Origin of the sequence: Achromobacter sp. LC458 (assembly GCF_001005835.2) — a bacterium.
Taxonomy (GTDB): domain Bacteria; phylum Pseudomonadota; class Gammaproteobacteria; order Burkholderiales; family Burkholderiaceae_B; genus Achromobacter; species Achromobacter spanius_B.
This window is the reverse complement of sequence record NZ_LBHW02000001.1, coordinates 115,344-228,712: the sequence shown is the minus strand read 5'-3', so window position 1 is coordinate 228,712 and position 113,369 is coordinate 115,344. Positions and strand designations below refer to the sequence as shown.

General features: G+C 64.3%; 106 protein-coding genes and 1 pseudogene (2 of these 107 cut by a window edge). 41 read left to right on the top strand and 66 right to left on the bottom strand.

What is annotated here, in order from left to right; genetic code table 11:
* The 4 genes from sdhA to YH64_RS01045 form a co-directional block, all read right to left on the bottom strand.
* On the bottom strand, positions 1 to 526 hold the beginning of the coding sequence (gene sdhA, locus YH64_RS01060; RefSeq protein ID WP_046802660.1) for a succinate dehydrogenase flavoprotein subunit. Its footprint begins 1,253 nt before the window's first position; the window shows 526 of its 1,779 coding nt (coding positions 1-526); the start codon lies at positions 524 to 526; the stop codon falls past the left edge of the window.
* A gap of 3 nt (positions 527 to 529) precedes the next feature.
* Positions 530 to 913, bottom strand: a complete 384-nt coding sequence (gene sdhD, locus YH64_RS01055) for a succinate dehydrogenase, hydrophobic membrane anchor protein (RefSeq protein ID WP_046802659.1) — start codon at positions 911 to 913, stop codon at positions 530 to 532.
* The gene (sdhC, locus tag YH64_RS01050; RefSeq protein ID WP_046802658.1) at positions 914 to 1,330 is read right to left on the bottom strand and encodes a succinate dehydrogenase, cytochrome b556 subunit; all 417 of its coding nucleotides are present in this window, start codon (positions 1,328 to 1,330) and stop codon (positions 914 to 916) included.
* 121 nt (positions 1,331 to 1,451) lie between these two features.
* On the bottom strand, positions 1,452 to 2,231 hold the full coding sequence (locus YH64_RS01045) for a GntR family transcriptional regulator (protein WP_046802657.1): 780 nt from the start codon (positions 2,229 to 2,231) through the stop codon (positions 1,452 to 1,454).
* A 334-nt stretch (positions 2,232 to 2,565) separates the two neighbouring features.
* On the opposite strand from YH64_RS01045, the gene YH64_RS01040 reads away from it, so the two are divergent.
* The 13 genes and pseudogenes from YH64_RS01040 (at position 2,566) to YH64_RS00980 (ending at position 16,276) form a co-directional block, all read left to right on the top strand.
* Entirely contained in the window at positions 2,566 to 3,555 is a 990-nt protein-coding gene (locus YH64_RS01040; RefSeq protein WP_006218122.1) for a malate dehydrogenase, read from the top strand.
* A gap of 178 nt (positions 3,556 to 3,733) precedes the next feature.
* Positions 3,734 to 4,624 (top strand): methylisocitrate lyase, encoded by an 891-nt coding sequence (gene prpB, locus YH64_RS01035; RefSeq protein ID WP_046802656.1) that lies wholly within the window; start codon positions 3,734 to 3,736, stop codon positions 4,622 to 4,624.
* 57 nt (positions 4,625 to 4,681) lie between these two features.
* Positions 4,682 to 5,875, top strand: a complete 1,194-nt coding sequence (gene prpC, locus YH64_RS01030; protein ID WP_046802655.1) for a 2-methylcitrate synthase — start codon at positions 4,682 to 4,684, stop codon at positions 5,873 to 5,875.
* 75 nt (positions 5,876 to 5,950) lie between these two features.
* The gene (locus YH64_RS01025; protein ID WP_046802654.1) at positions 5,951 to 7,402 is read left to right on the top strand and encodes a bifunctional 2-methylcitrate dehydratase/aconitate hydratase; all 1,452 of its coding nucleotides are present in this window, start codon (positions 5,951 to 5,953) and stop codon (positions 7,400 to 7,402) included.
* A 61-nt stretch (positions 7,403 to 7,463) separates the two neighbouring features.
* Positions 7,464 to 7,892, top strand: coding sequence for a CopD family protein (locus tag YH64_RS01020; protein ID WP_185975319.1), 429 nt, complete (start codon positions 7,464 to 7,466; stop codon positions 7,890 to 7,892).
* 529 nt (positions 7,893 to 8,421) lie between these two features.
* Entirely contained in the window at positions 8,422 to 9,798 is a 1,377-nt protein-coding gene (locus YH64_RS01015) for a class I SAM-dependent RNA methyltransferase (protein ID WP_370512719.1), read from the top strand.
* A 258-nt stretch (positions 9,799 to 10,056) separates the two neighbouring features.
* On the top strand, positions 10,057 to 10,245 hold the full coding sequence (locus YH64_RS01010) for a hypothetical protein (protein ID WP_046802652.1): 189 nt from the start codon (positions 10,057 to 10,059) through the stop codon (positions 10,243 to 10,245).
* A gap of 115 nt (positions 10,246 to 10,360) precedes the next feature.
* A complete protein-coding gene (locus YH64_RS01005; protein WP_046802651.1) occupies positions 10,361 to 10,879 on the top strand; it encodes an RDD family protein in 519 nt (172 codons plus the stop codon).
* Between the two features lie 87 nt (positions 10,880 to 10,966).
* Positions 10,967 to 11,839: a UDP-2,3-diacylglucosamine diphosphatase gene (locus tag YH64_RS01000; RefSeq protein ID WP_120154333.1), complete on the top strand. Its 873-nt coding sequence runs from the start codon at positions 10,967 to 10,969 to the stop codon at positions 11,837 to 11,839.
* A gap of 129 nt (positions 11,840 to 11,968) precedes the next feature.
* Positions 11,969 to 13,615: pseudogene (locus tag YH64_RS00995) on the top strand (acyl-CoA synthetase); the annotation flags it as partial.
* A gap of 315 nt (positions 13,616 to 13,930) precedes the next feature.
* Positions 13,931 to 14,452, top strand: a complete 522-nt coding sequence (locus tag YH64_RS00990; protein ID WP_006218111.1) for a gamma carbonic anhydrase family protein — start codon at positions 13,931 to 13,933, stop codon at positions 14,450 to 14,452.
* Between the two features lie 73 nt (positions 14,453 to 14,525).
* Complete coding sequence (gene hslO / locus YH64_RS00985; RefSeq protein ID WP_046802650.1) at positions 14,526 to 15,455, top strand: Hsp33 family molecular chaperone HslO; 930 nt, start codon at positions 14,526 to 14,528, stop codon at positions 15,453 to 15,455.
* Between the two features lie 89 nt (positions 15,456 to 15,544).
* Positions 15,545 to 16,276 carry a TadE/TadG family type IV pilus assembly protein gene (locus YH64_RS00980; protein WP_046802649.1) on the top strand — a complete coding sequence of 244 codons (732 nt, stop codon included), beginning with the start codon at positions 15,545 to 15,547 and terminating at the stop codon, positions 16,274 to 16,276.
* 129 nt (positions 16,277 to 16,405) lie between these two features.
* On the opposite strand, the gene ftsB is transcribed toward YH64_RS00980, so the two are convergent.
* From ftsB to YH64_RS00955, 4 genes are all read right to left on the bottom strand, one after another.
* Positions 16,406 to 16,831, bottom strand: a complete 426-nt coding sequence (gene ftsB / locus YH64_RS00975; protein WP_046802648.1) for a cell division protein FtsB — start codon at positions 16,829 to 16,831, stop codon at positions 16,406 to 16,408.
* Between the two features lie 71 nt (positions 16,832 to 16,902).
* Positions 16,903 to 18,189 (bottom strand): phosphopyruvate hydratase, encoded by a 1,287-nt coding sequence (eno, locus tag YH64_RS00970; protein WP_046802647.1) that lies wholly within the window; start codon positions 18,187 to 18,189, stop codon positions 16,903 to 16,905.
* 4 nt (positions 18,190 to 18,193) lie between these two features.
* Positions 18,194 to 18,478 (bottom strand): DUF1330 domain-containing protein, encoded by a 285-nt coding sequence (locus tag YH64_RS00965; RefSeq protein ID WP_046802646.1) that lies wholly within the window; start codon positions 18,476 to 18,478, stop codon positions 18,194 to 18,196.
* Between the two features lie 203 nt (positions 18,479 to 18,681).
* Positions 18,682 to 20,334 carry a CTP synthase gene (locus tag YH64_RS00955; protein WP_046802645.1) on the bottom strand — a complete coding sequence of 551 codons (1,653 nt, stop codon included), beginning with the start codon at positions 20,332 to 20,334 and terminating at the stop codon, positions 18,682 to 18,684.
* A 321-nt stretch (positions 20,335 to 20,655) separates the two neighbouring features.
* Between YH64_RS00955 and YH64_RS00950 the strand changes: the two genes are divergently transcribed.
* Positions 20,656 to 21,609: a hypothetical protein gene (locus tag YH64_RS00950; RefSeq protein ID WP_223264780.1), complete on the top strand. Its 954-nt coding sequence runs from the start codon at positions 20,656 to 20,658 to the stop codon at positions 21,607 to 21,609.
* A gap of 32 nt (positions 21,610 to 21,641) precedes the next feature.
* Here the strand turns inward: YH64_RS00950 and YH64_RS00945 are convergent, their stop codons facing one another.
* The 9 genes from YH64_RS00945 to YH64_RS00905 form a co-directional block, all read right to left on the bottom strand.
* Positions 21,642 to 23,438, bottom strand: coding sequence for an aminopeptidase P family protein (locus YH64_RS00945; protein WP_046802644.1), 1,797 nt, complete (start codon positions 23,436 to 23,438; stop codon positions 21,642 to 21,644).
* Between the two features lie 14 nt (positions 23,439 to 23,452).
* Positions 23,453 to 24,298, bottom strand: coding sequence for a M55 family metallopeptidase (locus YH64_RS00940; protein ID WP_046802643.1), 846 nt, complete (start codon positions 24,296 to 24,298; stop codon positions 23,453 to 23,455).
* A gap of 19 nt (positions 24,299 to 24,317) precedes the next feature.
* The gene (locus YH64_RS00935) at positions 24,318 to 25,412 is read right to left on the bottom strand and encodes a P1 family peptidase (RefSeq protein ID WP_046802642.1); all 1,095 of its coding nucleotides are present in this window, start codon (positions 25,410 to 25,412) and stop codon (positions 24,318 to 24,320) included.
* A gap of 176 nt (positions 25,413 to 25,588) precedes the next feature.
* Positions 25,589 to 26,488 (bottom strand): glutathione ABC transporter permease GsiD, encoded by a 900-nt coding sequence (gene gsiD / locus YH64_RS00930; protein ID WP_046802641.1) that lies wholly within the window; start codon positions 26,486 to 26,488, stop codon positions 25,589 to 25,591.
* Positions 26,489 to 26,495: 7 nt separating this feature from the next.
* Positions 26,496 to 27,416, bottom strand: coding sequence for a glutathione ABC transporter permease GsiC (gsiC, locus tag YH64_RS00925; RefSeq protein WP_046802640.1), 921 nt, complete (start codon positions 27,414 to 27,416; stop codon positions 26,496 to 26,498).
* A gap of 89 nt (positions 27,417 to 27,505) precedes the next feature.
* Entirely contained in the window at positions 27,506 to 29,059 is a 1,554-nt protein-coding gene (gene gsiB, locus YH64_RS00920) for a glutathione ABC transporter substrate-binding protein GsiB (RefSeq protein WP_046802639.1), read from the bottom strand.
* A gap of 66 nt (positions 29,060 to 29,125) precedes the next feature.
* Positions 29,126 to 31,012 (bottom strand): dipeptide ABC transporter ATP-binding protein, encoded by a 1,887-nt coding sequence (locus tag YH64_RS00915; protein ID WP_046802638.1) that lies wholly within the window; start codon positions 31,010 to 31,012, stop codon positions 29,126 to 29,128.
* Between the two features lie 39 nt (positions 31,013 to 31,051).
* Positions 31,052 to 32,032: an isoaspartyl peptidase/L-asparaginase family protein gene (locus YH64_RS00910; RefSeq protein WP_046802637.1), complete on the bottom strand. Its 981-nt coding sequence runs from the start codon at positions 32,030 to 32,032 to the stop codon at positions 31,052 to 31,054.
* Positions 32,029 to 32,904, bottom strand: coding sequence for a MurR/RpiR family transcriptional regulator (locus YH64_RS00905; RefSeq protein WP_046802636.1), 876 nt, complete (start codon positions 32,902 to 32,904; stop codon positions 32,029 to 32,031). Before YH64_RS00905 ends, YH64_RS00910 begins: the two co-directional genes overlap by 4 nt.
* Before the next feature lie 240 nt (positions 32,905 to 33,144).
* Here YH64_RS00905 and YH64_RS00900 point away from each other — a divergent pair, with 240 nt between their 5' ends.
* Positions 33,145 to 33,603: a GNAT family N-acetyltransferase gene (locus YH64_RS00900; protein ID WP_046802635.1), complete on the top strand. Its 459-nt coding sequence runs from the start codon at positions 33,145 to 33,147 to the stop codon at positions 33,601 to 33,603.
* Positions 33,604 to 33,715: 112 nt separating this feature from the next.
* Here YH64_RS00900 and YH64_RS00895 read toward each other — a convergent pair whose 3' ends face one another.
* From YH64_RS00895 to YH64_RS00885, 3 genes are all read right to left on the bottom strand, one after another.
* Positions 33,716 to 34,369 carry a CoA transferase subunit B gene (locus YH64_RS00895; RefSeq protein WP_046802634.1) on the bottom strand — a complete coding sequence of 218 codons (654 nt, stop codon included), beginning with the start codon at positions 34,367 to 34,369 and terminating at the stop codon, positions 33,716 to 33,718.
* Positions 34,370 to 34,381: 12 nt separating this feature from the next.
* Entirely contained in the window at positions 34,382 to 35,080 is a 699-nt protein-coding gene (locus YH64_RS00890; RefSeq protein WP_046802633.1) for a CoA transferase subunit A, read from the bottom strand.
* 247 nt (positions 35,081 to 35,327) lie between these two features.
* On the bottom strand, positions 35,328 to 35,783 hold the full coding sequence (locus tag YH64_RS00885; protein ID WP_046802862.1) for a thioesterase family protein: 456 nt from the start codon (positions 35,781 to 35,783) through the stop codon (positions 35,328 to 35,330).
* A 113-nt stretch (positions 35,784 to 35,896) separates the two neighbouring features.
* Here YH64_RS00885 and YH64_RS00880 point away from each other — a divergent pair, with 113 nt between their 5' ends.
* The 3 genes from YH64_RS00880 (at position 35,897) to YH64_RS00865 (ending at position 39,000) form a co-directional block, all read left to right on the top strand.
* Positions 35,897 to 37,543 carry an electron transfer flavoprotein-ubiquinone oxidoreductase gene (locus YH64_RS00880; RefSeq protein WP_046802632.1) on the top strand — a complete coding sequence of 549 codons (1,647 nt, stop codon included), beginning with the start codon at positions 35,897 to 35,899 and terminating at the stop codon, positions 37,541 to 37,543.
* Between the two features lie 66 nt (positions 37,544 to 37,609).
* Positions 37,610 to 38,470: an NAD-dependent epimerase/dehydratase family protein gene (locus YH64_RS00875; RefSeq protein WP_046802631.1), complete on the top strand. Its 861-nt coding sequence runs from the start codon at positions 37,610 to 37,612 to the stop codon at positions 38,468 to 38,470.
* Positions 38,471 to 38,655: 185 nt separating this feature from the next.
* Complete coding sequence (locus tag YH64_RS00865; protein ID WP_046802630.1) at positions 38,656 to 39,000, top strand: antibiotic biosynthesis monooxygenase; 345 nt, start codon at positions 38,656 to 38,658, stop codon at positions 38,998 to 39,000.
* A 4-nt stretch (positions 39,001 to 39,004) separates the two neighbouring features.
* On the opposite strand, the gene YH64_RS00860 is transcribed toward YH64_RS00865, so the two are convergent.
* Genes YH64_RS00860 through YH64_RS00840 form a run of 5 tightly spaced genes read right to left on the bottom strand, consistent with a single transcriptional unit; the run spans position 39,005 to position 45,307 of the window.
* Positions 39,005 to 40,822 (bottom strand): ABC transporter ATP-binding protein, encoded by a 1,818-nt coding sequence (locus YH64_RS00860; protein WP_046802629.1) that lies wholly within the window; start codon positions 40,820 to 40,822, stop codon positions 39,005 to 39,007.
* Positions 40,819 to 41,643 carry an ABC transporter permease gene (locus YH64_RS00855; protein WP_046802628.1) on the bottom strand — a complete coding sequence of 275 codons (825 nt, stop codon included), beginning with the start codon at positions 41,641 to 41,643 and terminating at the stop codon, positions 40,819 to 40,821. The genes YH64_RS00860 and YH64_RS00855 overlap by 4 nt, the downstream gene beginning before the upstream one ends.
* A 7-nt stretch (positions 41,644 to 41,650) precedes the next feature.
* Positions 41,651 to 42,595, bottom strand: coding sequence for an ABC transporter permease (locus tag YH64_RS00850; RefSeq protein WP_046802627.1), 945 nt, complete (start codon positions 42,593 to 42,595; stop codon positions 41,651 to 41,653).
* Positions 42,596 to 42,601: 6 nt separating this feature from the next.
* On the bottom strand, positions 42,602 to 44,185 hold the full coding sequence (locus YH64_RS00845) for an ABC transporter substrate-binding protein (protein WP_052945918.1): 1,584 nt from the start codon (positions 44,183 to 44,185) through the stop codon (positions 42,602 to 42,604).
* A 21-nt stretch (positions 44,186 to 44,206) separates the two neighbouring features.
* Positions 44,207 to 45,307, bottom strand: coding sequence for a C45 family peptidase (locus YH64_RS00840; RefSeq protein WP_046802626.1), 1,101 nt, complete (start codon positions 45,305 to 45,307; stop codon positions 44,207 to 44,209).
* A gap of 192 nt (positions 45,308 to 45,499) precedes the next feature.
* Here YH64_RS00840 and YH64_RS00835 point away from each other — a divergent pair, with 192 nt between their 5' ends.
* Positions 45,500 to 46,384: a GntR family transcriptional regulator gene (locus tag YH64_RS00835; RefSeq protein ID WP_046802625.1), complete on the top strand. Its 885-nt coding sequence runs from the start codon at positions 45,500 to 45,502 to the stop codon at positions 46,382 to 46,384.
* Positions 46,385 to 46,544: 160 nt separating this feature from the next.
* Entirely contained in the window at positions 46,545 to 47,870 is a 1,326-nt protein-coding gene (locus tag YH64_RS00830) for an aspartate aminotransferase family protein (RefSeq protein ID WP_046802624.1), read from the top strand.
* Positions 47,871 to 47,907: 37 nt separating this feature from the next.
* On the opposite strand, the gene ltaE is transcribed toward YH64_RS00830, so the two are convergent.
* The 6 genes from ltaE to YH64_RS00800 form a co-directional block, all read right to left on the bottom strand.
* On the bottom strand, positions 47,908 to 48,918 hold the full coding sequence (gene ltaE / locus YH64_RS00825) for a low-specificity L-threonine aldolase (RefSeq protein ID WP_046802623.1): 1,011 nt from the start codon (positions 48,916 to 48,918) through the stop codon (positions 47,908 to 47,910).
* 56 nt (positions 48,919 to 48,974) lie between these two features.
* Complete coding sequence (locus YH64_RS00820; protein ID WP_143215205.1) at positions 48,975 to 49,862, bottom strand: DMT family transporter; 888 nt, start codon at positions 49,860 to 49,862, stop codon at positions 48,975 to 48,977.
* A gap of 126 nt (positions 49,863 to 49,988) precedes the next feature.
* Positions 49,989 to 51,968 (bottom strand): acetate--CoA ligase, encoded by a 1,980-nt coding sequence (gene acs, locus YH64_RS00815; protein ID WP_143215204.1) that lies wholly within the window; start codon positions 51,966 to 51,968, stop codon positions 49,989 to 49,991.
* Between the two features lie 334 nt (positions 51,969 to 52,302).
* Complete coding sequence (locus tag YH64_RS00810; RefSeq protein ID WP_143215203.1) at positions 52,303 to 53,646, bottom strand: MFS transporter; 1,344 nt, start codon at positions 53,644 to 53,646, stop codon at positions 52,303 to 52,305.
* The gene (locus YH64_RS00805) at positions 53,643 to 54,050 is read right to left on the bottom strand and encodes a heme-binding protein (protein WP_006218075.1); all 408 of its coding nucleotides are present in this window, start codon (positions 54,048 to 54,050) and stop codon (positions 53,643 to 53,645) included. Before YH64_RS00805 ends, YH64_RS00810 begins: the two co-directional genes overlap by 4 nt.
* On the bottom strand, positions 54,047 to 55,975 hold the full coding sequence (locus tag YH64_RS00800) for a propionate--CoA ligase (protein WP_255444077.1): 1,929 nt from the start codon (positions 55,973 to 55,975) through the stop codon (positions 54,047 to 54,049). The genes YH64_RS00805 and YH64_RS00800 overlap by 4 nt, the downstream gene beginning before the upstream one ends.
* Before the next feature lie 247 nt (positions 55,976 to 56,222).
* Here YH64_RS00800 and YH64_RS00795 point away from each other — a divergent pair, with 247 nt between their 5' ends.
* Complete coding sequence (locus tag YH64_RS00795; protein ID WP_046802620.1) at positions 56,223 to 56,894, top strand: C40 family peptidase; 672 nt, start codon at positions 56,223 to 56,225, stop codon at positions 56,892 to 56,894.
* A 227-nt stretch (positions 56,895 to 57,121) separates the two neighbouring features.
* On the opposite strand, the gene YH64_RS00790 is transcribed toward YH64_RS00795, so the two are convergent.
* The 4 genes from YH64_RS00790 to YH64_RS00775 form a co-directional block, all read right to left on the bottom strand.
* Positions 57,122 to 57,445 carry a DUF2325 domain-containing protein gene (locus tag YH64_RS00790; RefSeq protein ID WP_035212827.1) on the bottom strand — a complete coding sequence of 108 codons (324 nt, stop codon included), beginning with the start codon at positions 57,443 to 57,445 and terminating at the stop codon, positions 57,122 to 57,124.
* A gap of 248 nt (positions 57,446 to 57,693) precedes the next feature.
* Positions 57,694 to 58,638, bottom strand: coding sequence for a CysB family HTH-type transcriptional regulator (locus YH64_RS00785; protein WP_006218069.1), 945 nt, complete (start codon positions 58,636 to 58,638; stop codon positions 57,694 to 57,696).
* Positions 58,639 to 58,733: 95 nt separating this feature from the next.
* Positions 58,734 to 60,227 (bottom strand): CoA-acylating methylmalonate-semialdehyde dehydrogenase, encoded by a 1,494-nt coding sequence (locus YH64_RS00780; protein ID WP_046802619.1) that lies wholly within the window; start codon positions 60,225 to 60,227, stop codon positions 58,734 to 58,736.
* A 96-nt stretch (positions 60,228 to 60,323) separates the two neighbouring features.
* The gene (locus YH64_RS00775; protein ID WP_046802618.1) at positions 60,324 to 61,541 is read right to left on the bottom strand and encodes an ABC transporter substrate-binding protein; all 1,218 of its coding nucleotides are present in this window, start codon (positions 61,539 to 61,541) and stop codon (positions 60,324 to 60,326) included.
* Between the two features lie 213 nt (positions 61,542 to 61,754).
* On the opposite strand from YH64_RS00775, the gene YH64_RS00770 reads away from it, so the two are divergent.
* Positions 61,755 to 62,675, top strand: a complete 921-nt coding sequence (locus YH64_RS00770) for a LysR family transcriptional regulator (RefSeq protein WP_046802858.1) — start codon at positions 61,755 to 61,757, stop codon at positions 62,673 to 62,675.
* A 51-nt stretch (positions 62,676 to 62,726) separates the two neighbouring features.
* Here the strand turns inward: YH64_RS00770 and lptF are convergent, their stop codons facing one another.
* Complete coding sequence (gene lptF / locus YH64_RS00765) at positions 62,727 to 63,836, bottom strand: LPS export ABC transporter permease LptF (protein ID WP_120154287.1); 1,110 nt, start codon at positions 63,834 to 63,836, stop codon at positions 62,727 to 62,729.
* Positions 63,837 to 63,893: 57 nt separating this feature from the next.
* Here lptF and YH64_RS00760 point away from each other — a divergent pair, with 57 nt between their 5' ends.
* The 9 genes from YH64_RS00760 to YH64_RS00720 all read left to right on the top strand — a co-directional run bounded on the left by YH64_RS00760 (position 63,894) and on the right by YH64_RS00720 (position 72,751).
* Positions 63,894 to 65,402, top strand: coding sequence for a leucyl aminopeptidase (locus YH64_RS00760; protein WP_046802617.1), 1,509 nt, complete (start codon positions 63,894 to 63,896; stop codon positions 65,400 to 65,402).
* 22 nt (positions 65,403 to 65,424) lie between these two features.
* Positions 65,425 to 65,895: a DNA polymerase III subunit chi gene (locus YH64_RS00755; RefSeq protein WP_046802616.1), complete on the top strand. Its 471-nt coding sequence runs from the start codon at positions 65,425 to 65,427 to the stop codon at positions 65,893 to 65,895.
* Positions 65,896 to 65,957: 62 nt separating this feature from the next.
* A complete protein-coding gene (locus tag YH64_RS00750; protein WP_046802615.1) occupies positions 65,958 to 66,371 on the top strand; it encodes a hypothetical protein in 414 nt (137 codons plus the stop codon).
* A gap of 118 nt (positions 66,372 to 66,489) precedes the next feature.
* Complete coding sequence (locus YH64_RS00745; RefSeq protein ID WP_006218060.1) at positions 66,490 to 67,200, top strand: Bax inhibitor-1/YccA family protein; 711 nt, start codon at positions 66,490 to 66,492, stop codon at positions 67,198 to 67,200.
* Positions 67,201 to 67,269: 69 nt separating this feature from the next.
* Entirely contained in the window at positions 67,270 to 68,187 is a 918-nt protein-coding gene (locus YH64_RS00740; protein WP_046802614.1) for an aldo/keto reductase, read from the top strand.
* A gap of 4 nt (positions 68,188 to 68,191) precedes the next feature.
* Positions 68,192 to 69,580, top strand: a complete 1,389-nt coding sequence (locus YH64_RS00735) for an NTP/NDP exchange transporter (protein ID WP_255444056.1) — start codon at positions 68,192 to 68,194, stop codon at positions 69,578 to 69,580.
* Positions 69,581 to 69,670: 90 nt separating this feature from the next.
* On the top strand, positions 69,671 to 70,627 hold the full coding sequence (locus tag YH64_RS00730; protein ID WP_046802613.1) for a tripartite tricarboxylate transporter substrate binding protein: 957 nt from the start codon (positions 69,671 to 69,673) through the stop codon (positions 70,625 to 70,627).
* 40 nt (positions 70,628 to 70,667) lie between these two features.
* Entirely contained in the window at positions 70,668 to 71,648 is a 981-nt protein-coding gene (locus YH64_RS00725) for a succinylglutamate desuccinylase/aspartoacylase family protein (RefSeq protein ID WP_046802612.1), read from the top strand.
* Between the two features lie 2 nt (positions 71,649 to 71,650).
* Positions 71,651 to 72,751: a pyridoxal-phosphate dependent enzyme gene (locus YH64_RS00720; RefSeq protein WP_046802611.1), complete on the top strand. Its 1,101-nt coding sequence runs from the start codon at positions 71,651 to 71,653 to the stop codon at positions 72,749 to 72,751.
* Between the two features lie 96 nt (positions 72,752 to 72,847).
* Here the strand turns inward: YH64_RS00720 and YH64_RS00715 are convergent, their stop codons facing one another.
* The 18 genes from YH64_RS00715 to YH64_RS00620 all read right to left on the bottom strand — a co-directional run bounded on the left by YH64_RS00715 (position 72,848) and on the right by YH64_RS00620 (position 89,710).
* Entirely contained in the window at positions 72,848 to 73,756 is a 909-nt protein-coding gene (locus YH64_RS00715; RefSeq protein WP_046802610.1) for a LysR family transcriptional regulator, read from the bottom strand.
* Positions 73,757 to 73,771: 15 nt separating this feature from the next.
* Entirely contained in the window at positions 73,772 to 74,359 is a 588-nt protein-coding gene (gene recO, locus YH64_RS00710; RefSeq protein WP_046802609.1) for a DNA repair protein RecO, read from the bottom strand.
* Positions 74,352 to 75,242, bottom strand: a complete 891-nt coding sequence (gene era / locus YH64_RS00705; RefSeq protein ID WP_046802608.1) for a GTPase Era — start codon at positions 75,240 to 75,242, stop codon at positions 74,352 to 74,354. The genes recO and era overlap by 8 nt, the downstream gene beginning before the upstream one ends.
* Positions 75,239 to 76,000 (bottom strand): ribonuclease III, encoded by a 762-nt coding sequence (gene rnc / locus YH64_RS00700; RefSeq protein ID WP_046802607.1) that lies wholly within the window; start codon positions 75,998 to 76,000, stop codon positions 75,239 to 75,241. The genes era and rnc overlap by 4 nt, the downstream gene beginning before the upstream one ends.
* Positions 76,001 to 76,002: 2 nt before the next feature.
* Entirely contained in the window at positions 76,003 to 76,887 is an 885-nt protein-coding gene (gene lepB, locus YH64_RS00695; RefSeq protein ID WP_046802606.1) for a signal peptidase I, read from the bottom strand.
* A gap of 23 nt (positions 76,888 to 76,910) precedes the next feature.
* A complete protein-coding gene (gene lepA / locus YH64_RS00690; RefSeq protein ID WP_006218049.1) occupies positions 76,911 to 78,704 on the bottom strand; it encodes a translation elongation factor 4 in 1,794 nt (597 codons plus the stop codon).
* A 228-nt stretch (positions 78,705 to 78,932) separates the two neighbouring features.
* Positions 78,933 to 80,342 carry a DegQ family serine endoprotease gene (locus YH64_RS00685; RefSeq protein ID WP_370512718.1) on the bottom strand — a complete coding sequence of 470 codons (1,410 nt, stop codon included), beginning with the start codon at positions 80,340 to 80,342 and terminating at the stop codon, positions 78,933 to 78,935.
* Positions 80,343 to 80,457: 115 nt separating this feature from the next.
* Positions 80,458 to 81,528 carry a MucB/RseB C-terminal domain-containing protein gene (locus YH64_RS00680; RefSeq protein ID WP_046802604.1) on the bottom strand — a complete coding sequence of 357 codons (1,071 nt, stop codon included), beginning with the start codon at positions 81,526 to 81,528 and terminating at the stop codon, positions 80,458 to 80,460.
* Positions 81,528 to 82,043 (bottom strand): sigma-E factor negative regulatory protein, encoded by a 516-nt coding sequence (locus YH64_RS00675; protein ID WP_046802603.1) that lies wholly within the window; start codon positions 82,041 to 82,043, stop codon positions 81,528 to 81,530. The genes YH64_RS00680 and YH64_RS00675 overlap by 1 nt, the downstream gene beginning before the upstream one ends.
* 12 nt (positions 82,044 to 82,055) lie before the next feature.
* On the bottom strand, positions 82,056 to 82,655 hold the full coding sequence (gene rpoE, locus YH64_RS00670) for an RNA polymerase sigma factor RpoE (protein WP_006218045.1): 600 nt from the start codon (positions 82,653 to 82,655) through the stop codon (positions 82,056 to 82,058).
* A 486-nt stretch (positions 82,656 to 83,141) separates the two neighbouring features.
* Positions 83,142 to 84,371 (bottom strand): beta-ketoacyl-ACP synthase II, encoded by a 1,230-nt coding sequence (gene fabF / locus YH64_RS00655; RefSeq protein ID WP_046802601.1) that lies wholly within the window; start codon positions 84,369 to 84,371, stop codon positions 83,142 to 83,144.
* A gap of 184 nt (positions 84,372 to 84,555) precedes the next feature.
* On the bottom strand, positions 84,556 to 84,795 hold the full coding sequence (gene acpP / locus YH64_RS00650; RefSeq protein WP_003813816.1) for an acyl carrier protein: 240 nt from the start codon (positions 84,793 to 84,795) through the stop codon (positions 84,556 to 84,558).
* A 183-nt stretch (positions 84,796 to 84,978) separates the two neighbouring features.
* Complete coding sequence (gene fabG, locus YH64_RS00645) at positions 84,979 to 85,728, bottom strand: 3-oxoacyl-ACP reductase FabG (protein WP_046802600.1); 750 nt, start codon at positions 85,726 to 85,728, stop codon at positions 84,979 to 84,981.
* Between the two features lie 4 nt (positions 85,729 to 85,732).
* Positions 85,733 to 86,668 (bottom strand): ACP S-malonyltransferase, encoded by a 936-nt coding sequence (gene fabD, locus YH64_RS00640; RefSeq protein WP_046802599.1) that lies wholly within the window; start codon positions 86,666 to 86,668, stop codon positions 85,733 to 85,735.
* 94 nt (positions 86,669 to 86,762) lie between these two features.
* Positions 86,763 to 87,749, bottom strand: a complete 987-nt coding sequence (locus YH64_RS00635) for a beta-ketoacyl-ACP synthase III (protein WP_046802598.1) — start codon at positions 87,747 to 87,749, stop codon at positions 86,763 to 86,765.
* Positions 87,749 to 88,816 carry a phosphate acyltransferase PlsX gene (gene plsX / locus YH64_RS00630; protein ID WP_046802597.1) on the bottom strand — a complete coding sequence of 356 codons (1,068 nt, stop codon included), beginning with the start codon at positions 88,814 to 88,816 and terminating at the stop codon, positions 87,749 to 87,751. The genes YH64_RS00635 and plsX overlap by 1 nt, the downstream gene beginning before the upstream one ends.
* Before the next feature lie 59 nt (positions 88,817 to 88,875).
* Positions 88,876 to 89,058, bottom strand: a complete 183-nt coding sequence (rpmF, locus tag YH64_RS00625; RefSeq protein ID WP_006218037.1) for a 50S ribosomal protein L32 — start codon at positions 89,056 to 89,058, stop codon at positions 88,876 to 88,878.
* A 52-nt stretch (positions 89,059 to 89,110) separates the two neighbouring features.
* Entirely contained in the window at positions 89,111 to 89,710 is a 600-nt protein-coding gene (locus tag YH64_RS00620; protein WP_046802596.1) for a DUF177 domain-containing protein, read from the bottom strand.
* 134 nt (positions 89,711 to 89,844) lie between these two features.
* Here YH64_RS00620 and YH64_RS00615 point away from each other — a divergent pair, with 134 nt between their 5' ends.
* Genes YH64_RS00615 through YH64_RS00605 form a run of 3 tightly spaced genes read left to right on the top strand, consistent with a single transcriptional unit; the run spans position 89,845 to position 91,943 of the window.
* The gene (locus YH64_RS00615) at positions 89,845 to 90,447 is read left to right on the top strand and encodes a Maf-like protein (protein ID WP_046802595.1); all 603 of its coding nucleotides are present in this window, start codon (positions 89,845 to 89,847) and stop codon (positions 90,445 to 90,447) included.
* Positions 90,444 to 91,154, top strand: coding sequence for an SAM-dependent methyltransferase (locus YH64_RS00610; protein ID WP_046802594.1), 711 nt, complete (start codon positions 90,444 to 90,446; stop codon positions 91,152 to 91,154). Before YH64_RS00615 ends, YH64_RS00610 begins: the two co-directional genes overlap by 4 nt.
* 3 nt (positions 91,155 to 91,157) lie before the next feature.
* Positions 91,158 to 91,943: an N-acetylmuramoyl-L-alanine amidase gene (locus YH64_RS00605; RefSeq protein ID WP_046802593.1), complete on the top strand. Its 786-nt coding sequence runs from the start codon at positions 91,158 to 91,160 to the stop codon at positions 91,941 to 91,943.
* Between the two features lie 5 nt (positions 91,944 to 91,948).
* On the opposite strand, the gene msrQ is transcribed toward YH64_RS00605, so the two are convergent.
* The 4 genes from msrQ to YH64_RS00585 form a co-directional block, all read right to left on the bottom strand.
* On the bottom strand, positions 91,949 to 92,599 hold the full coding sequence (gene msrQ / locus YH64_RS00600) for a protein-methionine-sulfoxide reductase heme-binding subunit MsrQ (protein ID WP_046802592.1): 651 nt from the start codon (positions 92,597 to 92,599) through the stop codon (positions 91,949 to 91,951).
* 8 nt (positions 92,600 to 92,607) lie between these two features.
* Positions 92,608 to 93,570, bottom strand: coding sequence for a protein-methionine-sulfoxide reductase catalytic subunit MsrP (gene msrP, locus YH64_RS00595; RefSeq protein ID WP_046802591.1), 963 nt, complete (start codon positions 93,568 to 93,570; stop codon positions 92,608 to 92,610).
* 112 nt (positions 93,571 to 93,682) lie between these two features.
* Positions 93,683 to 94,348, bottom strand: a complete 666-nt coding sequence (locus tag YH64_RS00590) for an HAD family hydrolase (protein WP_046802590.1) — start codon at positions 94,346 to 94,348, stop codon at positions 93,683 to 93,685.
* Positions 94,349 to 94,350: 2 nt separating this feature from the next.
* Positions 94,351 to 95,313, bottom strand: a complete 963-nt coding sequence (locus YH64_RS00585) for an RluA family pseudouridine synthase (RefSeq protein WP_185975318.1) — start codon at positions 95,311 to 95,313, stop codon at positions 94,351 to 94,353.
* A gap of 524 nt (positions 95,314 to 95,837) precedes the next feature.
* Here YH64_RS00585 and YH64_RS00580 point away from each other — a divergent pair.
* Positions 95,838 to 99,047, top strand: a complete 3,210-nt coding sequence (locus tag YH64_RS00580) for an Rne/Rng family ribonuclease (protein ID WP_046802588.1) — start codon at positions 95,838 to 95,840, stop codon at positions 99,045 to 99,047.
* 130 nt (positions 99,048 to 99,177) lie between these two features.
* Here the strand turns inward: YH64_RS00580 and YH64_RS00575 are convergent, their stop codons facing one another.
* The 5 genes from YH64_RS00575 to argE all read right to left on the bottom strand — a co-directional run bounded on the left by YH64_RS00575 (position 99,178) and on the right by argE (position 104,216).
* The gene (locus tag YH64_RS00575) at positions 99,178 to 99,726 is read right to left on the bottom strand and encodes an acyloxyacyl hydrolase (protein WP_046802587.1); all 549 of its coding nucleotides are present in this window, start codon (positions 99,724 to 99,726) and stop codon (positions 99,178 to 99,180) included.
* 232 nt (positions 99,727 to 99,958) lie between these two features.
* Positions 99,959 to 100,834: an acetyl-CoA carboxylase, carboxyltransferase subunit beta gene (gene accD / locus YH64_RS00570; RefSeq protein ID WP_046802586.1), complete on the bottom strand. Its 876-nt coding sequence runs from the start codon at positions 100,832 to 100,834 to the stop codon at positions 99,959 to 99,961.
* A gap of 36 nt (positions 100,835 to 100,870) precedes the next feature.
* The gene (gene trpA / locus YH64_RS00565) at positions 100,871 to 101,734 is read right to left on the bottom strand and encodes a tryptophan synthase subunit alpha (RefSeq protein WP_046802585.1); all 864 of its coding nucleotides are present in this window, start codon (positions 101,732 to 101,734) and stop codon (positions 100,871 to 100,873) included.
* Between the two features lie 4 nt (positions 101,735 to 101,738).
* Positions 101,739 to 102,938 carry a tryptophan synthase subunit beta gene (gene trpB / locus YH64_RS00560; protein ID WP_104143339.1) on the bottom strand — a complete coding sequence of 400 codons (1,200 nt, stop codon included), beginning with the start codon at positions 102,936 to 102,938 and terminating at the stop codon, positions 101,739 to 101,741.
* Positions 102,939 to 103,064: 126 nt separating this feature from the next.
* Positions 103,065 to 104,216, bottom strand: coding sequence for an acetylornithine deacetylase (argE, locus tag YH64_RS00555; RefSeq protein ID WP_046802584.1), 1,152 nt, complete (start codon positions 104,214 to 104,216; stop codon positions 103,065 to 103,067).
* Positions 104,217 to 104,350: 134 nt separating this feature from the next.
* Here argE and YH64_RS00550 point away from each other — a divergent pair, with 134 nt between their 5' ends.
* The gene (locus YH64_RS00550; RefSeq protein WP_046802583.1) at positions 104,351 to 105,664 is read left to right on the top strand and encodes an MFS transporter; all 1,314 of its coding nucleotides are present in this window, start codon (positions 104,351 to 104,353) and stop codon (positions 105,662 to 105,664) included.
* A 39-nt stretch (positions 105,665 to 105,703) separates the two neighbouring features.
* Here YH64_RS00550 and YH64_RS00545 read toward each other — a convergent pair whose 3' ends face one another.
* Complete coding sequence (locus YH64_RS00545; protein WP_046802582.1) at positions 105,704 to 108,013, bottom strand: bifunctional (p)ppGpp synthetase/guanosine-3',5'-bis(diphosphate) 3'-pyrophosphohydrolase; 2,310 nt, start codon at positions 108,011 to 108,013, stop codon at positions 105,704 to 105,706.
* 104 nt (positions 108,014 to 108,117) lie between these two features.
* Here YH64_RS00545 and YH64_RS00540 point away from each other — a divergent pair, with 104 nt between their 5' ends.
* Positions 108,118 to 108,951 carry a zinc-dependent peptidase gene (locus YH64_RS00540; protein ID WP_046802581.1) on the top strand — a complete coding sequence of 278 codons (834 nt, stop codon included), beginning with the start codon at positions 108,118 to 108,120 and terminating at the stop codon, positions 108,949 to 108,951.
* The gene (locus YH64_RS00535) at positions 108,948 to 109,457 is read left to right on the top strand and encodes a flavodoxin (protein WP_046802580.1); all 510 of its coding nucleotides are present in this window, start codon (positions 108,948 to 108,950) and stop codon (positions 109,455 to 109,457) included. The genes YH64_RS00540 and YH64_RS00535 overlap by 4 nt, the downstream gene beginning before the upstream one ends.
* 76 nt (positions 109,458 to 109,533) lie before the next feature.
* On the opposite strand, the gene YH64_RS00530 is transcribed toward YH64_RS00535, so the two are convergent.
* Both YH64_RS00530 and pncB read right to left on the bottom strand, forming a co-directional pair.
* Entirely contained in the window at positions 109,534 to 109,884 is a 351-nt protein-coding gene (locus YH64_RS00530) for a RidA family protein (RefSeq protein ID WP_006218017.1), read from the bottom strand.
* Between the two features lie 71 nt (positions 109,885 to 109,955).
* Positions 109,956 to 111,164, bottom strand: coding sequence for a nicotinate phosphoribosyltransferase (pncB, locus tag YH64_RS00525; RefSeq protein WP_143215201.1), 1,209 nt, complete (start codon positions 111,162 to 111,164; stop codon positions 109,956 to 109,958).
* Between the two features lie 123 nt (positions 111,165 to 111,287).
* Here pncB and fdxA point away from each other — a divergent pair, with 123 nt between their 5' ends.
* The 3 genes from fdxA to YH64_RS00510 all read left to right on the top strand — a co-directional run.
* Complete coding sequence (fdxA, locus tag YH64_RS00520) at positions 111,288 to 111,611, top strand: ferredoxin FdxA (RefSeq protein WP_006218015.1); 324 nt, start codon at positions 111,288 to 111,290, stop codon at positions 111,609 to 111,611.
* A gap of 49 nt (positions 111,612 to 111,660) precedes the next feature.
* Entirely contained in the window at positions 111,661 to 112,461 is an 801-nt protein-coding gene (locus tag YH64_RS00515) for a ferredoxin--NADP reductase (RefSeq protein WP_046802578.1), read from the top strand.
* A gap of 212 nt (positions 112,462 to 112,673) precedes the next feature.
* On the top strand, positions 112,674 to 113,369 hold the 5' portion of the coding sequence (locus YH64_RS00510) for a polyhydroxyalkanoate depolymerase (protein ID WP_046802577.1). Its footprint extends 531 nt past the window's final position; 696 of the gene's 1,227 nt are visible here — the first part of the coding sequence; the start codon lies at positions 112,674 to 112,676; the stop codon falls past the right edge of the window.

The window sequence follows — 113,369 nt, the reverse complement described above, 5'->3', positions numbered from 1 at the left end:
GCAGCAGGTCCAGCGCCATCCATTCGACGAAGAACTGGGTGCGCGCGGCAACGTTGCGCTGGTAGAGGGTGTGCAACAGCGCGTGGCCGGTGCGGTCAGCGGCGGCACAGGCGCGCTGCACCGGCTTTTCACCGAAGTTGGCGGTGTGGCCGCCGAACGGACGCTGGTAGATCGTGCCGTCGGGGTTGCGGTCGAACGGCATGCCGAAGTGCTCGAGCTCGTACACGGCGTTCGGCGCTTCACGGCACATGAATTCGATGGCGTCCTGGTCGCCCAGCCAATCCGACCCCTTGACGGTGTCGTACATGTGCCAGTACCAGTTGTCTTCGCTCATGTTGCCCAGCGAGGCGCTCACGCCGCCTTGCGCGGCAACGGTGTGCGAACGCGTGGGGAACACTTTGGACAGCACTGCAACGGACAGCCCCGCTTGGGACAGTTGCAGCGAACAACGCATGCCGGCTCCACCGGCGCCAACGACCACCACATCAAACTGGCGGCGCGGCAAGGATTTCATGACAGAGACCACGGCTTAAATGCTCCAGAGGATTTGCGCGAAGTAAACGACCGTACCGACCAGCCAGAGGATCGTCAGCACTTGCAGCAGCAGGCGCAAGCCCACCGGCTTGACGTAGTCCATCCAGATGTCGCGCACGCCAATCCAGGCATGCCAGGCCAACGCAATGAATGCAAGGGAGGCCAGGATCTGGCCAACCGGAATGAAGCCCACGTAGAAATTGAACAGCTTGACCCAGTGTTCATACGTGAAGGCAGGCATCATCAAGATGCCGACGAGCAGCACCAGCGTATACACGGCCATGATGACGGCGGTGATGCGCTGGATGATGAAATCCATGACGCCATAGTGCGCGCCGACGACCAGGCGCTTGGGTCCGTAGTTTTTAGCGGCGGCCATTTACAGCACTCCGAACAGTTTGAGACCGAACACCAGCGTCAGCGCCAGGCTGACACCGAAGACCACGCCGGCGCTTTTCTTGGCCGACAGCTTGTCGATACCGATGTGCAGGTCCAGCAGCAGGTAGCGGATGCCGGCACAGAAGTGGTGCAGGTAGCCCCAGACGAGAACCAGGAAGACAAGCTTGACGATCGGGTTGGTCGCAATGGAGGCGATCCAGGCAAACGATTGCGGTGCGGCCACGCTAGCTGCGAACAGCGGCACGATGACCAAGGGCAAACAGAGGAACAGCAAAATGCCGCTGATGCGGTGCAGGATGGACAGCTTGCCGGCCAGGGGCAGGCGATAGGAGAACGCAACTTGGGCAAGCCCAATATTGCGAAACTGCGGACGTGGCTTGGCAGCGGTGTCGGACATGACGGCCTCGGTGTTTCGGAACTAGGGAATCGTGACGGCGAAATTGCCGTGGCCCTTTCGGGCAAACACGCTATTTTCGCCCAGAGATAGGGTCGGTATCAAATCGTAGTGTAAAAGCTCATCAATTCAGACTATTGCGGTAGTGGTATCGATCGGTCAAGTACAAACCCCGGCGAATTTCCATGGGGCGGTCACCATAGGTGTAAGACACCCGGTCTACCTGCAACAACGGCGTGCCGGCCGGAACATTAAGCAGGGGACAGACTTCAGCCGGCGCAATGACCGCGCGCAGCTTTTCGTCCGCGCGCACCATGCTGACGCCGAATTCGGATTCAAACAGGCCATAGAGCGGCGCCTTGTTGGCGGTCAGAAGCTCCAGGGTGAGGCCACGGAAAATGGAGCCGGGCAGCCAGATATCGTCCACGACGGTGGGCGTCTGCCCCATGGACAGCAGGCGGCGGATCATCACGACGGTTTCGCCGGCGCGCAAGTCCAGCGCACGGGCGACCTCGGCGGGCGCGCGCACGCGGCGGCATTCCAGGATGCGGCTCTCGGCGCGGCCGGCTTCGCCTTCTTCATCGGCGGCCAGGCGCAGGAAGCGATAGCGCACGCGGGCTTCGTGGTGGGTGGCGACAAAGGTGCCCTTGCCTTGGCGACGCAGCAGCATGTGCTCGGCGGCCAACTCATCAACCGCCTTGCGCACCGTGCCCTGGCTGACCTGAAAACGGGCAGCCAGATCGATTTCGCTGGGGATGAGTTCGCCGGGCTTCCATTCGCCGCGTTCAAGGCTTTGGACAAGCAGATCCTTGATCTGGCGATAGAGCGGACTGAAAGCGGCCCCCTCGCCCGTTGAACGGGCGGCGCGATTGCGTAAGGAGGTTTCGGGCCGGGGCTCTGCCATGGATCTTCTTGAAAGTGTCATGTTCATCCGGATGATGGGAGGGCAGCGCAAGATGGGTGCGGACCCACATCCAAAAATGCGCTGCCAGGGGTATGAAGAAACGGCCTGTAGCGCATTCGAATAAACGCTCTATTGTGGCATATCGGCCCGGACGCTGTCCAACGTCTTATGTCTTATATAAGATAGAAGAGCGTTTGACGGACCCCTGAAATCGTTCTAGGATTCACGGCTGTCAGGGCCCCGCGCCGGCAGGTTCGTGCGCGCCGTTTTTGATGCCCCAACGATTACACTGATTGGTGAGATTTTTCTCGCCAAACCATTACGGAGAACGTCCATGTCCAAGCCTGCCTTGCGTGTCGCCGTCACCGGCGCCGCCGGCCAAATCGGTTACGCACTGCTATTCCGCATCGCCTCCGGCGAAATGCTGGGTAAAGATCAACCCGTCATCCTGCAACTGCTGGAAATCCCCGACGAGAAAGCGCAAAAGGCCCTGAAGGGCGTCATCATGGAATTGGATGACTGCGCCTTCCCGCTGCTGCAGGAAGTGACCGCCCACAGCGATCCGCGCACCGCCTTCAAGGATGCCGACGTGGCCCTGCTGGTTGGCGCCCGTCCGCGCGGCCCCGGCATGGAACGCAAGGACCTGCTGTCGGTCAACGCCCAGATCTTCACGGCGCAAGGCAAGGCCCTGAACGATGTGGCCAGCCGCAACGTCAAGGTCCTGGTGGTCGGCAACCCGGCCAACACCAACGCCTACATCGCCATGAAGTCGGCGCCGGACCTGCCGGCAAAGAACTTCACCGCCATGCTGCGCCTGGACCACAACCGCGCCCTGTCGCAGCTGTCGGCCAAGTCGGGCAAGCCGGTTGCCGACATCGAAAACCTGATCGTCTGGGGCAACCACTCGCCCACGATGTACCCCGACTTCCGTTTCGCCACCGTCGGCGGCGAATCGCTGACCAAGCTCATCAATGATGACGCCTGGAACCGCGACACGTTCATCCCCACCGTGGGCAAGCGTGGCGCCGCCATCATCGAAGCCCGTGGCCTGTCCTCGGCCGCTTCGGCCGCCAACGCCGCCATCGACCACGTCCGTGACTGGGTCCTGGGCAGCAACGGCAAGTGGGTCACGATGGGCGTTCCGTCGGATGGCTCGTATGGCATTCCGGAAGGCATCATCTACGGCGTGCCGGTCACGACCGAAAACGGCGAATACAAGCGTGTCGAAGGCCTGGAAATCGACGCCTTCTCGCGCGAGCGCCTGGACTTCACGCTGAAAGAGCTCCTGGAAGAGCGCGACGGCGTCAAGGACCTGCTGAAGTAAGCAGCGCTTGAATCAGAATTGGGCCCGTTCATGCGGGCCCAATTCTTCTGTACCCGCCTCATGCCGAAACATACACCTGTCTCTTGGCCCGGCCGCGCCGGGATTGTCGCGTAGGGGACAGATTTATATTCCGGACCCGCGATAAGGTCGTGGGCTAGCCATAAGAACGGAGACCACCATGTCCAGACCCGAATCGCCCGGCGCCCTCTTGCGCCGCGCCCTTGCCGAAGAAAGTCCGCTGCAGATCATCGGCGCCATCAACGCCAACCACGCCTTGCTGGCCAAACGCGCCGGCTACCGCGCCATCTACCTGTCGGGTGGCGGCGTGGCGGCCGGGTCGCTGGGCCTGCCCGACCTGGGCATCAACACCATGGACGACGTGCTGACAGACGTGCGCCGCATCACCGATGTGTGCGACGTGCCGCTGGTGGTGGACATCGACACCGGCTTTGGCCCGTCGGCGTTCAACATCGCCCGCACCGTCAAGAGCCTGATCAAGTTCGGCGCGGCAGCCTGCCACATCGAAGACCAGGTTGGCGCCAAGCGCTGCGGCCATCGCCCGGGCAAGGAAATCGTCACCACCGAAGAAATGGCCGATCGCGTCAAGGCGGCTGCCGACGCGCGCACCGACAGCGACTTCTACCTGATCGCCCGCACCGACGCCATCGCCTCGCATGGCGTGGACGCCGCGATTGAGCGCGCGCTGGCCTGCGTGGAAGCCGGCGCCGACGCGATCTTCGCCGAAGCCGCCTATGACCTGCCCACCTACGACCGCTTCGTCAAGGCCGTCAAGGTGCCGGTGCTGGCCAACATCACCGAATTCGGCAAGACGCCGTTGTTCACCGTTGAAGAATTGAAGAGCGTGGGCGTGGGCATGGTGCTGTATCCGCTGTCCGCCTTCCGCGCCATGAACAAGGCCGCCGAAGCCGTCTACACCGCCATCCGCCGCGACGGCCACCAGAAAAACGTGGTGGACCTGATGCAGACGCGCGAAGAACTGTACGACCGCATCGGCTATCACGAGTTTGAATCCCGACTGGACGCTCTGTTTCAAAAGGGCAAAGCGTAATCCCGCCACGCCAGTCCCCCATTGCATCGACCACAGCGAAAGTGAAGGAGTAGAGACATGAGCACGGCTCCCAAAAAGCAAGAAGCCAAGCCGGACGCCAAGCCGGAAGAGAAAGCCGGTTTTAAACCCAAGAAGTCCGTTGCCCTGTCGGGCGTGGTTGCGGGCAACACCGCGCTGTGCACCGTCGGCCGCAGCGGCAACGACCTGCACTACCGCGGCTACGACATCCTGGACATCGCCCACACCAGCGAGTTCGAGGAAATTGCCCACCTGCTGGTCCACGGCAAGCTGCCGAACAAGGCGGAACTGGCCGCCTACAAGCAAAAGCTGAAGAGCCTGCGCGGCCTGCCCGCCCAGTTGCAAGTGGCGCTGGAAGCGCTGCCGGCATCGAGCCACCCCATGGACGTGATGCGCACCGCCGTGTCCGTGCTGGGTTGCGTGCTGCCCGAAAAAGACGACCACAGCACCCCGGGCGCGCGCGACATCGCCGACCGCCTGATGGCCAACCTGGGTTCGGCCCTGCTGTACTGGTATCACTACAGCCACAACGGCCACATGATTGACGTACAGACGGACGACGACAGCATCGGCGGCCACTTCCTGCACTTGCTGCACGGCGAAAAGCCCAGCGACGAATGGGTCAAGGCGATGCACATCTCCTTGAACCTGTACGCCGAACACGAGTTCAACGCATCGACCTTTACCGCGCGCGTCATCGCCGGCACGGGCTCGGACATGTTCTCGTCGATTGCCGGCGCCATCGGCGCGCTGCGCGGCCCCAAGCACGGCGGCGCCAACGAAGTGGCGTTCGACGTGCAAAAGCGCTATGACTCGCCCGACGAAGCTGAAGCCGACATCCGCCGCCGCGTCGAGGCCAAGGAAGTCATCATCGGTTTTGGCCACCCGGTCTACACCGTGTCCGACCCGCGCAACAAGGTCATCAAGGACGTGGCCAAGAAGCTGTCCAAGAAGGCCGGCAGCACCAAGATGTTCGACATCGCCGAACGCCTGGAAACGGTCATGTGGGACATCAAGAAGATGTTCCCCAACCTGGACTGGTTCTCGGCCGTCAGCTACCACATGATGGGCGTGCCCACGTCGATGTTCACCCCGCTGTTCGTCATTGCGCGCACGGCAGGCTGGTCGGCCCACATCATTGAACAGCGCATCGACAACAAGATCATCCGCCCCACCGCCAACTACGTGGGCCCGGAAGACCAGAAGTTCGTGCCGCTGGACAAGCGCAAGTAAGGCGGCCGCAACCATAACGAGAACAAGGCGCGGCATGGCCACCTGTATTCACTTCTTCGCTAAGGAGGGTTCGCAATGTCCGCCCCAATCTCAAACGTACGTCCCGATCCCGATCAGGTTTTGGTCGATATCGCGGACTACGTTCTTAACTACGAGATCAAGAGCAGCCTGGCGTATGAGACCGCCCGCAACTGCCTGATCGACACGCTGGGCTGCGGCCTGGAAGCGCTGGAATACCCGGCATGCAAGAAGCTGCTGGGGCCGATTGTGCCGGGCACGGTGGTGCCCCATGGCGCCAAGGTGCCCGGCACGTCGTTTCAACTTGACCCGGTGCAGGCCGCGTTCAACATCGGCACGATCATCCGCTGGCTGGATTTCAACGACACGTGGCTGGCTGCCGAATGGGGCCATCCGTCGGACAATCTGGGCGGCATCCTGGCCACGGCGGATTGGTTGTCCCGCACCGCAGTCGCCGCCGGCAAAGCCCCCTTGACGATGCGCGACGTGCTGACCGGCATGATCAAGGCGCATGAGATCCAGGGCTGCATCGCGCTGGAAAATTCGTTCAACAAGGTCGGGCTGGACCACGTGGTGCTGGTCAAGGTCGCGTCCACCGCCGTGGTGGCGCAGATGCTGGGGCTGGACCGCGACGAGGTCATCAACGCCGTGTCGCTGGCCTGGGTCGATGGCCAAAGCCTGCGCACGTATCGCCACGCCCCCAACACCGGCAGCCGGAAAAGCTGGGCGGCGGGTGACGCCACCAGCCGCGCCGTGCGCCTGGCGCTGATCGCGAAAACCGGCGAGATGGGCTACCCGTCGGTGCTTACCGCCAAGACGTGGGGCTTTTACGACGTGCTTTTCAAGGGCCAGCCGTTCAAGTTCCAGCGGCCGTATGGCAGCTACGTGATGGAAAACGTGCTGTTCAAGATTTCGTACCCGGCCGAATTCCATTCGCAGACCGCCGTGGAATGCGCCATGGAGCTGCACGTAAAGCTCGGTGCGCTGGGCAAACGGCCGGAAGACATCAAGGCCATCACCATCCGCACGCATGAGGCGTGCATCCGCATCATCGACAAGAAGGGTCCGCTGAACAACCCGGCCGACCGCGACCATTGCATCCAGTACATGGTGGCGGTGCCCGTGCTGTTCGGCCGCTTGACGGCCGCCGACTACGAGGACGACGTGGCGCGCGACCCGCGCATCGACGTCTTGCGCGACAAGATCGTATGCGTGGAAGATCCCGCCTTCACCCGCGATTACCACGATCCGGACAAGCGCTCGATCGCGAACGCACTGACGGTGGAATTCGTGGACGGATCCAAGCTGGACGAAATCGTCTGCGAATACCCGATCGGCCACAAGCGCCGCCGCGCCGACGGCATTCCGTTGCTGGAGGCCAAGTTCCGCACCAATCTGGCGCGCATGTTCCCGGCCAGGCAGCAGCGGCGCATTCTTGACGTGTCGCTGGACCAGCAGGCGCTGGAGGCCATGCCGGTGCATGAATACGTGGATCTGTATGTGATCTAGCGGCGGCGCGGGGGACCATCCGGCGGCCTTACAATGCGGCTTTCCTAGATTGGATGCCGCCATGGCCATGCTTTGGGTCAAGACATTTCACATCGTCTTCATCGCTTCCTGGTTTGCCGGGTTGTTCTACCTGCCCCGCATTTTCGTGAATCTGGCGCAGCAGTCGGACGCGTCCGTCCAGGTGACGCTGCTGGGCATGGCGCGCCGGCTGTATCGTTTCACCACCATTTTGGCCGTGGTGGCCATTGTGTTCGGCATGTGGCTGTATCTGGGTTACCGCATCGGCGTGGGCCCGGGCAACGGCTGGATGCACGCCAAACTCTTTTTCGTCCTGCTCGTCATCGGCTACCATCACGCCTGTGGCTTGATGCTGCGTAAATTCGAACAGGGCAAAAACACCCGTTCGCATAAGTTCTATCGCTGGTTCAACGAAGTTCCCGTCTTGCTGCTCTTGGTGGTGGTGGCGCTGGTCGTCGTCAAACCCTTCTGATTCCCCCTACCTTTGCACATTCGCCAGGATTCGTATGTCCTCTGATGAACAGGACCGCCCGCGCAAGACGCTGACGATCAAAAAAACGGCGCGTGACGCCCACGCCGTCGAGGCGCCCAAGCGCACCCGCACGGGCGCCCGCGCCAAGCTGGTCGCGCAGATCTCGCGCACCAAGGAAAACGTCGAACGCCAGAAAGACCCGGAAGGCTATCAACGCCGCCAGGAAGAAGAAGCGCGCCGCAAGCCGGGCGCCGGCGCGCGTGGCCAGGCGCCCCGTGGCGGCGCGGAACGCGGTCAATACGATCGCGGCCAGCCCAGCCGGGGTGAAGGGCGCGGCCCGGCAGGCCGTGGTTCCTCTGAGCGTGGCACGTCCGATCGCGGCGCGTCCGGGCGCGGCTCCTCCGAGCGCGGCACGTCCGAGCGCGGCAGATACGATCGCAACCAGCCTTCCCGTGACCGCTCCGACGATACGCGTCGCGACGCCGCACCCAGTGCCCGTTCCGGCCGCCCGCCGCAACGCGCGCCGCGCCTGCGTGATGACCAGTACATTGCACCGGCCACCCCGGCAGGCCGTTTCTACGATCCCTTCGAAGATGACGGCCCCGCGCCCGACTTCCAGGCCGAACCGTCCGTAGAGGCATCGCAACCGGATTACCCCGACGTGCACGACGATTACCAGGACGACGCGCACGACGACCACCAGGATCGCGCGCCCCGCGTCGAGACCCGCAGCCGCCGCCCGCGCGAGCCCCGCCAGGCGGAAGTGTTCACCGTATTCGCGCCCTGCCCTCAAGGCCTGGAAGAGGCCCTGACGGCCGAGATGCAGGCGCTGGGCTATGAAGACGCCCAGGCAGGTCGCGCGGGCTGCTCGTTCACCGCCGATTGGTCGGGCGTGCAGCGCGCCAACCTGTATTCGCGCCTGGCGACCCGCATCCTGGTGCAGGTTGCGCACGCCGAGATTTCGCACGAAGACGACATCCTGGACCTGGCCCGCGACACCCCCTGGGAACGCTGGTTCGGCGCCGAACAAACGCTGCGCGTGGACACTTCGGCCATCAAGAGCCCGGTGCAAAGCTTGCAGTACTGCAATCTGCGCGCCAAGGATGGCATCTGCGACCGCCTGCGCGAGCTGGAAGGCGAGCGCCCCAGCATCGACACCGTGCGCCCGGACGCCCGCGTCCACCTGTTCCTGACGGGCCACACCGCCACGCTGTACCTGGATACGTCCGGCGAATCGCTCTTCAAGCGTGGCTGGCGCCTGGACAAGGGCGAAGCCCCCCTGCGCGAAAACCTGGCCGCCGGCATGCTGGCCCTGGCCGGGTGGGACCCCGCCGCCCCGCTGCTGGACCCCTTTTGCGGCTCGGGCACCATCCTGATCGAAGCGGCCTGGATCGCCCTGGGCGTGCCCCCGGGCATTTCGCGTCCCTTTGGCTTCGAACGGTTGCGCGACCATGACGCCTTCCGCTGGCGCGACCTGAAGGACGATGCCCGCTCACGCATCCTGCCTCAGCTGGACGCACCCCTGGTCGGTTACGACCTGGATCCGCAAGCCATTGAATTCGCTCAGAACAATGCCGAACGCGCCTGGCTCACCGCCGACTCGATCCGCTTTGAAATCGGCGACGCCCGCGAAATAACGGCGCCCGCCGACCACGGCTGGATTGTCACCAATCCACCCTACGGCGAGCGCATGCAGACCGAACAGGACGCCGATTTGTGGCGTGACTGGGCCACCTGCCTGAAGCGCAATTTTGCCGGTTGGCAGCTGCACGTCATCACCAGCGACATGACGCTGCCCAACCAGATGCGCCTGAAGCCCAAGCGCCGCGTGCCCTTGCACAACGGCGCGCTGGACTGCCGCCTGTTCGGTTTCGAACTGGTTGCCGCCGGCTACCGCGACGCCTGATCGCCGCCTTGCCCGGGCGGTTCTCGCCCGGGCAGCCCCCTTCCCCGACGCTCACCGCCACGTTGTAAAAGCGCCGCAACATGCCGGCCGTATCTTTGCTTATGGTGCCCCGCCGCCCGGTTTTGGGGCATCATCAGCACCAAGGTGTTGCCGTGTTGCACCAGCTTGCATCTGCCTCTTGCACAGTTTGAGGGTAAACCCCTATAATTCGGGTTATCCCTAGTAGCTAAACAACTGAGCAAGCCCGTGGAGGCTATTGTGATCAACCCGAACAACACCATCCGCCTGACCGACGAACTCGAGCGCCAACTGATGCTCCAGGCAATTGAAGAACAATTCCGTCCGCACCCGATGCGGGCGTTGGCCGCAGGCCTGCGTAAGCTGGCTCACGGCGTAAAGGCCCTGGTTGGCAAGACGAGCGCCAAGAACGCGCACTCCGCCGCCTGAAGCCTGACCGGGCCTGACGTCGCGGCCCGAACGATTTTCCCCTTGGGGGCTGCATAGCCCCTTTTATAGACCCGCCCTTACCGGCGGGTTTTTTTTTGTCGGATAATGGCGACCCATGACGACCGACGCCTTCCTAGATCAGACCCCCAACCGGCTGCGCCGCTTTGCCTGCATGATGTACGAGGCCGTGTTGCTGTTCGGCGTCGTCTTCCTGGCCGGCTATCTGCTGGACACGCTGACGCAAAGCAAGAACGCGCTGGAATTGCGCGCGGCGCGGCAAGCGTGGTTGTTTGTGGCGATTGGCGCGTATTTCGTGCTGTGCTGGCGTCGGCGCGGGCAGACCCTGCCCATGAAAACCTGGAATATCCGGCTGGTGGACCGTGACGGCAACACGCCGCCAACCGGCCGCCTGATCTTGCGCTACGTGCTTGTCTGGCCGCTGGTGCTGGCCGGCGCGGCCGTGGTGTGGGGCGCCGCCAGCCTCACGGGCTGGGCGTCGATGGACATGTTCATCGTGGCCGCGCCGTTCACGATTTTTATCTGGTCCTGGTTCGACCCGGACGGCCAGTTCCTGCACGACCGTCTGCTTGGCACGCGGCTGCGCAACGCGCCGCAACGCCAGAAATCCCGCTAGCCGTCCCGCGGCGGGGGCCGCGCCCGTCACAACAGCGTCACGATAGCTTCACACGCCCGTCATCGCCGGATGGTTTGATTCCAAGGCATGACGACAGCCCACATGGAAGCGACCGTGAACGAAATCCGCCCCGCGCACTGGCGTGCCCTTTGGATTTCCGATATTCACCTGGGCACTGCCGGGTGCAAGGCGGAATTCCTGCTTGATTTCCTGGACCACAACGACTCGGACACCCTGTATCTGGTGGGCGACATCGTCGACGGCTGGCAACTGCGCAAGCACTGGCACTGGCCGCGCGCGCACAACGACGTCATTCAACGCATCCTGCGCAAGGCGCGCAACGGCACGCGGGTCGTGTTCATCCCCGGCAACCACGACGAATTCGCGCGGGAATTTGCGGGCTACGCGTTCGGCGACATTGAAATCCTGGATGAAGACGTGCACGTCACCGCCAAAGGCTTGCGGCTGCTGGTGCTGCACGGCGACCAATTCGACGGCGTCATCCAGCACAGCCGCTGGTTGGCCCACCTGGGCGACGGGCTTTATCAGCTGGCCCTGTGGATCAACCACCACTTCAACCGGCTGCGGCATCGCCTGGGGCTGCACTACTGGTCGCTGTCGCAATATTTGAAGCACAAGGTCAAGAACGCGGTGTCGTTCATTACCGACTTCGAAGAAGCGCTGGCCGGTGAGGCGCGTCGGCGGGGCCTGGACGGCGTGGTCTGCGGCCACATCCACAAGGCGGAATTGCGAGACGTCGGCGGCATCCTCTACTGCAATGACGGCGACTGGGTCGAAAGCCTGTCGGCGCTGGCGGAGACCCACGATGGCCAGTTGCAGCTGCTGGACTGGGCCGCCATCCAGGCCGAACGCCAGGCCGAGCCCACTGCCCGCCCCCCGCGATCGCTGTCACTACCCGCCCTGCCCTCAGCGCTTCGCCGCCAAAGCAAACACCCGTGATAACCCGTATGCGTCCCCATTACGCAACGGGGATATTGCAGTTCACGGCCCTCTAGGTCATGCTTGCATCTGAGGCAACGGGCGAGCCGGCCCGTTCACGCAGCTGCAACATGCTTACAACATAGGGCCATGAACGACCAATATCAGGCGCTCTACCAAACATTCCGCTGGCTGGTTCCCACCCAGTTCAACATCGCGGAAGCGTGCTGCCACCGCTGGGCATCCAGTAGTCCGGATGCGCGGCGCATCGCCATCTACTACGAAGACGAATCGGGCAACCGCGAAGTCTGGACCTATGCCCGCCTGGCCGAAGCCGTCAATCAGCTGGCCAACGGCCTGGTGAAGATGGGCGTGGGCCGGGGCGATCGCGTCGGTGTGGTGCTGGGGCAACGGCCGGAAACGGTGGTGGCCCACATGGCCATCTACACCGTAGGCGGCGTCGTCTTACCCCTGTCGGCACTGTTCGGCCCCGAGGCACTGGAAGCCCGTTTGCGCGACTCCGAAACCCGGGTCGCCATCGTGGACCACGCTTCCAGCGCCAATCTGCTGGCCGTCAGCGACAACTGCCCCAACCTGCAACAGATCATCGGCATCGGCTTCGCTGACGAGCGGGTGCTGCCGTGGCGCAGCCTGCTTGCCCGCCAACCCAACGAATTCAAGGCCGTGCCGACGCGTTCGTCGGACCCGGCCATTCTGCTCTATACGTCAGGCACCACCGGCGCGCCCAAGGGCGCGCTACTGCCCCACAGCGTGTTGATCGGCAACCTGCCGGGCTTCGTCGCCTCGCAAGACTGGTTCCCCAAGCCTGGCGACGTGTTCTGGTCGCCAGCCGATTGGGCCTGGACGGGCGGCATGATGGATGCGCTGTTGCCGACCCTGTATTTCGGCCATCCCATTGTGGGCACGCGCGGCCGCTTTTCGCCCGAGCGCGCGTTTGAGCTCATGGAGCGCTACCAGGTCACCAATACTTTCCTGTTTCCCACGGCGCTGAAAATGATGATGAAGGCGGTGCCCCAGCCCCGCGACCATTACCAGCTGGCGCTGCGTTCGATCATGAGTGCGGGCGAAAGCGTGGGGGAAACGGTATTTGAATGGTGCCAGTCGGCGCTGGGCGTGACGCCCAACGAGATGTTTGGACAAACCGAAATGAACTACGTGGTGGGCAATAGCCAGAAGCGCTGGCCCGCCCGCGCGGGCAGCATGGGCCGCCCCTATCCCGGCCATCAGGTGGCGGTGCTGAACGACGATGGGCAGCCGGTGGCGCCTGGTGAAACCGGGGAAATTGCCGTCAACCGGCTGGACATCCACGGCTTTCCCGACCCCGTGATGTTCCTGGGCTATTGGCGCAACGAAGCCGCCACCCAAGCCAAATTCAAGGGCGACTGGTGCCTGACGGGCGACCTGGCCACCGTCGACGCGGACGGCTACCTTTGGTACGCCGGGCGTGCCGATGACGTGTTCAAGTCGGCCGGTTACCGCATCGGCCCCGGCGAAATCGAAAGCTGCCTGGTCGGCCACCCCGCCGTGGCCAACGCCGCCGTGGTGCCCAAGCCGGACGCCGAACGGGGCGCGCTGGTCAAGGCCTATGTCGTGCTGACGCCCGAATTCGCCCAGCGTGACCGCGGCGAGATCATCGAAAACCTGCAAGAGCATGTTCGTGAGCGCCTGGCGCCGTACGAATACCCGAAAGAGATCGAGTTCGTCGACGAATTGCCGATGACCACGACCGGGAAGATCCAACGCCGCATCCTGCGCCAACGCGAGCAAGAGCGCGCGCACATCGCGGCGACGGCACCGGCAGCGGCGCCTGTGGCGACCGGGGCACCTGCGACGGTCGCGACGCACGCGGCAACCGTGGCACCGAAGGCGTCCACGCCCCCAGCGCCCACCGCCGCGCCGCCAGCGCCCAAGCCGTCCGCACCCGCCGATACGTCCAAGGTGTCCGCGCCCGCCACGCCCGCCGCCGTGCCGAAATCGCCCACGCCACCATCCTCGCCCGCCGCCACGCCCGGCCTCGCCGACGCCGCCGCACCGGCCGAGAACGTCGCGCCTGCCCCTGCGGGCCCAGAAAAATTATCGGAAACCTAGGCAATGCCCATCTACCAGCTTGACGACCTGATCCCCCGCATCGACCCCGCCGCCTATGTCGCCGACAGCGCCGACATCATCGGCAATGTCACGCTGGAAGCCGGCGTCAGCATCTGGTCGCACGTGTCGATCCGGGGCGACAACGACGCCATCCTGATCCGCCATGGCACCAATATCCAGGAATCCAGCGTCCTGCACGTCGATAGCGGCTGTCCCATGACCATCGGCCCGAATGTCACCGTGGGCCATCAGGCCATGTTGCACGGCTGCACCATCCACGAAGGCGCGCTGGTGGGCATGCAGGCCATCGTGCTGAACAACGCGGTGATCGGGCGCAACTGCCTGATCGGCGCCGGCGCCATCATCCCGGAAGACCGCGTCATTCCTGACAACTCATTGGTGATCGGCATCGGCAAGATCGTGCGCGAACTGTCCGAAGAAGAAATCGCCAATCTGCACAAGAACACCGCCCATTACGTGGCGCGCGGCCAACACTACAAGACGGCCCTCAAGCGCCTGGCCTGAGCGCCCGGGGCAGTTGCCGTAGCCCTGCTGGCAGCAGGGGGAATTGGGTGGCCTGATCGGCTAACATTCCCCCATGACCGATCAGCTCAAAAAATACCTTACCGAAGACCGCAGCGTCCGCATCCAGGCCGTCCGCCTGGACGCGACCTGGAAGGCCGTCCAGGCCAACCACGACTACCCGCCCGCCATCACCCATCTGCTGGGCGAATTGGTGGCGGCTTCTACCCTGCTTGCCGCCAACATCAAATTCGATGGCTCGCTGGTGCTTCAGATCCAGGGCGACGGCCCCATCGCCCTGCTGGTGGTGGAATGCCGTTCTGACCTGAGCCTGCGCGCCACCGTCAAAGTGCGCGAAGGCCACGAAGTGCCGTCCGATGGCACCATGCAAAGTCTGCTGAACCCGGGCGGCAACGGCCGCTTCATCGTCGTGCTGGACCCGCAGCGCAAGCTGCCGGGCCAGCAAACCTACCAGGGCATTGTGCCGCTGGAAGGCGACACGGTGGCAGAAGCGCTGCAACACTACATGAAGGCCTCCGAACAGCTGGACACGCGCTTGTGGCTGGCCGCCGATGCCGACAACGCCGCCGGCATGCTGGTGCAACGCCTGCCGTTCCATGGTGGCACCGACGCCCCACTGTTGACCGAGCAAGCCGCCGCCGAAACCTGGGACCGTGTGGTCGCCCTGGCCAGCACGCTCAAGCGCGACGAAGTGCTGGAAGCCGACATCGACACCTTGATCCATCGCCTGTTCTGGGAAGACACCTTGCTGGCGTTCGACCCGGCGCCCGTGCGCTGGCATTGCCCTTGCACGCGCGAGCGCGTCGCCAGCATGCTGCGTTCGCTGGGCGAAGAAGAGGTCAACAGCGTCCTGGCCGAGCGCGGCCAGGTGGATGTGTCATGCGACTTCTGTGGCAAGCCCTATAAGTTCGACGCCGTGGATTGCGCCACGTTGTTCTCGCCCAACCAGCCTGCCGCCGACGACGCGCCGCCCACGGTGCACTGATAGCGCCGCGTCCCGCCCTGCGGGACATGTTCATCACCTCGGATTGTCCGTATCGACAGGCGGTCATGCCCGCGCCACACTGCGCAGCCATGACCGCCTTTTTCTTTGCCGCCTCGCGCCAGCGGGGCGCCGCCGCCATTGAATTCGCCGTGGCGGGCGCCATGGTGTTGCTGATGGGCCTGCTGGGCATTGAAGCAGCACGCTGGCAAGCCGTGCGCCAAATGGCGCACGTCGCGCTGATGGAAGCCGCGCGCGCCGGCGCCACGGCCCATGCGCAACCGGCCCCTATGCGCGATGCCTTCATTCAAGGCTTGCTGGCCCTGCATGCCGGCGCCGACGGCGAAGCCGGTGCGAGGCGCAGGCTGGCGCGCGCACATGCCGACGCCTCGGCGGGCACGGGCCTTGGCGCGTGGCGAATTGAAGTCTTGCAGCCCAATGTCAGGATGTTCCGCGACCATGGCCGCAAGGACCTGGCCGTCCCGGCCGCGCCCGGTCGACGCGCCATCGACAACGACTACCAGGACTTGCAGCACGCCAGGCGACCGCCGCGCCCCGGCGCGGCCACCATCTTCGACGCCAACACCCTGAAGCTGCGGCTGACTTATCTGCACAAGCCTTGGCTGTTCCCCGTACGAGCGGTGCTCGCCGCGCTGGGGCGCAACGACGCCAGCTATGCGGGCGTGGCTCGCAGGCATGGGTTGTTGCCGATTCACGTTGAACTGGAAATGGAGATGCACACGCACCCGGTCGATTGGACGGGCGCGCGGCCAAGGTCGGCGGAAATCGTGATGGGAGCATGCCGCGATGCCCGCTGCGATTGACGCGGGGCATCGGCTATGAGCTATCGGCTATGAGTTAGCGGCTATGAGTTAGCGGCTATGAGTTACCGGCTATGAGTTACCGGCGATCAGCTGTCAACGACCAGCAAGCCGTTGCCGGCCGCCGCAAGCTTACTGACGCGTGCTGTTGGCAGGCTTCGGTGCGGCGGCGGGTGTGGCGCGAGCAGCCGGCGGCTTAGCTGCCGGGGCGCTGGTGCGGGCCGGCGTGGCGGGCTTGGTGGCAGCGTCGGTCGCCAGCGTAGCGCCACCGGCGGGCGGCTGCGCATTCTGCGGCAGGATGTGAACAAACACTTCACCGTCGCGCATCATGCCCAACTCGCCGCGGGCGCGCTCTTCAATGGCGCCAGAGCCGCCTTCAAGGTCTCGCACTTCGGCTTCCAGCGCGGCGTTACGCGCGCGCAGGCCTTCGTTGGTCTCGCGCTGCTCGGCCACTTGGCGTTGCAAATCCCAGACCTTGAACCAGCCGCCCTTACCCAGCCAAAGCGGGTATTGGATCAAGCCTACCAGCACGAACAGCACCAGGAACAACAGGCGCATACGCGAGAACCCTCAGAGCAGTCGTGGCGCGGATGCGATGGCGGCGCCGGGCGTCGCCATCGCGCTTCCCATCAACGCAGGTTGTAGAAAGCTTCCAGGCCAGGATACGACGCCACTTCAGCCAGCTCTTCTTCGATACGCAGCAGCTGGTTGTACTTGGACATGCGATCCGAACGGGACAGCGAACCCGTCTTGATCTGCATGGCGTTGGTCGCCACGGCGATGTCGGCGATGGTGGAATCTTCGGTTTCGCCCGAACGGTGCGACACGACGGCGGTGTAGCCGGCGCGCTTGGCCATTTCGATGGCGGCGAAGGTTTCGGTCAGCGTGCCGATCTGGTTGATCTTGATGAGGATCGAGTTGGCCACGCCCTTCTGGATGCCCTCACGCAGGATCTTGGTGTTGGTGACGAACAGGTCGTCGCCCACCAATTGCACCTTCTTGCCCAACTGGTCGGTCAACAACTTCCAGCCGTCCCAATCATTTTCGGCCATGCCGTCTTCGATCGAGATGATGGGGTACTTGTCGCACCAGGTGGCCAGCAGGTTGGTGAATTCCTGCGAGGACAGCGAGATGCCGCCTTCGCCGGCCAGCGTGTACTTGCCGTCGCGGTAGAACTCCGAGCTGGCGCAATCCAGGCCCAGGGCGATCTGCGTGCCCGGCTCGTAGCCGGCTTCGGTGATGGCCTTCAGGATCAGCTGGATGGCGGCTTCATGGCTGGGGACGTTGGGGGCAAAGCCGCCTTCGTCGCCAACGGCCGTGGACATGCCCTGGCCGTGGATCAGCTTTTTCAGCATGTGGAAGACTTCAGCGCCCCAACGCAGGGCTTCGCGGAAGCTGCCCGCGCCCACCGGCAGAATCATCAGTTCTTGCAGGTCCAGCGTGTTGTTCGCGTGCGCGCCGCCGTTGATGACGTTCATCATCGGCACGGGCATGCTCATGGGGCCGCTGCCGCCGAAATAGCGGTACAGCGACAGGCCAGATTCGTCGGCGGCGGCGCGGGCCACGGCCATGCTGGCCGCCAGGATCGCGTTGGCGCCCAGGCGTTCCTTGGACTCGGTGCCGTCCAGCTCGATCAAGGTGCGATCGACGAAGGTCTGTTCCTGGGCGTCCAGGCCCATCAAGGCTTCGGAGATTTCCGTATTCAGGTTCTCAACGGCGCGCAGCACGCCCTTGCCCAGATAACGGCTCTTGTCCCCGTCGCGCAGCTCGATGGCTTCGCGGGCGCCGGTGGATGCGCCGGACGGCACGGCCGCACGGCCCATGGCGCCGGATTCCAGCAGCACATCGCATTCCACGGTGGGGTTGCCGCGCGAATCCAGAATCTCGCGGCCGATGATGTCGACGATTGCACTCATGACTTTACATTCCCTGAACGATAAACATATTCATGACGGCCGCGCCCTCGCGGGCGTTGCGGGCACGGCGGTACTGCCAGGAGTCGTAGAAGGCCTGGGCGGCGGTCATCGACGGAAATTCCATGACGACGGTGCGGCCAGGCTTACGGCCCTCAAGGTGCTTGGTCTCACCGCCCCGCACCAGGACCTTGGCATCGTACGCGCGCATGGCGAGCGTGGACAGACGCTTGTAGTCCTCGTATTGCGCGGGCTTGGTCACCGTGACTTCGGCGATGATGTAAGCACTCATGGGGTTCCTTCAGAGCAGTGGCGTTGAAAGGGGGTGGGCGCCGGATACGGCAAAGCCGCCAGTGTCGCGCAAAGCGGCCTGGCGACACCTGTCCGATGCTAATTGGTTGTATCCGAAAGAAGCGCCGCCGCCTAGTGCGGCGCTGGAGAAATGGGCCGCGGCCCCGAGGATCCGCTTACGGAACTCGAGACCGCGAACCGGCATTACGCCTCCTGACCGCGACGAGACTTCTGCTCGATGGCGGCGCGGATATAGCTGGAGAACAACGGGTGGCCATCACGCGGGGTCGACGTGAACTCCGGGTGGAACTGCACGCCCACGAACCACGGGTGGTCGGGCAATTCCATCATTTCCGGCAGGTTTTCGGTCGGCGTGCGGGCGCTGATCACCATGCCGGACTCTTCCAGTCGCGGCACGTAGACGTTGTTGACCTCGTAGCGGTGACGGTGACGCTCGTTCACTTCGTCGCCGTAGATGGTCTGCGCGCGGGTGCCCGGCTTGATCGGCACGCGCTGCGCGCCCTTGCGCATGGTGCCGCCCAGGTCGGACGAATTGTCGCGCTTTTCGACCTTGCCTTCGCGGTCCATCCATTCGGTGATCAGTGCCACCACCGGATGGGGCGCCGACGGGTCGAATTCCGTGCTGTTGGCGCCGCCCAGGCCGGCGACGTGGCGCGCGAACTCGATGACGGCCAGTTGCATGCCCAGGCAGATGCCCAGATACGGCACGCCGTTTTCACGGGCGTAGCGGATCGCGGCGATCTTGCCTTCGGTGCCGCGCTTGCCGAAGCCGCCCGGGACCAGAATGGCGTCCAGATGCTTCAGTTGGTCGGTGCCGCGGGTTTCGATGTCTTCGGAATCGATGTATTCGATGTTGATCTTCGAGCGCGTGTGGATGCCGGCGTGAACCAGCGCTTCCGTCAGCGACTTGTACGATTCGGTCAGGTCGACGTACTTGCCGACCATGCCGATCGTCAACTGGTGCTGCGGGTGCTCCAGCGCTTCGACCAGGTTGTCCCACATGGACAGATCAGCCGGCGGCGGGGTCAGGCCCAGCGCTTCGCAGACGATGTTGTCCACGCCTTGCTTGTGCAGCATGGCGGGAATCTTGTAGATGGAATCGGCATCCCAGACCGAGATGACGGCGTCCAGCGGCACGTTCGAGAACATCGAGATCTTGGCGCGCTCGTCGTCCGGGATGGGACGGTCGGCGCGGCACAGCAGCGCGTTCGGGTAGATACCGATTTCGCGCAGCTTCTGGACCGAATGCTGCGTAGGCTTGGTCTTGAGTTCGCCGGCGGAAGCGATGAACGGCACCAGGGTCAGGTGCACGAAGGCCGCGTTGTTGCGGCCCATGCGCAGGCTCATCTGGCGCGCGGCTTCCAGGAAAGGCAGGGACTCGATGTCGCCCACGGTGCCGCCGATTTCGACGATGGCGACGTCCGTGTTGCCGTTCCAGCCCGCTTCGGCGCCACGGGCGATGAAGTCCTGGATTTCGTTGGTGATGTGCGGAATCACCTGGACAGTTTTGCCCAGGTAGTCGCCACGCCGTTCCTTGCGCAGCACCGATTCGTAGATCTGCCCGGTGGTGAAGTTGTTCACCTTGTGCATGCGAGCGGAAATGAAACGCTCGTAGTGGCCCAAGTCCAGATCGGTTTCGGCGCCGTCTTCCGTGACGAACACTTCACCGTGCTGGAAGGGGCTCATCGTGCCCGGATCGACGTTGATGTACGGATCGAGCTTCAGCATGGTGACCTGCAAACCACGCGACTCGAGAATGGCGGCGAGCGACGCAGCGGCGATGCCCTTGCCCAGGGAAGACACCACTCCGCCGGTGACAAATACGTATTTGGTCATCGTAATGAGCACCCGGGACGAGCGGGCGCGTGCGGGAAATTTGGATTATAGCCGGGAGGCGGAAGTTATTTGGGTTTTCCCCTAGCGATGACGCGTAACATTTGGCAGCACTCAAATGCCCGCCCTGGCGCGCCGCATTCACGTGGCCCGAAGGCGCCGTGATATGTTCGATCCCTAATTTTCGACCCCGCTTTTCTCAACCTTCCGCCACCGTCGATGACCCCTTCCACGTTTCCTGCCTCCGCGCCGCCTTCCCCGACATCCCCTCCCGCGGCCCCTGCTTCGACCCATGGCCCCGCTTCGCTTGCCTGGCGCCTGGCGTTGACCGCCGTCATCGTGCGCCTGGCTTATGGTGCGCTGGTGCAGGGCTACACCATGCTGGCCTTGCCGCAATTCGACCAAATGCGCGAGATGTACAGCCAGCCGCAATACCTGATGCCGCTGCTGACCAACATCCTGGCGTCCGCCGTCATGGTCGGGTTGACCGTGTGGGGCACGATGCACGGCTGGCTGCGCCGCCACAACACCACGGCGGTGGACGAGCCGCGCAAGCTGTTCGGCACCTTCATCGCCTTGCAGCTGATCTACACCTTGATGGTGTCGGCCGCCACCGCCTACCTGCACAACGTGGGCATGCACTTCGTCATGGAGAACCGCGGCGCGCTGACCCAGCAGTTCGGCCTCGAGCTGACCGGCCAGTTCCTGACCATGGCCCTGCTGTTTCGCGTCGTGAATATCGTGCTGGAAATCGTCGGCATGTGCCTGGTCGTGCGCATCGCTGCCTGGACCGTGCAACGCAAGGGCGCGCCGGGCGCACCCGCCTACGGTCGGCGGCATGCGGCCTGGATCGCCGGGTTGTCCATGCTGGCCTGGCAGTTGACCGTATCGATCGCCGCGGGCGGTTACCTGCAAATGATGTTTCTGGATGCCGGTTGGACGGCCTTCGTGTTGGGCTATCTGGTGCTGCCCGCGCTGCTGCTTGCGCTGTGCGTCGTCACGTGCCTGAAGGCTTTGCCGCGCCACATCGGCCGCGCCCGGATGGGGCGCGCGGTGGCCCATGGCAGCCTGGCCTTCTGGTTGGCGCAGGCGGCCGGCATCGGCCTGGCCTATCTGGCCGTCAACGCCATGACATGGAGCCAGATGATGCGCGCCGCGCAGTCTTATTCGGCAAGCGCTGCCGTGCTGGCAATCTACGCCGCGCTGCTGGTGATGGGGTGCATGGCCGGCGCCCTGGCGCTGTACTGGGGCGCCAGGCAGGCGGCGAAGTCGGCCTGAGCGTTGTCGCCTGCCCCCGCCTGGCGACCGTCCTATGCGCTGATCGGCGCGGTGCTGCGTTCAAGCCAGGCCAGGGCCTCGCCTTGCACCAGCGGCGACAGTCGCTCGAACACCGTCTTGTGATAGTCGTTCAGCCACGCGATTTCGTCGGCGCGCATCAGCGACACCTCGATGCAGCGCGTGTCGATCGGGCATAGCGTCAGCGTTTCAAAGCACAGGAATTCGCCCAGTTCCGACGTCAGCCAGCTGCGGTTCGCAACCAGGTTTTCAATGCGCACGCCCCAACGGCCCGGGCGATAGATACCGGGTTCGTTCGACGTGATCATGCCCGGCTCCATCGCGGTGTGCGGGCCCGGCATGGCGCGGTACGAGATCACTTGCGGGCCTTCGTGCACGTTCAGGAAATAGCCCACGCCGTGACCGGTGCCATGGCCGTATTCCGCCCCGCCTTCCCAGATGGGCGCGCGAGCAATGGCGTCCAGCATGGGCGACGGCGTGCCGCGCGGGAACGACGCGCGCGACAACGCGATCATGCCCTTGAGCACCAGCGTGAAGTCCACTTTCTGATCGGCGCTGGGCGTGCCCACCGCGACCACGCGCGTGATGTCGGTGGTGCCGCCCAGGTACTGGCCGCCCGAATCGATCAGCAACAGGCCATCGCCTTCGATGGTGGCATGCGATTGCGGCGTGGCGCGGTAATGCGGCATGGCGCCGTTGGCGTTGAAGCCGGCGATGGTGGCAAAGCTGGGGCAGACGTAAGCCGGGCGGCGGGCGCGGGCGGCGGTGATCTGCTCGTCGATCGTCAGTTCGGTAATGGTTTCCTTGCCCAGCGCGCCTTCAAACCAGGAAAAGAATTCACACAATGCGGCGCCGTCTTGCGCCATCGCCTGGCGCACATGGGCCAGTTCGGCATCCGTCTTGCGCGACTTGAGCAAGGTGGACGGGTTGATTGCTTCAATGCGCGGCACAGCGGGGTCCATGGCGTGGAACACGCCGCAGGTCACACGCGCCGGATCGATCAGCAAGGTCTGGTCCAGTTCCAGCGAGGCCAAGGCGTCGGCGGCCTGCGCATAGCCCGCCACTTCGACGCCATCGGCGGCCAGCGTGGCGCGCAGGGCGTCGTCGATCTTGCCGTCCGCCACGAACAGCGTGGCGTGGTCCAGGCCGATCAGCGCATGGCCAACGAACACCGGGTTGTAGTCCACGTCCGCGCCACGCAGGTTCAGCAGCCAGGCAATGTCGTCCACCGTGCAGATGAAATGCACATCGGCGCCGTGCGCGCGCATGGCGTCGCGCACCTGGGCCAGCTTGTCGGCGCGGGCCACGCAGGCTTCGGGCGCGACGTGCTCATAGATCCTTGCGTCGGGCAGGCCGGCGCGGTCGGTCCAGATGTCGTCCAGCAGGTCTATGCGGATTTCCAGCGTGGCGCCGGACTTGGCGGCAGCGGCCGACAAGGCGCGAAACGCGCCCAGGCCCAGCACCTGGCCGTCCACGCCGATGACATCGCCCGCGCGGGTGTTGGCGGCCAGCCAGTCGACATGGCCGGGCGTGGACGCCAGCGCAATCTTCATCAACTGCACGCCGGTGCCGGCCAGTTGCGTCTCGGCCTGCACCCAGTAGCGGCTGTCCACCCACAGTCCGGCAAAGTCCGCCGTGACGACCAGCGTGCCAACCGACCCCGTGAAGCCCGACAGCCAGCGCCGCCCTTGCCAGCGTGCCGGCAGATACTCGGACAGGTGCGGGTCCGAGGACGGGACGATATAGGCGGACAGGCCGCGGCGGCTCATGGCCTGCCGCAGTTGGGCGATACGGGCGTCGGTGCTAGACATGGGGGATGGGATCCTTAGCGCAACATGAAAGACATGGCGGCCAGGCTGTTCAACGTGCGGACGGCCGACTGCATGCTATCCACGTTGAATCGCACGGTGACGCCGTCCACGCGTTCCAGCGTGGGCCACATGCAGAACAGGTCGGCCAGCGCCGCGCTCTGTGTCTGCAACCGGCATTCTATAGGGGCGGGAATGCGGAAAGGAACGGGTTTCGGATCGGCGGCGGAAGTGGCCTCGCTCTTGAGCTTGCGCACCGCGGTTTCGGCCGCGGCGGCGATGGCGCGGCGCGAGGCGGCGGGCGACAAGGTCACGCCGCTGCCCTGGCCGTGCGCCACTTTGGTCTGCACCCATTCAGCGCCGGGGAACGTGTCGCGCGTTTCCGCGATGAACACGTCGTCGCCCGTGCCCAGGATCACGGGCACGCCCATTTCGCCGGCCAGCGCGCCGTACAGGCCCGCTTCGCCCAGCTCCATGCCGTTGATCAGCACGCGCGCGAAGGCAAAGCTGTTGATCGTGTGCGCCAGGATGCCTCGCCCTTGCGAACGCGAGTGGTAGCCGATCATGAAGACGGCATCGCAGCCCTCTTCCAAGCCGCCCATCATGCCCAGGTAGCGCGGCTTGCCCAGCACCAGGCGCGCGCGTTCGTCCAGGCCATCGGGCAGCAGGTTGCGAAACCCGCCGTGCGAATCGTTGACCAGGATTTCTTCGGCGCCACCAGCAATGGCGCCTTGCACGGCCGCGTTGGCCTCGGCGGTCATCCAGGCGCGGGCGCGCTCGTATTCGCCATTGCCGGCGCGGACTTGCTCGGCGTGAAAGACGCCGGCGACGCCTTCGATATCGGTGGAAATCAGGATCTTCATGGGGTCAGCCTTCAAGGATTCAGAATGCGGAGTCGGACAGCCATTGGCGCCACTGCGGCGCTGCGTCGCGGATGGCCGCGCGGTGATGGCCGCTGCGCCCGGTCACGGCGTCGGCGTGCCACAGCGCGGCGATGATGGCTTGTTCGCAGGCCTCGGCGGCGGCTTCGAACAAGGGGTCGATACGGGTTTCGTGCAGCATCGCCACGGCGGGCATCGGCTGTTCGGCCAATTGCGGCACGGTGTACGCGGTGGAAAAAGCCAGCGCGATGTCGCCGCTGCCGTGGCCGAACACGGACCCGGTGCGCGCCAGGCCCGCGCCCGCGCGCAGCGACAAGCGGCGCAATTGGCGCGAGTCCAGCGGCGCGTCGGTAGCCAGCAGCAAGATGATGGAGCCCTTCTCCGGCACAATCGCGGCGTTCTCGCCTTGCTGTGCCAAGCCCTGGTCCAGCTGGTCGGCCAGACGACGCCCAAACGGGCGGCCCGCCACGGTCAGGTTGGGCAAGCGGCCGAAGTTGGCCAGCACCAGCGCGCCAACGGTGTGACGCAGGCCGGGCTGGATGGACGCCACGCGGGATGCCGACCCGATACCCCCCTTGAACGAGAAGCACGACATGCCGCGCCCGGCGCCTACCGCCCCCTGCGCAAACGATTTCGCGGCGCTGGCATAAGCGTCGGCGTAATGCGATTCCTGCACGGCCAGCGCCTGGATGTCGTTCAAATAGCCGTCATTGCATTCGAACACCAGCGGGTTCACGGTGGCCATGCCGCGGCCGATCTCGGGGTTGGCCGCGATGGCCTGGCGGATCTGCGCGTTGGCGACGGTGCCCACGCCAAAAGTGTTGGTCAGCGCGATGGGGGTTTCCAGCACGCCCAGCTCTTGTACCTGGACTAGGCCCGTGCTTTTGCCAAAGCCGTTCAGCACGGTTGCCGAGGCAGGAACCTTGTCCAGAAATGGGTCGCGAGCATGTGGGCGCACGACGGTGACGCCCGTCTGCTGCGCGCCGTCGGCCAGCGTGTGATGGCCGACGGTGACGTCGCCGACGTCGCAAATTGAATCCAGCGGCCCTGACGGCAGTACGCCGATGCGGGGCATATCCAGCGCTTGTTTGTTCATGATTGCCGCGTGTTGCCACGCTCCTTAATGCAAAACGCCGCCGCCCTTCGGGAAGGGGCGACGGCGCGGATAGTGCCCCCCCGCCGCGCCGCTTTGGGCGGTCCGGCGCTCCGGCGGTCCGGCGCTCCGGCGGCCCGCCGGCCCGGCGGCAGGGCTTTCCTATTTACCCGCGGGTATCACTTGCGGTCGATCTTCGGATCGAGCGCGTCGCGCAGGCCGTCGCCCAGCAGGTTGAACGCCAACACCGTCAGGAAGATCGCCAGGGCCGGGAAGATGGCCACGTGCGGAGCGATGACCATGTCGGCGCGCGCCTCGTTCAGCATGGCGCCCCACTCGGGCGTCGGAGGCGATGCGCCCATGCCCAGGAACGACAGGCTGGCGGCGGTGATGATCGACGTGCCGATACGCATCGTGCCGTACACCACGATCGGCGAGATCGTGCCGGGCAGGATGTGGCGCATGATGATCGTCCAGTCGGACGCGCCCACGCTCTTGACGGCTTCGACATACGTCATCTGCTTGATCGACAGCGTGTTGCCGCGCACCAGGCGGGCAAACGCCGGCACGCTGAACACGGCCACGGCCACGATCACGTTGACCATGCTGGAACCCAGGATGGCCACCACGCCAATCGCCAGCAGCATGCCCGGAAACGCCAGCAGCACGTCCGAGATACGCATCGTGATGCGTTCCCACCAGCCTTCGTAGTAACCGGCCATCAAGCCCATGAAGGTGCCGACGATGGCGCCCATGGCCACCGACAGGAAGCCCGCGGCCAGCGAGATCCGCGCGCCCATGACAATGCGGCTGAAGATGTCGCGGCCCAGCGAATCCACGCCCAGCCAGTGGGTCAGCGACGGGCCGGCGTTAAGCGCGTCGTAGTCGAAGAAATTCTCGGGGTCGAAGGGCACGATCCACGGCGCAAACGCCGCGACCACAACCAGCAACAGCACGAACATGCCGGCGCCCACGGCCAGCTTCTGCTTCTTGAATTTGCGCCAGAACTCGGTGGCGGGCGTGCGCACGTCGTTCTTCGGAACGGCGGCGACCATCGTGGCGGGTGTCGGATTGCTCATGGCCGCCTCACTTGTAACGGATGCTGGGATTGATGACGCCATAGAGCACGTCGACAATCAGGTTGATCAAAATGAATTCCAGCGAGAACAGCAGCACCAGGCCCTGGATCACGGGATAGTCCCGCTGGGTCACGGCATCAACCAGCAGGCGGCCAAGGCCGGGCCAGTTGAAGACGGTTTCCACCACGATCGAGCCGCCCAGCAAGAAGCCGAACTGCAAGCCCATCATGGTGACTACGGGAATCAGCGCGTTGCGCAGCGCGTGCTTGATGACGACGCGGCGCTCGGTCAGGCCCTTGGCCCGGGCCGTGCGCACGAAGTCTTCCTGGATGACTTCCACGAACGAAGCGCGGGTAAAGCGCGCCATCACGGCGGCCACCGCGGCGCCCAGCGTGATGGACGGCAGGATGTAGTGTTGCCAGGTCGAGGCGCCCACGGTCGGCAGCCAGCCCAGGTTCACGGAGAACACCTGCATCAGCATCATGCCCAGCGCGAACGCGGGGAACGAAATGCCCGACACCGCCAGCGTCATGCCAAGTCGGTCAGGCCAGCGATTGCGCCAGACCGCCGACACGATCCCGATGATCATGCCGAAGGTCACGGACCACACCATGCTGGCAAGCGTCAGCCACAGCGTGGGCATGAAACGGTCGGAAATCTCGGTCGAGACGGGGCGCTTGGTACGCAGCGAGGTACCCAGGTCGCCTTGCAGCATGTGGCTGAAGTAGCGCACGAACTGCTGCGGCAGGGGCAGATCCAGCCCAAGTTCCTTGCGCACGAGCTCAACGGTTTGCTGGTCGGCCTCCTGGCCCGCGGCCAGTCGCGCCGGGTCGCCCGGAAGCATGTGCACAAACAGGAACACGACCACGGCTACCAGCAGCAGCGTGGGGATCATGCCCAGAAGACGTTTGACGATGTAGGTCAGCATTGAAATTCCTGCAACATCGGCGGGGACACCGCGCCCCCGCCGTATGTGGCCTTACAAGGGCCCGAAGGCCCCAAGAGTGACTGCTAGGTTTACTGCTTCAGGTCGATGTCGCCGAACCAGAACGAGGTGTCCGGTTCCACGTACACGCCCGACAGGTTCTTGGACTTCACGTACAGGTTGTTCTGGGTCACCAGGAAGGCCCACGGGGCGTCCTTCCAGATGGTTTCCTGAACGCCCTTGTAGATTTCAGTCTTCTTGGCGCGGTCGGTCGTGGCCAAGGCTTCCTGAACGCCGTCGTCCACCGCCTTGTTCGAGTAGTACGACACGTTGTTCAGCACCGGCGGGAAAGCGGCGGTGGTCAACAGCGGACGCAGGCCCCAATCGGCTTCACCGGTCGAGGACGACCAGCCGGCGTAGTACATGCGAACCTTGGCATCTTCCGGCTTCTGCACTTGCTGCACACGCTGCACGCGCTGACCCGATTCCAGCACTTCAACCTGCACCTTGATGCCGACTTGCGCCAGCTGCTGTTGCAGGAACTGAACCACCTTCACCGAGGTGCCGTCGTTATAGGCGGACCACAGGGTGCTTTCGAAGCCATTGGGGTAGCCGGCTTCAGCCAGCAGCGCCTTGGCCTTCTTGATGTCGTACGGCCACGGGCCGGTCTTGTGGGCAAAGTCCACGCCCTTGGGCACCACGCCGTCCACAATGGTGGCGTAACCCGAGAAGGCGACCTTGGCCAGCGCTTCCTTGTTGATGGCGTAGTTGATGGCTTCGCGCACCTTGACGTTGTCGAACGGCTTTTGCTGCGTGTTCATCGACAGGTAGCGGGCCATGATCGAGTTCTGGTGATCGACCACGTCCAGCTTGTCGTTCTTCTTGAGCACGGCGGCTTGTTCGAACGGCACCGGGAAGGCGAACTGCGCTTCGCCCGTCTGCACCACGGCGGCGCGGGTGTTGTTGTCGGTCACGGTACGGAAGGTCAGCGTGTCGACCTTGGGGTAGCCCTTCTTCCAGTAGCCGTCGAACTTCTTGACCTTCAGGTATTCGGCCGGCTTCCATTCGACGAATTCGAACGGGCCGGTGCCCACCGGGTGGAAACCGATTTCCTTGCCGTACTTGGCCAGCGCGGCCGGCGAGATCATCATGGCGGCCGGGTGGGCCAGCGCGTTGATGAAGGCCGAGAACGGCTTCTTCAACGTGATCTTGATGGTCATCGGGTCAACCACTTCGGTCTTGTCGATGACGCTGAACTGGATGTAGCGCGACAGGCGGTTTTCCGGGTTGGCCGGACGATCGAAGTTGATCTTGACCGCTTCGGCATTGAAGTCGGTGCCGTCGTGGAACTTCACGCCGGGACGCAGCTTGAACGTGTAGACCAGGCCGTCTTCGCTGACGGTGTAGTCGGTGGCCAGCACCTTCTGGACCTTCAGGTCTTTGTCGAATTCGAACAGGCCTTCGTAGTAGGCCTTGCCGGCAGCCTGGTTCAGCGTGCTGTTGGTGTTGTACGGATCAAGCGTTTCCAGTGCGATGGAGACGGCAAACGTCACGTCCTTGGCAGCGTGCGCCAACGGCGAAGTGAGCACACCGAAGGCCACCGCGGCGGCGGCCATCAGCTTGGTGGGGCGCAGAACTTTCATCATTGCAACTCCTGGTTCCAAAACGGAATTAGGGGGTTTGGTGGAAGAAAAATAGGTACGACAACGGAATCAATACGCGCCGCCGACCGGATGGCGGGCAACGAAGTGATCGGTTCCAACCTGCACCAGCGGCTGCACCACCGGCTCGTCGCCGAGCTTGCGGATCGGGCTGGGGATTTCATCGGACAACAAGGTGCGCTTCAGGTGGCGACGCGCCGGATCGGCGATCGGCACGGCCGACATCAGCTTCTTGGTGTACGGGTGCTGCGGATTTTCAAAGATGGCGCGGCGCGGGCCGATCTCAACGATCTGGCCCAGGTACATCACCGCCACGCGGTGGCTGACGCGTTCCACCACGGCCATATCGTGCGAGATGAACAGGAACGAAATGCCCATGTCGCGTTGCAGGTCGATCAGCAGGTTCACGATCTGGGCTTGAATCGACACGTCCAGCGCCGACACCGACTCGTCCGCGATCACGACCTTGGGGTTCAGCGCCAGCGCGCGCGCGATGCAGATGCGCTGGCGTTGGCCGCCCGAGAATTCATGCGGATAGCGCTGCGCCATTTCAGGCGGCAGGCCCACGCGTTCCAGCAATTCCGACACGCGGCGTTCGGCTTCCTTGCCCTTGGCCACGCCGTGCACCAGCAGCGGCTCCATGATCGAGAAGCCGACGGTGACGCGCGGATCCAGCGAGGCGAACGGGTCCTGGAACACGAACTGGATGTCGCGGCGCAGGGACTGCAATTCGTTGTTCTTCAGGCTGACGATGTCGCGCCCGCCGAACTTGATCTCGCCCGCCTGGCTATCGACCAGGCGCAGCAGCGACCGGCCGGTGGTGGACTTGCCACAACCGGACTCGCCCACCAACGACAGCGTTTCGCCGGGGTACAGGTCGAAGCTGACCTGTTCGACCGCGTGCACGCGGCGCTGCACGCGGCTGAGAATGCCGCCGCGCAGGTCAAAGCGGGTCACCAGGTTGCGCACCGACAGAATCGGTTCGCGCTTGGCGGCCGGCACTTCCTGCGTGCTGGTGATGCCAGGCTCGGCCACGGGCTGGGCCTGGCCCTCCACTTGCAGCAGCGGGAAGCGCGCGGGCAGATCGGTGCCTTCCATGGCGCCCAGCTTGGGCACGGCCGACAGCAGCGCCTTGGTGTAGGTGTGCTGCGGCGCCGAGAACACTTGTTCAGACGGGCCTTCTTCAACCTTGTCGCCGCGGTACATGACCAACACGCGGTCGGCCACTTCAGCCACCACGCCCATGTCGTGGGTGATGAACACCACGCCCATGTGCATTTCTTCCTGAAGCTGACGGATCAGTTGCAGGATCTGCGCCTGGATGGTGACATCCAGCGCCGTGGTCGGTTCGTCGGCGATCAGCAGCGCGGGCTTGCAGGCCAGCGCCATGGCGATCATCACGCGTTGGCGCATGCCGCCCGACAGTTGATGCGGGTAGCGGTCCAGCACGGACTTGGCTTCCGGGATGCGCACCTGTTCCAGCATGCGCAGCGCTTCGGCGCGCGCGGCGGCGGCGTCCTTGCCCTGGTGCTGGCGGATCGATTCGGCGATCTGGTCACCGGCGGTGAACACCGGGTTCAGCGACGTCATCGGCTCCTGGAAAATCATGGCCATGTCGGCGCCGCGCACATTACGCATGACGCGCTGGCTGGAATTGGCCAGGTCGATCACGGAACCGTTGCGGCGGCGCAGCGCCATGTGGCCCTGGGCGATGCGCCCACCGCCATGTTCCACCAGACGCATGAGCGCCAGGGACGTCACCGATTTGCCCGAACCCGATTCGCCCACGATGGCCAGGGTTTCACCCCGGTCCACATGGAACGACAGGTTGCGCACGGCTTCGACCGTGCGCTCGGAACCCACGAAGCGCACCGTCAGGTCGTCGACCTGGACCACGCGGTTTTCCGGCAGCGCCAGGCTGTTTGCGCGATCAACCATCTTTATTAATCCCCAAAATCAAAACAGAACCCGTCACGCTTATCGGTAGATAGCGGTGACCGGCTTTTCGCCAACGCGGGCGTAACCGCGATACATGCCTTCCGTGTTGAACGGCAAGGCCACATTGCCCTGGGCGTCAACGGCCACCAGGCCGCCCTTGCCGCCGATGGTGGGCAGTTTTTCCATCACGACGCGGTCGGCCGCCTCTTGCAGCGACGCGCCGCTGTATTCCATCTGTGCCGCCACGTCGTAAGCGGCGACCATGCGGATGAACATCTCGCCGGTGCCCGTGGTGGATACCGCGCAGGTCTTGTTGCTGGCGTAGGTGCCGGCGCCGATCAAGGGCGCATCGCCCACGCGGCCGACCTGCTTGTTGGTGATGCCGCCGGTCGAGGTGGCCGCGGCCACGTTGCCTTGCGCGTCGACTGCCACCGCGCCCACCGTGCCGAACTTCTTGTCGGCGTCCAGCGGGTCGGCGGGTGCGGGCTGGCCGCGCGCGACCATGGCCTGGCCGTCGTGGTCGAGCACGGCGGCGTCAGGCGTTTCGCGCTGCACGCGCAGCAGTTGTTCGCGGCGGGCGTCGGTAGAGAAATAGGACGGGTCCACGATCTCCAGGCCTTCGGCCTTGGCGAAGGCTTCAGCGCCCTCGCCCACGAACAGCACGTGCTTGCTGTTTTCCATGACTTTGCGCGCGGCAAAAATGGGGTTGCGCACGCAATTGACGTTGGCAATCGCGCCCGAACGCAGCGTGGCGCCGTCCATGATGGCGGCATCCAGTTCGTGCGTGGCGGCGCTGGTGAACACGGCGCCGTGGCCCGCGTTGAACAGCGGGCAATCTTCCAGCAGGCGCACGGCTTCGGTAACGGCGTCCAGGGCGCTGCCGCCACGGGCCAGCACGGCCTGGCCGGCCGTCAGGATGGACTCCAGGGCGGCCAGGTATTCCTGTTCTTTCTCGGGCGACATGGCCGCGCGGGACATCGCGCCGGCGCCACCGTGAATGGCAATCACGGGTTGAATCATCGTTTACCTACTCCATGGATAAGCCACGGCATCACGGACTGGGTCACCCCAGCGGCTGCCGCAACGGAATTCTTGGCCCGATAGGCCACGGCCGCGGACAGGGCTTCGATGAGGCCCAGCGCGGCGGTTTCGGAATTGGGAATCAGCTGGCGCGCGGAAAACGCGTACAGCACAACGGAGGCCGTCGGCGCCAACGGCGATGTGGGCTTGTCGGTCAGCACCAGCACCGGCACGCCGGCCTGCTTGGCGGCGGCGGCCAGCGTGACCGTGTCGGCCAGATAGCGAGGGAAACCGATCGCGATCACCAGGTCGTTGGACGTCATGCGCGACATCTGCCGAGCCGCGTGCGACACGCCGCCGGGGCCTGCCAGCGATTCAACGGAATGCAGGTGCATGCACAGGCCGCGTTGCAGCAGGCCGGCCAGGAAACCGCTGGCGCCGAAACCGATGATGAACACGCGTTCGGCCGCCAGGATCGCCTGCACCGCCTGCTCACAGGCCGCGGAATCCAGCGACTGCAAGTTGCGTTGGGCGTTGCGGATGTCTTCTTCCAGCGTGGCGGCAAAGATCTGCACGGCACTGGCGGAATGGGCCAATTCGGTGCGCAGCTTTTCCACGGGTTCCAGCGCGGCTTCGAAGCCACGCGCCAGTTCGGCACGGAACTGGGGGTAGCCGGGCAGATCCAGCGCGCGCGCAAAGCGATTCGCCGTGGCCACGGAAACGCCCACTGCCGCCGCGAATTCGTCGATGGTCATGGTGGCGACGCGAAACTGGTGCGCCAACACGTATTCGGCCATCTTGTGCTGCGTCCGGCTCAGCGCGGGCTGGGCCCGGGCGATCCGATCAGCGATCGTAAGTACGGCCTTGTTCATCGTTTGCGGGGGTTCGGCTTATCTGGCGATTGTGTAAATCTGTTTACACGCAAATTTTAAATAAGAAAATTCCTTTTCATACTCAGGGTATACCCGTGAATTTATGTAACAACGGTGGATAGGTCGGGATGGGCGGCGAAGCGGAAGCCGGATAGACACCGAAAAAAAACGGGGCCGCTTTGAGGTACGCTATCGGCGCTCTGCTTTTCCCTTATCGACCCGCTGACTTGGACTGCCGCAATGCCCGACTGGATCTGCAAACCCCACCAGGAACTCACCGTGCCGGAGATCTACGCGATTCTTCGGCTGCGCACGGAAGTGTTCGTCGTTGAGCAAAATTGCGTTTTCCAGGACATCGACGGCAAGGACCTGATGGGCCAGACGTCGCACCTGATGGCATGGCAGGACGGGCAGCTGGCCGCGTATTGCCGCATCCTGGACCCGTCGCTGAAAGACGGCCAGATTGAAGTCGGCCGGGTGATCACCGCACCCTGGACGCGCGGCCAGGGCCTGGGCCACGAGCTGATCCGCCATGCCATGGCCGAAGTGCGCCAACGCTGGCCGGGCCGCGCCATGTATCTGGGCGCGCAGGCGCGGCTGCGCAACTACTACGGCGGGCACGGCTTTGTGCAGGTCACCGAGGAATACATTGAAGACGGCATCCCGCATGTGGGGATGCGCCTGGACGCGGCGGCGTAGCGCCTCGCGCCCCCTACCGCAGAAATGAAAACGCCCCTTTGCGGGGCGTTTTCATTGGTGCATCCAGGGTCGCCTACAAGGGTCGCCTACAACGGTCGCCTACAAGGGCCGTTTACTTGACCGAAGACACGTCCAGCTTGGCCAGCGTCTTGGACTGGATTTCGTCCACCGTGACGCCCGGCGCCGTTTCCAGCAGCTTCAGGCCGTTTTCGGTGACTTCCATCACGCCCAGGTCGGTAATGATCAGGTCGACCACGCCCACGCCCGTCAGCGGCAGATTGCATTCGGGCAGCAGCTTGATGTCTTCCGTGCCGTCCTTCTTCTTGGCCACGTGCTCCATCAGGACCACGACGCGGCCGACGCCGGCCACCAGGTCCATCGCGCCGCCCATGCCCTTGACCATCTTGCCGGGAATCATCCAGTTGGCCAGATCGCCCTTTTCGGACACCTGCATCGCGCCCAGGATGGCCAGGTTGATCTTGCCGCCGCGGATCATCGCGAACGAATCGGCCGACGAAAAGATCGACGAGCCCGGCAACGTCGTTACCGTCTGCTTGCCGGCGTTGATCAGGTCGGCATCGACTTCATCATCGGTAGGGAACGGGCCAATGCCCAACAGGCCGTTTTCGGATTGCAGCCACACCTCCACGCCCTTGGGCACGTGGTTGGCAACCAGGGTCGGCAAGCCGATACCCAGGTTCACATAAAAACCGTCTTGCAGCTCGCGCGCGGCGCGCGCCGCCATTTCATCGCGGGACCATGCCATGTCGTCTTCTCCTTAGGCCGGGCGAGTGGTGCGTTGTTCGATGCGCTTTTCCGGCGTCGTGTTCAGCACGATCCGTTGCACATAGATGCCGGGCAGGTGGATCTGATCGGGATCCAGGCTGCCGGTGTCAACGATCTGTTCAACCTCGACCACCGTGAACTTGCCGGCCATCGCGACGTTCGGGTTGAAGTTGCGGGCCGTCTTGCGGAACACCAGGTTGCCGCTGCGGTCGGCGATGTGCGCCTTGACCAGCGACACGTCCGGCACCAGCGAACGCTCCATCACGTATTGCTGGCCGTCGAATTCGCGGATTTCCTTGCCGTCGGCCACGATGGTGCCCACGCCCGTGCGGGTGAAGAAGGCGGGAATGCCCGCGCCGCCTGCGCGCAGCTTTTCAGCCAACGTGCCCTGCGGGGTGAATTCAAGTTCGAGCTCGCCGGACAGGTACTGGCGTTCGAATTCCTTGTTCTCGCCCACGTAGGACGCGATCATCTTGCGCACCTGACGCGTGTTCAGCAGCTGGCCCAGGCCAAAGCCGTCGACGCCCGCATTGTTGCTGATGCAAGTCAGGTCCTTCACGCCCGAATCGCGCAGCGCGGCGATCAGGGCTTCGGGAATACCGCAAAGGCCGAAACCGCCCACGGCGATCATCTGACCGTCCTTGACGATGCCTGCCAGCGCCTCCTGGGCGCTTGCAAAAACCTTGTCCATCGCTCCAACTCCTAGTTAAGGTCTAACCGAAGAGAGCCCGCCCCGCCGCTTGCGCGGTGTGTCCCATGGGATCAAAGAAAGCCGGGGTGAGCCCTGTTTTTCCTGGAGCGCGGCTGCCGGCGTCGGCCCCAGATGGCATCAAGACACTGTCCGATGTCTCTGGGTTGCGGCGCCGAGGGTGGCGCGCCCCTTTATTTTTCGTGATTTTGCGCTTGATTTTAACGGCATGACGGGCGTTTTAGCGCCGTTATTCTGACGCCGCCGCCTGGAATTGCGTCGCCATTTGGGCCAGCACTTCGGGCGGCCACGGTGCGGACGTATTGGCCACGTAATCCATCCAGACTAGCACGTTGCGACCGCGCGCATAGGGCCCGGCGTCGTCGCCGACCTTCTCAAGCAGCAGCTCGAATTCGGCGCTTGAGCGGCCAATGCGCGTGACTTTGTGCGTGACTCGGACCGTAGCCGGGTAGGTCAGCGGACGCAGGAAATCGCACGAGGCGTGGGCCAGGATCGCGCCGTTATCGGCGGGCAACGCAAAGCCCGCGTCGTACAGGATCTGCATGCGGGCCTCTTCCATGAGGCGGAAATACAGCGTGTTGTTCAGATGATTCAAGGCGTCAGAGTCGCCCCAACGCAAAGGCAATTCGGTCTGATGGGTATCGCCCACCGCCAGAATCCGCGCAGACAGATTGTCCGGGTTCACCAATTACTCCTGAAGACTAAAAGAAATACGAAGGCATACACGGCCTCCGCCTGCAATACAATCGCCGATATTACTTCCAGCCAAATATGGAATACATACGGGGAGCTTTGCAAATGTCTGAACGCGAGTCGATGGAATATGACGTGGTCGTGGTTGGCGGTGGACCCGCCGGCCTGGCCACCGCAATCCGTCTAAAGCAGCTGGCCGCTGAAAAGAATCAGGAAATCGGCGTATGCGTGCTTGAGAAGGGCGCGGAGCTGGGTGCGCACATCCTGTCCGGCGCCGTCATGGACCCGTTGGCGCTGACCGAGCTGATTCCCGACTGGAAAGAAAAAGGCGCGCCGCTGAACGTGCCGGTCACGCAGGACAAGTTCATGTTCCTGTCCCAGACCGGCGCGCGCACCACGCCGAACTGGCTGCTGCCGCCCTGTTTCCACAACGAAGGCAACTACATCGTCCGTCTGGGCGACGTCGTCAAGTGGATGGGCGAGCAAGCCGAAGCGCTGGGCGTGGACATCTTCCCGGGCTTTGCCGCGGTTGAAGTGCTGTACGACGAAAACGGCGCCGTCCGTGGCGTGGCCACCGGCGACATGGGCGTGGCCCGCGACGGCTCGCACACCGACCACTACCAGCCCGGCATGGAACTGCATGCCCGCTACACCGTGTTCGGCGAAGGCTCGCGCGGCCAGCTGGGCCGCCAGCTGATCGAACGCTTCAAGCTGGACGACGGGCGCAACCCGCAGTCCTACGGCATCGGCATCAAGGAAATGTGGGAAGTGGACCCGGCGCAATCCAAGCCCGGCCTGGTTATCCACACAGCCGGCTGGCCGCTGGATTCCGACACCTACGGCGGTTCGTTCCTGTACCACCTGGACAACAACCTGGTGGCCGTCGGCATGATTGTCGGCCTGGACTACGCCAACCCCTGGCTGTCGCCGTTCGAAGAATTCCAACGCTACAAGACGCACCCCGCCATACGCGGCACGTTCGAAGGCGGCAAGCGCATCGCATACGGCGCGCGCGCCATCACGGCGGGCGGCTTGATGTCGCTGCCCAAGCTGACCTTCCCGGGTGGCGTGCTGGTGGGTTGCGAAGCCGGTTTCCTGAACGCCTCGCGCATCAAGGGCAGCCACGCCGCCATCAAGTCGGGCAAGATGGCCGCCGAAGCCGCGTTCGACGCCTTGCTGGCCGACCGCCGCCAAGACGAACTGGCCGCGTATCCGCAGGCCTTCGAAGCGTCCTGGCTGCACACCGAATTGAACAAGGCCCGCAACTTCAAGCAGTGGTTCAAGAAGGGCCGCACGGTGGCCACCGTGATGACCGGAGTCGAGCAGTTGCTGCTCAAGGGCAAGATGCCCTGGACCTTGCGCCACAACAAGCCCGACCATGCCTGTCTGCAACCGGCGTCGGAATGCGCGCGCATCGACTACCCCAAGCCCGACGGCAAGCTGACGTTCGACAAGCTCAGTTCGGTGTTCATTTCGAACACCAACCATGAAGAAAACGAGCCCGTCCACCTGACCCTGAAAGACCCGTCAGTGCCGGTGCAGGTGAACCTGGCCAAGTACGGCGGCCCGGAATCGCGCTACTGCCCGGCCGGCGTGTACGAGTTCATCAAGGACGATCACGGCGAGGACCGCTTGCAGATCAACGCGCAGAACTGCGTGCACTGCAAGACTTGCGACATCAAGGACCCCACGCAGAACATCGTCTGGGTGGCCCCGCAAGGCGGCGAAGGGCCGGTGTATAGCGGTATGTAATCCTGGCCGGGCGTATCCCCAGCAACAAGGCACCTCTTGGGTGCCTTTTTTTTCAGGCGGCACATCATGACTGAACGCGTATTGCTCATTGGCTGCGGTGACCTTGGCCAGCGCGTGGCCCGGCGTTTCCTGGCGCGCGGGGACCACGTGCACGCGCTGCGCCGCCAACCTCCCGACGACAGCGGCATCCAATGGCTGCAAGGCGACATTACCCGCGCGGATTCCCTGCCCGCGTTGCCATCAGGCGTGACACGGCTGATTCACCTGCCCGCCCCCGGTGGGCGCGACCCGGCCTTGTATCGCGGCGTCTTCATCGACGGCTTGCAGAACGTGCTGAACCTGTTGGACACGTCGCGGCTCAAGCGCGTGGTGTTCGTGTCATCCAGCGCCGTGTATGGCGAACACCATGGCGACTGGGTCACCGAAGACACGCCGCCCGCGCCGCAAGGCTTCAACGGCAAGATTCTGCTTGAAGCAGAAGCCGCGCTGGCCGCGCGCGGCCTGTCGTCTACCGCGCTGCGGCTGGCGGGGCTGTACGGGCCTGGCCGGCTGCAATTGATCGAACGCCTGCGCAGCGGCGCGGCGGGCGCGCCGACGCAGCCTGAACATTGGGCCAACCGTATCCATATCGACGACGCGGCCGCCGCCGTGCTGCATCTGGCGCTGTTGCCCAAGGTTGAACCGGTTTATATCGGGTGCGACGACACCCCGCTGCCGCTGCACACGCTTTACGCCGATCTCGCTGCCATGATAGGCGCGCCCGCGCCACGTATCGCCCCTGCCCCCGCCAATGTGGGCAGCAAGAAGCTCAGCAACGCGCGGCTGCGCGCCAGCGGCTTCACGCTGCAATGGCCGGACTCACGCCAGGGCTACGCGGCGGTGCTGCGCGTAGCGGGCGCCCGCGTGCCGGACACGCCGCAGGCATAGTTCGGCCGGCATCGAATCGTTGCATGCCCGGGCGGCGGATACTGGCAGCCGGATTTCCTATCGGGCGCGCTGCTCCATCTGCTGCACGCAGGCGCCGACGCGGCCGCCCTGGCATCCCGCGTCCAGTATCGGCCGCTGCCCAACGCACGCGTGCCGCAGTTTGCATTTTCAAAGGAACCCGCACCATGATCGCCGTGATATTCGAAGTTGAACCCGCCAATGGCAACCCCGATCCCTATCTGCACATTGCCGCCGGTTTGATCGACGAGCTCAAGGCCATCGACGGCTTCATCTCGGTGGAACGCTTTCAAAGCCTCAGCACGCCGGGCAAGCTGCTGTCCCTGTCGTTCTGGCGCGATGAAGACGCCGTCAAGCGCTGGCGCTCGCTGGAGTCGCATCGCCGCGCCCAGGAAGCGGGACGCAGCGGCGTGTTCCAGAACTATCGGCTGCGCGTCGCGCAGGTGCTGCGCGACTACGGCATGAACGCGCGCGACGAAGCGCCCGCCGACAGCCGCAGCCGGCACGGCTGACGCGTCAGGCGGCTACCGTTTCGGCCAACGCCACGCCGGCTGCCAGCGCAACGCGATGCGTGGCGCCGGATGCGGCCACCGGCGTCATGGCAGGCGCGGCCTCGTCCGCGCTGCGGGACGGATCAAAGTAGTCCGCATCGGCGCGGCGCGTGCCGGCGGGCAACTCGCGCACTTGCACACGGAATCCGTCTGCCGCATTGCCGCGCAATTCGGGCACGGCCTGCAACAGCCGGCGCGTGTACGGATGCGTCGGATGGTCGAACACCTCGTCGCGCGATCCCTCTTCGACGATATGCCCGCGCAGCATGACGACCACGCGGTCGGCGATCTGCTCGACCACGCCCAGGTCATGGGAGATCAACAGACACGCAAAGCCATAGGAACGCTGCAATGACATCAGCGTTTCCAGAACCTGCTTCTGCACGGTCACGTCCAGCGCCGACACGGGTTCGTCCGCGATGATCACTTCCGGCCGCATCACCAGCGCCCGCGCAATGGCGACGCGCTGGCGTTGCCCGCCCGACAGCTCATGCGCATAGCGCTCGGCATAGCCGTCGCCCAAACCCACATCGCGCAACGCCTGATCCACGCGCTGTTGCCGGGCATCCGGCGTGATGCCCGCTTCCAGCCGCAGCCCCTCGCCCACCAGCGCGCCGATGGTCATGCGCGGATCGAGCGACGAGTACGGGTCCTGGAAGACCATCTGAATGCGGCGGCGCGCCGTGCGCCAGATGCCACCCTCGCCGCCCGGCGGCAACGCTTGCCCATCCAGCGCAATGCGCCCCTGCGCCTGCGGCACCAGGCCCAGAATCGACATCATGACGGTCGTCTTGCCGCTGCCGGATTCGCCCACGATGGCCAGCGTTTCACCGGGCGCCACGTGAAAGCTCGCCTGATGCACCGCGCGCACGAATCGCTTGCGGCGCCAGCCACCGCGTACGGCGTAGTCGATGGCCAGTTGATCCACCTGCAAGATCGGCGCACCCGTCACAGGCGCGCGCGCCGGACCGCGCTTGGGCAGCGCGTCCAGCAAGCTCAGGGTGTACGGGTCCGCCGGGCGCGACAGCACTTGCGACACCTCGCCCGTTTCCACCGCGCGCCCCCGGCACATCACCAGCACGCGCTGCGTGTACGCGGCCACCAGCGCCAGATTGTGGCTGATGAAGATCAGCGCCGTGCCTTGCTCGCGCGTCAGTTCGACCATCAGGTCCAGGACTTCTTTTTGCACGACACAGTCCAGCGCGGTGGTGGGTTCATCGGCGATCAACAGGCGCGGCTTGAGCAGCATGACGCCGGCCAGCAGGATGCGCTGCCGCATGCCGCCCGAGAACTCGTGGGGATACCGCTTCATGCAATCGCGCGCATCGCGCACCCGCACGCGTTCCAGCATCTGAACGGCCGCATCCCAGGCCGCGCTGCGCGTCATGCCCCGGCGCAGGACCAGGGCTTCTGTCAGCTGTTCGCCCACGCGGAACGCGGGGTTCAGGGACACCATGGGTTCCTGGAACACCATGCCGATACCGGTGCCGCGCGTGGCCTGCCAGTCGCGCGCACTTTGCGGCAGCACGTCGCGGCCGTCGAACAATGCCTGCCCGTTAGTCATGCGCGCGGCATCCGGCAACAGGCCCAACAGCGCCTTGCCGATCAGCGTCTTGCCGCTGCCGGATTCGCCCACGATGGACAGCGATTCACCCGCCTTCAGGTCAAAGGACACGCGGTTTACCACCGGTGCGGCATCGCGCTTGCCGGGAAAGCGGATTTCCAGATCGCGCACCGACAACAAGGGCGCAGCGCCGGCCAGGGAAAGGTCAGGTGCGTTCATGCCGTCACCCCCCGCATGCGCGGATCCAGGCGGTCGCGCACGGCGTCGCCCAGCAGGTTGATGCCCAGCAGGCTTAGCGAAATCATCGCGCCCGGAAACAGCGCCAGCCAGATCGCCTGGTCCATGGCGTTGCGGCTTTCGGACAGCATGCCGCCCCACGTCGCCAAGGGTGGCGGCACGCCCAGCCCCAGAAAGGACAAGGCGCTTTCCGCCAGCAGCGCCGACCCGAAGATGGACGTTGCGAAGATCAGCAGCGGCGCCACGCAGTTGGGCAGCACGTGGCGGAACACCGTCCACAGGCCGCTATGCCCGGTGGCGCGCGAGGCGATGACGAAGTCACGCTGCCGCAGCGACAGCGCCGCGCCGCGCGCAATGCGCGAGACGGATGGCGAATACGCCAGGCCCAGCGCCAGCACCACGCCCCACTTGGACGGCCCCAGCACCGTCATGATGCCCAGCGCCAGCAGCAAGCCGGGAAACGCCATCATGGAATCGACCAACACGCTGATGCCACGATCCACCCAACCGCCCGCATAGCCCGCCGCCACGCCGATGGTCGTGCCCAGCACCAAGGCCAGCAGCACCGAGAACACGCTGACCGCCACGCTGACGCCCGCGCCCGCCATCAGGCGCGACAAGACGTCGCGACCAAACTCGTCGGTGCCCAACCAATATTCGGACGACGGCGGCGAAAAGCGCGCCAGCAGATCGCCTTCCAGCGGATCGTGCGGCGTGTACACCAGCCCCACCAGCGCCAGCAGCACCACGCCCGCCACCAGCGCGCCGCCCACCACGGCATTGGTATGTTTGAAACCCGTCATGACGTTCCTATTGAAGCTTCACGCGCGGATCGAACAGCGGATACAGCAGATCCACCACCAGATTGACCGCCACGTACAACAACGCAATAAACAGCAGGCAGCCCTGCACCACCGGGTAGTCCCGTGCATAGATGCTTTCCACCAGCAGCCGGCCGATGCCGGGCAAGGTGAAGACGGTTTCGATCACCGCCGCGCCCGACAACAGATGGCCCAGCATCAAGCCGATGACGGTGAGCGTGGGGCCGAAGGAATTGGGCAACACGTGCCGCAGCATCACGCGCTTTTCGGGCAGCCCCTTGGCGCGCGCGTGCGCCACGTATTCCAGCCGCAACGTTTCGATGGTGCTGGCGCGCATCATCCGCGTGATCGCGGCAATCTCGGTCAACACGATGGCGCATACCGGCAGCACCAAGTACTTCAACGCGCCCAGACCGCTTTGCGCCATCGACTCAAAGCCATACACGGGCAGCCAGTTCAGCTTCACGCCAAACAGCCAGATCAGCAGAATGCCGACCCAGAAGCTGGGCATGGACACGAACAATATCGAGGTGGAAACGATGGCCGTATCCGCGCGCCGGTTTTGCCGCCACGCCGCAATCATGCCGGCGGGAATGGCCACCAGGCAGGCCAGCAACGTTGCCGTCAACACCACCTGCGCCGTCACCGCGAAATGCGTCAGGACCAGGTGCATGACGGGCTCGCGGCGGGCAATGGACATGCCCAGATCGCCATGCAGCGCATTGCCGACCCAGATCAGGAACTGTTCGCCCACGGGGCGGTCCAGGCCCAGGGCGTGGCGCATTTCGGCCAGCAGCGCGGGGTTGTCGATGTCGCCCAGCATCAGCGACGCGGGGTCGCCGGGTATGGCGCGGATCATGCCGAAGACCAGCACTGTCACCACGATGATCGTGGGCACCGCCGCCGCGATGCGCTTGGTTAGATAGCCCAGCACGGCGCCTCAGTTCTTGGTGACGTTGAAGAAACGCGGCTTGCGCAGCGGCCAGCCGGTAAAGCCGTGAAGCTGGCTGGATACGACGACGTAGCCGGGCTTGTTGTAGTACATCAGCAGCGGCGTATCGCGCAGCATCAGCGCGTGCAGCTTGTCGAACGCCTGCTTGCGCGTGGCCGTGTCGGACTCGGCCTCGATGCCTTCAAGTAGGGCCGCGGCCTCGGGGCTTTCCCATTGCGCCATGGGCGTCCTGGACTTGTCGCCGATCACGTCGCGATACATCAGCGCGGGCTCGGTGCGCGCCGAATACGCAAAGGCCATCAGCTGGAACTTGCCTTCGCGAAAGTTCGTGACCTGCGTGCCCCATTCCAGCATGTCCAGCTCGGTCTTGATGCCGGCCTTGTTCAGCAACTGCTGGGTGACCACTGCCACGCGGTACAGGTAGGGATAGCGCTTGTTGGCCTGCAACTTCAGCGTTTCGCCTCGGTAATTGGCGGCCTGCAACAGGCGCTTGACCTCGTTCAGGTTCTTTTCGTAGCCCGCCTTGTCGGCCTCGGAGTAGTACACGCTTGCGGTGGGCACCAGCGACGGGTTGTACGCCGCCTGACCGTTGTTCAGCGCGCGGGCGATGGCGGGAAAATCCAGCGCCAGCGCGATGGCGCGGCGCATGTTGACGTCGGACAGTAGCGGCGCGCGCGTCTGCATCAACAGGTTAACGGTGTCCAGCCCTTGCTCGGTGACGATGGACCAGCGCGGGTCTTTCGCCGGCAGGTTGTCTTCGTCGGCGTTGTAGGCGTCAACCTGGCCGGCCATCAGCGCGGCCTTTTGCGCGGCGGCGTCCGGAATCACCACAAAGCGCACATTGGCCGATGCCACTTTCTTGCCGGCCATGCCGCTGGCCGCCTCGCTACGCGGCACATAGCCGGCATACGGCGTCAGCAGCACATATTGTTCTTTCTTCCATTCGGCCAGTACGTACGGGCCGGTGCCGACGGGCTTGATCCACTTGCCGTCGGCGTCGACGCTTTTCGGGCTGAGCACCGGCATCGGGCATTGCACGCTGGCCATCTGGTCCAGGAACAGCGCATAGGGCGCATCCAGCGTGAAGACCACGGTGGCGGGGTCGGGCGTTTGCACGTCCACCACCTTGGCGCCCTTGCTGCCGTCGTAAAGATTCTTGCAGGCGTATTCGGACTGCGCGCCGGTCAGGTAGCCGTACGTCCATTTGACGTCGCTTGACGTCATCGGCGAGCCATCGTGGAAGGTCACGCCCTGGCGCAGCTTGAAGGTATAGCTGCGCTTGTCGTCGGACAGCGTCCAGCTGTCGGCCAGCATGGGGCCCACGCTCATGTCCGCGCGCAGCGCGACCAGCGATTCGACCACGTGAGCCAGCACGTTGTCGGTGGACGTGTTGCGCGAGCGGCCGCCGGGCACGGACGTGGGCGTGCCCGAGCCTTCGGCGTAGCGGATCTCGGGCAGCGGGGACGACGCGGGGGTTTGGGTTTGGCTCAGCCCCGGCAGGCCCGTCAAGGCGCCGGCCAGGGCAGCGGATAACATTAGCGCGCGCTTGCCGCGCAAGACTTTCGACGTCATGAAATGGTCTCCTGGCGCGGCTTAGAACAGCCGGTATTCAGCAAAATTGCGGCCTTCATAGGGCTTGCGCGCAATCCACATCACGCCGCTTTCCGGCTCCATCAGCGTGGTGGCCACGGTGGCCGAAATGCTGTCGAAGCTGGCCGGCTTGGGCGAACGCAGCACGCCGTCGGGCGCGGCGAAATCATCGGCCAGGATGCGCTTGACGGCATCCCAACCGACCTTGCCGCCCTGGCGCGCAAGCATGTCCTCGACGCGTCGCTGGCGATAGATGGAATCAGGGTTGGCGGCCAGGCCCTTGTCGAACAACTTGGCGCGCGCGGGCGGGCTGATCCAGTGGTTGGCATGCACCAGCAGGCCGTCCTGCGGCGTGATCCAGAAGATTTCGTCCGGCGCGCATTCCAGGTCCACGGCCTCGCCTTGTGCCTGGGCCAGCATCAGGTTGTTGGAGCAGAAGCGGCGCGACGCCCACAGCACTTTCATGGCGTTGCAGATGTTGGTGGCTTCCAGCATCTTGCGGCGCACCAGCACCAACGGCACCTGCGCGGGCCGTTGATAGTCTTGTTCGCATGACAGGAAGTTGCCGGACAGCGATACGCCCGCGCTGTTGAAACCGTGGCGCGCCAGGCTGCCCGCCTCGGTGAACATCAACAGGTCGGGCCCGTCTTCACGGCGCATGCGCACGACGATGCCGGTGTCGACGCATTCTTCGCGCCAGTCCCAGTTGTGGGCGTGCATCAACTTGCCTTCGGCGCTGGCTTCGGGCAATACGACCAGCCCGGTGCAGCCGTCGTCCAGCCCCTTGCGGGCCCGGCCCAGTTCGGCATGGCCGAACATCATTTCGGTGCGGCAGTTGATGACCACCACGTCTTCCAGCGACTGTCCGGCGCCATCGGCAATGCCGCGCAATTCTTCCAGGTAGGCAGCGTCGTAGTCGCCCACCACCGGCACCATGGCAGCGGCCAGTTCCTTCAGGCGGGCGGCGTCCACGCCACGGCGTTCCAGCTGGCCCCGATACAAGGCCACGCTGCGCGCCACGTGTTCCGGCACCGCCGAGCCATGCTGGCGGCCGCGTTCATAAGGACTGCCCTGGACGTCGACCAGGGGAAACGGGGTAGGCATCGTCACGCTAGCAAAACTCCGGATAGGGCCGAACGGCGGCCTGGGTGATACGGTCAGAATCGACGGCCAAATTTTGTACTAATATAGTAAAAAGTTCAATATTAGGGTTTGCCCGGGTCTGATTCAAAAGCGATGGCGCTCCGGTACCATTGCCCTACGATCCTTGCCTGCCCTTTTCCCCTCTGACGCGCCATGCCCCCCGCCGCTCCTGCCCGCCCTACTCCGCTGCAAGTCGACCTGGCGCGACACATCGCCGAAGACATCGTGGCGCGGCGGCACGAGCCCGGCGCACACCTGTCGGAAGAAACACTGGCGGCCGCTTACGAGGTGTCGCGCACGCCAGTACGCGGCGCGCTGCGCCTGCTGGCCGCTCAAGGCTTGATCACGCATCGGCCCAACAGCGGCTATACCGTGTCCGACCATGCTGCGGCGTCAGCGCCCCCGGCCATTGAAGGGGCCGGCCCCACGCAGGAAGAGCTGACGCGCCAGTTGATCGATGACCGCGCGTCGCGCCAACTGCCCGAGACCTTTACCGAACGTGATCTGTTGCAGCGCTATGACGCGCCGCGCAGTGTGCTGGCCAAGACCTTGCTGCAACTGTCGGCCGATGGCCTGATCGAGAAGCGCAAGGGGCATGGCTGGCAATTTGCCCCGTCGCTGGAAAGCGCCGAAGCGCTGAACGAAAGCTATCGTTTCCGCATGACGGTGGAATGCGCCGGGCTCCTGGAGCCCACATTCCGCGTGGACAAACCGGCGCTGGCGCGCATGCGGGCCGCGCATGAGGCCTTGATCCAGCGCGACGACGCCGACATTTCGGCTACTGAATTTTTTGGGCTGAATGCGTCGTTCCACGAGCTCCTGGCGCGCTTCTCCGGCAACCGCTACATCCTGCAAGCGGTGCAGCAGCAAAACCATCTGCGCCGGCTGGAAGAGCACGCTGCGTTCTATCGCGACGCGCGTTTCGTCAATTCCAGCAACGAACACCTGCAAATCATCGACGCGCTGGAATCCGGCGACCAGGAATGGGCGTCGCAATTGATGCGCCGCCACCTGAAAGCGTCGCTCCAAGCCTCCTGACCCGCTTATCCCTCCGCCTGCGCCCGCTTCGGCCAGGGTGGGCTCGCGCGCGACTGCATGATGCGCCGCCGATGGGCCTGCGCGACGACCCGTATTGTATTTATAGATGTATTAATACAAAATAGACGAACCTGAACTCTCCTGAAGCAGGATCGTCCCCATGTCCTCGTCCCCCTCCGCCCTTTCTCAAACCGACGCCTATTGGATGCCGTTTACCGCCAACCGGCGGGTCAAGCGCAACCCGGTACTGTTTGCCGCCGCCGAAGGCATGCACTACATCCGGCCGGATGGCCGCCGCGTCCTGGACGGCATCGCCGGCTTGTGGTGCGTGAACGCGGGCCATCGCCGCCCGGAAATCGTGGAGGCCATCGCGCGAACCGCGCATGAACTGGATTACGCGCCGTCGTTCCAGATGAGCCATCCCCTGGCCTTTGAACTGGCGGACGCGTTGTGCGCCGAGGCGCCCGACGGCTTTTCCAATGTGTTCTTTTCCAATTCGGGATCGGAAGCGGTGGACACCGCGCTGAAGATTGCACTGGGCTATCACCGGGCGCGCGGCCAAGGCCAGCGCGTGCGGCTGATCGGGCGCGAACGCTCGTATCACGGCGTGGGGTTCGGCGGCCTGTCCGTGTCGGGTATCGGCGGGCATCGCAAACCCTTTGGCAATCTGCTGCCCTATGTGGACCACCTGCCCCACACCTATGACCGCCAGCAGATGGCTTACACGCGCGGTCAGCCGGATTGGGGCGCGCACCTGGCCGACACGCTGGAGCGCATTGTGGCGCTGCACGACGCCTCGACCATCGCGGCCGTCATCGTCGAACCGGTGGCCGGTTCCACCGGCGTGATCGTGCCGCCGCGCGGCTATCTGCAACGGCTGCGCGAGATCTGCGATGCGCACGGCATCCTGTTGATTTTCGATGAGGTGATCTGCGCATTCGGACGCATCGACGGCGCGTTCGCGTCGCCCTATTTCGGCGTCAAGCCCGACATCATCACCAGCGCCAAGGGCCTGACCAACGGGGCGATTCCGATGGGCGCAACGCTGGTGCGGCAACACGTGTACGACGCCTTCATGCAAGGGCCGGAAAGCGCCATCGAGCTCTCGCATGGATACACGTATTCGGGCCACCCCGTGGCCTGCGCGGCGGGCTTGGCGACGCTGGACATCTGCCGTCGCGAGGGCTTGTTCCAACGCAGCCAGGAACTGGCGCGTTACTGGGAAGACGCCGCGCACAGCCTGAAGGGGCTGCCGCATGTGGTGGACATCCGCAACATCGGCCTGCTGGCCGCCATTGAACTGGCGCCGCTGGAGGGTCAGCCGGGGCAGCGCGCCTATGCCGTGCACAACGCCTGCCTGGAACGCGGCTGCCTGATCCGGTCGGCGGGCGACACGATGCTGCTGTCGCCCCCGCTCATCATCGAACGCGCCCAGATCGACGAGCTGTTCTCGGTGCTGGCGGACGTACTGCGCGCCGGCGCCTGACGCTGCCCGCCGCCCCCTGGGCCGCCATCAGCCGCTATCAGGCCAGGTGGCGCGCCACGGCCTGCACCACGCGCTGGACGTCGTCGGCCGACACGTCCAGGTGCGTGACCAGGCGCGTCGGCCCGCCGTACACCGCGCGCATCAGGATGCCTTCCTTGCCCAGCGCTTCGGTCAGCGCATCGCAACGGGAAGGCTGGAATTCCACGAACAGCATGTTGGTGTCCTGGCTCAACACCTTAACGCCGGCAATGCCGCGCAGCCCTTCCGCCATGGCGCGGGCATTCTCGTGGTCTTCTGCCAGGCGCGTCACATGATGGTCCAGCGCATACAGGCAGGCCGCGGCCAGCACGCCGGACTGGCGCAAACCGCCGCCCAGCATCTTGCGCCAGCGGTGCGCGCGACCGATCAGTTCCGCGCTGCCGACCAGCACCGAGCCCACGGGCGCGCCCAGGCCTTTTGAAAAACAAATGGAAACCGAGTCGAAGGGCTGGCACATGTCGGCCAGCGGCTTGCCACTGGCCACCGCTGCGTTGAACACACGCGCCCCGTCCAGGTGCGTGGCCAAGCCTTCTTTGCGCGCCCAGTCGGTGGCGGCCTGGATGTAGCCGGCGGGAATCAGCTTGCCGTGAAACGTGTTTTCCAGCGCCAGCAAACGCGTGCGCGCAAAGTGCGGATCGCCCTGGGGCTTGACGGCGGCCGCCAGCTTTTCCAGCGGCAAGGAACCATCTTCGGCATGCTCGATGGGCTGCGGCTGGATGCTGCCCAGCACGGCCGCGCCGCCGCCTTCGTACTTGTAGGTGTGCGCCAGCTGGCCCACCAGGTATTCGTCGCCACGATCGCAATGCGCCATCAGCGCGGCCAGGTTGCTTTGCGTACCCGACGGAAAGAACAGGCCGGCGGCCTTGCCGGCGCGCTCGGCCACGGCAGCCTGCAACTGGATCACGGTGGGGTCGTCGCCCATCACGTCATCGCCCAACGGGGCGGAAACCATGGCCTGCAACATGGCGGGCGTCGGTCGTGTGACAGTGTCGCTACGCAGATCGATCATGGGGAATCCTTGATAGGAAAAAGAAGATCGGGAAGGGAAATCGAAAAGCCCGCGGATCAAGCGGCGCGGGCGGCGGGCGCCGCGCGGCTGACCACGAAGATGCCGGCCAGGATAAGAACCATGCCGCCCAGCTCGCCCAGCGACGGCCGTTCGGACAGGATGGCCCACGCCAGCAACATGGCCACAACAGGCACGCCCAGGCTGGACAGGCCGGCGATGGATGCGGGCACGCGGCGCACCACCTGCAACCACAGCAGCCAGCCGGCGGCCGTGGCAATCAATACGATGTAGGTCATGCCCGCCCACAACTGCCAGCCCCACTGCGCGCTGATCTGCGGCACGAGATACGCCACGGGCACCATGACCAGCCCGCCAAACAACATCTGCCAGGCCGTGAATGTCATGACGTCGGGCGCGTGCCGTTCGAACATGCGCTTGGACAGCACCGTGCCTACCCCCCAGCACAGGCCGCTGCCCAGGCCCAACAGCACGGGCCGGATATCGCCCAGGCCATTCCAGGGCTCCACGAAACAGATCAGGCCGATCGCCGCCAGGCCGATGCCCACGCCATGCTTGGCCGATGGGCGTTCGCCCAGCAGCCACCACGCAAACAGCACCACCCAGAACGGCATGGTGTAGGCCATCAGCGATACCTTGCCCACGCCGCCCGACACCAGCGCCGTCTGCACGAAGCCCTGGAATCCGGCCGTCTGCGTCAAGCCGATCAGCAAGGTCAGCTTCCAGGGCGGCATGCCCAGCGGCCGGCGCGTGGCGATGGCCAGCGCGAACAGCACCAAGGCGCCCACGACGTATCGCAACGCCACGAAGTCGAACGGGCCGATGTAGGGCACGATCAGTTTCATCGCTATCCAGCTGCCTGCCCAGACCACGATGGTGCTGAACATCAGGGCTAGCCCTGCGCGATCGAAACTGCTGCGGCTCACGTCCATGGCTCCGTCTTGTGAGGGGAATAAAAGAAAAGACGCCCGGACCGGCGCTTACCGGTGCGGGCGTCTGACATTATGCTCCTGTCGCCAGGACGTCGATCGGCCGCTGATGGCCGATCGTGCTTACAGCGGTTTGGCCAACTGTTCCAGAATGGCGGGGTTTTCAAGCGTGGAGACGTCCTGCGTGACTTCCTCGCCCTTGGCCACTACGCGCAGCAGGCGGCGCATGATCTTGCCCGAGCGGGTCTTGGGCAGGTTGTCGCCAAAGCGGATGTCCTTGGGCTTGGCGATCGGGCCGATTTCCTTGGCGACCCAGTCGCGCAGCTGCTTGGCGATGGCTTGCGCCTGTTCGCCTTCGGGGCGCGCCTGCTTGAGCACCACGAAGGCCACCACGGCTTCGCCCGTGGTGTCATCCGGGCGGCCCACCACGGCGGCTTCGGCCACCAGCTCGTGCGCCACCAGCGCCGATTCGACTTCCATCGTGCCCAGGCGGTGGCCCGACACGTTCAGCACGTCGTCGATGCGGCCCATGATCCAGAAATAGCCGTCCGCGTCGCGCTGCGCGCCGTCGCCGGCCAGGTAGTACCCGCGCAGTTCGGACGGGAAGTAGCTTTTCTTGAAGCGCTCGGGGTCGCCCCAGATGTTGCGGATCATGGCGGGCCACGGGCGCTTGATGACCAGGAAACCGCCATTGCCCTTTTCGACATCGCCACCGGTTTCATCCACGATGGCGGCAGCGATACCTGGCAGCGGCAGCGTGCACGAACCGGGCTTGGTGGGCGTGGCGCCCGGCAGCGGCGTGATCATGTGGCCGCCGGTTTCCGTCTGCCACCACGTGTCCACGATGGGGCAGCGTTCGCGGCCGATGTGCTTGTGATACCACATCCACGCTTCGGGGTTGATGGGTTCACCGACCGTGCCGATGATGCGCAGGCTGTCCAGGTCGTAGTTTTTGGGATGCGCCTCCGGCGTGGCTTCGGCGGCCTTGATCAGCGAACGGATCGCGGTGGGCGCCGTGTAGAACGTGGTGACCTTGTGGCGCGCGATCATGTCCCAGAAGCGGCCGGCGTTGGGATAGGTGGGCACGCCTTCGAACACCACCTGCGTCAGCCCGGCGGCCAGCGGGCCGTAGGTAATGTAGGTGTGGCCGGTAACCCAGCCCACGTCGGCGGTGCACCAGTAGACGTCGTCTTTACGGGCGTCAAAGGTCCACTTCACCGTCAGCAGCGCCCACAGCAGGTAACCGGCCGACGAGTGCTGCACGCCCTTGGGCTTGCCGGTGGAACCGGACGTGTACAGGATGAACAGCGGGTGTTCGGCGTTGACCGGCACGGGCTCGCAGGTGTCGGGCTGGTTGGCCTCGACATCGTGCATCCAGAGGTCGCGCGCCTCGTTCCATTGGACTTTGCCGCCGGTGCGGCGATACACGATCACCTTGGACACGGCTTCGCAGCCGCCCATGGCAATGGCGTCTTCCACGGCCGGTTTCAGCGGAATGGTCTTGCCGCCGCGCACCTGTTCGTCGGCGGTGATGACCAGCGATGCGCCCACGTCCACGATGCGCTCTTGCAGGCTCTTGGCGGAAAAGCCGCCGAACACCACCGAGTGCGTCACGCCCAGGCGCGCGCAGGCTTGCATCGCCACCACCGCTTCGATCGACATGGGCATGTAGATGATGGCGCGGTCGCCTTTCTTGTAGCCCAGGCCGGTCAGGCCATTGGCAAAGCGGCACACGCGCGCCAGCAGTTCGCGGTAGGTGACCTTGTTGACCGTGCCGTCATCGCCTTCGAAGATGATGGCGGTCTTGTCGGCGTTGCCGTTGGTCAGGTGCACGTCCAGGCAGTTGGCCGATACGTTCAGTTCACCGTCGCCGAACCAGCGGTAGAACGGCGCGTCGGATTCGTCCAGCACTTGCGTGAACGGCTTGGTCCATTTCAGATTGTCCCGGGCCTGACCGGCCCAGAAACCGTCGAAGTCGTTTTCAACCTGGGCGCACAGCGCGTTGTAGGCGTCCATGCTGGGAATCGCCGCTCCGTTGGCCGCGCGCTCGGGCGGCGGGAAAACGCGGGTTTCTACCAGGACGGACTCAATTGCTTTCGACATGATCTTGTCTCCAAACGGTGATTTTGTTGTTGATGCCGCTGTTTTCGCCTTGGCCGCCGCACCGCGGGCTTCACAAAGGAAGTGCGGCGCAGGGACAGTTTCTTTATCTACCCACCACCGTATCGCCACGCTCTTACGGGCACCTTACGCAAAATGCGGGCCAGAGCCCGCAATGCCGTATCCCGCAGTACCGCTGCAACCCGGCGGCATCGGCCATCAGGCCAACATGCCGGCAATCAACGCAAGGCATCGCACATCACGCGCGATGCCTTGAAGGCAGTGCATAAGGATAGCAGCCCAGCGGCGCCCCTGGCAGGCCGGCGGCCCGGCACATTCAGGCGGCGGGGCTGCGCGCCAAGCCGCGTTTCATGTCCACGCGCGACAACAGGGCGAGGCCGCCCACGAAGAACAGGCCAGTCACCAGGATGGCCAGACGATGATTGCCATCGGTGGCCCAGGTGACCACGCCGTAGGTCAGCGGCCCGATCACGGCGGCCAGCTGCACGGCAAAGGTCCATAGCGAATAGAACTCGGCCAGGCGACCAGCGGGGGCAAGCGCGCCTGTCATGGCACGGCCCGCGCTTTGGGTGGTGCCCATGCACAGCCCGGCCAGCGTGGCGGCCACCCAGAATACGGGCGCGGTCACGGCCGAATAAGCCACCAGCACCATCACGATCCAGCCGCCCAGGGTAATGGCCAGCGCCGGCTTGTGGCCGATGCGGTCTTGCACATAGCCGAACGAAAACGCGCCTACCGCCGCGCCGATGTTCACGGTGAACACCAGCAGCATGATTTGCGGCGTCGTGAAGCCCATGACTTCGGATGCATACACGGCGGCCAGCGTGATGACTACCGAAATGCCCGCCTGATAGCAGGCGATGCACATCAGCAGGCGACGGAATTCGGGAAAGTGCTGGCCGGTGTCGCGCCACGCGTAGGCCAGGCGGCGCAGCATGTGCAGCGCTTGCGGCTTGACGGTCTTGGGCCGTGCGCGCTCTTTCAGCAACAGGAAGGACGGCAGCGCCGCCAGCGCGAATACCGCGCAGGTCACAACGATGACCCAGGGCACGAAATGTTCGGCGGTCATGCCGTCGGCTTCGGCCGAGGTCACGACCAGCAGCGACAGGCCCAGGGTAAGCATCCCGCCGCAATAGCCGAAGCTCCAGCCCCATCCCGACACGCGACCCAGCGCGGCGGGCCGGGCCAGTTCGGGCAGGAATGCCGCCACCACGGATTCACCCACGCAGTAGCAATAGTTGGACACCACGATGGCGGCCAGCGCCAGCCATACATCGCCGGGGCCGGCTTGCGTCAAGACCAGCGTGGCGGCCACGCAGCCGATGGTGCTGGTATACAGCAGCCGACGCTTGCTGCCGCCGGCGTCGGCGCGCGCGCCCAGCGTGGGCATCGTCAACATGATGAGCAAATAGGACAGCGACAGCGCCGCGGTCCAGGCCAGCGTGGCCCACGGCGCCTTGCCGCCGACCACGCCAACAAAATAGGTGCTGAACACCGCCGTGAGAATGACGGTGGTATAGCCGGAATTGGCGAAGTCGTACATGGCCCAGGCCCAGACCTCGCGCTTGGCCACGCCGGGATTCAAGGCGCTGTCGCGCCCTGCTCCGGCGTCCGGCGTGGAACCGCCCGTGGGCGGTTCCGGCAATTGCGTCTGGCTCACAGGCCCAGCGCGGCAATGCCTGCTTGGGCGATCAGCACGTCTTCGGTCGACTTCACGCCCGACACGCCGACAGCGCCGACCACATGACCATTGACGGTGACCGGCACGCCGCCTTCCAGCATGCCTTCGATCAACGGGGCCGACAGGAACGACACGCGGCCGTTGTTGATCATTTCTTCGTAGATGCGCGACTCGCGGCGGCCCAGCGCAGCGGTCTTGGCCTTGGCCGGCGCGATGTGCGCCGAGATCGGGGCCGCGTCGTCCAGGCGCAGCATGCCAAGCAGGTGGCCACCGTCATCGACCACCGAGATGGTCACGGCCCACTTGTTCTGCACGGCGTGTGCTTCGGCCGCGGCGAGGATCTTCTTGACGTCTTCGGCGCTCAGCACGGGTTTGGTATTCATTGCAGCGACTCCTTGATCTGTTCCAGGGCGGATGGGTCTTCAATGGTCGTCAGGTCTCCGGGCTCGCGTCCTTCGCACACGGCGACGATCGCGCGGCGCAACACCTTGCCGGACCGGGTCTTGGGCAATGCGCCCACGAATCGGATCCGGGCGGGCCTTGCGACGGCGCCCAGCTGATCTTCCACCAGGCGCATGATATCGCCTTCCAGCTGCTTTGCCCCGGCGGGCGTGCCGGCCATGTCGGGATTCTTCAAGACCGCGAACGCCATGGCCACCTGCCCCTTCAACGGATCGGCCACGCCCACCACCGCGCATTCGGCGATGGCGCTGTGGCTGTTGACGGATTCTTCGATCTCGCGCGTGCCTAAACGGTGCCCTGCCACGTTGATCACGTCGTCCGTGCGGCCCAGGATGAACCAATAGCCATCGGCGTCCACGCGCCCCCAATCAAAGGTGGAATACACCTGCCGCCCCGGAATCGACGTGAAATACGTCTGCACGAAACGCGCATCGTCGCCCCAGATGGTGGACATGGCGCCGGGCGGCAGTGGCGGCACGATGGCCACCACGCCCTTTTCGTCCGGGCCCAGGTCTTCGCCCGTGGCCTCGCTGACGATGCGCGCGTCAAAACCGTAGACGGGAAAGGACGGGCTGCCGAACCGGGTCGGCACGTTCTCCACGCCCGGCTGCGCGGAAAGAATCGGCCAGCCGGACTCGGTCTGCCAGTAGTTGTCGATGATGGGCTTGCCCAGGCCTTGCGATATCCAGGTGGCAGTGGGCTCGTCCAGCGGCTCGCCGGCCAGGTACACCGCGCGCAGGGTGGACAGGTCATGGCGCTGGAGCAGCGCGGGGTCCTGGCGCTTGAGCACCCGCACGGCGGTAGGCGCCGAGAACAGCGTGTTGACCCCAAAGCGTTCCACCAACTGCCACAGAATGGCGCCGTCGGGGCGCACCGGCGTGCCTTCGTACAGCAGCGTGGTCTGCCCGCCGATAAGGGGGCCGTACACAATATAGGAATGCCCGACCACCCAGCCGATGTCGCTGGTGCAGAAAAAGGTGTCGCCCGCGCGACCGTTGAACAGATATTCCATGGACGAGGCCAGCGCCACGGCATAGCCGCCGGTGTCGCGCTGCACGCCCTTGGGCTTGCCGGTGGTGCCCGACGTATAGAGGATGTAGCTGGGTTCGGACGACTCCAGCCATTGCACCGGCACCCGGGCGCCGCGGTGGCGTTCGCGCAGCGTGGCGTAGTCATGGTCGCGTCCGGCCACGGGCTCGAAGGGCGACAGGCCCCGGTCAAACACCACGACCGAGGCAGGCGGGGATTTCGCCAGGCTCAGCGCCTTGTCCAGCAAGGGCTTGTAGGGCACCACCTTGCCGCCGCGCGAGCCGCCATCCGTGCAGACCACCACCTTGGGCGCCGCGTCGTCGATGCGCTGCGCCAGGTTGACCGACGCAAAGCCGCCGAACACCACCGAATGCACCGCGCCGATCCGCGCGCAGGCCAGCATGGTGAACACGGCTTCAGGCACCATGGGCATGTACAGCAACACGCGGTCGCCGCGCGTAACGCCCAGCTCCACGAGCATGGCGGCGGCCGCGTTGACCTCTTCGTAGACCTCCTGCCGGGTATAGATGCGTTCTTGGTCGACCTCGGTGGACACCCAGATCAGCGCGGGCTTGTCGCCCTGCGTGGGCAGCCACCGGTCGACGGCGTTGTAGCAAAGATTGGTCGTGCCGCCCACGAACCACTTGGCGAATGGCGGGCGCGAAAAATCCAGTACAGACTCAAAGGGCGTATCCCAATGCACACGCCCGGCCTCCTCGCGCCAGAACGCATCGCGGTCATGCAATGATCTGTAATGGAAATCCCGGGTTTTTTGCATTTGTGTCTCCTGGTATTGTTCGTACGCCTTAAGGCTGATTGATTTCTTAGCGAATCATTCGGTCATTCTGGTAGGCAAACCTTGCACGAGGCTTGCCACAAGTCAAAAAGTTCTGCCAAATGTCCACGCGGCATGGAACCATTACCGATCAGGCAATGATTGGTAATGAAAGTTTGGTAGAATCCCCGCGAAGTTGTAGATAATTGTTGATTCTGCTGACATTTCGGCCCGATCCACGGCTAATCCCGTGGCTTTTGCTGTCAAAAAGCAGGTCATCCCCAGGCGAATGCATCGACACTCCATAATCGCGCGATTAAATTCATCCACTGGCCAGGCAAAGCGCGGTCTGCGTACGCTCGCGTTGATGGCTTGTGTAGCGACCCTGGCAGGTTGTGCAGGTACCGGGCAAAAGTCAACCGCCCATACGTCCGAGATTGATCCGTACGAAATGGAATGGGTTGCCACCGCCGATGACCCCATCGGCCTCTTGGTAACGCAAAAGTTCAAGCGCGACCGCCAGCAAGCCGGCAAAGGCATCCATTCAGGTGTCAACGGCGACAACGCCATGGTCAGCGAAGCCCTTAACTACCTGGGCATCCGCTACCGCTTCGGCGGCAGTTCCCCCGACACCGGTTTTGATTGCAGCGGCCTGGTTGCCTATTCGGCAGAACGTTCGCTGGGCCTGAAGCTGCCCCGCAACGCCGCCGAAATCGCCCAGCAAGGCGTCTCGGTCGACAAAAACGAACTGAAAGCCGGCGATCTGGTCTTCTTCAACACGATGGGCCGCCGTTACTCGCACGTGGGCATCTACCTGGGCGATGACCGCTTCGTGCACTCGCCCAGCGCCGGTGGCGTGGTGCGTGTGGAAAGCATGACCATGGCCTACTGGACCAAGCGCTACAACGGCGCCCGCCGCCTGGACAACAGCCTGATGGCCTCTGCCCGCGCCGCGAACTGAGCGCAAGATCAATTCCTGATTTTCCGCCTCGGGCATCGTCACACAAAACGCCGTCCGGGCGCCATCCCCAAAAAAAAGAAAACGCCGCCAGACTTCTGTCTGGCGGCGTTTTTCATTATGCGTGCTTCAGTGCTTGGTGTTCATTGCTCTTTCCCGGCATGAAGGCCACAGGCCGTGTCGGCCTCCCCAGTATTTTTTGGTCCGGCGATGGCTGGCATTGCGGTGGTTCAGTGCACCGTACCCGCTCGCGGGCACAGGCCGCATTGTTGCAGGGCCTGCTGCATGCTGCATACCGAACGGCGACAAGCCACGACCCGGATGCCACCGCGCTGCGCGGCGTTGCGGAACGTCTTCATGACGTTGTGACCCAGGAAGTCGGTCAGCAAAATAACCAGTTGCGTGCCCGACGGCAGTTGTAGCGTCTTCTTCTGGTGCGAGGGGTCTCGGCCGCTGATGTGATGCGTGATCGAGATGTTGTGTCCTTTAAGCAGATCCGGGATATTTCCCAGGCGATCCGCGCCAACCACTACTGCACTGAGTCCTGCCGTCATGATGAACCTCACTGGTCGTTGAGCCTGGATGTAATGATAATGATTCCTATTTTTTAGTCAATTCAAATGAGATCGGTTCTTATTTAATTATTTATATGAACTAGCTGGAAGGGATAGCGAGATTTGTTCAAGCCCAGGGAACTCGCGGCTCTCCGGCCGGTCAGGGCTCGCGCTTGGCGGATGTTGCGCGCAAAAAAAAGCGCGCCGTCCAGAAGACGCCGCGCTTTTTTGTTGGTGCGAACTAAGGTCTATTTAGGCGCGCCCTGCACTGCTTCGGTCACGACCGCGCGCGTCAGCGACGGCGCCAGCATTTCCAGGAACGTGTAGACGTAGTCGCGCAGGAACACGCCGGACTTCACCCCCACCCGCGTCGTGTGCGTGCCGAACAGATGGCCCACCGGCAGCCCGACCAAGTTGGAATCGCGCCGGGGGTCGTACGCCACGCCGGCAATGATGCCGATGCCCAGGCCCACGTCCACATAGGTCTTGATCACGTCGGCATCGATGGCTTCCAGCACGATGTCGGGGTGGATGCCCTGGTTGGCGAACACCTCGTCGATGGTGCTACGGCCGGTAAACGCGCGGTCATACGTGACGATGGGGTGCTCGGCCAGTTGCGCCAGCGACAGGCGTTTGGCGGCGCTGGATGTCAGCTCGGCCAAGGGGTGATCCGGCCGCACGACAACGGTGTGCTCCCAGGCATAAACGGGCAGCGTGGCCAAGCCCGGCGTCAACGCCAGGGACTCGGTGGCCAGCGCCAGATCGGCTTGTTCGTGCAAGACCATTTCGGCCAACTGCGCGGGGCTGCCCTCGGCCAGGGACAAGTGCACTTTGGGAAACTGCTTGCGGAACGCGGGAATTACGCGCGGCAGCAGATAACGCGCCTGCGTGTGGGTGCAGGCAATGACCAGCCCGCCTTCGTCACGGCGCGCGAACTCGTCGCTGACTTTTTTCAGATTGTCGACTTCGCGCATGATGCGGTCGATAACCTGCGACACCGCCAGGCCCGGCTTGGTCAGGCCCTTGATGCGCTTGCCATGCCGTTCGAAGATCTTGATGCCCAGCTCGTCTTCGAATTCGATGATGGCCTTGGAGACTCCAGGTTGCGAGGTATAGAGCATCCGGGCGGCCTCGGTCAGGTTGAAGTCGCGCCGGATGGTTTCACGCACAAAACGAAATTGCTGGAGGTTCATACATTGGCCCTTAATAGATCGGCCAATTATAAGTAATAAGGACGCCTCATCATATAACTTATTCGTATAAGCTTAGGAGCAAGGCGTCCCCCCTTTCAGCGCATCGAAATGGTGGTGTTCACCGTCTTGGCATGCGCGGACCAGCGCGCCGTGACCGTCTTGGTCTGCGTCCAGAACTGCACCGCCTGCTTGCCGTTGGGGCCCAGGTCGCCCAGCTTGGAACCGCGCGATCCGGTGAAGCTGAACCACGCCACCGGCACGGGGATCGGCACGTTGATGCCCACCTGGCCGACGTCGATATTGTTCTGGAAGTAGCGCGCCGCGCCCCCATCCTGCGTGAACAGCGCCACACCGTTGCCGTTGGGGTTGCGGTTGATGAAGGCGACCGCGTCTTCCAGCGTTTCCACGCCAACGCAGCACAGGACCGGCCCGAAAATTTCTTCGGTGTAGATGGTCATGTTCTCCGAAACGCCGTCAAAAATCGTGGGGCCCACGAAGTTGCCTTCTTCAAAGCCCTTCACCTTCAGGTTGCGGCCGTCCAGCAGCAGCTTGGCGCCTTCGTCCACGCCCTTTTGAATCAGGCTTTCCACGCGCTTCTTGGCATTGGGCGACACCAGCGGGCCCAGATCGGCTTCGCGGTCGGTGCCCGAATTGACCTTGAGCTTTTTCGAGCGCTCGACAAAGTCCGGCAGCCAATTGCGCGCGTCGCCCACCAGCACGGCCACCGACGAGGCCATGCAACGCTGGCCCGCCGCGCCAAAGGCCGCGCCCACCAGCTGGTTCAGCGCCACTTCGGGGTCGGCATCCGGCAGGATCACGCAATGGTTCTTGGCGCCCATCATCGACTGGCAGCGCTTGCCGGCGGCCGATGCGCGGTTGTAGATCTCGGTGCCCACGCGGGTCGACCCGATGAACGACACCGCCTTGATGTCCGGGTGTTCGCACAGGCCGTTGGCCGTATCCGGGCCGCCGTGCACCACGTTCAGCACGCCCGGGGGCAGGCCGGCTTCCAGGGCCAGCTGCGCCAGGAACAACGAGGACGTCGGGTCCTGTTCAGAAGGTTTCAGCACGAAGCTGTTGCCGCACGCCACCGCGATGGGGAACATGAAGCACGGCAGCATCACGGGGAAGTTGAACGCGGTGATACCCGCGCACACGCCCAGCGGCTGGATCAGCGTGTAGACGTCGATACCCGACGCGGCATTTTCAGCGTACTCGCCCAATTGCAGGTTGGCGATCGAGCAGGCGTGCTCGACCACTTCCAGGCCACGGCCGATCTCGCCTTCTGCGTCGGGCAGCGTCTTGCCGTGTTCACGCGTGATCATCTCGGCCAGCTTGCCGGTGTTGGCGCGCAGCAGTTCCTGGAATTTCAGCATGACGCGCATGCGCGCGCCCTGGCCGCTGTTGCGCCAGGTCTTGAAGGCTTCCTTGGCATTGGAGACGGCCAGGTCCAGCTCTTCGCGCGTGGCGAAGGGCACCTTGGCAACGACTTCCTGGGTGGCGGGGTTGATCACGTCACGCCATTCGGTGGATTTGGACTGCACGAGCTTGCCGCCGATCAATAGCGGAACGCGGGGGACTTCACTCATTTGATGCTCCTCACACTGCGTAGTCGATGCGGATGAATCCGCGTTCATGGATCTTGCAACGCGCCTGCCAGGCAAGGGCCGGGCAGGCGCGCCCGGTTATTTCTTCACCAGCGGGCAGGTCGAGTCGGCCAGTGGCTGAAAGGCTTCGGCCGCCGGAATGGTGGCCACCAGCTTGGAATAGTCCCAGCCGCCCTTGGAATCCGCGGGCTTCTTCACTTCGTACAGGTACATGTCGTGGATCACGCGGCCGTCGGGCCGGATCGATGCGTTGCGCATGATCGGATCCTTGATGGGCAGTTCGCGCATCTTGTCGGCCACGACCTTGCCATCGGTGCTGCCGGCCGCCGCCGTGGCGCGCAGGTAATGCAGCACGCTGGAATACACGCCCGCTTGCGTCATCGTCGGCTTCAAGCCCCGGAAGGCTTTTTCGAAACGCGTGGACCACTGCCGCGACGCGTCGTCATAGTCCCAATAAAAGCCGTCCACATAGGACAAACCTTGCGCGCTTTCCAGGCCCAGCGCCCGCAGATCCGACAAGAAAATCAGCAGCGACACCAGGCGCTGCCCGCCCGACACGATGCCGAATTCGCGCGCCTGCTTGACGGCGTTGACGGTGTCCTGCCCGCCGTTGGCCAATGCCACCACCTGCGCCTTCGAGCTTTGCGCCTGCAACAGGTACGAGGCAAAATCCGGCGCGTTCAAGGGATGCCGCACACTGCCGGCCACCGTGCCGCCCAGCGCCTTCACAGCCTTGACCGTGTCGGCTTCCAGCGAATGGCCAAACGCGTAGTCCACCGTGATGAAGTACCAGGACTTGCCGCCCGCCCGCACCGTGGCCTTGGCGCCACCGGCCGATTGCGAATACGTGTCGAACATCCAGTGAAAGCCGACGGGCGAGCATTCCTTGTTGGTCAGCGCCGTCGTGGCCGGACCCGAGAACATCACCACCTTGTTCTTTTCGCGCGCGATGCCTTGCACGGCCAGCGCCACCGCCGAATTGGTCAGGTCGGCAATGGCCGTGACGCCATCGCGGTCGAACCATTCGCGCGCTTTCGCGGCGCCCACGTCCGCCTTGTTCTGGTTGTCGGCCGACACCAGTTCGATCTTCATGCCCTTGCATTCCGCGGCCAGGCAGTCATCGATGGCCAACTGCGCCGCCGCCACCGAACCGGGCCCGCCCATCCCGGCATACGTGCCGGACATGTCCGTCAGGATGCCGATTTTCACTGGCGGCTTGTCGGCCGCTTGCGCCTGGCTTACCAATATTGCGCCCAGACACAAGCCTGCGGCCAGCCCGCGTGCGTGCAATTTCATGGATTTGTCTCCTGAGTGTTATGCGCTGATTGATAGCGTGATGCCGTCTTTGCGGCCTGCGACTCCCAGGGCAATGCCCCGAGGCCTGCCGGCCCAGTGTAGATGTGTGAAAATCAACAAGCAACACCAGAAATGCACATTCCTTGTGCATTAATGCACAGCGCAAAAAGGCCGCCCCAAGCCCGTGGGCGCGCGGATCCGGAGATCGAAATCGTGTTGGATTGGGACAGCCTGCGGTACTTCCTGGAGGTGGCCCGCACCCAGCGGGTCAGCGCGGCCGCGCGCAAACTCGGGGTCGAGCACACCACCGTGTCGCGCCGCATCCGCGCGCTAGAAACCGAACTGGATACCCTGCTGTTCGAAAAGTCGCGCAGTGCGGGGTTTGTGCTGACGGACGATGGCCAGCGCCTTTTCGTTCACGCCGAGCAGATGGAAAGCACGGTGCACACCGCGCGCGAGAACTTGTCGGGCATCGGCCAGGCCCTGTCCGGCCATTTGCGTATCGGCGCCACCGAGGGCTTTGGCAGTTATGTGCTGACGCCGCTGGCGGCGGACTTCCAGCGGCGCTATCCCCACATCACCTTGGACATTTTGCCCGTGCCGCGCTTTGTCAGCCTGTCCAAGCGCGAAGCGGATCTGGCCATCACCATTGAACGGCCGCAGCGCGGCCCCTACGTGTGCAGCAAGCTGTGCGACTACACGCTGCGCCTATACGGCACGCCGGGTTATCTGGCCCGCCACGCCCCCATCGAGACGCGCGCCGACCTGGCGCATCACACCTTCATCGGCTATGTGGACGAACTGCTGTTCAGTGAACGCCTGCGTTACCTGGAAGATGTGCTGCCCGCCAGCAATGTGGTGCTGCGCAGCACCAGCGTGGTCGCGCAGTACCACGCCGCGCTACAGGGCCAGTCGCTGGCGGTGCTGCCCTGCTTTATCGCCGCCCAGGACCCGCGCCTGAAGCCGGTGCTTCAGACCGAAATCGAAATCACGCGATCGTTCTGGATGTATTGCCACGAAGACCTGCGCAAGCTCAAGCGCGTGACGGTGCTGTGGGAATTCATCCGCAAATCGGTGCTGAAAAACGCCGACCTGCTGGCGGGCAAGCGCGGCACGATGAAGTACCTGCCCTGACGCGAAGCGGGGGCCAGATAGGCCCCCGCTTCGTTGCAGCGTTATCGGCACTCAGGCCGGCTTGGCGTCCTTGGGTGCCTTGACCCGCAGGCGGCGCATCAGCAGGAACACGGTCAGCATCGCCACCGCGCCGTGAATCGCCCACACCCCCACGCCGAAACTGAGCTTGCCGTTGGAAATCCAGGCGCGCGACAGGTTGATCAGGTTCATATAGAGCAAGCCAACCAGGCCTGCGATCAACAGATCGCCCGAACGGCCCAGGCGCGGGTTCACCGCCCCGAGCGGGATCGCCAGTAGCGCCAGGTTCAGCGCGGCCAAAGGCAATGAAATGCGCCACATCACCTGCGACCAGCTGCTGTTCGTGTTGTCCGCCACCAGTTGCATCGTGGCACGGGCTTTCGACGAGCGCTCGGCCGCGGCACGCGCTTCGCCGATCGGGTCGTCACCGGCCTTGCTTTCCAGGCGCAGACCATATTTGTTGAAATGCACCAGGCGGATTTCGGGCGTGCCCGGCTTCAGGTCGTAGCGATGGCCTTCGCCCAGCACCAGGAAGCGGTCGCCATTGGGCAGCGTTTCGCTGTGCGCGCTGCTGGCCGTCAAGACGCTCAGCCACTCAGGGCCGGTTTCACGCGCGAACACGTTGCCCAATTCATCCGTCGGCGTAACCGGGTCTTCAGAGAAAAATACGCGATTGCCGCCCGACGATTCGGCGAACTGCCCCGCCGTGACCTTGGACAGATCCGAGCGCTGCTCGAAGCGTTCATGGTATTCGCCGATTTGCCGATACGCCCAGGGCGCGGCCACCAGCGTCAAGCCCGCCACGGCCAGCGCCACAGGCACGGCAACGCGCAGAACGGGCTTTAACCAGTCGGCCAATGACAAGCCGCTGGCAAACCACACCACCATTTCGGATTCGCGGTAATTGCGCGTGACGGTCGTCAGCACGGCAATGAAGATCGACACGGCCAGGATGGTCGGCAAGGCGGTGATCGTGGACAGCGCGGCCAGCACCAGGACGACGTCGGCTCCGATGTTGCCGCCCGCTGCTTCACCCAGCAGGCGCACAAGAAGCACGCTGAGCCACACGATGAGCAACGTGGAAAAGACAACGCCAGCGTGACTGGTGATCTCGCTGACGACAGAGCGTTTAAATAGAGACATGGGAGAATATGCGGGATAATCGACCGCATCATACACAGACGCACACGGGAAACCCTCATGGAATTTAGCACACAGACCACTGCTTCCCTGCACCAGGTTAAAACCGCCGCCCTGGCTGTCGGGGTGTACGCGGACGGCGTGTTGAGCCCCGCCGCGGACATCATCGACCGCGCTTCCAACGGCGCCGTGCGCGCCGTGGTCAAGACCGAGTTCCGCGGCCGCGCCGGTTCCACGCTGACGCTGCGCACCCTGCCCGGCGTGACCGCGCAGCGCGTGGTGCTGGTGGGCCTGGGCAAGCAGGAAGAGTATTCGGCCCGCGCCCACGCGTCGGCTGAACAGGCATTCGCCTCGGTCTGCGTGGCTGCGCAACTGACGGAAGGCGTGTCCACGCTGGCCGCCAACCCCATTGCCGACGTCGCCATCATTGCCCGCGCCCGCAGCGCCGCCATCGCGGCCGGCGGCGCCACCTATCATTACGACGCCAGCTTCGGCAAGCCTGATCGCGACGCCCGCCCAAAACTCAAGAAGATCGTGCAGATCGTCGAGCGCGCCGACGCCGCCCAGGCCCAGAAGGGCCTGCGCGAAGGCGCGGCCATCGCCAACGGCATGGAGCTGACCCGCACCCTGGGCAACCTGCCCGGCAACATCTGCACGCCCACCTACCTGGGCGACACGGCCAAGCGCCTGGCGCGCGAATTCAAGTCGCTGAAAGTCGAAGTGCTGGACCGCAAGCAGGTCGAAGCGCTGGGCATGGGTTCGTTCCTGTCGGTGGCTCGCGGCTCGGCCGAAGCGTTGCGCTTCATCGTGCTGCGCCACGCCGGCGCCAAGGCCGCCAAGAAAGGCGCCAAGAATGCGCAAGGCCCGATCGTGCTGGTCGGCAAGGGCATCACGTTCGACGCCGGCGGCATCTCGCTCAAGCCCGCCGCCACCATGGACGAAATGAAGTACGACATGTGCGGCGCAGCCAGCGTGTTGGGCTCGTTCCGCGCCCTGGCAGAGCTGGAACTGCCGCTTGACGTCGTCGGCCTGATCCCCGCCTGCGAAAACCTGCCGAGCGGCACCGCCAACAAGCCGGGCGACGTCGTCACCAGCATGGCCGGCCTGACCATCGAAATCCTGAACACCGACGCCGAAGGCCGCCTGGTCCTGTGCGACGCCCTGACCTACGCCGAACGCTTCAAGCCGGCGGCCGTCATCGACATCGCCACGCTGACCGGTGCCTGCGTCGTTGCCCTGGGCAACGTCAACAGCGGCCTGTTCTCCAAGGACGACGCCCTGGCCGACGCCCTGGCGGCTGCCGGCCGCAAGTCGCTGGACACGGCATGGCGCATGCCGATGGACGACGCCTACCAAGATCAGCTGAAGTCCAACTTTGCCGACCTGGCCAACATCGGCGGCCCCCCGGCCGGCGCGGTCACCGCCGCCTGCTTCCTGTCGCGCTTTGCCAAGGCTTACCCGTGGGCGCACTTGGACATCGCCGGCACCGCCTGGCGCGGCGGCAAGGACAAGGGCGCTACGGGCCGCCCCGTGCCGCTGCTGATGCAATACCTGCTGGATCAGGTTTGAAACCTTCGCAACGGAAACGGGCATGACGCGGATCGATTTCGCCTTCGGCGCGCCCGACCGCTTGCGCATGGCCTGCCAGGTCGTGCGCAAGCAATTTTTGGCGGGCCAGCGGCTGGTGGTGTACTGTAAAGACGGCTCGCGGCTGGCCGCTTTCGACCGCATGCTGTGGGCGTTCGACGACACCGCCTTCATCCCGCACGTGCTGGCCAACGACCCCCTGGCGCCTGAAACGCCGGTTGTGCTGACCGCAGGCGATCCGCAGCAGGCCGCCCAGGCGGCCCAACCCAACGCGGGTGCCGACGCGCCCGCGCTGTGGCTGCTGAATCTGGACAACGACAGCCCGCCGGGTTTCGACACCTTCGAACGCGTGCTTGAAATCGTGTCGGACGACCCTGACGACAAGCAGGCCGCTCGCCAGCGCTGGCGCACGTACCAGAACGCAGGCCATACGCCGCAAAGCCACGATCTCAGCCGCCAACAGGCCGGCGGTTGACCCGCCCAATCCGTCCGGTGGGCCCTGCGCCCACTGCGGCAATCTGATATTCGGGAGCCCCCATGCCCTCTCGCCCCAACGACCCTGGCATTCCCACCCTGACTCAACGGGCCGAACCGACGTTGTACGCGCCGCCGGCCCCTGCCGATGAGCCCGACGCCCCGGTGCTGACCGAGCTGGCCGACGACGCCGGCGCTGCCGACCCCGACGACGCCTTCCCCTTGCTGACGGACATCGCCGACGACAACGGGCAGGACTGGAACGTGGATGAAGCGCCCGCCGTTCATTCGGCCGCCACGCAAGCTTCCGCTGCCGCGCTGCCTGACCCGTCGGTCGTGACGGCCCGCCTGCAAGCCGAAGTCGAACAGCTGATGCGCCGCGCGCTGGCCGACGCCATCGAGCAGATCCAGACGCGCATGGACGCTGAATTACCGGGTATCGTTTCCCGGGTATTGAATGAAGTCCGACCCGGCTGAAACCGGCACTTTGCCGCAGGTGTAAATCTTCCAAAAACTGGATTCTTCAGGGAACTGTAAGGTATCCTTCCCATCTAAGCTTTCAAGCTATCTTTTTTGGCGCATACAGGAGTTCTCCATGAACGAATATCGTCCGTCCCCTTTTAATCGTTCCGGCGCAGTCGCTGGCGCGCCGGGCGAGGTCGCTCGCAACCAGGTCCTGCGCAACACTTATTGGCTCTTGGCCCTATCGCTGATTCCCACGGTGCTGGGTGCGGCGGTCGGCATGTACACCGGCATCAACCGCGTCATGGGCGCCAGCCCGGGCCTGTCCGCCATCGTCTTCCTGGTGGGCGCGTTCGGCATGATGTTCGCCATCGAGAAAAACAAGAACAACTCGATGGGCGTGGTGCTGCTGCTGGCCTTCACGTTCTTCATGGGCATCATGCTGTCGCGCCTGTTGGGCTTCGTCATGGGGTTCAGCAACGGCTCGCAGCTGGTCATGACGGCGTTCGGCGGCACGGCAATCGTGTTCGGCACGATGGCCACGCTGGCCACCACCATCAAGCGCGATTTGTCCGGCATGCAGAAGTTCCTGTTCATCGGCGCGGTCGTGATCCTGATCGCGGCGCTGGCGAACATCTTCCTGCAACTGCCCGCGCTGATGCTGACCATCTCGGTCATGGCCATCCTGGTGTTCTCGGCCTTCATGCTGGTTGACCTGCAACGCGTGGTCAATGGTGGTGAAACCAACTACGTGTCGGCCACCCTGGCCATCTACCTGGACGTCTACAACGTCTTCTCGAACCTGCTGATGCTGCTGGGCATCTTCGGCGGCAACCGCGAGTAATCGCGCACCGCCAGTCCGGTCCAAAGGCCTACATTCACGTGTAGGCCTTTTTCTTTTGGAGCGCTACCGATGCAAGACCGCCGCCGCTTCCTCCAGACCGCCGCTTGCGCCGCCCTGCTGGGGCCAGCGGGCGCCGTGCAAGCACTCAGCATGAAGCAAGCCATGTTGACCCGCGCCATTCCGTCCTCCAAAGAGCAGATTCCGGTGATCGGCCTGGGCACGGCGGACACCTTCAACGCGTCGCCCGATGACCCCGCCGCCATGGCACCGCTGGCGCAGGTGCTGGAGGTGTTCACCAAAGAAGGCGGCACGCTGATCGACACCGCCCCCAGCTACGGCCAGGCCGAGGCCGTGGTGGGCGCACTGCTGGCCCGCCAGGCCGCCACGGCGCCCCCGTACTTTCTGGCCACGAAGATCGGCGCGCAAGGGCGGGAGGCCGCGATGGGCCAGATCCGCGAGTCCCAACGGCGCTTGAGGCGTGACAAGCTGGACCTGATCCAGGTGCACAACCTGATCGACACCCGCAACCAACTGGCCCTGCTGCGCGAACTGAAGCAGCAAGGCGTCACGCGCTACATCGGCATCACGCACTACACGGACTATGCCCATGACGAGCTGACCGAACTGGTCGAACGCGAAAAGCCCGACTTTCTTCAGGTGAACCTGTCCGTGGGCGCCCGCAGCGCCGAAAAGCGCCTGTTGCCGGCCTGCCAGGCCAACGGCGTGGCGGTGCTGATCAACCGCCCGTTCCAGGACGGCGCGCTCTTTCGGCAGGTCAAGGGGCGCCCCCTGCCCGCTTTGGCCGCAGAAATCGGCTGCACCTCCTGGGCACAGATCTTTCTGAAATTCATCATCGGGCATCCGGCCGTCACCGCCGTCATCCCCGCCACGTCCAAGCCCGCCAACATGGCGGACAACGCGCTGGCCGGGTTCGGGCGGCAGCCCGACGCCGCGCTGCGCGACCGCATCGCGGCCCTGCTGGCTTAAGGCCATGGCCTGGGCCGGGCTTGAGCCCGCGCGCGCGCGCATTGCACGAACGCTGGGCATCCAGGACGCCGACATCGCCCCGGCCGCCTGCGGCTTCGCGTTCTTTTTCTTTTTGTTCTGCGGCTATTTCATGCTGCGCCCCATCCGCGAAACCATGGGGATCCAGGCGGGCGTCAACCAGCTGCAATGGCTGTTCACCGCCACCTTTGTCGCCACGCTGGCGGTCGTGCCGATGTTTGGCGCCCTGTCCGCCCGCGTCCCGCGCGCCACCTTGCTGACCTGGGTGTACAGCATTTTTGCGCTGACCATGGCGGGCTTCGCGGCCCTGTTGTACCTGCAACCGGGCAGCGTCTGGGCGGCGCGTGCATTCTATGTGTGGCTGTCGGTCTTCAACCTGTTCGTGGTGTCGATCGCCTGGAGCTTGATGGCGGACGTGTTCCGGATGGACTCCGCCAAACGCCTCTTTGCGCTGATTGCCGCGGGGGCCAGCGCGGGCGGGTTGTGCGGCCCGTTGCTGGGCGCCCTGCTGGCCGGCGCGCTGGGCCCGGCCGGCTTGCTGCTGTTATCGGCGCTGCTGCTGACCGCCACGCTGCCGCTCAAACAATGGTTGTTGCGCTGGCGGGCCGCCACACGCCCCGAGACCGGGCGGCAAGACATGCAGCGTCCCATCGAAGGCGCGCTGCTAGCCGGCATCCTGCGCATTTTCCAGTCGCGCTATCTGCTTGGCATTTCGCTGCTGGTGGTGTTGCTGGCCACGCTGAACACCTTTCTGTACATGGAGCAGGCGCGCCTGGTGGCCGATACCTTTCCCGACACGGCCCAGCGCATCCGCGTGTTCAGCGCGCTGGACGTTACCGTGCAGACGCTGGCGCTGCTGTCGCAGCTGTTCATCACGGGTCGCGTGGCCACCCGGCTGGGGGTGCGCTTTCTGTTGACGGCGGTGCCGCTGGCGGTGGGGCTGTCGTTCCTGTTCCTTGCCGCGTTTCCGGTCTTTGGCGTCCTGGCCGCCGCGATGATCCTGCGCCGTGCCGGCGAATATGCGCTGATCCGGCCGGGCCGCGAAATGCTGTTCACGGCGGTGCCTGCCGAAGACAAATACAAAACCAAGAACGTCATCGATACGGTCGTCTACCGGGGCGGCGACGCGGCCAGCGGATGGGTCAAGGCCGGCGTCGACATGCTGGGCCATGGCGCGGCGCTGATCGCGCTGCTGGGCGCCGCGGTGGCGCTGGGCGCGGCCGCCGTCGGCTATGGGCTGGGCAAGCGGGCGGATGCCAGGCCTTGGCAGGACCAAGACAAGGACAACAACAAGGACAACGGCAACGACAAGGACAACGACAAGGACAACGGCAACGACAAGGACAACGACAAGGACAAGGGTCAAATCCCTTAGGTTTTCTTGAACACCCATGTTATTGAAGCAAACGGATTCTTTGGGCCTGCCGCGCACAATGGCGCAGCTCTCAACGCCTGGGGAATCGTCATGAAACGCAACGCCTGCCTTGCCGCCCTGCTGCTTTGCCTTGCCGCGACCACCGCGCAAGCCGACTATCCGGAACGCGCGATCACCCTGATCGTGCCAGCCGCCGCCGGTGGCAACGCCGACATCACCGCACGCTTGATCGGACAAGAAATGAGCCGACAGCTGGGCCAGCCCGTCGTGGTGGAAAACCGCGTTGGCGCGGGTGGCCGCATCGGCACGCAGGCCGTGGTTCGCGCCCCTGCCGACGGCTACACCATCGGCTACGCGCACGTCGGCACGCTGGTGTTGCATCGCTTCCTGTTCAAGCAACAGCTCTACAACCTGGACCGCGACGTAACGCCGATCGGCTTGGTGGCCGAAACGCCCAACGTGATCGTGGTGAATGCCGCATCGCCCTATCGCGACTTAAAGAGCTTTATCGAGGCCAGCCGCGCCCAGCCGGACCGCTTGACCATGACATCGGCCGACCCCGGCACCACCAGTGAAGTCGGCGTCAAGCTGTTCATCGCCCAGACAGGCGCCGCCGTGCGCCAGATCCCTTACAAGGCCACGGCCGCGCAGTTGTCGGATCTGTTGGGCGGCCACGTGGACGCCATGATGGAAAACCTGCCGCCCTTGATCGGCAACCTGAAGGACGGCCGACTGCGCGCATTGGCCGTCACCACCAAGTCCCGCGCGGCGTCCAACCCCGACGTGCCGACGGTGGCCGAACAAGGGTATCCGGCCTACGAGCAGTCTGCCTGGAGCGCGCTGATCGCACCCGCCGGCACGCCCCCCGCCGTGATCAGTCGATTGAATGACGCGATGAACAAGGCACTGCAATCGGACAACGTCGCCAAGGAACTGCGTAGCCGGTCGCAAGAGCCGCTGGGCGGCACGCCGCAGGACGTCCAAACCCAAATTCGCAAGGAGCTGCCCAAATGGGAAAGCATCATCAAGGCCGCCACGCTGGATTGACCGGCGCGCGCCCCGCCACCAGAGCCGCCGGAGCCGAAGCATGGTCCGCGTAAGCCGGGAAGACTTCTCTGTTGCCGCCGCGACCAATGACTCGGCTTATCGCCGCGTCACCGTGCCGGTACTGCGCATCGAGGCCGGACCAGGCCCGGCCGTGGCCTTGATTGCCGGCGTGCATGGCGATGAATGGGAAGGCCAGGCCGCCATCCTCGACCTGTGGCAGCAACTTCCCGGCATGCTGCAACATGGCACGGTATACCTGCTGCCGGCCGTCAATGCCGAGGCCTCTCTGGCCGGCACGCGTCTGTCGCCCAGCGACGGCGGCAACCTGAATCGCGCGTTCCTGGGCGCGCCGGCGCGCGGCTATACGGAAAGCGTGGCGGCGGCCCTGGAAGCACGGCTGCTGCCCCGCATCCAGGCCATGGTCGACGTGCATAGCGGCGGCGCCTCGCTCTGCTACCTGCCTTCATCGGTGATCACGCGTTACGGCAACGACGCCTATGACGAACGCCTGCCAGCCCTGGCCCGCGCGTTCGGCTTTCCCGACTGTGTGTTCTTTCGCGGCAACGAGGCAGGTTCGATGCCCGCCGCCGCCAGCCGCCACGGCGTGCTGCGTCTAAGCGCCGAAATCGGCGGGGGCAGGCAGACGCGCGGCGCGCTGGTCGACGGCTGCCGCGATGGCTTGCTGGGCTGCCTTGCCGAACTGGGGCTATTGCCCGCCCCCCCTGTTCCGGCGAATCGGGACGTCCGCCTCTATGACCTGGACGCGCCGGCCGCCACGCTGCGCGCCGGCGAACCCGGCGTGTTCGTGCCCGGCGTCGAGCTTGGGCAGGTGGTGACGGCGGATCAGCCGATCGGCCGCCTGATTGAACCCGCGCGCCCGGATATCCCCGCGCGGCCGCTCTACGCGCCGCAAGCCGGCACGGTGGTTTGCCTGCGCGCCATCGCGCGCAGCGACGACGGCGACTGCCTGCTGCAAGTGGCCCCCGCCCTACCCCTGGACTCCCTAGCGTCAAAATACTGACTATGCAGATGAACCCCAGATTGACCGACCTGCGCTGCATCCGCTGCGCTGCCCTGTGGGCGCCCGGCGACTACGCCGAAGGCTGCCCCAGCTGCCTTGCCGCCGGCCACCCCGCCACGCTGGAATGCCGCTACGACGCCACGGAGAGCGGCAACGTCATGCCACTGCCCGTTCTTCAAGCGGTGACCTTGGGCGAAGGCGATACGCCTTGCCTGGAGGCGCCCGATCTTGCCGACGCCGAAGGCATCGGCAAGCTATGGCTCAAGTGCGAAAGCGCCAACCCCACAGGCAGCCACAAGGACCGCATGGCGGCCCAGTTGATATCACGGGCCCTCTTGGCCGGGGCGACGCGCGTGGCAGCGGCTTCCAGCGGCAACGCCGGGGTGTCGATTGCGGCCTACTGCGCCGCCGCCGGCTTGCAGGCGGATATCGCCATTACCCAAAACTGCCCGCCCTTGCAGCGGGAAGCCATGGAACGCTTCGGCGCCCGTCTTCGCGCGTTCGAAGACAGCCTGGCGCGCTGGCCCTACGTTGAGGATCTGTGCCGCAACCATGGCGCGTTCGCGGGCACCAATTATCTGAATCCCCCCGTCGGCACGCATCCCTATGGCGTCGAAGGCTACAAGCCCATCGCCCCCGAAATCCTGAACGTTTGCGCCACGCCCACCGACATCATCGTGCCCACCGCGCGAGGCGATCTGCTGTGGGGCATCTTGCTGGGCTGGCAGCATTTGCTGCAAAGCGGACGCATCGCGCGCCTGCCTCGCCTGCACGCCGTCGAGCCCTATGCACGCCTGTCGCGCGCGCGCGCAACGGGCGATGCGCGCGGCCTGTGGGAAAGCGCCACCCAGCAATATTCCATCGCGGGCGGAACCTGCACGTTGCAATCACTGGAAGCCTTGGCCCGCTCGGGCGGCACCCCGGTGGACGTTTCCGATGCCGCTGCCGCTGCCGCGCAACAACGGCTTGAGCGCCGGGGCATCAGCACCGAACTGTCATCGGCCGCGGCGTTGGCGGCGGTGTCGCAGCTACGCCGCTCGGGCGTGCTGGACGCTGAATCGTCAGTGGTGTTGATGTTGACATCCGACGGGCGCCGGGGCTGACGGCCCCCACTGGCCGGACTGACGTCGGGCCGCTACGGGGCAGAAGACTTCGGCCACGCGCCGAGGCTGAAATTCCCGGCCTGCAACGACGTCAAATCAAACGCCGAACCGATCCACCAGCGGGGCCAGCGCGCCGCGCAGGCAAGTGGCCCAGAATTTCCCGGCTTCGGACAAGGGCCGGCTGCCATGCAGAATCATGTGGCATTCAAAATGCACGGATGCCGTCAGCGGGCGATAACACAGCCCCGCGGCTTCCATGCCCACCGCCGTCGCGGGGTTGGCGATGCCGACCCCGTGCCCGGCCAAGGCCAACTGGCAGACGGTGCTGGAATACGGAGTTTCAATCGCCACCTTCAGGCTGTGACCCGCTTGCCGCAACAGCGCATCCAGGCGCTTGCGCGACCCGTCCTCGGCGTTCAAGGCAATCACATCGACGTCGGCCAGTTGCGCAAAGTCCACCTGTTCCAGGCGCGCCAGCGGGTGTCCGGCGGGAAACACCGCCACCGCGCGCAAGCTTGCCAGCCGATGGCCGCGCAAGCCTTCCAGTTCGGATTCGTCCGCCACCACCGCCAGGTCCAGCTCGCCCGACACCACCATGTCGCGCAAGGTATTGGAGTCGCGGATTTGCAGGTACAGCGGCGTGTCGGGATAACGGGTGCGAAAGCGCGAGATCGACTCGCTGACGATAGCCCCGCCGTAGGCATGGATGCAGCCGATGCGAAGCCGCGGTTGCGCGGCCCCGCGTATGGCCCGGATCTTGCGGCCCAGGCTTTCCAGGCCGACGTTCAGGCGGCGGATTTCTTCGTAGAGCAAAGTGGCTTCGGGCGTGCGCTGCATGCGTTGGCGCACGCGTTCGAACAGGCGCAGTTCAATGCTGGCTTCCAGCGCGGCCAAGGTGGCGCTGACCGTGGCGGGCGACACATCCAGTCGCCGTGCCGCAGCCGTCACGCTTTCCGTTTCGTAGACGGTGCGAAAGGTCTCGACCTGTTTTAGCGTGAAGGTCATGTGCCGCGCCGCGCGCTAGATGCGTTGCAGGTCCATCAGGACGCGGCGGGTCGACAAGGGGCGACCGGCCAGGATCTCGGCCAGGCGCTCGCGCAGGTCACGCCGCAGCGCGGGCTCGATCGTGGTGTCGTCGAAATCCGGCGCTTGTTCATCCACGCCATAACCCGTTTCGCGCAACAGCGTCCATTCAAAGCGGCGCAGCGCGCCGGCGGCACGCGTACCGTTGGACAGCTGCTGCAACGCCATGTCGTAGGCGTCGAACAGCAAGGGGTGCGCGTCTTCGCGAGGCAGCAAGCGCAGCAGTAGCTCGTTCATGTACCAGGCGGACATCAGCGCTGTGCCCGTCAGCGGACGGATGCCAGCGATCTCGGCGCGCGTCAGTGTCTTGACTTCGCCATTGCCGGTCCAGGACAGCAGCAAGGGCTGAAAGGCCGACAACACAGGACGCAGCACCGAATAAGGGCGCTTGGCGCCCTTGGCGACCATGGCCACACAGCCATGATCGCGGGAAAAAGTCTGAACAATAAGGGAAGTTTCACGCCACGCGGTGGCGTGCAACATAAAGCCCGGGCGATCCTGGACGCGAGGCGCCCGTCTACTCATAACCCAGATCGCGGAGCGCACCCTCGCGGTCGGACCAGCCCTTGCGCACCTTGATGTAGACCTCCAGGTGCACGGGCTTGTCCAGCAGCTTGGCGATGTCTTGCCGCGCCTCCGTGGCGATACGCTTCATGTGCATGCCGCCCGCGCCCAGCAGAATCGGCTTGTGGCTGTCGCGCTCGACCACCACGCAGGCGTTGATGCTGGCGCCCTTGGCGGTTTCTTCCCATTGCTCGATGACAACGGTACAGCCGTAGGGCAGTTCGTCGCCGACCAGGCGGAAGATCTTCTCGCGCACCAGTTCGGCGGCGATGAAGCGCATGGGGCGGTCGGTCAGGGTGTCTTCTTCGAACATCGCCTCGCCTTCCGGCAGGCGCGTGGCGATTTCTTCCAGCAACTGGTCCAGCTGCTGCTTCTTGGTGGCGCTGACGGGCACCACGGCGCCAAAGGGGTGCAGCGCCATGATCTTGGAGACGAACGCGAACAGGTCGTCGCGATTCTTCATTTGGTCGATCTTGGAGACGACCAGAATGGTGCGCTCGGGGTTCGGCAACAGCGGCAACAGCTTCGCATCGCCTTCGGACCATTTACCGGCTTCCACCACGTGCACCACCACGTCGACGTCGGCCAAAGCCTGCGTCACCACGCGGTTCATCATGCGGTTCATGGCGCCGCCATGACGCGTCTGGAATCCCGGGGTATCAACGAAAACGAATTGCTCGTGCTCGCGAGTCAGCACGCCGTGGATACGGTGGCGCGTGGTCTGCGCCTTGCGCGACACGATGGAGATCTTGGAACCGATCAGGGCATTGGTCAGCGTGGACTTGCCCACATTGGGACGGCCAACGATGGCAACAAAGCCGGTACGAAAAGGGGTATCGCTCATTTAGTCTCTTGAGCCACTGCCACGGGCAGCGACAATTGCGCGGTTTTGCGCGCCTTGCCCGACTTGCGGGCAGCCTTGGTGGCGGGGCTGATAGCCAGCGCAGCCTCCAAAGCCAGCTTGGCCGCCGACTGCTCGGCGGCGCGGCGGCTGGCGCCGGGCGCCGTAACCTTGATCTCGAGCGCCGGGATGGCGCACTCGACTTCGAACTGCTGGCTGTGGGCCGCGCCATGCGTGGCCACCACCGTGTACAACGGCAGCGCCAACTTGCGGCCTTGCAGGAATTCCTGCAGCAAGGTCTTGGCGTCCTTGCCCAGCGTTTTTGGGTCAACCGAGGCCAACACCGGTTGGTACTGGCGCACGATCACGCGGCGCGCGGCCTCAAAGCCCGCATCCAGGAAGACGGCGCCAAACAGCGCCTCGACCGTGTCCGCAAGAATCGACGGCCGACGGAAGCCACCGCTTTTCAATTCACCTTCGCCCAGGCGCAGATACTGCGACAGTTCGAGGCGTTGGGCGATGTCCGCCAGCGAGGCCTGCTTGACCAGGTTGGCCCGCAGCCGCGACAGATCGCCTTCGTCGATTTTGGAATAGCGTTCAAACAGCATCGCCGCCACGACGAAGTTCAGCACGGAATCCCCAAGGAATTCCAAGCGCTCGTTGTGACGCGCACCGTGACTGCGATGCGTCAGTGCCTGTTCAAGCAAGGCTGGATCACCGAAGTGGTGATCCAGGCGGTTTTCTAGCGTGGCTAGCGACATAATCAGTTGAACCGGCCGATGCGGCTGAGATCGCTGAAATTCATCCAGATGAAGAACGCGCGTCCGACGATATTGGCCTCGGGTACGAAGCCCCAATAACGGCTGTCCGCGCTGTTGTCCCGATTATCGCCCATGGCGAAATAACTGCCTTCGGGTACTTTGCAGCGTACCCCATTGCGGCTGTATTGGCAGTTTTCGCGGTGAGGAAATTGCCACATGGGCGAATAATCCTGCGACTTGTTCTCATCTAGCAGGATCTTGTGCTCAACGTCGCCCAACTTCTCTTTATATTGTGCGATATACGACACACGATCCGGCTCGAAGTAGTCGCCGTCGCGAACGTGAGGCACCAGGGTGCCGTTCACATACAGTTTTTTGTCCAGATAAGCGATCTCGTCGCCCGGCAGGCCGACCACGCGCTTGATGTAGTCCACGTCCGGATCCACGGGATAACGGAACACGAAGACGTCGCCGCGCTGTGGCTTGCCGATATCCACGACCTTCTTGTCGATCACGGGCAGGCGCAAGCCATAGCTGAACTTGTTCACCAGGATCAGGTCGCCCGATTGCAGCGTCGGCAGCATCGAGCCCGAAGGAATCCGAAACGGCTCGACCACGAACGAACGCAGCATGAACACGAATAGGATGACAGGGAAAAAGCTGACGGCGTATTCCACCCACCAGGGCACGCGGCGCGCCACGTCACCGGCTTCGCGGCGCAGGCGTTCGGCTTCTTGCGCGTCCCCGATCAGGGCCGCATCGTACTGCGCCATTGCCGCTTGGGCCCGCGCTTCACGGCCACGCCGCAGCACCGCCAGATCAAGCACCCAGATAATGCCGGTCAAGACCAGCAGAACAAACAGGATCAGGGCAAAGTTCCAACTCATCAGCTAACCGCCTTCTTTTGGTTCTACTTGTCTTCCACTTGCAGGATGGCCAGGAACGCCTCCTGCGGAATCTCAACGCTACCCACCTGCTTCATGCGCTTCTTGCCAGCCTTCTGCTTTTCAAGCAGCTTCTTCTTGCGCGAGATGTCGCCGCCGTAGCACTTGGCCAGCACGTTCTTGCGCAACGCCTTGACGTTTTCGCGGGCGATAATTTCGGCGCCGATTGCGGCCTGGATCACCACGTCGAACATCTGGCGCGGAATCAGGCCGCGCATGCGGGTCACAACGTCGCGAGCGCGATGGCGCGCGTTGCTGCGGTGGACGATCACGGCCAGCGCGTCGACGCGGTCGTTATTGATCAGCAGGTCCACACGCACGACGTCGGCCGAGCGGTATTCCAGGAATTCATAGTCCATCGAGGCGTAGCCACGCGACACCGACTTCAGCTTGTCGAAGAAATCCAGCACGATTTCGGCCAGCGGAATCTCGTATACCAGGTGGACCTGGCGGCCGTGGTAGCTCATGTTGACCTGCGAGCCGCGCTTGTTATTGCACAGCGTCATCACCGGGCCGACATAATCCTGCGGCATGAACAGCGTGACCTTCACGATCGGTTCGCGAATGTCCTGGATCTTGCCCACTTCAGGCATGCGCGACGGGCTCTCCACGGTAATCACGGAGCCATCGCGCTGCTCGACTTCATACACCACCGACGGCGCGGTAGTGATGATGTCCATGTCGAATTCGCGTTCCAGGCGCTCTTGCACGATTTCCATGTGCAGCAGGCCCAGGAAGCCGCAGCGGAAACCAAAGCCCAACGCTTGCGAGACTTCGGGTTCGAACATCAGCGCGGCATCGTTCAGCTTGAGCTTGTCGAGCGAATCACGCAGCTGGTCGTATTCGGAGCTTTCGACCGGATACAGGCCGGCGAACACCTGGGGCTTCACTTCCTTGAAACCGGGCAGCGCGGACGGCGCGGGCTTGTTGGCCAGCGTGACCGTGTCGCCTACCTTGGCGTCTTCCAGCTGCTTGATGCCGGCGATGATGAAGCCGACCTCGCCCGCCGACAAGTGCGGGCGCTGCTGCGACTTGGGCGTGAACACACCGGTCTGCTCGCACAGGTGGGTGGCGCCGGACGCCATCAGCAGGATCTTGTCCTTGGGCTTGAGCACGCCGTTGATGATGCGCACCAGCATGACCACGCCCACGTAGTTGTCAAACCACGAGTCGATGATCAGCGCTTGCAGCGGCGCTTCCGGGTCACCCTTGGGCGCCGGTACGCGGGCCACGATGGTTTCCAGGATTTCGTCAATGCCCATGCCGGTCTTGGCGCTGGCCAGCACGGCTTCCGACGCATCGATGCCGATGACGTCTTCCACTTCCTGGCGCGCGCCTTCGGGGTCGGCCTGGGGCAGGTCCATCTTGTTCAGCACGGGCACCACTTCCACGCCCAGCTCGATGGCGGTGTAGCAGTTGGCGACCGTTTGCGCTTCCACGCCCTGGGACGCATCCACCACCAGCAGCGCGCCTTCGCATGCCGACAACGAGCGGCTGACTTCATACGAGAAGTCCACGTGCCCCGGGGTGTCGATCAGGTTCAGGTTGTAGACCTTGCCGTCGTTCGCCTTGTATTGCAGGGCGGCGGTCTGGGCCTTGATGGTGATGCCGCGCTCGCGCTCGATTTCCATGGAATCGAGCACCTGCGCCGACATTTCGCGATCCGCCAATCCGCCGCAGCGCTGGATCAAGCGATCGGCCAAGGTCGATTTGCCATGATCGATGTGGGCAATGATGGAGAAGTTGCGAATATGCTGCATGCTTGAAATTATAAGGGACGGAACACTCGGCAATAAGCCGGAAGACGCCGCCGCCTGCGAGGACACGGCTGACGAGAGGGGCGCTGACGGGACGAAACCCGGGCAAAACGAGGGGGCGCCCAAGCGCCCCCTCTTGCGGCAACCAGCCATTTTAGCCGGTCTTGGGCAAATTTTTCTGCCGGTGGGCCGCCCCCGGGTAAAAAGGCGGTCCAACCGGCCGAAGCCGCCCTACTTCGATGCGGGCACCGCGACCCACTGGGTCTGCTCGCCACGGCGGACCAGCAAACCGGCGGAACGGCTCTTGTCCAGCTTGGCCACCAGTTCACCGAACTGCTTGGCGCCGGTGACATCGGTGTCGTTCAGAGCCAACACAATGTCACCTTCCTGCAAGCCCGCCTTGGCCGCCGCGCCCTCGGCAACCTTCACCTGGACGCCGCCCTTGATGCGCAGCTTCTTTTGGACATCGGCCGGTACATCGACCACGCCCAGGCCCAGCGCGTTGGTTACTTCAGGCGCCGGCGCAGCCTTCTTCGCGGCAGCGGCCGCCTTCTCGGTCGGGATCTCGCCCACCTTGACCGACAGCGTCAGGCTCTTGCCCTTGCGCCACACTTGCATGTCAGCGCGCGTGCCGGGCTTGGTTTCGCCGACAATACGGGGCAGATCGGACCAGCGCTTGATCGGCTCGTTGTTGAACTTGAGGATCACGTCGCCCGGTTGCACGCCCGCTTGTTCAGCGGGGCCGTCAGCTTCGACGCTGCTGACCAGTGCGCCTTCGGCCTTGGGCAGGCCGATGGCTTCGGCCACATCCTTGCCCACTTCGCCGATCTGCACGCCGACGCGTCCGCGCGTGACCTTGCCGGTGGCGCGCAGTTGGTCAACCACGCGCATCGCTTCGTCGATCGGGATGGCCAGCGAGATGCCCATGAAACCACCGCTACGCGAGATGATCTGGGAATTGATGCCCACCACTTCGCCGTCCAGATTGATCAGCGGCCCACCTGAGTTGCCGGGGTTGACGGCAACGTCGGTCTGGATGAAGGGCAGATATTCGCCGGTATCGCGGCCGATTGCGCTGACAATGCCGGAGGTCACGGTGGAATCCAGGCCGAACGGCGAGCCGATCGCCAGTACCCATTGGCCCTTCTTCAATTTCTTGGGGTCGCCAATGACCAGCGGAATCATGTCCTTGGCTTCGATCTTGATGAGCGCCACGTCGGTGCGTTCGTCGGTACCGATCACCTTGGCCTTGAATTCGCGGCCGTCGGTCAGCGTGACGTAGATGTCGGTTGCGTCAACCACCACGTGGTTGTTGGTCAGGATATAGCCGTCGGTCGAAATGAAAAAGCCGGAACCCACGCCACGCGGCACGGTGCGCTCTTCAGGCTGGGGCGGCTGCGGACGCTGGCGCGGCATGGGCGATTGCCCACCGCCCGGCGGCTGCAGGTCTGGCCCGAAGAACCAGCGGAACAATTCGTACGGATCACTGCCGCCGCCCGGGCCGGGGCCGCGCACGGGCACCGTGGCGGTCGTGCGGATGTTCACGACCGCGGGGTCCGCTTTTTCAACAATGCCCGTGAAGTCGGGCAGCGCGACCGTCGGGGTCTGCGCTGTCGCAACGGGCACGTAGGCCGTGGACATGAATACGCCCGCCGCCACGGCCACCACAAAGCGCCGGAAAAAAGCGTTCGACACCGTCATTGCTTTCATAAATTACTCCGAAGTTGCTGCTTGCTGCTTGTGGCTGTGGCGTGCGTCACTTGGGGGTGCCGGCCGGCGGTGCGGCCGTTGCCGCGGTCGGCACGTATTCGGTCGCTTGCGCCAGCTGTTCAAGCGTGGCCACGGGCACCTCGCCCACGGCCGTCAGCCAGAAATCAGCAATGCGCGTGCCATACACCGTGATAGAGCCACGCTGCGCGGGGCCCGGCGGGGGATGATGCCCGCGCTCACTGTCATAAGGTTCGATAAACACCGAGATGGCGGCCAGGCCATCGGACAGCACCATCTGGCTGACCGTTGCGCCGCGGCCCATTGATCGCGCCACCTGCATGATGACCTTGAAGCCCTTGGGCGCCGGAATGCGCCACCCCTGGGCCATCAGGTCCACTGGGGTCATCGAGGGTTCCAGCACCTTCCAGTCGCGCGTGCTCCAGCGGGAACTGAGCTGTTGCGGATCCACTTCGGAACCCAGGCGCAGCGACGTGAACGAGACCTGCTCAACCACACCCCGGGCGGCGTTGAGCGTTTGCGCCTTCAGCAGCAAATTCGTTTCAACGTCAGCGCACAGGCGGTAGCCATAACGCAGCTTGTCCAGCGGTTCGATCGTGATCAGGCGGCATTCACGGCCTGCCACCCGATGCAGCTTGGACTCGGTACGGATTTTGTAGTGTTCGGAAAGATTGGCCGGATCGCCCAGCAGCAGGCCGGGAAACCGGTCGCCACGACGGCGCTCGATCAGCACGGTCTTGCGTTCCGGGATCAGGCATTGCACGTCGTCGTTGTGACGCAGGTATTCGCGCGGCTGGCCATCCAGGATCTCAAGGCGCTCGCGCTCGCCGGTGCCGTCCAGCACATGCACCAGGCGCGATGACTGAATCATCTCGCCTTGCTGATACATGAAGACGCCCGCGTAGTCCTGCTTGCGCGCGGCCTGCTGAATGCGGGTCAGCAGTTGGACCACATCGTCCGTGACCGGGGCCGCATCGGCGGCGCGCGCCGGCTCATGGGCGGACAGGAAAGCGGTCAGAAGCGTAGCGGCGAACCATCCCGCGCGATGGGCATGCCAGGAACCTGCGCGCGGCCAACGTGTCGGTAACGCTATCGCCATCAACGTCCTGCTCCGACGTCGAACGACACTTGACGCACCGCGCTGGGGCCCGCCATCTGGCGATGGGCCTCAAGGTAGTCGCGCAGGCCGGCGTCATCGGCGGCGGTGGCGGAAGCGGGCGTGCCGCTGGCATCGGCCAGCACACGCACTTCCGTTGCCGGCGTGCCGGTCAGGTAAGGCTGTGCCACCCAGGCAACGGTGGCAACCGCGGCCGCCACGGCCAGGCCCGACAGGCCGACCCGCAACGGCGAGCGGCGCCGGGGCGCCGCCACAATCGGCAGCTCCGCGTCCAGCGCGCGCGCCAATCGCGATTGGAACGCGGCGCTAGGGGTCAATGCCAGATCGGCATTGCGCAGGGAATCACCGATCAAATGATAGGTGTCCCAGGTCTGACGTCCTTCCTTGGACAACAGACTGGGAAGAATATCGTCGGAATCTTCTCCGTCCATCCAGGCGGAAACCGATTCCTCCCAGGAGGCCTCGGCGATTTCAACGGACTTGGCTGCTGTTTGCATGACTGCCACTCCTTACCAGCGACGCTCGGCATCGGTGCCAAGCAATGGACGCAATTTGGTTGCAATGGCCTCGCGCGCACGAAAAATGCGGGAGCGCACCGTACCAATAGGGCAGTCCATGCTCTGGGCGATGTCTTCGTAACTCATACCTTCGATTTCACGCAGGACAATTGCGGTGCGCAATTCTTCGGGCAATTCCTCGATTGCCGCGTTCACCGTCTCGGCGATTTCGCGGCTGGCGACCATGGATTCCGGCGTGCTTATATCGGTTAGGTTGTCGGTTTCGTTAAAAGTTTCACCGTCTTCCGTTTCTATCGCATTGGGTGCGCTGGGGCGCCGGCCTTGCGAAGCCAGCCAGTTGCGCGCCGTGTTGATGGCGATACGATACAACCAGGTGTAGAAGGCGCTGTCGCCCCGAAACTGGGGCAAGGCTCGGTACGCTTTGATGAAAGCTTCCTGGGCCACGTCTTCGATTTCCGATGGGTCGCGGATCATCCGGGCCAGCAGGCGCAGGATCTTGCGCTGGTACTTCAGCACCAGTAGATCAAACGCCTTTTTATCGCCTCGTTGAACGCGCGCGACCAACTCCGCGTCGACTTCGCGTTCGCTCATGACGCCTCCTGCGGGCGTGCCGCCTGCCGCGCTCGCTGCGCCGTGCCCGTCAGCAGGCATAACCGCCGCCAGGACTCGGGTTGCAACGTCCGCTGCCAGACGGTGAGGGTGATTGTGCTATTTGTAAAGACCGTACTCCCGGTGGGCAAAAGCTGCAAAGTGAGCGTAAGCCAGCGGGGGCCGCGCTGCTGATCCAGCAACCGCGCGTCTTGCCAGCCTTGCGGCTGACGCACCTGCCAACGCCCTGCCCCGGTTGCCGTACGTAATGCCGATACCGGGGACAGGCCGCTCCGTGCCGAGTGTAACAGCCCGGCCGGCACAAGCAGCAGCGCAACGAATGCCCAGCCGCCCATGCCTTGCCAAAGCGCTGCTACCGACGCGCAAGCCGCAGCGGCGGCGCCGGCCACCGCGCACAGGACGTGGCCATTGGCCGGCCGCCCGACGGGCACCCGAAATGACCAGCGCCCTGCCTCGGAGCCTTCCAAATCAGACCCGGCGAACGGCCATCGAGCCGTTGGTGCCGCCGAAGCCGAACGAGTTGGACAGGCCGATGTCGATCTTCATCTGCCGCGCTTCGTTCGCGCAGTAATCCAGATCGCATTCCGGATCTTGATTGAAGATGTTGATCGTGGGAGGGGAAACCTGGTTGTACACGGCCAAGGTCGTGAACACGGCTTCGATGCCGCCAGCCGCGCCCAACAGGTGGCCCGTCATGGACTTGGTCGAATTCACCACCAGTTTCTTGGCGTGATCGCCGAACGCCAGCTTCAGCGCGTCGGTTTCGTTCTTGTCGCCCAGGGGAGTCGACGTGCCGTGCGCGTTGACATACTGGATGTCGTCAGCGTTCAAGCCGCCGTTGCGCAGCGCGTTGATAACGCCGCGACGCGGGCCGTCTTTGTCCGGAGCCGTGATGTGGTGCGCGTCCGAGCTCATGCCGTATCCGGCGAATTCGCCATAGATGCGCGCGCCGCGCTTCTTGGCATGCTCGTACTCTTCAAGGACCAGAACGCCGGCGCCCTCGCCCAGCACGAATCCGTCGCGGTCGCGGTCCCAGGGACGCGATGCCGTTTCCGGGTCATCGTTACGGGTCGACAAGGCGCGCATGGCGGCAAAACCGCCGATACCCAGCGGCGACACGGTCGATTCCGCACCGCCAGCAACCATGACGTCCGCGTCGCCGTATTCGATCAGGCGCGCTGCGTCGCCGATGCAATGCAGACCGGTCGTGCAGGCCGAAACGACGGCGTAGCTGGGACCCTTCATGCCATAGGCAATGGACAAATGACCGGAGATCAGGTTGATCAGCGAACCCGGCACGAAGAACGGCGAGATGCGCCGCGGACCCTTGGCCATGTATTCGACCTGGGTTTCTTCAATGCGCGGCAAACCGCCGATGCCGGAACCCACGATGACACCAATGCGCTCGGCATTGGCTTCGGTGACTTCCAAACCGCAATCACGCCATGCCTGCATCCCCGCGGCCAGGCCGTAATGGATGAACGTATCCATCTGGCGGGCTTCTTTGCTTGAGATATAGGTGCTGATGTCGAAGTCTTTGACTTCGCCAGCAATGTGCGTGGTGATGGCCGAGGGATCGAAACGGGTGATGCGGCTGATGCCAGAACGTCCGTTGACGATATTGTCCCAAGCGGTGGTCAGGTCGTTTCCAACGGGAGAAACAATACCCAGGCCGGTGATGACGACACGTCGCTTCACGGATGACTCCTCAAACAGACAAAAGAAAGGCGGCTTTCGGGATGCGCTGCACGTGTGGCCCGCGCGAAAGCGGGTCGGGCATTACAACGCCCTTCCCGCACGCGGACCACACGGCAAATTCCTGAAACCGCCCCGTTTCCCGGCTGGCCCGAATGTCGGGCAACCGGAACGATATAGGTTGAGCTTACTGCTTACCGTGCGAATTGATGTAGTCAATCGCTTGTTGCACGGTCGTGATCTTTTCGGCCTCTTCGTCGGGGATCTCGGTCTCGAATTCGTCTTCGAGCGCCATGACCAGTTCGACCATGTCGAGCGAATCGGCACCGAGGTCGTCAAGGAAGGAGGATTCGTTCTTGATCTCGGCTTCGTTAACGCCAAGTTGTTCAGCGACGATCTTCTTGACGCGCTGTTCGATGCTTTCCATGCAGATCTCCAATTGGGAAAAATCCCGCGAATTATAGCCAAGCGTAGAGGAAAGCAACGCCTGGCCGTGACAAAAATAACACCGCGCACTGGTTCTGTCGCCCGCAGGCACAGGAATATCGGTATGCGGCGTTTCCGGTTGAACTGCGCGACGGCCTGAGCCGCCTGGTGCGCAATTCGTGATTTATTGCATGTACATCCCGCCGTTGACGTGCAGGGTGGTGCCGGTAATGTAACCCGCTTGCGGCCCGGACAAAAAGGCCACCGCATGGGCGATGTCTTCGGGCGAGCCCAAACGGCCCAGCGGAATCTGTTGCAGCAGCGCCGTGGTCTGGCTCTCAGCCAGCGCGCGCGTCATGTCGGTGTCGATGAAACCCGGCGCAACGCAGTTCACGGTGATGTTGCGGCTACCCAACTCACGAGCCAGGGCACGTGACATGCCCGACACGCCGGCCTTCGCGGCGGCGTAGTTGGCCTGCCCCGCATTTCCGCTGGAACCGACGACCGACGTGACGTTGATGATGCGTCCCCAGCGGGCTTTCATCATGCTGCGCATCACGGCGCGCGACAGGCGAAAAACGGAGGTCAGGTTGGTGTCCAGCACAGCCGACCAGTCGTCGTCTTTCATGCGCATCGCCAACGTATCGCGGGTAATGCCGGCGTTGTTGACGAGGATGTGCGGGCCACCGCCGTCCTTGCCCAGCGCGTCAATCAGCGCGTCGCAGGCTTCGGCGTCGGTCACGTTCAGCACCACGCCACGGCCGCCCAGGGGCGCCAAGGCTTCTGTGATGGCGGCCGCGCCGGATTCCGTGGTGGCGGTTCCAACGACGGTTGCGCCGCGCGAGGCCAATTCCTGGGCAATGGCGCGGCCGATCCCGCGCGTGGCGCCGGTCACCAGCGCGATCTTGCCTTGCAGTTCGATCGAGTTGTCCATGTCTTTAATTTCCGTTAACGACGGCCAACGCGGCTTCAAGTGAAGCAGGATCGGTAATGGCCAGGCCGGTAAGTTCGGGGTCGATACGCTTGGTCAGTCCGGCCAGCACCTTGCCGGGACCGCATTCGATAACGTGCGTGACGCCTTGCGCCTTCATGGCGCGCAGGGTTTCCACCCAGCGCACAGGGTGCCATGCCTGACGCACCAGCGCATCGCGGATCGCGCCAGGTTCCGTGGGCGAGGCCACGTCAACGTTGTTGATGACCTGAATCTGCGGCACGGACACGGTGGCGTTCGCCAATGCGCCGGCCAACACGTCGGCGGCGGGCTTGAGCAGGCTGGAATGGAAAGGCGCGGACACCGGCAGCAGCAGCGCGCGTTTGGCGCCGGCGGCCTTGGCCAGTTCGCAGGCGCGTTCGACAGCGGCCTTGTGGCCGGCGATCACGACTTGCGCGGGCGCGTTGAAATTGACGGCTTCAACCACTTCGCCCTGGGCCGCGGCAGCGCAGGCATTGCGCACCGCGTCATCGTCCAGCCCCAGGATGGCGGCCATGGCGCCGGTACCGACCGGCACGGCGGCCTGCATGGCGTCGGCGCGCACGCGCACCAGGCGCACGGCGTCTTCAAGCGCCAGCGAACCGGCGGCGGTCAGCGCGGCATATTCGCCCAGGCTGTGGCCGGCGACAACGTCCGGCTTGCGACCGCCAGCAGCGGTCCAGGCAGCGTAGAACGCCACGCCGGCCGTCAACATGGCGGGCTGCGTGTTCGTCGTCAGGTTCAGCTGTTCCACCGGGCCCTGCGCGATCAACGCGCCCAGGTCCTGGCCCAGCGCTTCAGAAGCACGCGCCACGGTATCCGTGACGGCAGCGACGCCCGTCCAGGCATCCAGCATGCCGACAGCTTGCGACCCTTGGCCGGGAAAGACAAAAGCAATTTTCATGATTGACCGGTTGGATTGATTCAGTATCTGTGTGGGATGTCAGGCGTGCCCTCGCGGCGGCGGCGCGCGATGCGCCATCCGCCGGGACGCGCACTTACATGCGAGCGAGTACCGAGCCCCAGGTGAATCCGCCGCCCACGCCTTGCATCAGGATGAGCTGGCCGGGCTTGACGCGGCCATCGCGGCGCGCGGCATCCAGTGCCAGCGGCACGCTGGCCGCGGAGGTGTTGGCGTGGCTATCAACGGTAATGACGACTTTCTCGACCGGCACGGCAAGCTTGCGCGCCAGGAAGTTCAAGATGCGCACGTTGGCCTGGTGAGGAATCAGCCAGTCGACGTCGGCGACCTCGATGCCGGCTTCGGCGCAGGTGTCGCGCGCCGAGCGGTCCAGCACGGTGACGGCCTGCTTGAACACCGCTTGCCCGTCCATGCGCAGGAACGGGTCGCCGGTGACGTCGCCATAGGCTACGTTGCCCGCAGCGCTGAGGATCTTCATCTGGCTGCCGTCCGCATGCAACTGCGCGGCCATGATGCCGGGTTCGTCGGACGCCTTGAGCACCACGGCGCCCGCGCCGTCGCCGAACAACACGCACGTACTGCGGTCATTCCAGTCAAGAATGCGCGAAAACACTTCGGCGCCGATCACCAGCGCGCAACGGGCGCGGCCGGCGCGCACGAAGCTGTCAGCGGTGGTCAGCGCATAGACGAAGCCGCTGCACACGGCCTGGACGTCGAATGCCGCCGACCCCTTGGCGCCCAGGTTGGCTTGCACGAGGCAGGCCGTGCTGGGAAACACGAAATCGGGGGTGGAGGTCGCGACGATGATGAGGTCGACCTCGGAGGCGTCCACGCCCGCATCGGCCAGCGCGCGGCGCGATGCTTCCGTGGCGAGCTGGCTGGTCGTGACGCCACGCTCGGCAAGATGGCGCTGGCGGATGCCGGTGCGCTCGACGATCCATTCGTCGGACGTGGCGATGTCGCGCGTCGCCAGTTCCGCTGCCAGTTCGTCATTCGAAACCACGCGTTCCGGCAAGAAGCTGCCGGTGCCCGCGATCGCGGAATATTTCATTGCGGTATCCATCAAGCGGTGTCCCCAGCCACGTTCGCGGGAGGCGTTGCGGCGCCCTCTTCCGACTGAACGCGCTTGGTAATCTGAGCGACCGTCTGAGCGGTGCGCTCCAGCAGTTTACTCACTACGGCTTCGCGGGCTCGTTGCAACGCAAATCCGTAGGCGTAGACATCCGCCGAACCGTGGCTCTTGATGACCACGCCGCGCAAACCCAACAACGCGGCGCCGTTATAGCGGCGGTTGTCGACGCGGTTGCGCAAACGGTTCAGCACCGGCTTGGCGATGGCGCCGGCCAGCAACGTGAAGATATTGCGTTTGAATTCTTCGTGGATGATGCTGGACAGCATCTTCGCAAGCCCTTCGACGGACTTGAGCACGACGTTGCCGACAAAGCCGTCGCAGACGACGACGTCGACCGTGCCCTTGAAGATATCGTTGCCTTCCACGTTGCCGTAGAAATTCAGCGGGCTGCCGCGCAGAAGCTCGGCGGCTTCCTTGACGACTTCGTTGCCCTTGATGACTTCTTCGCCGATGTTGAGCAAGCCCACGGTCGGGCTTTCACGGTGGTCGACGGCTTGTGACAGCGCGGCGCCCATGATGGCGAATTGCAGTAGGTGCTCGGCCGTGCAGTCCACATTCGCCCCCAGGTCCAGCACCGTGGTGGCGCGGCCCGTCTGGTTGGGAATGGACGTGGCGATAGCGGGCCGGTCAATGCCGTCCAGCGTCTTGAGCACGTAGCGTGAAATGGCCATCCATGCGCCGGTGTTGCCCGCGGAAACGCAGGCGTCGGCACGCCCGTCCTTGACGGACTGGGCGGCCAGGCGCATGGAGGAGTCTTTTTTGCGGCGCAGGGCGACCTCGACCGGGTCGTCCATGGTGACGACTTCAGAAGCCGCCACGATTTCCATACGATCGCGCGCAACGTCGCGGTGCTCGGAGAGCGCCGCTTCGATCGCGTCGGGAAGCCCGACCAGCAATAGCCGGGTATCCGGAAATTGCCGGGCGAACTCGATCGCAGCCGGAATCGTGACGGGCAGACCGAAGTCTCCGCCCATACAGTCTATGGCGATGCGTATCACGGGTGCCAGGTATCAGCGTTCAGCCGAATTGGTCCGAGTACGAGTTCGGCCCGGGGGCCTTATTCGTCGGCCTTGGTCTTCAGGACCTTGCGGCCACGATAGAAGCCATTGGGGCTGATGTGGTGGCGCAGGTGCGTTTCACCGGTGTTCGGCTCGATGGCGGTCGACGGAGCAACCAGAAAATCGTGCGAACGGTGCATACCGCGCTTGGAGGGGGACTTCTTGTTTTGTTGAACGGCCATGATGACTCCTAGAAACGGGGCGCATTGTACGCGATGCGGCCCGATGTTGATCTCAATCTTTGTGCTTCAGTTGTTCCAGCACCGCAAACGGCGACGGACGCTTGACAGCGGGTTCTTCAGGAACTTCGCTGACTTTGGCCTGCGCGCCCGGGCATACATCATGCTTGGGCACATACGGAACGCTCAGAATGAGCTCATCTTCGACCTGGGCCAGCAGATCAAAATGATGTGAACCCACCACCTTTTCGGGTTGGTTGGACACAAAACCATTTCCTTCTTCGTCTTCGTCGTCGCTGCCGGCGGAATGACCGTCGGTAACATCACCGTTGGTAAAACCATCGTCAAGGTCGGCTTCAGACTTAACCAGCTGCAAGAGGACTTCGCTATCGACCGGATACACGAACGGCGCATTGCACCGTTGGCATACCAGCACCGGATTCGCCTGCACGTGAACATGCAGAAGCGGCCGGCCAAGCAACAGCCCTGACTTGCCAATCTCACCGCGCACGGACCACGTCACAAGCCCGGCATCGCCCGGCGGTTGTTCGGGTAACCCTTCAACCGCGCGCGTAAACCGCACAAGAGGTATGGTGCCTTGCGCTTGCTTGCCGCTATGGGCAAATGCGAATGCATCGATGCGCTTGATGATCAAATCCTTTGCATTTGCGAGATTCCACCGCACTAAGGCCACTGCACTCAGAGGCTTAAAGCTTTCGCCTTCGCGCTGCAAAAATCCCGCAAAACGTTAGATAATACTGCGACTTACGCTTTAACGTCAAATACCGCATGCCTTCAAAGCCTAGCCTGATCCTCGCTTCCAGCTCGCCGTACCGCAAAGAATTGCTATCGCGCCTGCGCCTGCCCTTTACCGCCGTTTCTCCCGATGTGGACGAAACGCCACAACCGGGCGAAACGCCCGACGCGCTGGCCTTGCGGCTGTCGGTGGCCAAGGCCATGGCCGTGGCGGCGAACCATCCGGGCAGCATCGTTATCGGGTCGGATCAGGTGGCGACCATCGACGGCCAGCCTATCGGAAAACCGGGCGACTTCCCGCGCGCCCAGGCGCAATTGCGGGCCCTGTCGGGCCAGATCGTGGAATTTCATAGCGCGCTGGCGGTTACGGACGGCCAGCGCATCGAGCAAGCCGACATCGTCACGCGTTGCCACTTTCGCCAGCTGTCAGAACGCGCCATCGACGCCTATCTGCGCGCCGAAGAACCCTACGATACCGCAGGCAGCGCCAAGGCGGAAAGCCTGGGTATTGCACTAATGGAAAGCATCCAGAGCGATGACCCGACCGCCATTATCGGGCTGCCGCTGATCGCGCTGACGCGCATGCTGGCGCAGTTTGGCCTGGATCCGCTGGACGCACCGGGCGGGCCGGCATGAGCGGCGCCCTGCACCTGATTCCCGTGGGCCTGGGCGATGCCCCGCCCGAACGCTGGTTGCCCGCCGACGTGCGTGCGCTGGCCGGACGCCTGGACACCTACATCGCCGAAAATGCCAAGACGGCACGCGCCTTTCTCAAACTGATCGGCACCACCCGCCCGCTTCAGGAAATCACGATTCACACTCTGACGGACAAAATTGACGTCGGGCAAATCAACGCCTGGTTGGCGCCGGTCAAGCACGGCGCCGAAATCGGCTTGGTGTCCGAAGCCGGCTGTCCTGCCGTGGCGGACCCTGGCGCAAAAGTCGTGGACGCTGCGCACCGCCTGGGCATCACGGTCAAACCGTGGGTGGGCCCGTCGTCCATCCTGCTGGGTCTGATGGCCAGTGGGCTGGACGGGCAGCGCTTTGCCTTCCACGGGTACGCCCCGGTGGACCCGGCCGAGCGCGCCAAGCAGTTGAAAGCCTGGGAGCAGCATTCCGCCAAGCACAACCAGACGCAGTTGCTGATCGAAACCCCCTATCGCAACGCGGCCATGTTCTCCACCCTGCTGGCCGCGCTGAAAGGCGATACCAAGCTGTGCGTGGCCCGTTCGGTCACCACCGCGGACGAATGGGTGGTCACGCACACCGTGGCCGACTGGAAGAAACTGCCGGCGCCCCAACTCGACAAGCTGCCCACGCTTTTCCTCTATCTGGCCCGCTGACTCATGTTTCGCCTTATCACCACCCTGCTGGCCACGGCAGTGCTGGCCGGCTGCGCCGCGCGTGGCCCGGCCGGCCTGGACCTCGACACATCCATCACCGCCGTCGGCCAGGCCAGCCGCGTACGCAGCATCGTTCTGCACTACACCACGGTCGACGACGCCACCTCGCTCAAGCTGCTATCGCAGGGCAAGGTCAGTTCGCACTACCTGATCAACGACGCCGGGCGCGCCTATCGGCTGGTGGATGAAAATCGCGCCGCATGGCACGCCGGGGCGAGCTCCTGGTACGGCAATATCGCCATGAACAGCACGTCGATCGGTATCGAAATCGTCAACCCGGGCTGGACCGAAGGCGCCGACGGCAAACCCGTCTGGCACGCCTACAACGACCGTCAGGTGCGGGCGCTGACGATCCTGCTGCGCGATCTGATCCAACGCCACGGTGTGGCGCCCGAAAACGTCGTGGGGCATAGCGACATCGCGCCGCAGCGCAAGGTCGATCCCGGCCCACTGTTCCCTTGGAAGGCCCTGGCGGCGGCCGGTATCGGCCGCTGGTACGACGAGGCCGGCGCGGCCCAGCATCTGGCTCGGTTGCAGGCCCAAGGCTTGCCCGACGTGGCATGGTTTCAGCAGCAGTTGCAGCGGCTGGGCTACGCCTGCGGGCAGGACGGCAAGCTGGACCCCGCCACGATCAATACGCTGGCCGCATTCCAGATGCACTACCGGCCCAGCTTGCACGACGGCCAGCCAGACCTCGAAACCGCCTCGATCATGTTTGCAATGCTGTAGGCGCGTCAACGCGCGCGGCGGCGCCACCACGCCACGATGCGCCAGCCTAGCAGCAGCGCCAGCACGGCGGCGTACAAGGCCGGCTGGGTCAGGTCATTCTTGCCCGCCTTGTGCCACCAGTAATGCAACACCGCCAGCAGGCCGATCGCATAAATGGCGCGGTGCAATTGCTGCCAGCGTTTGCCCAGACGGCGCATCGCCCACTGGGTGGACGTAGCCGCCAGCGCCGTCATCAGCACGAACGCTGCAAAACCCACGGTGATGAAGGGACGTTCGCCGATATCCTGCAACATTGCCGCGGGGTCCAGCCCTCGGTCCCACCAGACCCAGGCCATGAAATGCATGGCGCCGTAAAAAAACGCGAACAGGCCGCACATGCGGCGCACGCGCACCAAGGCGGGCTGCCCCGTCAGGCGACGCAGCGGCGTGATCGACAGGGTCACCAGCAGGCAGACAAGCGTCCAGGTACCGGACGAACGAGTCAGGAATTCGACCGGGTTGGCGGTCAGCCCGTTATCCATGCCCAGCCACACCCAGCGCGCGAACGGCGCCAGGCCCAGCAGGAACAGGACCGGCTTGAAGCGCCCGACAGTCTTGGCGGAAAGCTGCGTCTTGGCGGGCGGCGCGGCGGCTCGCCGGGAGGAAACCTCGGACATGGCGTTATTCAGTAATTCGCCTTCAGGTCCATGCCCTGATAAAGCGATGCCACCTGTTCGCCATAGCCGTTGAACATCAGCGTCTTGCGCTTGGGGCTGAACAGGCCGTCTTCGCCGATGCGGCGCTCGGTTGCCTGGCTCCAGCGCGGATGCGGTACGTTCGGGTTCACGTTGGCGTAGAACCCGTATTCCTGGGGCGCCGCCTTGATCCAGGAAGATTCCGGCATCTTTTCCACCAGACGGATCTTGACCAGCGATTTGGCCGACTTGAAACCATACTTCCAGGGCACGGCCAGGCGCAGCGGCGCGCCGTTCTGGTTCGGCAGCACCTTGCCGTAGACGCCAAACACCAGCATGGCCAGGGGGTTCATGGCCTCGTCGATGCGCAACGCCTCGACGTAGGGCCATTCCAGGATCGCGGCGCGCACGCCGGGCATGTTCTCGCGCTGCACTGCCGTGACGAATTCCACGTATTTGGCATTGCCGGTGGGTTCCACCTGCTTGAGCAACTCGGACACCGAATAGCCCACCCACGGAATCACCATCGACCAGCCTTCGACACAGCGCAGCCGATAGACCCGTTCTTCCATGGGCGCCAGCTTGAGCAGATCGTCGATGGAGAATGTGCGCGGCTTGCCCACCTCGCCTTCGACGCTGACCGTCCACGGACGCGTCTTCAGCTTGCCGGCATTGGCGGCAGGGTCGCCCTTGTCGACGCCGAATTCGTAGTAGTTGTTGTAGGACGTGATGTCGGCAAGCGATGTCTGCTTGTCCATGACGCTGAGCGACCCGTTGGGCTTGCCGGTCAGTGTGCCGGCGTCTTGGGCGAACGCGCTGCGCGCAGCCCAGCCGGGCAGCCCCACGGCGGCGGCCGTGAGCCCCGCGCGCAACATGAGGTCGCGGCGCGAACGCCAGACCGCTTCGTCGGTAATTTCGGACGGGGCAATATCGTGGGGCTTGCGTATCAACATCGTGGTCTCCGGTTCACCGACCGTCGGCCGTAGCCGCCGGGTACAAGTCATAGACGCTGCGCCGCCCCATGATATTCCGCGGCGGCGCGCCCCGTGTGCGATCTTTCCCGGATCAGGCGCCGGCCGACACCCGGGGCAGCAGCCATTCACGCACCAGCGGCACGCTATCGAGCACCGCCTGTGGCGCACAACCCTGAAGCTCCTTCACGGTATGCGCGCCATAGGTCACGCCCAGGCCGTGCACGCCCGCATTGACCGCCATCTGGAGATCATGCGAGGTGTCGCCCACCATCACCACGCGAGCGGGGTCCACGTCCAGCTCCTGCATGAGCTCGTGCAACATCGCGGGATGCGGCTTGCTGAAGGTTTCGTCCGCCGTGCGCGTGGCGTCAAACAGCGGACCCAAGCCCGTCGCCGCCAGCGCGCGGGTCAGGCCGACCCTGCTTTTGCCGGTGGCCACCGCCAAGCGCACGTTCTGGTCGGCCAGGGTCCGCAACAGTTCGGGAATGCCGTCGAACAGGCGCAGTTCGGGGTCGCGCAGCAGGTAGTGGGTGCGGTAGCGCTCAAGAAAGCGCGGCATCATCGCCTGCGTCAGCTCCGGCACGGCCCGACGCAACGCGCTTTCCAGGGACAGACCAATCACCCAGCTAGCCTCGGACGCCGACGGCACCGCCAATTCCAGGTCCCGGCAAGCGCCCTGGATGGCGGCCACGATGCTGTGCGTGGAATCCATCAGGGTGCCATCCCAGTCAAAAACGACCAGCGAATACGACGACATAATCAGACCGACTCCAGTTGTTTCAGTATTTTTTGGCAGGCGGGCGGCAGCTCGGCGGTCAGGGTCATGGGCTCGCCGGTGACCGGGTGGGCCAGGGTCAATTGATGAGCATGCAGGAACATCCGACCGAAACCCATGCGCGAAAATTCCGCGCGCACGTCGTCATGCCCGTATTTGTCATCACCCACAATGGGAAAGCCGCTGGCCGCCAGGTGCACCCGGATTTGATGCGTACGACCGGTGCGCAGTTCCGCGTCGACCAGACTGTAACCGCCGAAACGCTGCTTGAGCGTGATGATGGTGTGCGCGGTCTGGCCGTCGGGGTCGACCTTAACGCGCCGCTCGCCGGATTGCGTCGTCCATTTGGACAGGCCCAGCTTGATGTGCTGGCGGTCATTCACCCAATCGCCCTGGACCAGCGCCAGATAGTGCTTGTCGCCCTTGCCTTCGCGCAGCATCGCGTGCAGCGCCAGCAAGGCGCTGCGTTTCTTGGCCACCATCAACAGCCCGGACGTTTCGCGGTCCAGGCGATGCACCAGTTCCAGGAACTTGGCATCGGGCCGCGCGGCGCGCAGTTGCTCGATCACGCCGAACGACACCCCGCTGCCCCCATGCACCGCCACGCCGGCGGGTTTGTCCACCACCAGCAGCGCGTCGTCTTCGAACACCACGGGGAACTCGGCGCCCGGCACCGGACGCGGCTTGCCCGGATCAGGTAGGCGCAAGGGCGGGATGCGGACGATGTCGCCCGCCACGATGCGATAGTCGACCGAGATGCGTCCCTTGTTGACGCGCACCTCGCCGCCACGGATGGCCTTGTAGATGTGGGTCTTGGGCACGCCCTTGCACAGGCGCATCAGGAAGTTGTCGAGACGCTGGCCGGCGTGTTCGCCATCGACCTCCACCATACGGACGGCGGGGGCGGCTTTAGAGGGGGATATGGGGGAGGAAGTTTCTTTGCGCATTGCGGAAAGCGACATATAATCGGGACAGCCTTAAGGGGCTGAACTAGCCGCCTGGCGTAGAGATGCAAACAAGTACGCAACTCCGTCGAGCGCGCGGGCCGCTATTGTACTGCCTGCTGATTCAACCCCTGGGTCTCTTGGTCGCCGGCGCAACCGCGCCCTGCCGGATAGTGGTGTGGCATTCACTTTGCCCGCTGTCCCAGCAGGTCCGTTGCATGCCGCAAGCGGCTCTGAAGCACTGCAAGAATCGTCGCATATTTAAAGCACCAGCTGCGTGTAGGCAACCAATCCGACCGCAACTGCCGTTCACAGCAATTTTTCCGTCAAACCACATTCAGTGAAGCTGACCCTCCTGCTGACAGAACCCCGTGCCCCACGGCACGACGTGCCCGCCTGACCCGCGGCGGATACGCCTGGGCGCCGCCCAGGTACGGTCCGCATTTCTTGCCCGCTTCAGCCGCAGCCCGAGTGACCCGAGGTCACGCGCCGATATCGGCGCGTCATGACAACGGAGAAACCCTCTCATGAAGCGCATGCTGTTCAATGCGACGCATCAGGAAGAATTACGCGTCGCTATCGTTGATGGGCAAAAACTCATCGACCTCGACATCGAGACTGCCGGCCGCGAACAACGCAAAGGCAACATCTACAAAGGTGTCATTACCCGGATCGAACCCGGCCTGGAAGCTTGCTTCGTCAACTACGGTGAAGACCGTCACGGCTTTCTGCCCTTCAAGGAAGTTGCTCGCAGCTTCTTCAAGGAAGGCGTCGATGTCCGTAGCGCCCGCATCCAGGATGCGCTGCGCGAAGGCCAGGAACTGATCGTTCAGGTCGAAAAAGAAGAACGCGGCAACAAGGGCGCAGCCCTGACCACGTTCATCTCGCTGGCTGGCCGCTACCTGGTCCTGATGCCCAACAACCCCCGTGGCGGTGGCGTTTCGCGCCGCGTCGAGGGCGAAGATCGCCAGGAACTGCGCGACACGATGGAGCAGCTTGAGCTGCCCCAGGGCATGAGCATCATTGCCCGTACCGCCGGCATCGGCCGCAATGTCGAAGAGCTCCAGTGGGACTTGTCCTACCTGTTGCAGCTGTGGACCGCCATCGACGGCGCTGCCCGCGACAACTCAGCGCCCATCCTGATCTACCTGGAATCCAGCCTGGTCATCCGGGCCATCCGCGATTATTTCTCGCCCGAAATCGGCGAAATCCTGATCGATACCGACGAGATCGCCGATCAGGCCACCGCCTTCATGAGCGTGGTGATGCCGGACAACGTCCAGCGCGTCAAACGCTACCGCGACGACATCCCGCTGTTCTCGCGCTTCCAGATCGAACACCAGATTGAAACGGCGTATTCGCGCACGGTGCAACTGCCGTCCGGCGGCGCCATCGTGATCGACCACACCGAAGCACTGGTTTCCGTTGACGTGAACTCGGCCCGCTCCACGCGCGGCGCCGACATCGAGGAAACCGCGCTGCGCACGAACTCCGAAGCGGCCGACGAAGTGGCCCGCCAGTTGCGCTTGCGCGACCTGGGCGGCCTGATCGTCATCGACTTCATCGACATGGAAGACAGCAAGAACCAGCGCGCCGTCGAACAGCGCCTGCGCGATGCTCTCCATTTCGACCGTGCCCGCGTGCAGATGGGCAAGATTTCGCGCTTTGGCCTGATGGAACTGTCGCGTCAGCGCCTGCGCCCGGCCCTGAACGAAGGCTCGCACATCACCTGCCCGCGCTGCAACGGCACCGGCGTGATCCGCGATGCGGAATCCAGCGCCCTGCACGTGCTGCGCCTGCTGCAAGAAGAAGCCATGAAGGAAAACACCGCGGCGGTCCACGCCCAGGTGCCGGTGGATGTTGCCACCTACCTTCTGAATGAAAAGCGCGCCGACATCACCAAGATGGAAGCCCGCCTGAAGGTCAACCTGATGCTGATCCCGAACAAGCATCTGGAAACGCCGCATCACCACATCGAACGCCTGCGCCATGACGACCCGCGCCTGGAAGAGCTGAAGACCAGTTTCGAACTGGTGGAAGCTCCCGCCACGAACGCGCCGTGGCAACCGCGCGAAAGCGAAATCAAGGCGCGTCCGGAAGCTCTGGTCAAGGGCATCACGCCCTCGCAGCCGGCCCCGGTCTCGTCCACGCCGGCCACTCCCGCCGTTGCGCCCGCCGCACCGGCTGCCGCAACGGGCGGCCTGGGCGGCTTGTTCAAGCGCCTGGTCGGCTGGCTGACCGGTGGCTCCGAAGCCGCCAAGCCGGCCCCCATCGCCCAGGAAGACAGCGCCAAGCGCGCCGCCTCTGGTCGCGGCAAGGGTCGTGCCGGCCATGATGGCCAGGAACGCCGTGGTGAACGCCATGGCTCGGATCGCAACCGCAACAATCGCCGTGGCGAATCGCGCGGTGAAGGTGCCGAAGGCGGCGAAGGCAGCCGCCACCACGCCCGTGGCAACCGCCGTGGCGAAGGCGAACGCGGTGACCGCCAGGATCGTGGCGATCGCGGCAACCGCGGCGAAGGCCGTGGTGATCGCGAAGGCCAGACGGCGCAAGCCGTCTTGGCGTCCAACCGCCCCGACCAGGCTGAACTGGCCAATGGCGACGATACCGGCGCCGGTCGTAACCGCCGCCGTGGCCGTGGCCGCAACCGCCGCGAAGAAGGCCAATCCGACGCGCCGATGAGCGAACAGGAAAGCATGGTGGCCGCGCTGGCGCAGTCCGTTGCGACCGCCCTGCCCGACACCACCAAGCCCGCCGCCGAAACGTCGACGGACGCCGCTGACGCCGCCGAGCAAACCGCCGATGGCATGCCCCTGGCCGAAGGTGCTGAAGGCGCCGCCGATCCGGAACGCAAGCGCCGCCGCCGCCGCAGCCGCCGTGGCCGCCGCAGCCAGGACGAAGCAGGTCTGGCCGGTAGCGACGAGCAACTGGACGACGGTTCCGACGACGACATCGCCGATCAAGCTGAAGGCATCGCCGCCCAGGCAGCGCCGGTAGAAACCGCTACCGCCGCGCCGGTGCAGACGCAGGCCGTCGACACCAAGGTGACGGAAGCACAAGCCGTCGAAGCGCAGCCCGCCAAGGTCGAAGCACCGGCTCAGGCGCCGGTTCAGGCTCCGGTGGAAACGCAGACCCAAGCACCCGCCCACGCCCCGGCTCAAGCCCCGGTCCAAGCTGCGGCACAGGCCCCGGTTGAAGCTCCGGCCCAAGCCGCCGCTGTGGACGCTCCTGTCGAGGCCACCAAGCCCGCCGCCGTACAAGCCGCCGAGCCCGTGGCCCAGCCCGTGCAAACGGCTGCCTCGGTGACCGAGCCGGTGGCCGTGCAGGCCGCTGAGCCGGCCCAAGCTCCGGCTGAAACGCCGGTGAAGGCCGCCGAGGTGGAACCCGTCGTGACGGCGCCCGCGCCGGTTGGTGAACGCGAAGCCCCGACCGCAGCGCCGGCTGCCGCAGCACCGGCTGCCGCAGCGACGGCTGTCGCAGCGACGGCTGCCTCCCCAGCCCCCGCCGTGTCGCAGCCTATCGTGGTACCGGCAGCCACGCCGTCGGCCAAGGCCCAGGCCTTGCATGACGTCGTCAACGCCGCTGGCTTGAAGTGGGTGGAAACCGATCCGGACCGCCACGCTCAAACCCAGCTGCGCATTGCCGCCGCGCATACGCCGACCCGCCTTGGCCGCGAGCGCAAGCCGGTTGCCACCGTGTCGAACGAACCCCTGGTTCAAGTCGAAACGCGGCACTAAGCCGCTGGCACGCCAAAAAGCCTCCGTCGCATGACGGGGGCTTTTTTTCGTCCGTCGCCAACACCCCCATGATCCATAGACGAAAAAAACCCTCGGTGACGAGGGTTTTATGGTCTTGCCGGAAAGCGGCTTAGAACTGGTACGTGTAGGTCAACTGCACCAGATCCAGCCCGGGGTTCGGGCGCTTGATGCTGGCGTTCGAAAAGTGCGAATAGCGCACGCCGATGCGGTTGTTCGGCGTCAGCAGAAAGCCCATGCCGACGTGGTCGCCAAACTGGAAGGCGGTACTGATGTTTTCGTCCGCGAAGCGCGTGCTGGAAAACACCGTCGCGCCGATACCGGCTTCGAGGTAGAAACGTTCGCCGGTCCACCAGCGGAACATCGGGATAGCATTGAGCTGCCACACATGGCCCGGGGAACGCGAGCCGTCCGCCCACCAGTACGAGGCGCCCAATTCGGGCGTGAGGTCAAGGCGACCCCAGTTGCCACCGAACTGATGCGTCCAGACCGACGGCGTTTCGTAGTTCAGGGTAATGCGCTGGTAATGGTCGCCGATGCCGTAATGCACGCTCACGCCACCCTGCGTACCTTCCGACGATTGGGCGCTGGCCACCGTGGCGGCGCCTGCCATTGCCAAACCGACGAGGCTTGCGAGCAGTTTCTTGTTAGTCAACAGCATGGGATAACTCCAAAGATTTGGGTCTAACCGGCAACATAGCAAAATACGGGTCGGATGGCATGAGCCTTGTAGCAATAAGGCAACAAATTTGCCGTGGAAAACACTGTTCCGAAAAGCACCGTCACAATCGATACGAGATTCGGTAAGCAGCGTCACAAACCGGCGGCGGCTCAAACGGAAAATGCCGTCGAAAGCGAGAGCTTTCGACGGCATTATTTGTTGCGACTACCCGTCAGGCAGTAACGACGTCCGCCGGCTGGTTGGTCAGCAGCGCCAGCAGACGCGCAATTTCCTCACGCAGCTGGCGGCGGTCCACCACCATATCGATAGCGCCCTTTTGCAGCAGAAACTCCGAGCGCTGGAAGCCTTCCGGCAGCTTTTCGCGCACGGTCTGCTCGATCACGCGCGGGCCGGCAAAGCCGATCAGCGCCTTGGGCTCGGCAATGACCACATCGCCCATGAACGCAAAACTGGCCGACACGCCGCCCATGGTGGGGTCGGTCAGTACGCTGATAAACGGCAGGCCGGCCGCCGACAGGCGGGTCAACATGGCGTTGGTCTTGGCCATCTGCATTAGCGAAAGCAAGCTTTCCTGCATGCGCGCGCCGCCAGATGCGGCAACACAGATAAACGGCGTCTTGTTGTCCAGGGCGGCTTGGGCGCCGCGCGCGAAGCGCTCGCCCACCACCGAACCCATCGAACCGCCCATGAATTCAAATTCAAAGCAGGCCAGGGTGGCCGGCACACCGCGAATCGAACCGCTCATGACCACGAGCGCATCGGATTCACCGGTTTGCTTGACGGCCTCTTGCAGGCGCTCGGGATACTTGCGCGTGTCCTTGAACTTCAGCGAATCCACGGACCGCGTGTTCTGGCCAATTTCAACCCGGCCTTCCATATCCAGCAGCGAATCGATCCGCGCGCGAGCGCCGATACGCATGTGGTGGTCGCACTTGGGGCACACGTGCAGATTGGCCGCCAAGTCTTCGCTGTACAGCACCGATTCGCACGACGGGCATTTCACCCACAGGCCTTCGGGAACGCGGCGGGCGCCGCTGTCGCTGGTTTTATTGATGCGAGGAGGCAGGAGTTTTTCGATCCAGCTCATTGATTTTTCATCCCGTTAGAGGGCGCGTCCGGCCGTTCAGGCCGACGCGTCGTCTCGTTTTACTTGATCCAGCGCGAGCCGGATGGTGCGCAGCCAGCCGCTGGCGGCGGTAACTGCAGCGTTGGTTTGCTGGGCAGCCGGGGCGTTCGCCACCGCCTGCTCCATCGTTTCAATCAGTTTGCTGCCGATGACAACGGCGTCCGCCACGCGAGCCACGCGCTGCGCGCTTTCAGCGTCGCGGATACCGAAACCCACGCCAACCGGAATGTCGCCCATGTGGCGGCGAATGACGGCCACGCGTTCGGCCACATCCTCGGTATTGAGCGACCCGGCGCCCGTGACGCCCTTGAGCGACACGTAATACACATAGCCGCGCGCCACTTTTGCCACGGCCTGGATGCGCGCTTCGGTGGAGGTGGGCGCCAGCAGGAAAATGGGGGCAATGCCGTGCGCGCCCAGGGTGGCCGCGAAGTCGATGACCTCTTCAGGCGGATAGTCCACGACCAGCACGCCGTCTACACCCGCGCGTTCGGCGTTGGCGGCAAATTCAGCCTGGCCCATGCGTTCGATGGGGTTGGCGTAGCCCATCAGCACCACCGGCGTGGTGGTATCGCGCTGACGGAATTCGGCCACCAGTTCCAGCACACGGGCCAAACCCACGCCTTGCGCAATGGCGCGGTCGGCGGCGCGCTGGATCACGGGGCCGTCGGCCATCGGGTCGGAGAACGGTACGCCCAGTTCGACGATGTCGGCGCCGGCTTCCACCAGCGCATGCATCAGGGCAACCGTAGCCGCGGGCGACGGGTCGCCGGCCGCGATGTAGGGAATCAGCGCGGCCGAACGGCCGGATTCGGCGGTACGCGCGAACGCGGCCGCGATACGATCAGTGCGAGTTGTCATGGTGTTAGAGCTCGATACCGGCACGTTCGGCGACGGTATGCATGTCTTTGTCGCCACGGCCCGACAAATTGACCAGAATGACGGCGTCGCGCGGCAGCGTGGCGGCCATCTTCACGGCCTGGGCGATGGCGTGGGACGATTCCAGTGCCGGCATGATGCCTTCGATACGGCAGCAGTCATGAAACGCCTTCAGGGCCTCATCGTCGGTGATCCCCACGTATTCCGCACGGGCCGAGTCCTTCAGCCACGCGTGCTCGGGACCCACGCCGGGGTAGTCCAGGCCGGCCGAAACCGAATGCGTTTCCTGTACCTGGCCGTCGGCGTTCTGCATGACGTAGGTGCGGTTGCCGTGCAACACGCCCACCTGCCCCGCTGCCAACGAAGCGGCGTGCTTGCCGCTGTCCATACCCTCGCCCGCCGCTTCGACGCCGATAAGGCGCACGTTTTCGTAGGGGATGTAGGGGTGGAAGATGCCCATGGCGTTGGATCCGCCGCCCACCGCTGCCACGACGTAGTCGGGCTGGCGGCCGATGGCTTCGGGCATCTGCGTCAGGCATTCGTTGCCGATCACGGTCTGGAAATCACGCACCATGCGGGGATAGGGGTCGGGACCCGCCACCGTGCCGATGATGTAGAACGTGTTTTCGATGTTGGTGACCCAGTCGCGCATGGCTTCGTTCAGCGCGTCTTTCAGCGTGCGCGAACCTGACGTAACCGGCACTACCGTGGCGCCCAGCAGCTTCATGCGGTAGACGTTCGACGCCTGGCGATGAATGTCTTCGCTGCCCATGTAGACAACGCATTCCATGCCGTAGCGCGCGGCCACCGTGGCGGTTGCCACGCCGTGCTGGCCGGCGCCGGTTTCGGCGATGACGCGCGGCTTGCCCATGCGCTTGGCCAGCAATGCCTGGCCGATGCAGTTGTTGATCTTGTGTGCGCCGGTGTGGTTCAGGTCTTCACGCTTGAACCAGATTTGCGCGCCGCCCACCATTTCCGACCAGCGTCGGGCGTGGTAGATCGGGCTGGGCCGGCCGACAAAGTGCTTGAGTTCGTAGTTGAACTCTTCCAGGAAGGCGGGATCGACACGGTAATGGTCATAGGACGCGCGCAGCTCGTCGAGCGCGTGCATCAGCGTTTCCGCCACGAAAACACCGCCATAGGGACCAAAATGGCCCTGGGCATCCGGAAAGTCGTAAGGTTTCACCAAGCATCTCCCCCGGTATCGCGACAGGCCACTGCCAGCCGCAAATCCGGTTTGCAACCCGTCATTTTACCTGAGCCGGCCGGGGCCGGGGTCCGCGCAACGGTCCCCTCCCCGCCCGCCACCCGCTTACAGCGACTGGCCCAGGCGACGCAGGAACGCCTCGCAAGACGCCATTTGGTCGATGGCCACGAATTCGTTGGGCTTGTGGGCCTGCTCGATATGACCCGGGCCGCAGACCACGGTGGGGATGCCGATGCCCTGGAACAGCCCCGCTTCGGTGCCATACGCCACCTTGCGCGTGCTGCGATCTTCGGTCAGCGCCCGCACCAGCTGGGTAATGGCGGCTTCTTCGGAGGCCTCCAGCGCGGGGGCCGCGGCGCCCGTCTCGATTTCGATGGTAGCGCCGTCAAATTCGGCCTGCATGCGCGGCAAGAGCTCATCACGCACGTATTTCTCGACTTCGGCCTGGATCTGGTCGGGTTGCATGCCCGGCAAGTTGCGGAATTCGTAGGTGAATTCGCACAATTCCGGGATGGTGTTGACGGCGATGCCGCCCCGGATCTGGTTGGTGGTCATCGTGGAGAACGGCACGTCGTAGAACTGGTCGTACGGGCCGTTGGCCTTGAAGCTGTCTGCCAGGTCGCGGATGCGGCAGATCAGGCGGGCGGCGTATTCGATGGCGTTGCAGCCGCGCGGGGTCAGCGACGAATGCGCGGCCTTGCCGTGGACCTTGCAGCGAAACAGGTTGATGCCCTTGTGCGCCACCACCACCTGCATGCCGGTGGGTTCACCCACCACGCAGCCTTCGGGGCGGATGCCGCGTTCGTGCAGGTCGGCCAGCATGTACGGCGCGCCGGCGCAACCGACTTCCTCGTCGTACGAGAACGCCAGGTGGATCGGCTTTTTGCGCGGCATGGCCATGAATTCCGGCACCAGCGCCAGCGAACCGGCGATGAAACCCTTCATGTCGCAGGCGCCACGCCCATAGAGAAGGCCGTCTTTTTCAACGAGCTTGAACGGATCCGTGCTCCAGTCCTGACCATCCACGGGCACCACGTCGGTGTGGCCCGACAGGACGATGCCGCCCTGCTGGTTGCCGTCTTGCGCCGGCAAGGTGGCGAACAGGTTGGCCTTGGTGCGCTCGGGGTTGTGCGCCAGCCACGCGTCCACGCCCTGGCCCTTGAGCCAATCACGGACGGTTTCGATCAGGGCAAGATTGGAATTGCGGCTGGTGGTATCGAAACCCACCAGCGTTTCCAGCCAGGTGCGCGCGTTCATGTCACTTCTCTTTGGGGGGAAAAGCGACAAGTGTAAAGCCAGGAAGCGCCCGCGTCTTGGACGGTGGGGCCGACCGTTCACCGGTTAAGCGCCTAGAATGTCGCCGGATTGAATTACGCCCCCAAGGAGAAACCGTGCAGCACAAAGCAGTTCCCACACGCAACATCGTGGCCGCAGTCATAGGCAACGCCCTCGAATGGTATGACTTCCTGGTCTTCGCGTTCATGACGCCGATTATCGCGAAGCTGTTTTTCCCCACCGACCCCAACCTGCCCGGCAGTGAACTGAACGCCATCCTGATGACCACGGCCATCTTCGGCGTGGGCTTCTTCATGCGCCCGGTGGGCGGCATCATCCTGGGGATGTACGGCGACAAGAAAGGCCGCAAGGCCGCCATGGTGATGGTGACCTCGCTGATGGCCGTGTCGACTGCGCTGATCACGGTGGCCCCGACCTACCACGCCGCCGGCATCCTGGCCCCGATCTTCATCCTGATCGCGCGCCTGTTGCAGGGCTTCTCGGCGGGCGGCGAATTCGGCACGTCGACGGCCTTGCTGATCGAAATGGCGCCCAACGGCAAGCGCGGCTTTTACGGCTCGTGGCAAATGGCCGGCCAGATGCTGGCGCTGCTGATCGGCGCGGCCTGCGGCACGCTGATCACCGAGTTCTTCACGCAAGAGCAGATCGCGGCCTGGGCCTGGCGCATTCCGTTTGCCTTCGGCCTGGTCATTGTTCCCATCGCGATCTATATCCGCAAGAACATCGACGAAACCGAAGTCTTCAAGCAGATGCAGGAAGAAGACCGCCAGGCCGCCGCGCGCGGTGAAGTGCAACGCCTGAGCCTGGTGCAGATGGTCAAGACCCACACGCGTGAAACGCTGATCGGCGTGGGCCTGGTGGTGACCGCCACCGTGTCCATCTACATCACCTTCACGTATCTGGTCACGTATTCGACCCAGATCCTGAAGCTGCCGCTGAAGGACACCTTCATGGTGCAGATGGCTGGCGCCGCGCTGATGGTGCTGATGACGCCGTTCATGGGCGCCTGGTCCGACCGTATCGGCCGCCGCCCGCTGGTGATCGGTTCGCTGATCGGCTACCTGATCGTGCTGTATCCGCTGTACTACTGGCTGTCGGATGCGCCGTCGATCGGTCGCCTGCTGACCGTGCAAATCGTGGTCTGCATCTTCGTGTCGGCCTTCTTTGGCGTGTTCAGCACGGTGATGGCGGAATTGTTCCCGGCGCGCGTGCGTTCCGTGGGCTTGTCCCTGGCCTACAACGTGGCCGTGATGATCTTCGGCGGCTTCGCCCAGTTCATCGTGACCTGGCTGATCAAGACCACCGGTTCGCCGATGGCCCCGGCCTACTACGTGATGTTCGGCGTGGCGCTGGGCCTGATCGCCTCGTTCTTCATGCGCGAGCGCGCGCACGAACAGCTGGATCACTAAAGCACGGCCCCCCAGGGCCGCCCGGCCTTGGGGGGTGTCCTAGCGGCGCGACGCCGAGGACACGCCGGCCACCTCGGCCAGGGCGTCCAGCGCGCGGGACAGCGATTCGCCCCCGCGCACTTCTACCGTGAACACCATATGGGCCAGCGATTGCTTGCTTTGCGTGTTCACGCCCACCACATTCAAGCGCAAGCGCGCGAACACTTCAGACAGGTCGCGCAACAGGCCGGGACGGTCGTGCGCGCGCACGCTGATGTCCACGGGATAGAAGGTGTCCGACGTCTCGCCCCAGGCGACCTCGATGACGCGTTCGGGTTCACGCGCGGCCAGCGCCAGGTAGCTGTGGCAGTCGCAGCGGTGGATGGACACGCCGCGACCGCGCGTCACGAAGCCGGCGATGGCGTCGGGCGGCGCGGGGCGGCAGCAACGCGCCAATTGCGTCAATAGCGAGCCCACGCCCACCACCAACACGCCGCTCTTGCCGCTTTTCTCGGCGCTGCCCGCGCTGGCGTGGCGCAGCGCGGCCGGTTGCGGTTCGGTGGCAGGCGCCGGCTGCTGGAACACACTGTCGATCTGGCGCAGGCTGAATTCTTCCTTGGCCGCCGCCACGTACAGGTCATCGGCGCGGGCAAAGCCCAGGTTCTGCGCCAGTTGTTCCAGGTTGACGGCCGTCTTGCCCAGCCGTTGCAGTTCTTTTTCAACCAGCGCCTGGCCCTGCGTAATGCGCTGCTGCAATTCAATGGCGTTGAACCACATCCGAACCTTGGCGCGCGCCCGCGGGCTGGCCAAAAAACCCAGCTGCGGGTTGAGCCAATCGCGGGACGGCCCGCCCGACTTGGCGGAGATGATCTCGACGGTCTGGCCCGTGGACAAATGCGTCTGCAACGGCACCATCTGGCCATCAACGCGCGCACCCCGGCAGCGGTGGCCCAGATCGGTATGCAGGTGATAGGCAAAGTCCACCGGCGTGGCGCCGGCGGGCAGCTCGATCACGCGTGCCTGCGGGGTCAACACGTAGATGCGCTCGTCGGTGTGGGCCGGCGGTTTGACCAGGTTGCGGTTCTTGCTGGACCCGGGTTTGCCGGACGCGGGCTTGCCGGTTTCCGCCTTGGCGGCGTCGGGCTTGCCGGGCTCTTGCCCGGGCTGGCCGCCGCCTTCCACATCGGTGTTCCAGGCTAGCAGCTGACGCATCCAGGCCAATTGGCGATCGTATTCGCTGGACGCAGCCACTTGCCCGCCCTTGGCGCCGGCTTCTTTGTAGCGCCAGTGCGCGGCCATGCCGTATTCGGCGAACTGGTGCATTTCGCGCGTGCGGATCTGCACTTCAAAGGGCCGGCCGTCGTCATCGGCCACCACGGTGTGCAGCGACCGGTAGCCGTTGGGCTTGGGCCGCGAGATGTAGTCATCGAACTCGTTGGACAGCGGCGTCCACATCTCGTGCACCAGGCCCAGCGCCGTATAGCAGGCGCGCACGTCCTCGACGATGATGCGCAGCGCGCGCAGGTCGTACATCTGGGCAAAGTCCAGGCGCTTGACGCGCATCTTGTTCCAGATGCTGTAGATATGCTTGGGCCGGCCGCTGACTTCGGCATCGATGCCCGCCTTGGTCAGCGCCGTTTGCAGGCGGTCGATGGCGCCGGCAATGAAGGCCTCGCGCTCGACCCGCTTTTCTTCCAGCAGGCGCGCAATCTGCTTGTAGCGGTCGGGCTCCAGGAAGCGGAAAGACAGGTCTTCCATTTCCCATTTGATTTGCCAGATGCCCAGGCGGTTGGCCAGCGGGGCGTACAGGTCCAGCGTCTCGCGCGCAAAATCGGTAGAGCATGGGGCCTTGCTTTCGGCATGCCAGCGCAAGGTGCGCAGCCGCGAGGCCAGACGCATCAGCACAATGCGCAGATCGGCCGCCATGGCCAGCAGCATCTTGCGCTGCATTTCTTTTTGCGAGCCGCTTTCGGCTTCGGCATCGCTGGCTTGCCGTGCCACCACGCCCAGGCGCAGCAGCGCGCGCGTGCCCTGGACCAGCCGCGCCACTTCGGCGCCGAACGCCGCCGCGACCGGGTCGTTGCGCAAGGCGGGCGCGGGCGCCATCAAGTCGGTGGGCAAGGCGGCCAACAGCGCGGCGGCGCGGGTGGCGGCGTCGGTGTGCAGCGCGGCCAGGATGCGCACGACGCCGGCGCCGTGGCTGGCCAGCGGCTCGCCGGTCAGGGCGTGCTGGCCTTCAAATCGGGGGATGGCCCAGGTCACGGCCTGGTCGATCAGCGCAACGCCATCGGCGTCCAGGCCCGCGCCTACCTCCTGCCGCCAGGAAGCGTCGAAAGGCGAAGGCGCGTCGATAACAGGCGGGGCGGACATGACTGGCGCAATGCACGGGTTAGTTGATATCCCGACACTCTACACTAGCGTTTGATCGTGCTGAATCCCCTGCCATATCCGGCATATACAAGGAACTAAAGCTTATGTTGCGCTGGCTCAAGGGCCGGGGCGCCCGCCCCTCGGAAGTGGCCGAAATGCAAGCCCGCATCGCGCCGCAGCTGTGGCGGCAGGTGCTGGATGCCTACCCGTTCCTGGCGGCATTGAATGCCGACGAAACCGCGCAATTGCTGGCGCGGTCCGCCTGGCTGCTGGCCAGTAAAACCATCAACGGCGCGCAGGGCCTGGAGGTCTCGGACTTCATGCGCCTGTCGATCGCGGCGCAAGCCAGCCTGCCCATCCTGAACCTGTCGCCCGAGCTGTACGAAGGCTGGGACGAAATCATCGTGTATCCGGCCAGCTTCCGTATCCCGCGCACGCGCCAGGATGAAGACGGCGTGGTGCACGAATTCATCGAAGACGCCGCGGGCGAAGCCTGGGAAGGCGGCCCGCTGGTGCTGTCCTGGGAAGACACGCAGTTTTCTGACGGCGGCTTCAACGTCATCATCCACGAATTCGCCCACAAGCTGGACTTGCGTTCGGGCATGGCTGACGGCATGCCGGCGCTGTCCGCGCACCCCGACCTGAAACCGCAGGTGTGGCGCCGCGTGCTGGACGACAGCCTGGACCGCTTCATTGCCGCGCTGGAAGCCGTCGAAGCCGCCATCCCGCCCGACGTGGACCCGGAAAGCGAAGAGGCGGACGCCTGGTACGGCCAGCTGCCGCTGGACCCCTACGCGGCCACCGACGAGGCCGAATTCTTCGCCGTCAGCTCCGAACATTTCTTTGTCGACCCCGCCCCCTTGCATCAGGCGCTACCCGAATGGCACGCGCTGCTGCGGGCGTATTACCGGCAGGACACGCTGGGGCGCTACGCATGAAACAGCTGCTGATCGCCTGGCACTCGCGCACCGGCGCCGCACGGCAGATGGCCGAAGCGGCAGCGCGTGGCGCAGCGGCGGCGGCCACGCAACTGGACCAGGCGGGCGAACTGCACATTGAAATGCGGCGCGCGGCCGACGTTGACGCCGACGTCATCCTGGCCAGCCATGGCTTTTTGTTCTGCGCGCCCGAAAACCTGGCCAGTCTCAGCGGCGAAATGAAAGAATGCTTTGACCGCAACTACTACGCGGTGCTGGACCGCATCCAGGGCCGGCCCTACGCGTGCGCGATCAGTGCGGGCAGCGACGGCACGGGCGCGGCGCGGCAGGTCGAGCGCATCTGCACGGGCTGGCGGCTAAAGCCGGTGGCGCCCGCGCTGATCGTCAACCTGGGCGCGCAGTCGGCGCAGCAGATCCTGGCGGACAAGGTCGTGCCCCAGGCGGATCTTGACCGCTGCGAGGACCTGGGCGGGCTGCTTGCGGCGCTGGTTTTGACGGGCGGCTGAGCGCAGCGGCGCACATAAAAAAGCCCTTCGGCATGCCGAAGGGCTCTTGCTGGCGGACGGATGTCGCTTAGATCGCTTAGATAGCGGCCGTCACGATGATCTCGACCTTGAAGTCGGGATTGGCCAGGCGGGCTTCGACCGTGGCGCGCGGGGGCGAATTGCCGTCGGCAACCCAAGCGTCCCAGGCCTTGTTCATGCCATCGAATTCCTTGATGTTGGCCACGTAGATCTGGGCCATCAGGATCTTGGTCTTGTCGGTGCCGGCTTCAGCCAGCAGGCGATCGATCGTGGCCAGCACTTGTTCGGTCTGGCCGGTGATGTCCAGCTTGGCGTCGTCCGGCACCTGGCCGGCCAGATACGCGACACCGTTGTACACGGCCATGTCCGACAGGCGCTTGGCTACGTGAAAGCGCTTGATGCTGCTCATGAATATTCCCCTTGGATTCGAGTGGTGGGTTGGATCAAAACAAGAAACCAGCAATTTACCCCGAGCCGCTTTCAGGCGGGAGGCAGCTGGAACACCTGGCGCAAATAGGCCAGGTAGGCGGGATCGTCACACATGGTTTTTTCGGGCGCGTCCGACACCTTGGCCACCGGCTGGCCGTTGCAGCGGACCATCTTCATGACGATCTGCAAAGGCTCGTGGCCCAGGTCGTTGGTCAGGTTGGTACCGATGCCGAACGACACCTTGCAGCGGCCGGCAAACTGGCGCGCCAGTTCGATGGCGCGTGGGAAGGTCAGCGAATCCGAGAACACCAGCGTCTTGGCGCGCGGGTCCACACGGTTCTTGCGGTAGTGCTCCAGCAGGCGTTCGCCCCAGACGAAGGGATCGCCGGAATCGTGGCGGGCGCCGTCGAACAGCTTGCAGAAGTACATGTCGAAGTCACGCAGGAACGCGTCCATGCCGTAGACGTCCGACAGCGCAATACCCAGGTCGCCGCGATATTCCTTGGCCCAGACTTCCAGCGCAAACACTTGCGAATCGCGCAGGCGCGGGCCCAGCGCCTGGCAGGCTTGCAGGTATTCGTGGCCCATCGTGCCCAGCGGCAGCACTTCATGCTGCTTGGCCAACAGCACGTTGCTGGTGCCGGCGAAGTGCTCGCCCATCTGGGCCTTCATGGTGGACACCACTTCCTGGTGCCAGACCTTCGAGAAGCGGCGGCGCGTGCCGTACTCGGCCACGCGGAAATCCGCCAGCGCGGGGTCGTCCAGCACCAGGTGCATCTTGGACTGCAAGCGCTGACGCCCTTCTTCCCAATCGGGATTCTTGCGCGTGTTGCGGAAATAGACCTCGTTGACGATGGCCAGCACGGGGATCTCGAACAGGATCGTGTGCAGCCACGGGCCTTTCACTTCGATGGAGATCTCGCCGGTCGCGTCGCCTTCGCTGATGTGGATGCAGCGCTCGGGCAGGTGGAACAAGCCGAGGAAGTCGACAAAGTCGCTTTTGATGAAACGCAAGCCGCCCAGATAATCCAGTTCGTCCTGGGTGAAGCGCAGCTGGCACAGCTGGTGCACTTCTTCGCGGATTTCATCCAGATAGGGGCGCAGGTCGGCCCCGGCGGTGCGGCACTTGTAACGGTACTCGACCTGTGCAGCGGGAAACTGATGCAGTACCACCTGCATCATGCTGAATTTATACAGATCGGTGTCGAGCAGCGAAGTGATTATCATGGTTGCGCGTATCGTTTCGCGACACCATAGCATAGAGAACCCGGCGTTTACGGCCATGGGCCACGATGTCAATACGGGTATTACCGGCACATCCGGCGCGCATTGGGTAAAATCCGCCCAACAAGACACAAAAGCCGCCGATCCCGGAGTTCCTGAATGACCCACGTTGTCACCGAAAACTGTATTAAGTGCAAGTACACCGATTGCGTTGATGTGTGCCCGGTGGACTGTTTTCGTGAGGGTCCGAACTTCCTCGTGATCGACCCGGACGAATGCATCGACTGCGCCGTCTGCATCCCCGAATGCCCGGCCAATGCGATCTACGCCGAAGAAGACGTACCGCAGGACCAACTGAATTTCATCGCGCTGAACGCCGAACTTTCCCCCGAGTTCGCCAGCATCAGCCGCGCCAAGAAGCCCCTGCCGGACGCCGACGACTGGAACGGCAAGCAGGACAAGCTGCAATACCTGGAAAAATAATCCGCGACGGCCGGCGCCCCCTGGGCAGCCGGCCTCGTGCGATGCCTCGATGACCGACGACTCCAAATACACGCGCCAGACCGTAACCCACGTCCACACCTGGGTGCCCGACAAGCTGTTCTCTTTGCGCGTAACGCGCGATGACGCGTATACGTTCGTGCCGGGCCAATTTGCCCGCGTCGGCTTGCCCGGCGCCGACGATCCCCATGGTCCGCCCACCCTGTGGCGCGCATATTCCATGGTTTCCGCCCCCCAGGAGTCCGGGCTGGAGTTCTATTCCATCGTTGTGCCCGACGGCCTGTTCAGCCCGCGCATGGCGCAATTGCGTCCCGGCGACGCGCTCTACGTTGAAAAAACGCCCTACGGCTTCCTGACCCTTGAGCGCTTTGCGCCCGGCGGCGACCTTTGGCTGCTGGCCTCCGGCACGGGGCTGTCCGCCTACCTGTCTTTGTTGCGCGATCCGGCCACCTGGCGCGCCTACCGCCGCATCGTCCTGGTGCACGGCGTGCGCACCGTTGCGGAACTTGCTTACCGCGAAGAGATCGAATCATCACGCAATCGCCCCGAACTGGCTGACCTGTTCGCGGCTGACCCGCAAAAGCTTGTCTACCTGCCCATTGCCACGCGGGAAGCCCTGCCCGGCATGCCGCAAGAACGCCTGACCACGCTTATCGCCGATGGCCGGCTGGAGCAATTGGCTGGGCTGCCCCTGGATCCGGAGCAGGCCAAGATCATGCTTTGCGGTAACCCCGACATGCTGGCGGACGCCCGCAAGCTGCTGGGCGAACGCGGTTTCAAACCAGGCCGCCGGGGTATTCCCGGCAACTTGGCGGTGGAAAATTACTGGTGATCCCGCACTACCTGGCGTAGTGCATAAATCCTCCGTTTGGTCTCTGTGCAAGGCGGTAAAACGCCCTAAACTGGTGCTTAATGGGATGACGGGTCTCTTTTTAGCAACATATTCCCGATTCTTGCGGCAGTTTCTTTAGGCTGATTGGATATATCTTTAGTCCTCGGCGCAATAATCGGGGCACACGCACGACCCAGAAGGACATCACCCAAATGCTGTACCAATTGCACGAAATGCAGCGCGCCTTCCTGACTCCGTTCGCTGCATTCACGGATGCCGGTTCTCAGCTGTTCTCCAGCCCCTACAGCCCCCTCGCTTACACCCCGATTTCCCGCCAAATGGCCGCCGGGTATGAGCTGATGACGCGTATCGGCAAGGAATACCAGAAGCCCGCCTGGAATCTGCCCGCCACCGACATCAACGGCAAATCGGTCCGCGTGACCGAAACCGTTGCGCTGGACAAGCCCTTTTGCCGCCTGGTGCACTTTCACCGCGACGTGCGCGGCGCCGGCAAGGACGACCCGAAAGTGCTGCTGGTGGCGCCGCTGTCCGGCCACCACGCCACCTTGCTGCGCGACACCGTGCGCGCCCTGCTGCCCGGCCATGACGTCTACGTGACGGATTGGGTCGACGCCCGCATGGTGCCGCTGTCCGCCGGGCCGTTCCATTTGAACGACTACGTCCGCTATGTGCAGGATTTCATCCGCCATCTGGGTCCCGACGTGCACGTGATTTCGGTTTGCCAACCCACCGTGCCGGTGCTGGCCGCCGTGTCGTTGATGGCCACCGCCAACGACCCCTGCCAGCCGCGCAGCATGGTGATGATGGGCGGCCCCATCGACCCGCGCCAGTCGCCCACGCAGGTCAATCGCCTAGCCACCACCAAGCCGTATTCGTGGTTTGAAAAC

What these genes read in the sequence shown, in the direction of transcription:
- gsiB (WP_046802639.1), bottom strand. Translation starts at nt 29,059, where the DNA reads ATGATGAAAGTTCTGCGCCCCACCAAGCTGATGGCCGCCGCCGCGGTG.
- accD (WP_046802586.1), bottom strand. Translation starts at nt 100,834, where the DNA reads ATGAGCTGGATCGAAAAACTCCTGCCTCCTCGCATCAATAAAACCAGC.
- ltaE (WP_046802623.1), bottom strand. Translation starts at nt 48,918, where the DNA reads ATGATCGATCTGCGTAGCGACACTGTCACACGACCGACGCCCGCCATG.
- YH64_RS00715 (WP_046802610.1), bottom strand. Translation starts at nt 73,756, where the DNA reads ATGACCTTCACGCTAAAACAGGTCGAGACCTTTCGCACCGTCTACGAA.
- YH64_RS00535 (WP_046802580.1), top strand. Translation starts at nt 108,948, where the DNA reads ATGAAACAGCTGCTGATCGCCTGGCACTCGCGCACCGGCGCCGCACGG.
- YH64_RS00575 (WP_046802587.1), bottom strand. Translation starts at nt 99,726, where the DNA reads ATGCTGTTGACTAACAAGAAACTGCTCGCAAGCCTCGTCGGTTTGGCA.
- YH64_RS00740 (WP_046802614.1), top strand. Translation starts at nt 67,270, where the DNA reads ATGCAAGACCGCCGCCGCTTCCTCCAGACCGCCGCTTGCGCCGCCCTG.
- YH64_RS00980 (WP_046802649.1), top strand. Translation starts at nt 15,545, where the DNA reads ATGACCGCCTTTTTCTTTGCCGCCTCGCGCCAGCGGGGCGCCGCCGCC.
- gsiC (WP_046802640.1), bottom strand. Translation starts at nt 27,416, where the DNA reads ATGCTGACCTACATCGTCAAACGTCTTCTGGGCATGATCCCCACGCTG.
- pncB (WP_143215201.1), bottom strand. Translation starts at nt 111,164, where the DNA reads ATGCTATGGTGTCGCGAAACGATACGCGCAACCATGATAATCACTTCG.
- eno (WP_046802647.1), bottom strand. Translation starts at nt 18,189, where the DNA reads ATGAGTGCAATCGTCGACATCATCGGCCGCGAGATTCTGGATTCGCGC.
- YH64_RS00735 (WP_255444056.1), top strand. Translation starts at nt 68,192, where the DNA reads ATGGCCTGGGCCGGGCTTGAGCCCGCGCGCGCGCGCATTGCACGAACG.
- lepA (WP_006218049.1), bottom strand. Translation starts at nt 78,704, where the DNA reads ATGCAGCATATTCGCAACTTCTCCATCATTGCCCACATCGATCATGGC.
- hslO (WP_046802650.1), top strand. Translation starts at nt 14,526, where the DNA reads ATGACCGATCAGCTCAAAAAATACCTTACCGAAGACCGCAGCGTCCGC.
- YH64_RS00805 (WP_006218075.1), bottom strand. Translation starts at nt 54,050, where the DNA reads ATGAATACCAAACCCGTGCTGAGCGCCGAAGACGTCAAGAAGATCCTC.
- YH64_RS00720 (WP_046802611.1), top strand. Translation starts at nt 71,651, where the DNA reads ATGCAGATGAACCCCAGATTGACCGACCTGCGCTGCATCCGCTGCGCT.
- YH64_RS00680 (WP_046802604.1), bottom strand. Translation starts at nt 81,528, where the DNA reads ATGGCGATAGCGTTACCGACACGTTGGCCGCGCGCAGGTTCCTGGCAT.
- YH64_RS00745 (WP_006218060.1), top strand. Translation starts at nt 66,490, where the DNA reads ATGAACGAATATCGTCCGTCCCCTTTTAATCGTTCCGGCGCAGTCGCT.
- era (WP_046802608.1), bottom strand. Translation starts at nt 75,242, where the DNA reads ATGAGCGATACCCCTTTTCGTACCGGCTTTGTTGCCATCGTTGGCCGT.
- YH64_RS00545 (WP_046802582.1), bottom strand. Translation starts at nt 108,013, where the DNA reads ATGTCCGCCCCGCCTGTTATCGACGCGCCTTCGCCTTTCGACGCTTCC.
- YH64_RS00755 (WP_046802616.1), top strand. Translation starts at nt 65,425, where the DNA reads ATGACGCGGATCGATTTCGCCTTCGGCGCGCCCGACCGCTTGCGCATG.
- YH64_RS00915 (WP_046802638.1), bottom strand. Translation starts at nt 31,012, where the DNA reads ATGGTTGATCGCGCAAACAGCCTGGCGCTGCCGGAAAACCGCGTGGTC.
- YH64_RS00795 (WP_046802620.1), top strand. Translation starts at nt 56,223, where the DNA reads ATGCATCGACACTCCATAATCGCGCGATTAAATTCATCCACTGGCCAG.
- YH64_RS00760 (WP_046802617.1), top strand. Translation starts at nt 63,894, where the DNA reads ATGGAATTTAGCACACAGACCACTGCTTCCCTGCACCAGGTTAAAACC.
- YH64_RS00865 (WP_046802630.1), top strand. Translation starts at nt 38,656, where the DNA reads ATGATCGCCGTGATATTCGAAGTTGAACCCGCCAATGGCAACCCCGAT.
- YH64_RS01025 (WP_046802654.1), top strand. Translation starts at nt 5,951, where the DNA reads ATGTCCGCCCCAATCTCAAACGTACGTCCCGATCCCGATCAGGTTTTG.
- YH64_RS00790 (WP_035212827.1), bottom strand. Translation starts at nt 57,445, where the DNA reads ATGACGGCAGGACTCAGTGCAGTAGTGGTTGGCGCGGATCGCCTGGGA.
- YH64_RS00900 (WP_046802635.1), top strand. Translation starts at nt 33,145, where the DNA reads ATGCCCGACTGGATCTGCAAACCCCACCAGGAACTCACCGTGCCGGAG.
- YH64_RS00910 (WP_046802637.1), bottom strand. Translation starts at nt 32,032, where the DNA reads ATGATTCAACCCGTGATTGCCATTCACGGTGGCGCCGGCGCGATGTCC.
- sdhC (WP_046802658.1), bottom strand. Translation starts at nt 1,330, where the DNA reads ATGTCCGACACCGCTGCCAAGCCACGTCCGCAGTTTCGCAATATTGGG.
- YH64_RS00990 (WP_006218111.1), top strand. Translation starts at nt 13,931, where the DNA reads ATGCCCATCTACCAGCTTGACGACCTGATCCCCCGCATCGACCCCGCC.
- YH64_RS00580 (WP_046802588.1), top strand. Translation starts at nt 95,838, where the DNA reads ATGAAGCGCATGCTGTTCAATGCGACGCATCAGGAAGAATTACGCGTC.
- argE (WP_046802584.1), bottom strand. Translation starts at nt 104,216, where the DNA reads ATGAACGCGCGCACCTGGCTGGAAACGCTGGTGGGTTTCGATACCACC.
- YH64_RS00540 (WP_046802581.1), top strand. Translation starts at nt 108,118, where the DNA reads ATGTTGCGCTGGCTCAAGGGCCGGGGCGCCCGCCCCTCGGAAGTGGCC.
- YH64_RS00780 (WP_046802619.1), bottom strand. Translation starts at nt 60,227, where the DNA reads ATGAGTGAAGTCCCCCGCGTTCCGCTATTGATCGGCGGCAAGCTCGTG.
- YH64_RS00635 (WP_046802598.1), bottom strand. Translation starts at nt 87,749, where the DNA reads ATGGATACCGCAATGAAATATTCCGCGATCGCGGGCACCGGCAGCTTC.
- YH64_RS00835 (WP_046802625.1), top strand. Translation starts at nt 45,500, where the DNA reads ATGCCCCCCGCCGCTCCTGCCCGCCCTACTCCGCTGCAAGTCGACCTG.
- YH64_RS00945 (WP_046802644.1), bottom strand. Translation starts at nt 23,438, where the DNA reads ATGTCTAGCACCGACGCCCGTATCGCCCAACTGCGGCAGGCCATGAGC.
- rpoE (WP_006218045.1), bottom strand. Translation starts at nt 82,655, where the DNA reads ATGAGCGAACGCGAAGTCGACGCGGAGTTGGTCGCGCGCGTTCAACGA.
- YH64_RS00725 (WP_046802612.1), top strand. Translation starts at nt 70,668, where the DNA reads ATGGTCCGCGTAAGCCGGGAAGACTTCTCTGTTGCCGCCGCGACCAAT.
- YH64_RS01020 (WP_185975319.1), top strand. Translation starts at nt 7,464, where the DNA reads ATGGCCATGCTTTGGGTCAAGACATTTCACATCGTCTTCATCGCTTCC.
- prpB (WP_046802656.1), top strand. Translation starts at nt 3,734, where the DNA reads ATGTCCAGACCCGAATCGCCCGGCGCCCTCTTGCGCCGCGCCCTTGCC.
- YH64_RS01040 (WP_006218122.1), top strand. Translation starts at nt 2,566, where the DNA reads ATGTCCAAGCCTGCCTTGCGTGTCGCCGTCACCGGCGCCGCCGGCCAA.
- fdxA (WP_006218015.1), top strand. Translation starts at nt 111,288, where the DNA reads ATGACCCACGTTGTCACCGAAAACTGTATTAAGTGCAAGTACACCGAT.
- lepB (WP_046802606.1), bottom strand. Translation starts at nt 76,887, where the DNA reads ATGAGTTGGAACTTTGCCCTGATCCTGTTTGTTCTGCTGGTCTTGACC.
- YH64_RS01000 (WP_120154333.1), top strand. Translation starts at nt 10,967, where the DNA reads ATGACGACAGCCCACATGGAAGCGACCGTGAACGAAATCCGCCCCGCG.
- ftsB (WP_046802648.1), bottom strand. Translation starts at nt 16,831, where the DNA reads ATGCGCCTGTTGTTCCTGGTGCTGTTCGTGCTGGTAGGCTTGATCCAA.
- fabD (WP_046802599.1), bottom strand. Translation starts at nt 86,668, where the DNA reads ATGAAAATTGCTTTTGTCTTTCCCGGCCAAGGGTCGCAAGCTGTCGGC.
- rpmF (WP_006218037.1), bottom strand. Translation starts at nt 89,058, where the DNA reads ATGGCCGTTCAACAAAACAAGAAGTCCCCCTCCAAGCGCGGTATGCAC.
- YH64_RS00830 (WP_046802624.1), top strand. Translation starts at nt 46,545, where the DNA reads ATGTCCTCGTCCCCCTCCGCCCTTTCTCAAACCGACGCCTATTGGATG.
- recO (WP_046802609.1), bottom strand. Translation starts at nt 74,359, where the DNA reads ATGAGTAGACGGGCGCCTCGCGTCCAGGATCGCCCGGGCTTTATGTTG.
- YH64_RS00610 (WP_046802594.1), top strand. Translation starts at nt 90,444, where the DNA reads ATGAGCGGCGCCCTGCACCTGATTCCCGTGGGCCTGGGCGATGCCCCG.
- YH64_RS00935 (WP_046802642.1), bottom strand. Translation starts at nt 25,412, where the DNA reads ATGAACAAACAAGCGCTGGATATGCCCCGCATCGGCGTACTGCCGTCA.
- msrQ (WP_046802592.1), bottom strand. Translation starts at nt 92,599, where the DNA reads ATGTCCGAGGTTTCCTCCCGGCGAGCCGCCGCGCCGCCCGCCAAGACG.
- fabG (WP_046802600.1), bottom strand. Translation starts at nt 85,728, where the DNA reads ATGGACAACTCGATCGAACTGCAAGGCAAGATCGCGCTGGTGACCGGC.
- YH64_RS00730 (WP_046802613.1), top strand. Translation starts at nt 69,671, where the DNA reads ATGAAACGCAACGCCTGCCTTGCCGCCCTGCTGCTTTGCCTTGCCGCG.
- YH64_RS00775 (WP_046802618.1), bottom strand. Translation starts at nt 61,541, where the DNA reads ATGAAATTGCACGCACGCGGGCTGGCCGCAGGCTTGTGTCTGGGCGCA.
- YH64_RS00940 (WP_046802643.1), bottom strand. Translation starts at nt 24,298, where the DNA reads ATGAAGATCCTGATTTCCACCGATATCGAAGGCGTCGCCGGCGTCTTT.
- YH64_RS00515 (WP_046802578.1), top strand. Translation starts at nt 111,661, where the DNA reads ATGACCGACGACTCCAAATACACGCGCCAGACCGTAACCCACGTCCAC.
- YH64_RS00585 (WP_185975318.1), bottom strand. Translation starts at nt 95,313, where the DNA reads ATGCGCAAAGAAACTTCCTCCCCCATATCCCCCTCTAAAGCCGCCCCC.
- YH64_RS00750 (WP_046802615.1), top strand. Translation starts at nt 65,958, where the DNA reads ATGCCCTCTCGCCCCAACGACCCTGGCATTCCCACCCTGACTCAACGG.
- YH64_RS00880 (WP_046802632.1), top strand. Translation starts at nt 35,897, where the DNA reads ATGTCTGAACGCGAGTCGATGGAATATGACGTGGTCGTGGTTGGCGGT.
- YH64_RS00890 (WP_046802633.1), bottom strand. Translation starts at nt 35,080, where the DNA reads ATGGACAAGGTTTTTGCAAGCGCCCAGGAGGCGCTGGCAGGCATCGTC.
- YH64_RS00845 (WP_052945918.1), bottom strand. Translation starts at nt 44,185, where the DNA reads ATGACGTCGAAAGTCTTGCGCGGCAAGCGCGCGCTAATGTTATCCGCT.
- YH64_RS00840 (WP_046802626.1), bottom strand. Translation starts at nt 45,307, where the DNA reads ATGCCTACCCCGTTTCCCCTGGTCGACGTCCAGGGCAGTCCTTATGAA.
- msrP (WP_046802591.1), bottom strand. Translation starts at nt 93,570, where the DNA reads ATGTTGATACGCAAGCCCCACGATATTGCCCCGTCCGAAATTACCGAC.
- YH64_RS00590 (WP_046802590.1), bottom strand. Translation starts at nt 94,348, where the DNA reads ATGTCGTCGTATTCGCTGGTCGTTTTTGACTGGGATGGCACCCTGATG.
- gsiD (WP_046802641.1), bottom strand. Translation starts at nt 26,488, where the DNA reads ATGAGCAATCCGACACCCGCCACGATGGTCGCCGCCGTTCCGAAGAAC.
- YH64_RS00895 (WP_046802634.1), bottom strand. Translation starts at nt 34,369, where the DNA reads ATGGCATGGTCCCGCGATGAAATGGCGGCGCGCGCCGCGCGCGAGCTG.
- prpC (WP_046802655.1), top strand. Translation starts at nt 4,682, where the DNA reads ATGAGCACGGCTCCCAAAAAGCAAGAAGCCAAGCCGGACGCCAAGCCG.
- YH64_RS01005 (WP_046802651.1), top strand. Translation starts at nt 10,361, where the DNA reads ATGACGACCGACGCCTTCCTAGATCAGACCCCCAACCGGCTGCGCCGC.
- YH64_RS00785 (WP_006218069.1), bottom strand. Translation starts at nt 58,638, where the DNA reads ATGAACCTCCAGCAATTTCGTTTTGTGCGTGAAACCATCCGGCGCGAC.
- acs (WP_143215204.1), bottom strand. Translation starts at nt 51,968, where the DNA reads ATGTCGAAAGCAATTGAGTCCGTCCTGGTAGAAACCCGCGTTTTCCCG.
- YH64_RS00605 (WP_046802593.1), top strand. Translation starts at nt 91,158, where the DNA reads ATGTTTCGCCTTATCACCACCCTGCTGGCCACGGCAGTGCTGGCCGGC.
- YH64_RS00860 (WP_046802629.1), bottom strand. Translation starts at nt 40,822, where the DNA reads ATGAACGCACCTGACCTTTCCCTGGCCGGCGCTGCGCCCTTGTTGTCG.
- YH64_RS00675 (WP_046802603.1), bottom strand. Translation starts at nt 82,043, where the DNA reads ATGCAAACAGCAGCCAAGTCCGTTGAAATCGCCGAGGCCTCCTGGGAG.
- YH64_RS00905 (WP_046802636.1), bottom strand. Translation starts at nt 32,904, where the DNA reads ATGAACAAGGCCGTACTTACGATCGCTGATCGGATCGCCCGGGCCCAG.
- acpP (WP_003813816.1), bottom strand. Translation starts at nt 84,795, where the DNA reads ATGGAAAGCATCGAACAGCGCGTCAAGAAGATCGTCGCTGAACAACTT.
- YH64_RS00615 (WP_046802595.1), top strand. Translation starts at nt 89,845, where the DNA reads ATGCCTTCAAAGCCTAGCCTGATCCTCGCTTCCAGCTCGCCGTACCGC.
- YH64_RS00955 (WP_046802645.1), bottom strand. Translation starts at nt 20,334, where the DNA reads ATGACCAAATACGTATTTGTCACCGGCGGAGTGGTGTCTTCCCTGGGC.
- YH64_RS00530 (WP_006218017.1), bottom strand. Translation starts at nt 109,884, where the DNA reads ATGAGCAGCATCAAGCGCTTTCACGTAGCCAAGCGCCTGTCGGACATG.
- lptF (WP_120154287.1), bottom strand. Translation starts at nt 63,836, where the DNA reads ATGTCTCTATTTAAACGCTCTGTCGTCAGCGAGATCACCAGTCACGCT.
- YH64_RS01045 (WP_046802657.1), bottom strand. Translation starts at nt 2,231, where the DNA reads ATGGCAGAGCCCCGGCCCGAAACCTCCTTACGCAATCGCGCCGCCCGT.
- YH64_RS00855 (WP_046802628.1), bottom strand. Translation starts at nt 41,643, where the DNA reads ATGACGGGTTTCAAACATACCAATGCCGTGGTGGGCGGCGCGCTGGTG.
- YH64_RS00685 (WP_370512718.1), bottom strand. Translation starts at nt 80,342, where the DNA reads ATGTCCACGGCCTACGTGCCCGTTGCGACAGCGCAGACCCCGACGGTC.
- YH64_RS00965 (WP_046802646.1), bottom strand. Translation starts at nt 18,478, where the DNA reads ATGAGTGCTTACATCATCGCCGAAGTCACGGTGACCAAGCCCGCGCAA.
- YH64_RS00875 (WP_046802631.1), top strand. Translation starts at nt 37,610, where the DNA reads ATGACTGAACGCGTATTGCTCATTGGCTGCGGTGACCTTGGCCAGCGC.
- trpA (WP_046802585.1), bottom strand. Translation starts at nt 101,734, where the DNA reads ATGACAACTCGCACTGATCGTATCGCGGCCGCGTTCGCGCGTACCGCC.
- sdhD (WP_046802659.1), bottom strand. Translation starts at nt 913, where the DNA reads ATGGCCGCCGCTAAAAACTACGGACCCAAGCGCCTGGTCGTCGGCGCG.
- rnc (WP_046802607.1), bottom strand. Translation starts at nt 76,000, where the DNA reads ATGTCGCTAGCCACGCTAGAAAACCGCCTGGATCACCACTTCGGTGAT.